This is a genomic window from Roseovarius aquimarinus (assembly GCF_043661195.1).
In the GTDB taxonomy this organism is placed as follows: domain Bacteria; phylum Pseudomonadota; class Alphaproteobacteria; order Rhodobacterales; family Rhodobacteraceae; genus Roseovarius; species Roseovarius aquimarinus.
The window spans coordinates 1,113,814-1,226,116 of record NZ_JBIHMM010000001.1; the positions used below are offsets into that span (position 1 = coordinate 1,113,814).

Annotated in this window: 105 protein-coding genes and 1 tRNA gene (2 of these 106 running past the window's edge); 47 read left to right on the forward strand and 59 right to left on the reverse strand. The window is 68.4% G+C overall.

Translation table 11 applies throughout. The features are described from left to right. The 3 genes in view from hisG to hisS are tightly spaced (each overlapping or abutting the next) and all read right to left on the reverse strand, a layout consistent with a single transcriptional unit that may run on beyond the window. Window positions 1-80, reverse strand: partial view of an ATP phosphoribosyltransferase gene (gene hisG, locus ACGRVM_RS05300; protein WP_377167954.1) — the 5' end (the start) only. 616 nt of this gene lie to the left of the window's left edge; only the first 80 of its 696 coding nucleotides appear in the window; it begins with the start codon at window positions 78-80; its stop codon lies beyond the left edge, outside the window. After that, on the reverse strand, window positions 77-1,186 hold the full coding sequence (locus ACGRVM_RS05305) for an ATP phosphoribosyltransferase regulatory subunit (protein ID WP_377167952.1): 1,110 nt from the start codon (window positions 1,184-1,186) through the stop codon (window positions 77-79). Before ACGRVM_RS05305 ends, hisG begins: the two co-directional genes overlap by 4 nt. Further along, window positions 1,183-2,676, reverse strand: a complete 1,494-nt coding sequence (hisS, locus tag ACGRVM_RS05310) for a histidine--tRNA ligase (RefSeq protein WP_377167950.1) — start codon at window positions 2,674-2,676, stop codon at window positions 1,183-1,185. Before hisS ends, ACGRVM_RS05305 begins: the two co-directional genes overlap by 4 nt. A gap of 167 nt (window positions 2,677-2,843) precedes the next feature. On the opposite strand from hisS, the gene ACGRVM_RS05315 reads away from it, so the two are divergent. Beyond that, a complete protein-coding gene (locus ACGRVM_RS05315) occupies window positions 2,844-3,038 on the forward strand; it encodes a SlyX family protein (RefSeq protein ID WP_377167948.1) in 195 nt (64 codons plus the stop codon). Here the strand turns inward: ACGRVM_RS05315 and ACGRVM_RS05320 are convergent. Continuing rightward, a complete protein-coding gene (locus tag ACGRVM_RS05320; protein ID WP_377167946.1) occupies window positions 3,004-3,828 on the reverse strand; it encodes an alpha/beta hydrolase in 825 nt (274 codons plus the stop codon). The two genes, ACGRVM_RS05315 and ACGRVM_RS05320, sit on opposite strands and share 35 nt — an antisense overlap. A 14-nt stretch (window positions 3,829-3,842) precedes the next feature. Next, a complete protein-coding gene (dnaE, locus tag ACGRVM_RS05325) occupies window positions 3,843-7,343 on the reverse strand; it encodes a DNA polymerase III subunit alpha (RefSeq protein ID WP_377167944.1) in 3,501 nt (1,166 codons plus the stop codon). 159 nt (window positions 7,344-7,502) lie between these two features. On the opposite strand from dnaE, the gene ACGRVM_RS05330 reads away from it, so the two are divergent. Next, window positions 7,503-8,156: a DUF938 domain-containing protein gene (locus ACGRVM_RS05330; protein ID WP_377167942.1), complete on the forward strand. Its 654-nt coding sequence runs from the start codon at window positions 7,503-7,505 to the stop codon at window positions 8,154-8,156. 6 nt (window positions 8,157-8,162) lie between these two features. Here the strand turns inward: ACGRVM_RS05330 and ACGRVM_RS05335 are convergent, their stop codons facing one another. Next, a complete protein-coding gene (locus tag ACGRVM_RS05335) occupies window positions 8,163-9,827 on the reverse strand; it encodes an amidohydrolase (RefSeq protein WP_377167940.1) in 1,665 nt (554 codons plus the stop codon). A 235-nt stretch (window positions 9,828-10,062) separates the two neighbouring features. On the opposite strand from ACGRVM_RS05335, the gene ACGRVM_RS05340 reads away from it, so the two are divergent. From ACGRVM_RS05340 to ACGRVM_RS05370, 7 genes are all read left to right on the forward strand, one after another. Beyond that, complete coding sequence (locus ACGRVM_RS05340; protein WP_377167938.1) at window positions 10,063-11,169, forward strand: ABC transporter ATP-binding protein; 1,107 nt, start codon at window positions 10,063-10,065, stop codon at window positions 11,167-11,169. Continuing rightward, window positions 11,169-12,131 carry an ABC transporter permease gene (locus tag ACGRVM_RS05345; protein ID WP_377167935.1) on the forward strand — a complete coding sequence of 321 codons (963 nt, stop codon included), beginning with the start codon at window positions 11,169-11,171 and terminating at the stop codon, window positions 12,129-12,131. Before ACGRVM_RS05340 ends, ACGRVM_RS05345 begins: the two co-directional genes overlap by 1 nt. Window positions 12,132-12,192: 61 nt before the next feature. Next, window positions 12,193-12,987, forward strand: coding sequence for an ABC transporter permease (locus tag ACGRVM_RS05350; protein WP_377169990.1), 795 nt, complete (start codon window positions 12,193-12,195; stop codon window positions 12,985-12,987). A gap of 37 nt (window positions 12,988-13,024) precedes the next feature. After that, entirely contained in the window at window positions 13,025-14,059 is a 1,035-nt protein-coding gene (locus tag ACGRVM_RS05355; protein WP_377167933.1) for an extracellular solute-binding protein, read from the forward strand. Window positions 14,060-14,191: 132 nt separating this feature from the next. Further along, window positions 14,192-15,550, forward strand: a complete 1,359-nt coding sequence (locus ACGRVM_RS05360; RefSeq protein ID WP_377167931.1) for a serine hydrolase domain-containing protein — start codon at window positions 14,192-14,194, stop codon at window positions 15,548-15,550. Between the two features lie 85 nt (window positions 15,551-15,635). Continuing rightward, entirely contained in the window at window positions 15,636-16,847 is a 1,212-nt protein-coding gene (gene sbcD, locus ACGRVM_RS05365) for an exonuclease subunit SbcD (protein WP_377167929.1), read from the forward strand. 3 nt (window positions 16,848-16,850) lie between these two features. After that, window positions 16,851-20,582, forward strand: a complete 3,732-nt coding sequence (locus ACGRVM_RS05370) for an AAA family ATPase (RefSeq protein ID WP_377167927.1) — start codon at window positions 16,851-16,853, stop codon at window positions 20,580-20,582. Between the two features lie 3 nt (window positions 20,583-20,585). On the opposite strand, the gene ACGRVM_RS05375 is transcribed toward ACGRVM_RS05370, so the two are convergent. The 8 genes from ACGRVM_RS05375 to ACGRVM_RS05410 all read right to left on the reverse strand — a co-directional run bounded on the left by ACGRVM_RS05375 (window position 20,586) and on the right by ACGRVM_RS05410 (window position 28,600). Continuing rightward, window positions 20,586-22,463: a hypothetical protein gene (locus ACGRVM_RS05375; RefSeq protein ID WP_377167925.1), complete on the reverse strand. Its 1,878-nt coding sequence runs from the start codon at window positions 22,461-22,463 to the stop codon at window positions 20,586-20,588. 40 nt (window positions 22,464-22,503) lie between these two features. Then, a complete protein-coding gene (locus tag ACGRVM_RS05380) occupies window positions 22,504-23,817 on the reverse strand; it encodes a hypothetical protein (protein ID WP_377167923.1) in 1,314 nt (437 codons plus the stop codon). Beyond that, window positions 23,804-25,504, reverse strand: coding sequence for an Hsp70 family protein (locus ACGRVM_RS05385; protein WP_377167921.1), 1,701 nt, complete (start codon window positions 25,502-25,504; stop codon window positions 23,804-23,806). The genes ACGRVM_RS05380 and ACGRVM_RS05385 overlap by 14 nt, the downstream gene beginning before the upstream one ends. 97 nt (window positions 25,505-25,601) lie before the next feature. Next, window positions 25,602-25,934, reverse strand: a complete 333-nt coding sequence (locus ACGRVM_RS05390; RefSeq protein ID WP_377167919.1) for a hypothetical protein — start codon at window positions 25,932-25,934, stop codon at window positions 25,602-25,604. Between the two features lie 15 nt (window positions 25,935-25,949). Then, window positions 25,950-26,252: a flagellar biosynthesis anti-sigma factor FlgM gene (gene flgM, locus ACGRVM_RS05395; protein ID WP_377167917.1), complete on the reverse strand. Its 303-nt coding sequence runs from the start codon at window positions 26,250-26,252 to the stop codon at window positions 25,950-25,952. A gap of 60 nt (window positions 26,253-26,312) precedes the next feature. After that, the gene (gene flgA, locus ACGRVM_RS05400; protein ID WP_377167915.1) at window positions 26,313-27,005 is read right to left on the reverse strand and encodes a flagellar basal body P-ring formation chaperone FlgA; all 693 of its coding nucleotides are present in this window, start codon (window positions 27,003-27,005) and stop codon (window positions 26,313-26,315) included. Further along, window positions 27,002-28,081: a hypothetical protein gene (locus tag ACGRVM_RS05405; RefSeq protein WP_377167913.1), complete on the reverse strand. Its 1,080-nt coding sequence runs from the start codon at window positions 28,079-28,081 to the stop codon at window positions 27,002-27,004. Before ACGRVM_RS05405 ends, flgA begins: the two co-directional genes overlap by 4 nt. 3 nt (window positions 28,082-28,084) lie before the next feature. Next, a complete protein-coding gene (locus ACGRVM_RS05410) occupies window positions 28,085-28,600 on the reverse strand; it encodes an LPP20 family lipoprotein (protein ID WP_377167911.1) in 516 nt (171 codons plus the stop codon). A 197-nt stretch (window positions 28,601-28,797) separates the two neighbouring features. Here ACGRVM_RS05410 and flhA point away from each other — a divergent pair, with 197 nt between their 5' ends. Genes flhA through ACGRVM_RS05425 form a run of 3 tightly spaced genes read left to right on the forward strand, consistent with a single transcriptional unit; the run spans window position 28,798 to window position 32,979 of the window. Beyond that, window positions 28,798-30,933 carry a flagellar biosynthesis protein FlhA gene (gene flhA / locus ACGRVM_RS05415; protein ID WP_377167909.1) on the forward strand — a complete coding sequence of 712 codons (2,136 nt, stop codon included), beginning with the start codon at window positions 28,798-28,800 and terminating at the stop codon, window positions 30,931-30,933. A gap of 58 nt (window positions 30,934-30,991) precedes the next feature. Further along, a complete protein-coding gene (locus tag ACGRVM_RS05420; protein WP_377167907.1) occupies window positions 30,992-32,254 on the forward strand; it encodes a flagellar biosynthesis protein FlhF in 1,263 nt (420 codons plus the stop codon). Next, window positions 32,251-32,979 carry a sigma-70 family RNA polymerase sigma factor gene (locus ACGRVM_RS05425; protein WP_377167905.1) on the forward strand — a complete coding sequence of 243 codons (729 nt, stop codon included), beginning with the start codon at window positions 32,251-32,253 and terminating at the stop codon, window positions 32,977-32,979. Before ACGRVM_RS05420 ends, ACGRVM_RS05425 begins: the two co-directional genes overlap by 4 nt. A 67-nt stretch (window positions 32,980-33,046) precedes the next feature. On the opposite strand, the gene ACGRVM_RS05430 is transcribed toward ACGRVM_RS05425, so the two are convergent. From ACGRVM_RS05430 to ACGRVM_RS05455, 6 genes are all read right to left on the reverse strand, one after another. After that, the gene (locus tag ACGRVM_RS05430) at window positions 33,047-35,209 is read right to left on the reverse strand and encodes a hybrid sensor histidine kinase/response regulator (protein WP_377167903.1); all 2,163 of its coding nucleotides are present in this window, start codon (window positions 35,207-35,209) and stop codon (window positions 33,047-33,049) included. Further along, window positions 35,196-35,705 carry a methanogen output domain 1-containing protein gene (locus ACGRVM_RS05435; RefSeq protein ID WP_377167901.1) on the reverse strand — a complete coding sequence of 170 codons (510 nt, stop codon included), beginning with the start codon at window positions 35,703-35,705 and terminating at the stop codon, window positions 35,196-35,198. The genes ACGRVM_RS05430 and ACGRVM_RS05435 overlap by 14 nt, the downstream gene beginning before the upstream one ends. 46 nt (window positions 35,706-35,751) lie before the next feature. After that, window positions 35,752-36,333 carry a hypothetical protein gene (locus ACGRVM_RS05440; protein ID WP_377167899.1) on the reverse strand — a complete coding sequence of 194 codons (582 nt, stop codon included), beginning with the start codon at window positions 36,331-36,333 and terminating at the stop codon, window positions 35,752-35,754. A 32-nt stretch (window positions 36,334-36,365) separates the two neighbouring features. After that, window positions 36,366-37,985: a flagellar filament capping protein FliD gene (fliD, locus tag ACGRVM_RS05445; protein ID WP_377167897.1), complete on the reverse strand. Its 1,620-nt coding sequence runs from the start codon at window positions 37,983-37,985 to the stop codon at window positions 36,366-36,368. Between the two features lie 70 nt (window positions 37,986-38,055). Then, complete coding sequence (locus tag ACGRVM_RS05450; protein ID WP_377167895.1) at window positions 38,056-39,222, reverse strand: flagellar motor protein MotB; 1,167 nt, start codon at window positions 39,220-39,222, stop codon at window positions 38,056-38,058. A gap of 10 nt (window positions 39,223-39,232) precedes the next feature. Further along, window positions 39,233-39,994, reverse strand: coding sequence for a motility protein A (locus ACGRVM_RS05455; protein ID WP_377167893.1), 762 nt, complete (start codon window positions 39,992-39,994; stop codon window positions 39,233-39,235). A gap of 224 nt (window positions 39,995-40,218) precedes the next feature. Here ACGRVM_RS05455 and ACGRVM_RS05460 point away from each other — a divergent pair, with 224 nt between their 5' ends. Continuing rightward, the gene (locus ACGRVM_RS05460; protein ID WP_377167891.1) at window positions 40,219-42,048 is read left to right on the forward strand and encodes a flagellin N-terminal helical domain-containing protein; all 1,830 of its coding nucleotides are present in this window, start codon (window positions 40,219-40,221) and stop codon (window positions 42,046-42,048) included. 226 nt (window positions 42,049-42,274) lie between these two features. Next, window positions 42,275-43,591, forward strand: coding sequence for an RNA polymerase factor sigma-54 (gene rpoN, locus ACGRVM_RS05465; RefSeq protein WP_377167889.1), 1,317 nt, complete (start codon window positions 42,275-42,277; stop codon window positions 43,589-43,591). Between the two features lie 5 nt (window positions 43,592-43,596). Here the strand turns inward: rpoN and ACGRVM_RS05470 are convergent, their stop codons facing one another. Then, window positions 43,597-44,304, reverse strand: a complete 708-nt coding sequence (locus ACGRVM_RS05470) for a hypothetical protein (protein WP_377167887.1) — start codon at window positions 44,302-44,304, stop codon at window positions 43,597-43,599. Between the two features lie 21 nt (window positions 44,305-44,325). Then, window positions 44,326-45,021, reverse strand: coding sequence for a hypothetical protein (locus ACGRVM_RS05475; protein WP_394624023.1), 696 nt, complete (start codon window positions 45,019-45,021; stop codon window positions 44,326-44,328). A 170-nt stretch (window positions 45,022-45,191) separates the two neighbouring features. Between ACGRVM_RS05475 and ACGRVM_RS05480 the strand changes: the two genes are divergently transcribed. From ACGRVM_RS05480 to ACGRVM_RS05490, 3 genes are all read left to right on the forward strand, one after another. Next, window positions 45,192-45,761 (forward strand): hypothetical protein, encoded by a 570-nt coding sequence (locus tag ACGRVM_RS05480; RefSeq protein ID WP_377167882.1) that lies wholly within the window; start codon window positions 45,192-45,194, stop codon window positions 45,759-45,761. A 220-nt stretch (window positions 45,762-45,981) separates the two neighbouring features. Then, window positions 45,982-46,473, forward strand: a complete 492-nt coding sequence (locus ACGRVM_RS05485; RefSeq protein WP_377167879.1) for a molybdopterin-dependent oxidoreductase — start codon at window positions 45,982-45,984, stop codon at window positions 46,471-46,473. A 2-nt stretch (window positions 46,474-46,475) separates the two neighbouring features. Beyond that, a complete protein-coding gene (locus ACGRVM_RS05490) occupies window positions 46,476-49,151 on the forward strand; it encodes a hybrid sensor histidine kinase/response regulator (protein ID WP_377167876.1) in 2,676 nt (891 codons plus the stop codon). Window positions 49,152-49,235: 84 nt separating this feature from the next. On the opposite strand, the gene ACGRVM_RS05495 is transcribed toward ACGRVM_RS05490, so the two are convergent. The 13 genes from ACGRVM_RS05495 to flgB form a co-directional block, all read right to left on the reverse strand. Next, a complete protein-coding gene (locus ACGRVM_RS05495; RefSeq protein WP_377167873.1) occupies window positions 49,236-50,309 on the reverse strand; it encodes a sigma-54 interaction domain-containing protein in 1,074 nt (357 codons plus the stop codon). Window positions 50,310-50,420: 111 nt separating this feature from the next. After that, window positions 50,421-51,125, reverse strand: a complete 705-nt coding sequence (locus tag ACGRVM_RS05500; RefSeq protein WP_377167870.1) for a transglycosylase SLT domain-containing protein — start codon at window positions 51,123-51,125, stop codon at window positions 50,421-50,423. Between the two features lie 33 nt (window positions 51,126-51,158). Beyond that, window positions 51,159-52,403, reverse strand: coding sequence for a flagellar hook-associated protein FlgL (gene flgL, locus ACGRVM_RS05505; protein ID WP_377167867.1), 1,245 nt, complete (start codon window positions 52,401-52,403; stop codon window positions 51,159-51,161). Window positions 52,404-52,413: 10 nt separating this feature from the next. Continuing rightward, on the reverse strand, window positions 52,414-56,430 hold the full coding sequence (locus tag ACGRVM_RS05510) for a FlgK family flagellar hook-associated protein (RefSeq protein ID WP_377167864.1): 4,017 nt from the start codon (window positions 56,428-56,430) through the stop codon (window positions 52,414-52,416). 3 nt (window positions 56,431-56,433) lie between these two features. Then, a complete protein-coding gene (locus tag ACGRVM_RS05515) occupies window positions 56,434-56,730 on the reverse strand; it encodes a rod-binding protein (RefSeq protein ID WP_377167861.1) in 297 nt (98 codons plus the stop codon). Window positions 56,731-56,743: 13 nt separating this feature from the next. Continuing rightward, a complete protein-coding gene (locus tag ACGRVM_RS05520) occupies window positions 56,744-57,826 on the reverse strand; it encodes a flagellar basal body P-ring protein FlgI (protein WP_377169988.1) in 1,083 nt (360 codons plus the stop codon). A gap of 86 nt (window positions 57,827-57,912) precedes the next feature. Further along, the gene (locus ACGRVM_RS05525; protein WP_377167858.1) at window positions 57,913-58,590 is read right to left on the reverse strand and encodes a flagellar basal body L-ring protein FlgH; all 678 of its coding nucleotides are present in this window, start codon (window positions 58,588-58,590) and stop codon (window positions 57,913-57,915) included. 5 nt (window positions 58,591-58,595) lie between these two features. Then, window positions 58,596-59,384, reverse strand: a complete 789-nt coding sequence (gene flgG, locus ACGRVM_RS05530; protein ID WP_377167855.1) for a flagellar basal-body rod protein FlgG — start codon at window positions 59,382-59,384, stop codon at window positions 58,596-58,598. Between the two features lie 108 nt (window positions 59,385-59,492). Beyond that, a complete protein-coding gene (locus ACGRVM_RS05535) occupies window positions 59,493-60,257 on the reverse strand; it encodes a flagellar basal body rod protein FlgF (protein WP_377167852.1) in 765 nt (254 codons plus the stop codon). Window positions 60,258-60,260: 3 nt separating this feature from the next. Continuing rightward, the gene (locus ACGRVM_RS05540; RefSeq protein ID WP_377167849.1) at window positions 60,261-61,523 is read right to left on the reverse strand and encodes a flagellar hook protein FlgE; all 1,263 of its coding nucleotides are present in this window, start codon (window positions 61,521-61,523) and stop codon (window positions 60,261-60,263) included. Window positions 61,524-61,565: 42 nt separating this feature from the next. Further along, on the reverse strand, window positions 61,566-62,222 hold the full coding sequence (locus ACGRVM_RS05545) for a flagellar hook assembly protein FlgD (RefSeq protein ID WP_377167846.1): 657 nt from the start codon (window positions 62,220-62,222) through the stop codon (window positions 61,566-61,568). A 12-nt stretch (window positions 62,223-62,234) separates the two neighbouring features. Continuing rightward, window positions 62,235-62,648, reverse strand: coding sequence for a flagellar basal body rod protein FlgC (gene flgC, locus ACGRVM_RS05550; RefSeq protein WP_377167843.1), 414 nt, complete (start codon window positions 62,646-62,648; stop codon window positions 62,235-62,237). A gap of 3 nt (window positions 62,649-62,651) precedes the next feature. Then, a complete protein-coding gene (gene flgB, locus ACGRVM_RS05555) occupies window positions 62,652-63,038 on the reverse strand; it encodes a flagellar basal body rod protein FlgB (protein ID WP_377167840.1) in 387 nt (128 codons plus the stop codon). Window positions 63,039-63,136: 98 nt separating this feature from the next. On the opposite strand from flgB, the gene ACGRVM_RS05560 reads away from it, so the two are divergent. Together ACGRVM_RS05560 and ACGRVM_RS05565 are read left to right on the forward strand one after the other, a co-directional pair. After that, the gene (locus ACGRVM_RS05560; RefSeq protein ID WP_377167837.1) at window positions 63,137-63,592 is read left to right on the forward strand and encodes a hypothetical protein; all 456 of its coding nucleotides are present in this window, start codon (window positions 63,137-63,139) and stop codon (window positions 63,590-63,592) included. Between the two features lie 141 nt (window positions 63,593-63,733). Next, window positions 63,734-63,904, forward strand: coding sequence for a hypothetical protein (locus tag ACGRVM_RS05565; RefSeq protein WP_377167834.1), 171 nt, complete (start codon window positions 63,734-63,736; stop codon window positions 63,902-63,904). A 90-nt stretch (window positions 63,905-63,994) separates the two neighbouring features. Here the strand turns inward: ACGRVM_RS05565 and ACGRVM_RS05570 are convergent, their stop codons facing one another. Beyond that, window positions 63,995-64,624 (reverse strand): SEL1-like repeat protein, encoded by a 630-nt coding sequence (locus ACGRVM_RS05570; RefSeq protein WP_377167831.1) that lies wholly within the window; start codon window positions 64,622-64,624, stop codon window positions 63,995-63,997. Next, window positions 64,624-64,998, reverse strand: a complete 375-nt coding sequence (locus ACGRVM_RS05575) for a hypothetical protein (RefSeq protein ID WP_377167828.1) — start codon at window positions 64,996-64,998, stop codon at window positions 64,624-64,626. Before ACGRVM_RS05575 ends, ACGRVM_RS05570 begins: the two co-directional genes overlap by 1 nt. A gap of 157 nt (window positions 64,999-65,155) precedes the next feature. Here ACGRVM_RS05575 and ACGRVM_RS05580 point away from each other — a divergent pair, with 157 nt between their 5' ends. Both ACGRVM_RS05580 and ACGRVM_RS05585 read left to right on the forward strand, forming a co-directional pair. After that, window positions 65,156-65,692 (forward strand): hypothetical protein, encoded by a 537-nt coding sequence (locus ACGRVM_RS05580; RefSeq protein WP_377167825.1) that lies wholly within the window; start codon window positions 65,156-65,158, stop codon window positions 65,690-65,692. 58 nt (window positions 65,693-65,750) lie between these two features. Continuing rightward, window positions 65,751-65,912, forward strand: coding sequence for a hypothetical protein (locus ACGRVM_RS05585; RefSeq protein WP_377167822.1), 162 nt, complete (start codon window positions 65,751-65,753; stop codon window positions 65,910-65,912). 5 nt (window positions 65,913-65,917) lie between these two features. Here ACGRVM_RS05585 and ACGRVM_RS05590 read toward each other — a convergent pair whose 3' ends face one another. The 10 genes from ACGRVM_RS05590 to ACGRVM_RS05635 form a co-directional block, all read right to left on the reverse strand. Next, a complete protein-coding gene (locus tag ACGRVM_RS05590; protein WP_377167819.1) occupies window positions 65,918-66,133 on the reverse strand; it encodes a hypothetical protein in 216 nt (71 codons plus the stop codon). A gap of 2 nt (window positions 66,134-66,135) precedes the next feature. Then, on the reverse strand, window positions 66,136-66,468 hold the full coding sequence (locus ACGRVM_RS05595; protein WP_394624024.1) for a hypothetical protein: 333 nt from the start codon (window positions 66,466-66,468) through the stop codon (window positions 66,136-66,138). Next, window positions 66,465-66,872 (reverse strand): flagellar export chaperone FliS, encoded by a 408-nt coding sequence (locus ACGRVM_RS05600; RefSeq protein WP_377167813.1) that lies wholly within the window; start codon window positions 66,870-66,872, stop codon window positions 66,465-66,467. Before ACGRVM_RS05600 ends, ACGRVM_RS05595 begins: the two co-directional genes overlap by 4 nt. A 64-nt stretch (window positions 66,873-66,936) precedes the next feature. Beyond that, complete coding sequence (locus tag ACGRVM_RS05605; RefSeq protein ID WP_377167810.1) at window positions 66,937-70,419, reverse strand: Hpt domain-containing protein; 3,483 nt, start codon at window positions 70,417-70,419, stop codon at window positions 66,937-66,939. Between the two features lie 42 nt (window positions 70,420-70,461). Then, window positions 70,462-70,866 carry a response regulator gene (locus ACGRVM_RS05610; RefSeq protein WP_377167807.1) on the reverse strand — a complete coding sequence of 135 codons (405 nt, stop codon included), beginning with the start codon at window positions 70,864-70,866 and terminating at the stop codon, window positions 70,462-70,464. Window positions 70,867-70,922: 56 nt separating this feature from the next. Then, window positions 70,923-71,468, reverse strand: coding sequence for a chemotaxis protein CheW (locus tag ACGRVM_RS05615; protein WP_377167804.1), 546 nt, complete (start codon window positions 71,466-71,468; stop codon window positions 70,923-70,925). Window positions 71,469-71,517: 49 nt separating this feature from the next. After that, entirely contained in the window at window positions 71,518-72,684 is a 1,167-nt protein-coding gene (gene cheB, locus ACGRVM_RS05620) for a chemotaxis-specific protein-glutamate methyltransferase CheB (RefSeq protein ID WP_377167801.1), read from the reverse strand. Next, on the reverse strand, window positions 72,681-73,487 hold the full coding sequence (locus ACGRVM_RS05625; protein WP_377167798.1) for a CheR family methyltransferase: 807 nt from the start codon (window positions 73,485-73,487) through the stop codon (window positions 72,681-72,683). The genes cheB and ACGRVM_RS05625 overlap by 4 nt, the downstream gene beginning before the upstream one ends. After that, on the reverse strand, window positions 73,484-74,686 hold the full coding sequence (locus ACGRVM_RS05630; RefSeq protein ID WP_377169986.1) for a chemotaxis protein CheA: 1,203 nt from the start codon (window positions 74,684-74,686) through the stop codon (window positions 73,484-73,486). Before ACGRVM_RS05630 ends, ACGRVM_RS05625 begins: the two co-directional genes overlap by 4 nt. A 155-nt stretch (window positions 74,687-74,841) precedes the next feature. Next, on the reverse strand, window positions 74,842-75,150 hold the full coding sequence (locus ACGRVM_RS05635) for a hypothetical protein (RefSeq protein ID WP_377167795.1): 309 nt from the start codon (window positions 75,148-75,150) through the stop codon (window positions 74,842-74,844). Window positions 75,151-75,484: 334 nt separating this feature from the next. On the opposite strand from ACGRVM_RS05635, the gene ACGRVM_RS05640 reads away from it, so the two are divergent. The 19 genes from ACGRVM_RS05640 to ACGRVM_RS05730 all read left to right on the forward strand — a co-directional run bounded on the left by ACGRVM_RS05640 (window position 75,485) and on the right by ACGRVM_RS05730 (window position 91,711). Then, on the forward strand, window positions 75,485-76,666 hold the full coding sequence (locus ACGRVM_RS05640) for a sigma 54-interacting transcriptional regulator (protein WP_377167792.1): 1,182 nt from the start codon (window positions 75,485-75,487) through the stop codon (window positions 76,664-76,666). 13 nt (window positions 76,667-76,679) lie between these two features. Beyond that, window positions 76,680-77,003 carry a flagellar hook-basal body complex protein FliE gene (fliE, locus tag ACGRVM_RS05645; protein ID WP_377167788.1) on the forward strand — a complete coding sequence of 108 codons (324 nt, stop codon included), beginning with the start codon at window positions 76,680-76,682 and terminating at the stop codon, window positions 77,001-77,003. A gap of 43 nt (window positions 77,004-77,046) precedes the next feature. Continuing rightward, window positions 77,047-78,729: a flagellar basal-body MS-ring/collar protein FliF gene (fliF, locus tag ACGRVM_RS05650; protein WP_377167786.1), complete on the forward strand. Its 1,683-nt coding sequence runs from the start codon at window positions 77,047-77,049 to the stop codon at window positions 78,727-78,729. A 44-nt stretch (window positions 78,730-78,773) separates the two neighbouring features. After that, complete coding sequence (gene fliG / locus ACGRVM_RS05655) at window positions 78,774-79,796, forward strand: flagellar motor switch protein FliG (RefSeq protein WP_377169984.1); 1,023 nt, start codon at window positions 78,774-78,776, stop codon at window positions 79,794-79,796. Between the two features lie 3 nt (window positions 79,797-79,799). Further along, window positions 79,800-80,651 carry a FliH/SctL family protein gene (locus ACGRVM_RS05660; RefSeq protein WP_377167783.1) on the forward strand — a complete coding sequence of 284 codons (852 nt, stop codon included), beginning with the start codon at window positions 79,800-79,802 and terminating at the stop codon, window positions 80,649-80,651. 38 nt (window positions 80,652-80,689) lie between these two features. After that, window positions 80,690-81,982 carry a FliI/YscN family ATPase gene (locus tag ACGRVM_RS05665; protein ID WP_449619165.1) on the forward strand — a complete coding sequence of 431 codons (1,293 nt, stop codon included), beginning with the start codon at window positions 80,690-80,692 and terminating at the stop codon, window positions 81,980-81,982. Then, window positions 81,979-82,392, forward strand: a complete 414-nt coding sequence (locus ACGRVM_RS05670) for a hypothetical protein (protein WP_377167777.1) — start codon at window positions 81,979-81,981, stop codon at window positions 82,390-82,392. Before ACGRVM_RS05665 ends, ACGRVM_RS05670 begins: the two co-directional genes overlap by 4 nt. A gap of 75 nt (window positions 82,393-82,467) precedes the next feature. After that, a complete protein-coding gene (locus tag ACGRVM_RS05675; RefSeq protein ID WP_394624025.1) occupies window positions 82,468-83,613 on the forward strand; it encodes a flagellar hook-length control protein FliK in 1,146 nt (381 codons plus the stop codon). Window positions 83,614-83,622: 9 nt separating this feature from the next. Continuing rightward, window positions 83,623-84,192, forward strand: a complete 570-nt coding sequence (locus tag ACGRVM_RS05680; protein ID WP_377167771.1) for a flagellar basal body-associated FliL family protein — start codon at window positions 83,623-83,625, stop codon at window positions 84,190-84,192. A gap of 9 nt (window positions 84,193-84,201) precedes the next feature. Continuing rightward, window positions 84,202-85,185: a flagellar motor switch protein FliM gene (gene fliM / locus ACGRVM_RS05685; RefSeq protein ID WP_377167768.1), complete on the forward strand. Its 984-nt coding sequence runs from the start codon at window positions 84,202-84,204 to the stop codon at window positions 85,183-85,185. Window positions 85,186-85,203: 18 nt separating this feature from the next. After that, window positions 85,204-85,512: a flagellar motor switch protein FliN gene (fliN, locus tag ACGRVM_RS05690; protein ID WP_377167765.1), complete on the forward strand. Its 309-nt coding sequence runs from the start codon at window positions 85,204-85,206 to the stop codon at window positions 85,510-85,512. A gap of 55 nt (window positions 85,513-85,567) precedes the next feature. Then, entirely contained in the window at window positions 85,568-85,891 is a 324-nt protein-coding gene (locus ACGRVM_RS05695) for a hypothetical protein (RefSeq protein ID WP_377167762.1), read from the forward strand. Further along, window positions 85,888-86,628, forward strand: a complete 741-nt coding sequence (gene fliP, locus ACGRVM_RS05700; RefSeq protein WP_377167759.1) for a flagellar type III secretion system pore protein FliP — start codon at window positions 85,888-85,890, stop codon at window positions 86,626-86,628. The genes ACGRVM_RS05695 and fliP overlap by 4 nt, the downstream gene beginning before the upstream one ends. A gap of 2 nt (window positions 86,629-86,630) precedes the next feature. Next, on the forward strand, window positions 86,631-86,897 hold the full coding sequence (fliQ, locus tag ACGRVM_RS05705; RefSeq protein WP_377167756.1) for a flagellar biosynthesis protein FliQ: 267 nt from the start codon (window positions 86,631-86,633) through the stop codon (window positions 86,895-86,897). A gap of 3 nt (window positions 86,898-86,900) precedes the next feature. Next, on the forward strand, window positions 86,901-87,722 hold the full coding sequence (gene fliR / locus ACGRVM_RS05710; protein ID WP_377167753.1) for a flagellar biosynthetic protein FliR: 822 nt from the start codon (window positions 86,901-86,903) through the stop codon (window positions 87,720-87,722). After that, window positions 87,715-88,863, forward strand: coding sequence for an EscU/YscU/HrcU family type III secretion system export apparatus switch protein (locus ACGRVM_RS05715; protein ID WP_377167750.1), 1,149 nt, complete (start codon window positions 87,715-87,717; stop codon window positions 88,861-88,863). Before fliR ends, ACGRVM_RS05715 begins: the two co-directional genes overlap by 8 nt. Window positions 88,864-88,866: 3 nt before the next feature. Continuing rightward, window positions 88,867-89,055, forward strand: coding sequence for a hypothetical protein (locus ACGRVM_RS05720; protein WP_377167747.1), 189 nt, complete (start codon window positions 88,867-88,869; stop codon window positions 89,053-89,055). A gap of 149 nt (window positions 89,056-89,204) precedes the next feature. Next, a complete protein-coding gene (locus tag ACGRVM_RS05725; RefSeq protein WP_377167744.1) occupies window positions 89,205-89,813 on the forward strand; it encodes a response regulator transcription factor in 609 nt (202 codons plus the stop codon). A 137-nt stretch (window positions 89,814-89,950) separates the two neighbouring features. Then, window positions 89,951-91,711 carry a methyl-accepting chemotaxis protein gene (locus ACGRVM_RS05730; protein WP_377167741.1) on the forward strand — a complete coding sequence of 587 codons (1,761 nt, stop codon included), beginning with the start codon at window positions 89,951-89,953 and terminating at the stop codon, window positions 91,709-91,711. Between the two features lie 57 nt (window positions 91,712-91,768). Here ACGRVM_RS05730 and hisD read toward each other — a convergent pair whose 3' ends face one another. Then, a complete protein-coding gene (gene hisD, locus ACGRVM_RS05735) occupies window positions 91,769-93,064 on the reverse strand; it encodes a histidinol dehydrogenase (RefSeq protein ID WP_377167738.1) in 1,296 nt (431 codons plus the stop codon). Between the two features lie 472 nt (window positions 93,065-93,536). On the opposite strand from hisD, the gene ACGRVM_RS05740 reads away from it, so the two are divergent. The 6 genes from ACGRVM_RS05740 (at window position 93,537) to pqqE (ending at window position 99,138) form a co-directional block, all read left to right on the forward strand. Next, window positions 93,537-95,855, forward strand: coding sequence for a membrane-bound PQQ-dependent dehydrogenase, glucose/quinate/shikimate family (locus ACGRVM_RS05740; RefSeq protein WP_377167735.1), 2,319 nt, complete (start codon window positions 93,537-93,539; stop codon window positions 95,853-95,855). 139 nt (window positions 95,856-95,994) lie between these two features. Next, a complete protein-coding gene (pqqA, locus tag ACGRVM_RS05745; protein ID WP_377169982.1) occupies window positions 95,995-96,102 on the forward strand; it encodes a pyrroloquinoline quinone precursor peptide PqqA in 108 nt (35 codons plus the stop codon). 24 nt (window positions 96,103-96,126) lie between these two features. Further along, window positions 96,127-97,023: a pyrroloquinoline quinone biosynthesis protein PqqB gene (pqqB, locus tag ACGRVM_RS05750; RefSeq protein WP_377167732.1), complete on the forward strand. Its 897-nt coding sequence runs from the start codon at window positions 96,127-96,129 to the stop codon at window positions 97,021-97,023. Continuing rightward, window positions 97,020-97,766, forward strand: coding sequence for a pyrroloquinoline-quinone synthase PqqC (pqqC, locus tag ACGRVM_RS05755; RefSeq protein ID WP_377167729.1), 747 nt, complete (start codon window positions 97,020-97,022; stop codon window positions 97,764-97,766). Before pqqB ends, pqqC begins: the two co-directional genes overlap by 4 nt. Further along, the gene (pqqD, locus tag ACGRVM_RS05760) at window positions 97,763-98,059 is read left to right on the forward strand and encodes a pyrroloquinoline quinone biosynthesis peptide chaperone PqqD (RefSeq protein WP_377167726.1); all 297 of its coding nucleotides are present in this window, start codon (window positions 97,763-97,765) and stop codon (window positions 98,057-98,059) included. The genes pqqC and pqqD overlap by 4 nt, the downstream gene beginning before the upstream one ends. Continuing rightward, entirely contained in the window at window positions 98,056-99,138 is a 1,083-nt protein-coding gene (gene pqqE / locus ACGRVM_RS05765; protein ID WP_377167723.1) for a pyrroloquinoline quinone biosynthesis protein PqqE, read from the forward strand. The genes pqqD and pqqE overlap by 4 nt, the downstream gene beginning before the upstream one ends. A gap of 51 nt (window positions 99,139-99,189) precedes the next feature. Here pqqE and ACGRVM_RS05770 read toward each other — a convergent pair whose 3' ends face one another. Continuing rightward, window positions 99,190-99,765, reverse strand: coding sequence for a TetR/AcrR family transcriptional regulator (locus ACGRVM_RS05770; RefSeq protein ID WP_377167720.1), 576 nt, complete (start codon window positions 99,763-99,765; stop codon window positions 99,190-99,192). A 102-nt stretch (window positions 99,766-99,867) separates the two neighbouring features. Here ACGRVM_RS05770 and ACGRVM_RS05775 point away from each other — a divergent pair, with 102 nt between their 5' ends. Then, entirely contained in the window at window positions 99,868-100,437 is a 570-nt protein-coding gene (locus tag ACGRVM_RS05775) for a carboxymuconolactone decarboxylase family protein (protein WP_377167717.1), read from the forward strand. Window positions 100,438-100,629: 192 nt separating this feature from the next. Here ACGRVM_RS05775 and ACGRVM_RS05780 read toward each other — a convergent pair. From ACGRVM_RS05780 to ACGRVM_RS05825, 10 genes are all read right to left on the reverse strand, one after another. Beyond that, window positions 100,630-100,719, reverse strand: a tRNA-Ser gene (locus ACGRVM_RS05780). Between the two features lie 54 nt (window positions 100,720-100,773). Next, complete coding sequence (locus ACGRVM_RS05785; protein WP_377167714.1) at window positions 100,774-101,493, reverse strand: alanyl-tRNA editing protein; 720 nt, start codon at window positions 101,491-101,493, stop codon at window positions 100,774-100,776. Further along, window positions 101,490-103,955, reverse strand: a complete 2,466-nt coding sequence (locus ACGRVM_RS05790) for a DUF3772 domain-containing protein (protein WP_377167711.1) — start codon at window positions 103,953-103,955, stop codon at window positions 101,490-101,492. The genes ACGRVM_RS05785 and ACGRVM_RS05790 overlap by 4 nt, the downstream gene beginning before the upstream one ends. Further along, window positions 103,952-104,983 carry a cysteine synthase A gene (locus ACGRVM_RS05795; RefSeq protein WP_377167708.1) on the reverse strand — a complete coding sequence of 344 codons (1,032 nt, stop codon included), beginning with the start codon at window positions 104,981-104,983 and terminating at the stop codon, window positions 103,952-103,954. The genes ACGRVM_RS05790 and ACGRVM_RS05795 overlap by 4 nt, the downstream gene beginning before the upstream one ends. Before the next feature lie 59 nt (window positions 104,984-105,042). Beyond that, window positions 105,043-106,167 carry an NUDIX domain-containing protein gene (locus ACGRVM_RS05800; protein ID WP_377167705.1) on the reverse strand — a complete coding sequence of 375 codons (1,125 nt, stop codon included), beginning with the start codon at window positions 106,165-106,167 and terminating at the stop codon, window positions 105,043-105,045. A 1-nt stretch (window position 106,168) separates the two neighbouring features. Then, window positions 106,169-106,609, reverse strand: a complete 441-nt coding sequence (locus tag ACGRVM_RS05805) for a TrgA family protein (protein WP_394624026.1) — start codon at window positions 106,607-106,609, stop codon at window positions 106,169-106,171. A gap of 21 nt (window positions 106,610-106,630) precedes the next feature. Next, a complete protein-coding gene (locus tag ACGRVM_RS05810) occupies window positions 106,631-107,839 on the reverse strand; it encodes a class I SAM-dependent methyltransferase (protein WP_377169980.1) in 1,209 nt (402 codons plus the stop codon). A gap of 71 nt (window positions 107,840-107,910) precedes the next feature. Next, the gene (locus tag ACGRVM_RS05815) at window positions 107,911-109,332 is read right to left on the reverse strand and encodes a cryptochrome/photolyase family protein (RefSeq protein WP_377167699.1); all 1,422 of its coding nucleotides are present in this window, start codon (window positions 109,330-109,332) and stop codon (window positions 107,911-107,913) included. Window positions 109,333-109,386: 54 nt separating this feature from the next. Further along, on the reverse strand, window positions 109,387-110,613 hold the full coding sequence (locus tag ACGRVM_RS05820; protein ID WP_377167696.1) for an aminotransferase class V-fold PLP-dependent enzyme: 1,227 nt from the start codon (window positions 110,611-110,613) through the stop codon (window positions 109,387-109,389). A gap of 95 nt (window positions 110,614-110,708) precedes the next feature. After that, window positions 110,709-112,303, reverse strand: the 3' portion of a protein-coding gene (locus tag ACGRVM_RS05825; RefSeq protein ID WP_377167693.1) for a BCCT family transporter. 112 nt of this gene lie beyond the right edge of the window; 1,595 of the gene's 1,707 nt are visible here — the last part of the coding sequence; its start codon lies beyond the right edge, outside the window; it ends in the stop codon at window positions 110,709-110,711.

Sequence of the window (112,303 nt, forward strand, 5' to 3'; positions counted from 1 at the left end):
GTCACGCCCCGCGCGCCGAACCAGTCGAAGGTCTTCTCCATCAGCCGCCCCTTGGACGGCACGCCCAGACGCACGCTCATGCCGCACCTCCCGCGCTCAGCCGCGCGACGAGGCCCGGACGGATCACGCCGCCCACCGCCGGAATCTCGCGCCCCGCGCCCAGCCTGCGCGTGAGCGCATCATAGCGCCCGCCCGATGCGACGGGCGGCAGATCGGGATGCGCCTCGCTGGTGAAGCCGAAGACGAATCCGTCGTAATACTCCATCTGCGCGCGCCCGTAGGAGGCCTCGAACGGCAGCGTGCCCACGTCGATCCCGCGCGCATCGAGCGCGTCCATCCGCGCCGAGACCGCATCGACCGCGCCGCGCAGCGCGGGCATGTCGACGGCGATGTCGCGCAGCCGCGCCAGGGCGTTGGGACAGGTCTCGCGCACAGCGAGCAACGCCGAGAGAAGCTCGACCTCACCTTCCGAGATCGGCGCGGCCTCGGCATCGGCGCGCAGGGCCGCGATACGCGCCGAGATCTCGGCCTCGCCGCGCAGCCCGATCAGCGGATGCGCATCGGCCATCGGGTCCGCCGCGGCCAGAAGCGCGGCGCGGCTGGCCGGAACGGGCGCGCGGCCCGAAAAGCGCTCGATCAGCGCGCGGAACCGGCGCGGGCGCCAGACATGGCGGCGCAGCGCCGCCTTGCGCGCCTCGGTCGTCCCGAGCCCGTCGATCGCGGCCATGAGAATGCCGATATCGCCCGTCGCGGGCGCAAGGCCAAGCGGCGCGAGGATCCCGTGGATCAGCGCGAATACCTCGGCATCCGCCTCTGGTGGGGCGGCCGCGCCCATGACCTCGTAGCCGACCTGGAAATACTCGTTGGCGCGGCGCGGATCGTCCTCCTGCCGGCGAAAGACCTCGCCCGCATAGGTGTAGCGCGCGGGCTCGGCGGCGCTCTCCATATGCATCTGCACCACGGGCACGGTGAAATCGGGGCGTAGCATCTGCTCGCCCTTGAGCGGATCCGAGGTGACATAGGCGCGCGCGCGGATATCCTCGCCGTAAAGGTCGAGAAGCACATCGGCGGGCTGAAGGATGGCCGTCTCGACCACCTCGGCGCCCGCCGCCTCGAAAACGGCGCGCAGCCGGGCGGCCTCCGCGCGGATCGCGGCGCGGCCGGGCTGGTCGGGCAGATCCATCATGACGCGGATCCGGCGAGGATCTCGCGCACCTTCGCGACCATCTGATCGCGCGGCACCTCGAACTGGCTGGGCCGCTCCTTCCATTCCTCGAGCGTCGCGCTCTCGGCGATCCGCGCGCCGAGCACCAGATCCTTGATCTGCACCACGCCCGCCGCCTGCTCGTCCGCGCCCTCGATGATGGCGACGGGGCTGCCGCGCTTGTCGGCATATTTGAGCTGATTGCCGAAATTCTTCGGATTGCCCAGATAGACCTCGGCGCGGATGCCCGCGGCGCGCAGCTCGCCCACCATCGCTTGGTAATCGGCCATGCGCGCGCGGTCCATCACGGTGACGACCACCGGGCCCGCCGCCGCCGCCTCCGCCGCGCCCTGCCCGCGCGCGGCCAAAGCGGCCAGAAGCCGGTCCACGCCGATGCTGACGCCGGTCGCGGGCACGGCCTGACCGGTGAAGCGCTTGACCAGATCGTCATAGCGCCCGCCGCCCGCGACCGAGCCGAACTGGCGCTTCTGGCCGTCCTCGTCGAGAATCTCGAAGGTCAGCTCCGCCTCGAAGACGGGTCCGGTGTAATAGCCAAGGCCGCGCACGACCGAAGGGTCGATCTCGATCCGGTCGGCACCATAGCCCTGCGCCGCCACCAACGCCGCGATCTCCTCGAGCTCGTCCACGCCCTCTGCGCCGGTTTGCGATCCGGCGACGGCGGCACGCAGATTGGCCAGTGTCGCCGCCGTGTCCGCACCTTTCGACGTCAAAAAGGCGATCACCGGCTCGGCCTGCGCGGACCCTAGGCCCACGCCGTCGATATAGGCCCCCGACGCATCGAGCCGCCCTTTGCCCAGAAGCTGGCGCACGCCCTCGGCTCCGACCTTGTCGAACTTGTCGATCGTGCGCAGGACCGCGTCGCGCTGGCCCTGATCCTCGAGGCCCATGACCTCCAGCACCCCGTTCAGAACCTTGCGGTTGTTCACCCGCACCACGTAATCGCCGCGCGCGATCCCCACCGTCTCGAGGCAATCGGCCAGCATCGCGCAGATCTCGGCATCCGCCGCCACGCTGGGCGCTCCGATCGTATCCGCATCGCATTGATAGAATTGACGAAACCGGCCCGGCCCCGGCTTCTCGTTGCGCCAGACCGGCCCCATCGCGTACCGCCGATAGGGCGTTGGCAGATCTTCCTTGTGCTGCGCATAGACGCGCGCCAGTGGCGCCGTCAGATCGTAACGCAGCGCCAGCCAGTCGCCCGGCTTCTCGCCTTCGTCTTCCTGCCAGGCGAAGACGCCCGCATTGGGGCGCTCGACATCCGGAAGGAACTTGCCCAGCGCCTCGACCGTCTCGACGGCCGAGCTGTCGAGCGCATCGAAGCCGTAATGGTGATAGATGCGCGCGATCGCCTCCAGCATGGCGGCACGGCGCGTCACCTCGGCGCCGAAATAGTCGCGGAACCCCTTGGGCGTCTGCGCCTTGGGGCGCGGGGTCTTTTTCTGCTTGGCCATCACCTGATTTCCTGAAGCTGCATCCGTTGCTGCGCGGTCTAGCCCAAGCACCGCCGCCCGGCAAGGCGGGCGGGTCCGGGGCTTCATCTTGGCGAAAATTCTCATGGCGGCCGGCTGCGGGCGCCGATCCGCTTGACGCGGCGCGGGGCGCGGGCCACACCGGACGCATGGAACGCCTCGAGGAACAGATTGCCCATCTTTTGCGCGCCGTCGACGATCTGTCGGACACGGTGGCGCGGCAGGATGCCGAGATCGCTGTGCTCACCCGCCGCGTCGAGATGCTGATGCGCCGCGAGGCCGAGCGCGAGAGCGATACGGGCGGCTCGGTCACGCTCGGGAACGAGAAGCCGCCGCATTGGTAAAGGCCTGACTTTCGGCCTCCTGCGCGGTCGCCATGAGAATGAAGTCTGCCATCCGCCGGAAGGTGGCGGAGGGCCGCTCTTTGGGCGTCAGATCCAGATGTCCATGCAGCATTCCACGCTGTTCGAGCAAAGTCATGCGCGCGCCCATCTTCTGTGCCAGCATCCGCACGCCTTTGACCGAGACGCGCGGATCGTCAGGATCGTGCTGTGCGAGTGCGACGACGCGATCATTTGTGTCAACAAGATCGGGATAATCGTAGCCGCCCGACGTGGCGAATATCCCGTCGAGCCGCGGCTGCGTCAGACCGAGCGCCGGTGGCGAGAACGCAAGATTGAAAGCGGTTATTCCGCCCGCGGACGCGCCGCCCGCGACGCGCTCCACGCCCCAGCCATATTTCGCGGCGTTCCGGTCGGCCCAGTCCAAGAACGCGAGCCCGTCCTCGAGCGCAGCGAGCGAGCGTTCCCCGCAGAGCCCCGAACGGATGAGCCCTGCGCGTCGCGCTTGAAATCCCTCGAGATTAGCACGCAGCGTCTCCGATAGGTCGCCCTCGAGCGCGCGCAGCCGATAGCCAACCGACGCGACAGCGATCCCTGCCTGCGTCAACCGGCGGCCCAGCTTATGAGCGATTTTCATGTCATGGCTGCCGAATTTGAACGCGCCGGCATGAAACCAAACGAAGAGCGGCGGCGGCTTGTCGGCGGCGCCATCCGGCAGGTAGAGGCCGGCCGGCAGCGCGACCTTTGCGCCGTTCAGAGACGCATGACCATAAACTATCTCATGTTTTATCATATGGCGCGCACATGTCAGAGGTCCTGCACGTCCATCACGCCGTCGAGGCTCTTGATCGCGCCCTTGATCTGGGGCGTCACCGGATAGTCGCGCCCGGCCGAGATTTCCACCTCGCCGGGCAGGCCATCGGCCATGAGGCAAAAGCGGATCGGCCCCGGGCGGGCCGCGCGGGCCGCCTGCGCCGCGCCGTCGAGCACGCGCGCGACCGAGGCGAGCGCGCCCGGCTCCTCGACAAAGATCAGAAGGCCGAGGCTGCCCGCATCCGCGACGACCCCGTCGATGGGCGCGACCGAGCGCGCGAGCAGCTTGAGTTGCTCCGCCTCCATCGTCGCCTCGACGGTCACCACGACCTGCGCGCCCGTCTCGATATGCTCGCGCGATTTCTCGAGCGTTTCGGAGAACATGGTGACCTCGTAGCCGCCCGTCGCGTCGCTGAGCTGGACGAAGGCGAAGCGGTTGCCGCGTGCCGATTTGCGCTCCTGACGGCCCGCGACGATCCCGGCCATCTTGACCACGCAAGGCGATTTGGCGGCCTGCACCATCACCTCGTCCAGCGTCTTGACCTGCTTGCGCTTCAGCGCCGCCATGTAATCGTCCAGCGGATGGCCCGAGAGGTAAAAACCCACGGCCTTGAATTCCTCGGTCAGCCGCTCGGCGGGCAGCCAGTCGTCGACCGGGGGCAGGCGCGGCTCGGGCAGATCCTCGCCCGCCTCGCCGAAAAGCGAGACCTGAGCCGAATTCTTCTGGTCGTGGATCGCGGCGGAGTAGTTCATCAGCGGCTCGACCGCCTCGAAGACGCGGCGGCGGTTGCGGTCGATCTCGTCGAAGGCGCCCGAGCGGGCGAGCATCTCTAGCGGCCGCTTGCCGATGCGCTTGAGATCGACGCGGCGCGCGAAATCGTAGAGCGTGGCGAAGGGCCGTCCGCCCCGGCCCTCGACGATCAGCTTCATCGCCTCGACGCCCACGTTCTTGAGCGCGCCGAGGCCGTAATGCAGCACGCCTTGCCGCACGACGAACTGCGCGTCCGAGCGGTTGACGCAAGGCGGCGCCCAGTCAAGGCCCAGCCCCTTCTTCACTTCCTCGAAATAGACCGAGAGCTTGTCGGTGAGGTGGATATCGCAATTCATTACCCCGGCCATGAATTCGGTCGGGTGGTTCGCCTTGAGCCAGGCGGTCTGGTAGCTGACCACCGCATAGGCGGCGGCGTGCGATTTGTTGAAGCCGTAATTGGCGAATTTGTCGAGCAGGTTCCAGACTTCCAGCGCCTTGGCGTCATCGACGCCGTTCTTCTTCGCGCCGGCGATGAATTTGGGCCGTTCGGCATCCATCGCGGCCTGGATCTTCTTGCCCATCGCGCGGCGCAAAAGGTCGGCGCCGCCGAGCGAATAGCCCGCCATCTCCTGCGCGATCTGCATCACCTGTTCCTGGTAGACGATGATGCCCTGCGTCTCGTCGAGGATATGGTCGATCGAGGGATGCAGCGTGTCGCGCTCGGAAATCCCGTTCTTCACTTCGCAGAATTTCGGGATGTTCTCCATCGGGCCGGGCCGGTAGAGCGCCACGAGCGCGATGATGTCCTCGATGCAGTCGGGCTTCATGCGCTTGAGCGCATCCATCATTCCCGAACTTTCCACCTGGAAGACCGCGACGGTCTTCGCCTTGGCATAAAGCTCGTAGGTCTTGGCATCGTCGAGCGGGATCTGACCGATATCGTTCTCGGCGCCCTCGAAGGGCTCGTAGATGGTGCTGCCATCCGCCGCGATATGCAGATCGCGCCCCTCGCCGTGGATCTGCTCGATCGCGTTCTGGATCACCGTCAGCGTCTTGAGGCCGAGGAAGTCGAACTTCACGAGGCCCGCCTGCTCGACCCATTTCATGTTGAACTGCGTCGCCGGCATGTCCGAGCGCGGGTCCTGATAGATCGGCACCAGCGCATCGAGGGGCCTGTCCCCGATCACGACGCCCGCGGCGTGGGTCGAGGCGTTTCTGAGCAGACCTTCGACCTTCATCCCGTATTTCAGAAGGCGGTCCACCACCTCCTCGTTCCGTGCCTCCTCGCGCAGACGCTCCTCCTGGATCAGCGCCTGTTCGATGCTGACGGGCTTGACGCCCTCGACGGGGATCATCTTGGAGAGGCGGTCCACCTGCCCGTAGGGCATTTGCAGCACGCGGCCGATATCGCGCACGGCGGCCTTCGACAGAAGCGCGCCGAAGGTGATGATCTGCCCCACCCGGTCGCGGCCGTATTTCTCCTGAACGTAATGGATCACCTCCTCGCGGCGATCCATGCAGAAGTCGATGTCGAAATCGGGCATCGAGACCCGCTCGGGGTTCAGGAACCGCTCGAAGAGGAGCGAATAGCGCAGCGGATCGAGGTCGGTGATGGTCAGCGCATAGGCGACGAGACTGCCCGCACCCGAGCCGCGCCCCGGGCCCACGGGAATGTCGCGATCCTTGGCCCATTTGATGAAGTCGGCAACGATCAGGAAATAGCCCGGAAAGCCCATGCCCTCGATGATCTGAAGCTCGAATTCGAGGCGTTTCTCGTATTCCTCGACGCTCACCGCTTGCGGGATCACGGCCAGCCGCGCGGCCAGCCCCTCGCGCGCCTGCCGGCGCAGCTCGTCCACCTCGTCATCGGCGAATCTGGGCAGGATCGGATCGCGGCGATAGGCGGCGAAGGCGCAGCGGCGCGCGATCTCGACCGTGTTCTCGATCGCCTCGGGAAGATCGGCGAAAAGCGTCACCATTTCCTGCGCCGTCTTGAAATTATGCTGCGGCGTCAGGCGGCGGCGCGGGGCGGCTTGATCGACATAGGCGCCCTCGGCCACGCAGAGCATCGCGTCGTGCGCCTCGTACATGTCGGATTTCGGGAAATAGACATCGTTGGTCGCAACGAGCGGCAGGTCCATCGCATAGGCCATCTCGACGAAGCCGCGTTCCGAGGCGGCCTCGGCCTCGGGCAGCCCGTCCTCGCCCGGATGACGCTGAAGCTCGACATAGAGGCGGTCGCCGTAGATCTCGGCGAGCTGGCGCATCAGCGCCTCGGCCGCGTCGCGCTGCCCCGCGCGCAGGAGCCGCCCGACGGGTCCATCCGGCCCGCCGGTGAGGCAGATGAGGCCCTCGGAAAACTCGGCCAGCTCCGTGCGGGTGACATGCGGCAGCGTTCCGCCCTCGCGCAGATAGAGCGCCGAGTTCAGTTTCATCAGGTGCTCGTAGCCCTGCTCGGTCTGGGCCAGCAGCACGATGGGCGCAGGCGTCGCCGGACGCTCGCCCGGGGCCACGTCGATATAGCCGAGATCGAGCTGACAGCCCATGATCGGCTGCACCCCCGCCTCGGCGGCGCCGACGGCGAATTCGAGCGCGGCGAACATGTTGTTCGTGTCGGTCACCGCGACGGCGGGCATGCCCGCCGCGACGCAAAGGCCCGGCAGTTTCTTGAGGCGCACCGCCCCTTCGAGGAGCGAGTATTCGCTATGGACACGCAGATGGATGAATCGGTGGGGGCTGCTCATGGCGCCACTCTAGGCGAGGGGTGCGCGCATCGCCAGAGGAAGCGGCGCCGCTCTCGCCGCGTCAGCGCAGTCAGTTCAGTGCTGCGGAGCCGCGTGACAGGCGCCGCGAAATGCGTCACGCTGGACGCCGAGACCGCTGCACCCAGAGGAGAGAGAGCCATGCCCCAGCGCACCCGGCTTCCCGAGGCCGCATCCATCGCCGAGCCCGAGAGCGGCGCGCGCCTCACCGCGCCTTCGGCGCTGCGCAATGCGCCGGTCATCGCCGAAATGCTCGCCGTTCACGGACCGCACGAGGGCCAGGCGCTCGAACTGGCGAGCGGCACCGGCCAGCATGTGCGCGCCTTCGCCGCGCATCTGCCGCATATCGAATGGCAGCCTTCGGAGATCGACCCCGAGCGCCGCGCCAGCATCGACGCCTGGGCGGATGCATCCAACATCCGCCCGGCCATCGCGCTCGACGCGACGGCGCCCGGATGGGGCGCCGATCATCCCGGGCAGGACATGATCGTGCTCGTCAATCTGCTGCATCTCATCAGCGCGCCCGAGACGCATGTCCTGTTCCAGGAGGTGTCCGCCGCGCTGAAACCCGGCGGGTTCTTCGCGCTCTACGGCCCCTTCCTGCGGGACGGGGCCTGCGTGTCGGAGGCGGACGCCGATTTCCACGCCAGCCTCACCGCCAGCGATCCCGAGATCGGCTACAAGGACGTGGCCGATGTCCGGCGCTGGATGCAGGCAGCGGGCCTGCACGCCATGACGCCCCTGCCGATGCCCGCGAACAACCTGATGATCCTCGCGCACAAGCCGCTGCACTGAGCCGCATCACCGCTGATAGGTGATCTCGCCGCCGCAGATGGTGACCATGGCGCGGGCCGTCGCGACCTCCTCGGGCGCGAGCGCCTCCAGATCGCGGTCCATCACCACGATATCGCCCATCTGCCCCGGCACGAGCTCGCCCTTGCGTCCCTCGTTGAACTCCACCCAGGCGTTGCCCGACGTGTAGGACCAAAGCGTGTCCGCCAGGCTTTGCGGGCGCACGTCCCACGGCGCGCCGGGCTGCATCGGTGCGACGGCGCATTGGATGTTGCGCATCGGATCGACGGGAATGACCGGCCAGTCGGTCGAGAAGATGACGGGCGTGCCGGTATCGCGGATGCGCTGCCAGGCGCAGGTATAGGGGTATTGGTCGTCATGCAGGATCGTGCCCTGCGGGATCATCGGGAAGTAATCGCCGACCGCCGCATGGCGCGGCTGCATCGAGGCGACGATATCGAGTTGCCTCAGGCGCGCCAGATCGTCGGGGTGGATCACCTCGATATGCTCGATCCGGTGGCGCGAATCGCGGGGTCCGTTCGCGTCGCGCGCGGCGGCATAGCCGTCGAGCGTGCGGCGCACCGCCATGTCGCCGATGGCGTGCACGCTGATCTGGAGCCCCGCCGAGTCGATGCGCCGGCAGGCCTCGTTGAAATGCTCGGGCTCGAAGACGGGCTCGCCCACATTGTCGGTGCCGGGATAGGGCCGCGTCATCCACGCGGTGCGCGTATCGAGCACGCCGTCCATGAACATCTTGACCCGGCCGGACCAGACCTTGTCGCCGGTGTAGCGCCGGTGCATCTCGGCCGCCTCCTCGAGCCGATCCAGAGGATCGTAATTCTTGAGATGGAAGGGCACCTGCATCCGGCATTTCAGATCGCCCGACGCCTCGAGATCGCTCAGGAGTTCGAGCTGATAGAAATTGCCGTCCATGTTGTGCATCGTCGTGATGCCGTGGCTCGCGGCATGGGCGAGGCCCTTGGCGATCAGGCGCCGGTCGGCGGCGCGCTCCTCCTCGGTCGCGGGCGGCTCGGGCTCGGAGCCGGTGACATAGCCGAGCATGTCGCGCCCGCCCGTGCGGCTCAGCCTCAGGACCGGGCCGAACGCGCCCGTCTCCTGCAATTCGCCCGTGGCGTTGCCGCCCGCCTCCATCACGATCACGCTGCCCTCGGGCACCGGCGCGCCGTGCAGAAGGCCCGCCTCGCGCAGCGCCGCCGTGTTGGCCCAGACGGTATGGATATCGGGCGCCAGAAGCGCCAGTGGCCGGTCCGCGAGGATCGCGTCGAGATCGTGCCGCGTCGGGTTGCGCCCGTCCATGAGGCCGTAGATCGTGCTGGTCCCGAGGATCATCGGCTCGTCGGGATGGGCCTGTGCATAGGCGCGGATGGTGCGCGCGGCGCCCTCGGCGCTCGTCACCCCCTCCATCGACACGAATTCGAGGGCGGCGGAGCCCTGGAAGAGGTGCACGTGACTGTCGATGAGGCCGGGCATGACGGTGCCGCCCGCCGCGTCGATCACGCGCGCGCCCGGCCCGGCCAGCGCGCGCATCTCGGCGTTCGTGCCGACGGCGAGGATCGTGCCGCCCGCAATCGCGACGGCCTCGGCGCGCGGCGCCTTGTCGTCCATCGTCAGAACCTTGCCATTCAGGATTACCAGATCCGCCTTGCGCGCCATATCGCCCTCTTGTTCCAGCGCGGGCGACGCCCGCGATACCTATCAGATCGCGGATCAATCTGCGGCATCGCGCGGTCCGGGTAAATACCCCTCGCCGCGCACCGCGCCGCTGCGCGCGGCGCGACATGCCGGGGCCATGGGGTATTTACCTTTCGGCCCGCCCCGCCCTAGTCTGGCTGGACGCGGCGCCGCCGGAATCGCCTTGGGGGCCAATAAACAAAGGGAATGACGCCAGATGCAGCAGTCTGCCCAGCATGCCGAAACCGCGCCGGAGGCGGCGGAGGACGTGATGATTCACGCCGGCCATGTGACCAAGACCTTCGGCCAGGGCGCCGGCAAGATCACCGCGCTCGACGCCGTTTCGGTGGATATCCGCAAGAACGAATTCTTCACCCTTCTGGGCCCCTCGGGCTGCGGCAAGACCACGCTTTTGCGGCTCATCGCCGGGTTCGAGTTGCCCGATGGCGGGCAGATCCTGCTCGACGGTCAGGAGATCGGCCACCTGCCGCCCTACAAGCGGCCCGTGAACACGGTCTTTCAGTCCTACGCGCTCTTTCCGCATATGAGCGTCGCGCGCAATATCGGCTTCGGCCTCGAGATGCAGGGCCGCCCGAAATCCGAGATCAAAGAGGCGGTAGAGCGGATGCTGGCGCTGGTGCAGATGGAGCATCTGGCGAGCCGGCGCACCGATCAGTTATCCGGCGGACAGCAGCAGCGGGTCGCCCTCGCCCGCGCGCTCGCGCCGCGCCCCAAGGTGCTCCTGCTCGACGAGCCGCTGTCGGCGCTCGATCTCAAGCTGCGCAAGGAGATGCAAATCGAATTGAAGCGCCTTCAGAGCGAGACGGGTATCACGTTCGTCTTCGTGACGCATGACCAGGAAGAGGCGCTGACCATGTCGGACCGCATCGCGGTCATGAAGGCGGGCGCGATCCTTCAGGTGGGCCGCCCCAAGGAGATCTACAACAATCCCGCGCGCCGCTTCGTTGCGGATTTCATCGGCGATATCAACATCCTCGAAGGCGATCTGGCCGAGCAAGGCGCGAAGGTGGTCCTGCCCGGCGGCACCAAGGTGGGCGCGGTCCTGCCCGAGGGCGCGGCCCGCGAGGGGCGCGTGTCGGTGGCGATCCGCCCCGAGAACATGGGGCTGACCGCGCCCGACGCGCCCGATGCGGCGATGAAGGGCCGTGTCGGCAACATCGTCTATTTCGGCGCGGGTCATAACGTCCATGTGGAGCTTGCCGGAGGCGGCGAGGTGATGGTGCGCCGCGCGCAAACCGATGCCGAGATCGGCAGCGAGGTGGGCCTCACGGTGCCGGATGCCGTGCAGGTGCTGGTGGACTGATGATGGATATCGCCTCCACGCCCCCGAGCGCCGCCGAGACGAACGCGCGTCTCGAGGCGGCGCGCAGCCAGCTCGAGGCGGCGGCGCGCCGCCGCCGCTGGCAGCTTCTGGCGCCCGCGCTGCTCGCCATCGGCCTTTTCGGGATCTTCCCGCTCTCGATCACGCTGATCTATTCCTTCCTCAGCCCCGGCACCTATGGCGGCGTGACGTGGGAATTCTCGACCGACGCCTATGTCCAATTCCTGTTCGAGCGGGACATCTTCGACGACACGCTCACCTTCTCGGGCACGTATCTGAGCATCTATGGCCGCTCGATCGGGCTCGCGTTCGGGGCCACGCTCGGCGCGCTCCTGATCGGCTTTCCCACCGCCTATTTCATCGCGTCGAAGCCGCTCGAGCAGCGCAATTTCTGGCTCTTCCTCATCACTCTGCCCTTCTGGGTGAACCTTCTGATCCGCACCTACGCGATCCTCCTGCTGATCCGCGACGAGGGTTTCGTGAACATCGGCCTCATGACGATCGGCATCACCGACAGCCCCATCGGCATGCTCTACACCGACTACGCCGTCTTCGCGGGGCTGATCTACAGCTACCTGCCCTTCATGGTGCTGCCGCTCTACGCCTCGCTGGAAAAGCTCGACTTCCGCCTCGTCGAAGCCGCCTACGATCTTTATGCCAGCCGCTTTCAGGTGCTGCGCCATGTCATCATCCCGATGGCCAAGCCGGGCATCGTCGCGGGCTGCATCCTCGTCTTCATTCCGGGCCTCGGCGCCTATATCACGCCCACGCTTCTGGGTGGCGGCAAGGAGCTGATGATCGGCAACCTGATCGAGCTGCAATTCTCGGGCTCGCGCAACTGGCCCTTCGGCTCGGCGGCGGCACTGATCCTGATGGTGGTCGTGATGGTCTCGCTCATCATTTACGTCCGCTATTCGGGCAAGGAGGCACGCGGGCATGGCTAAGCCGACCTACACCCCCGCCACCGTGGCAAGCCCCGATCCCGTGCCGCCCAAGAAACGGCGCATGAAGGACCTGCGCAAGCAGCCGGGCTTCGATACGCTCGCCTGGATCTGCCTGTTCTTCCTCTATGCGCCGATCGTCGTGCTCGTCATCTTTTCCTTCAACGACAACCGCTCGGTCGTCAAATGGACGGAATTCAGCCTGCGCTGGTACAAGGCCGCCTTCGAGAATGACGGCATCCGCGAGGCCACGATCGTCTCGCTCCAGGTGGCGCTGGTGGCGATGGTCTTCTCGACCACTTTCGCCACGATGGCGGCGCTGGCCACCACGCGCGTGCGGCCCTTCAAGGGCCAAACGCTGGCCTACGCGGTCATCAACCAGCCGCTGATGGTGCCCGAGATCGTCACCGCCGTCGCCACGCTGGCCCTGTTCGGCATCATCAAGCAGCTGACCGGCATCACCGGCATCGGCTATCTGATGCTGGCGCATACCGTCTTCTGCATCCCCTTCGCCTACATGCCCATCCGCGCGCGGCTCGAGGACATGAACCTCACGCTCGAGCAGGCGGCGGCCGACCTTTATGCGACCCCCTTCCAAGTCTTCCGCAAGGTCACGATGCCGCTCATGGCGCCGGGGATCGTGGCTGGCGCGATGCTCTCCTTCGTGGTCTCGCTCGACGATGTGATCATCACGCTTCTGGTGGCCGGCCCCGGCGAGACGACATTGCCGGTCTACATCCTCGGCCAGATCCGCCGGGGCATCACCCCCGAAATCAACGCCGTATCGACAGTGCTTTTGGCCCTGTCGGTGGTGCTGGTCTCGATCTTCTTCGTGATCGGGAACAAGAAGCGGGCATGAGGCCCGCGTTTGAAGTCAACCAACCGGAGGACTATCCATGACGACACCCACCAAACAGACGGCCGCGATCCTCGCCGGCGCCGTCGCCCTTGCCGGCCCCGCCTGGGCCGAGGGCGAGCTGAACATCTACAACTGGGGCAACTACACCAATCCCGAGCTGATCGAGAAGTTCGAGAAGGAATTCAACGTCGATGTGAGCCTCGACAGCTATGACAGCAACGAGATCATGCTGGCCAAGGTGCGCGAGGGCAACACCGGCTACGACATCGTCGTGCCGAGCGATTCGACCGCCCAGATCATGATCGAGCAGGGCCTTCTGGCCGAGGTGAAGCCGAACGAGATGGAGAACTTCTCGAACATGGATCCCAAATGGGTCGACGTCTATTGGGATCCGGGCCGCAACTACACCGTGCCGTGGCAGTGGGGCACGACCTCGTTCACCGTGGACAAGGAAGTCTATGACGGCGAGATCGACACGCTCGCGCTCATGTTCGATCCGCCCGAGGAGCTCAAGGGCCGCATCAACATGCTCAACGACATGCCCGAGGTCATCAACGCCGCGCTGCGCTATCGCGGCTATGACCGCTGCAACAGCAATACCGAAGAGCTGCGCGACGTCACCGAGCTTCTGACCAGCGCCAAGGAGCATTGGCGCACGATGGACTATGCCACGATCGAGAAGCTCACCTCGGGCGACGTGGACCTCAGCCAGACCTGGAACGGCGCCGCGATGCGCGCGCGCGACCAGCGCCCGACGCTGCAATACGCCTATCCCAAGGAAGGCTTCACCGGCTGGATGGACAACGCCGCCGTGCTCGCCGAAGCGCCGAACATGGAGAACGCCAAGCTTTTCATGAACTTCATCATGGAGCCTGAAAACGCGGCGCTGATCTCGAACTTCGCTCGCTATGCCAACGGCATTCAGGGCAGCGAGGAATTCATGGTTGAGGAGATGCAGAGCGCGCCCGAGATCGTGATGCCGGCGGATGCGCCCGCGCCCGATTTCGTCAAGCCCTGCCCGCAGGAAGTGACGGATCTCTACAACCGCATCTGGACGAAGCTGAAGCAATAAGGCACTGCATGCGGGGCGGGGCACGGATGAGCGCCCCGCCCCTTTTCGTGCCCGGCGCCCGTCTTTTCGGGCGATGCGGCCCCATGTGCCGCCCCCCGGCCAAGCCCCTGAGATCGATCCGAGGATGACCCGATGACGCCCCCGAATGCCGCTCCGACGCCCCGCGCTCTGGAAGCGCCCGCGCCCGATGCCGGCGCGCCCCTCGCCACCGCCGCCGCGCTCGCCGCGCCCGCGCCGCACGGCACCGCGCATCCGCATCCCGGACATGGCGGTCACAGCGCGCACGGCCCGGTCTCGACCGCGCATCAGATGGGCATCATGGAAGGCTTTCCGCCCGCCCCCGAGGCGATCCCCGGCCCCAGCAACTGGGATCTGCCGCCCTTCAACCGCTGGTCCTTCAGCAATATGCGCGCGCTTTTTCCCACCGCCGATGTGCCGCGTGGCGCGGGCCCGGTGCGCAGCCTGCCCGCCGCCCAGGAAGAGCTGCGGGGACTGAAGTTCACGACGCTCGCCGGCGCACGTCAGAGCGTGGGCGATTGGCTGGATGCAAGCTATACCGACGGATTCATGGTGATGAGCCGGGGCCGCATCGTGCATGAGAGCTATCCCGGCGGCCATGATCCGCTCAGCCCGCATCTGTCGCAATCGGTGGCGAAGTCCGTGGTCGGGATGCTGGCCGGCGTGCTCGAAAGCGAGGGGCTGATCGATCTGGCCGCGCCCATGCCCAGCCTCGTGCCCGAGCTTGCCCGCTCGGGCTATGCCGCGGCGACGCTGGGACAGGTGCTCGACATGCGCTCGGGCGTGCGTTTCAACGAGGATTACGGCACGCCCGGCTCGGACATGACGCGCATCGACATCGCCAGCGGCTGGCGCCCGGCCGAAGGCGGCCTGCCCGCCGCGACCATCCGCGACGTGATCCTGACCCTGCCGCAGGAGCGCCCGCACGGCGCCGCCTTCCATTATCGCTCGATCGAGACCGATGTGATCGCATGGGCGCTCGAGCGGGCGGCGGGCGCGCCCCTGGCGCAGCTTCTGTCGGACCGCATCTGGAGCCGCATGGGCGCCGAGCGGGACGCCTATTTCACTGTGGACGGCGCCGGAACCGCGCTGGCCGATGGCGGCTTCAACGCAACGATGCGCGACTACGCGCGCTTCGGCCAGCTCATCCTCGAGGGCGGCGCGTGGAACGGCGCGCAGATCATTCCAGAGGACTGGATCCGCGCCAGCGCCACCGGCGATCGCGCGGCCTTCGGCGAGCCCTATACCGCGACCTCGCCCAAGGGCGCCTATAGCCGCCAATGGTGGATCCATGACGCGGCGCGCGGCGATTTCATGGCCCGCGGCGTCTTCGGCCAGCTCATCTATCTCGATCCCAAGACCGAGTTTCTGGCCGTCAAACTGTCGAGCTGGCCCGATTTCCTGATCCATAGCTACACCGTGGACATGCTCCACGCCGTGACCGCGATCCGCGACGCGCTGGCGCCCGCCTGAGCCGATTGCAGCCCGCCGCACGCCCTGCCTATAGTGCCGGGCGCGCGGCGGGACGGATCGCGCACGAAGGGCGAAGGCACGGCGCATGCGCATCATTCACACCGCCGACTGGCACCTTGGCCACAGCCTCAACGGCTGGGGCCGCGAGGACGAGCACCGCGTCTTCTTCCGGCGCCTCGCCGATGTGATCGAGGCCGAGCGCGCCGATATCCTGCTGGTCGCGGGCGACATCTTCGACAGCTCGAACCCCTCGGGCGAGGTGCAGCGCCTGCTCTACGAGGCGCTGGCCGACTTCCGGCGGCGGCGCCCGAACCTTGTCACCGTCATCAGCGGCGGAAATCACGACCCCGCCCAGCGCCTCGAAGCGCCGATGCCGGTGCTGCGCGCGCTCGGCGTGCATGTCGTGGCGACCGTGCAACGCCGAGAGGGCCGCATCGACGTCGCGCGCCATCTCGTGCCGGTGAACGGGCCGGACGGCACGCCCGCGCTCTACATTCTGGCGATCCCGTTCCTGCGCGCCTCGGATCTCGGCGGGCATGGCGCTTTCGAGGATGGGGTGAGCGGCGCGGCCCGGCGCTTCTATGCCGAAATCACCGAGCAGGCGGCCGAAATCGCAGGCGATCTGCCCATCATCGCGACCAGCCATCTGCATTGCGCCGGCGGGCTCGAGAGCGAGGGGGCCGAGCGGCGCATCCTGATCGGCGGCGCCCATGCGCTGCCGCCCGCCGTCTTTCCCGAGCGGCTGGCCTATGTCGCGCTCGGGCATCTGCACGGGCAGCAGACGCTGAAGGGCGGGCGCGTGCGCTACTCGGGGGCGTGCTTTCCGCTCTCGGCCTCAGAGATACGCCACGATCATGGCGTGACCCTGATCGAGATCGACAAGGGCGAGGCGGTGCACCGCCATGTTTCCATCCCCCGCCCCGCTGAGGTGCTGCGCATTCCCGCCTCGGGCACCGCCGCGCTCGCCGATCTGCCCGCCGCGCTCGATGCCGCCGCGCCGGACGAGGAGATGCCCATGGGCCTGCGCCCGATCGTCTATCTCGAGCTTGCGCCGACCGACGCGGCCTCGATCCTGATGACCGACGCCGCGCGCCTTGTGGCCGAGCGCGGGTTGCGGCTGGGCGGCGCGCGCGTGCACCGCGCCTCCGCGCCGGACGCGCCCGAGGCGCCACCCGTCGCCAGCCTGAGCGAGACGGACCCCGAAACCCTCTTCGCCGCCGCCTTCGAGGCGACGAACGGGATCGCGCCCGAGCCGCGCCATCTCGATGCGTTCCGCGACATTCTGGCGGGGGAATAGCCGGTGGATATCCTCCAAATCCGGGGCGAGAACATCGCCAGCCTCGCCCGCGCCTTCGATATCGCGCTCGACGCGCCCCCGCTCGTCGGGGCGGGGCTTTTCGCCATCACCGGGCCGACGGGATCGGGCAAATCGAGCCTGCTCGATGCGATGTGCCTTGCGCTATACGGCGATTGCCCGCGCCTCGGCGGCGCCGGCGCGGGCGACACCGTTCCCGATGTCAGCGGCGAGGCGCTGCAATCGAGCGATGCGCGCACGCTTCTGAGACGCGGCGCCGCCTCGGGCCATGCCACCGTGCGCTTCCGAGGCCGCGACGGCGAGGAATACGAGGCGCACTGGGGCGTTCGGCGCGCCTATAGCAAGGCCTCGGCCAAGCTTCAGGCCGTGGATCGCAGCATCACGCGCCTCGGCGACGGCACGATCCTGGAGAACCAGACGAAGCGCGTGAACGAGCGGATCGAGGATCTGACCGGCCTCAGCTATGACGAATTCCGCCGCTCGGTCCTGTTGGCGCAGGGCGATTTCGACAGCTTCCTCTCCGCCAAGAGCACCGAGCGCGCGGGCATTCTCGAGAAGGTCACCGGCACCGGGCTGTACCGCGATATCTCGAAGCGCGTCTTCGCCGCGCATGGCGCCGCCGAACAGGCGGTAGAGACGCTGGAGACGAAGCTGGGCGAGCACAAGGTTCTGAGCGACGAGGAGCGCGCGGCGCTCACCGACGAGCGGACCGCGCTCGACGAGGCGCGCAAAGCCGCCGCCGCCGCGCTGGCCGCCACGCGGCGGGACATCGCGCGGCACAAGGCGCTGAACGATGCCCGCGCGCGCAGCGGCGAGGCCGAAACCGCGCTCGAGGCGGCGGGGCGCGTCTGGGCCGCGCGTAAGGCGGATGCGGCGACGCTCGAGCGGCTGGGCCGCGCCGCGCGCATCCGCCCCGAGCACCGCGACCGGCGCGCCGCGCGCGACGCCGAGGCCAAGGCCCGCGCCGCCGAAACCGACGCCGAGGCCGAGGCGGCCACTGCCGCCGAAGCGCATGCCGCAGCCGAAGCCGCCTGGACCGATGCCCGCGGGGCGCATGCCGCGCTCGAGACGCGTTTCGCCGAGCTCGGTCCGGTCTGGGACAAGGCGGCCTCGCTCGATGCGCAGATCGCCCCTGCCCGCACCGAGGAGGCACGCGCCGCGAGCGCCCATGGGGAGGCGGAAGAGGCCGTCACCCAAGCCGAAGCCGCCCTGCGCGAGAGCGAGACCGCGCGCGAGACCATCGGCGCGCGGATACGCGATCTGGAAACCGCGCTCGCGCAGGAGCCGGAAGGCGCGGCGCTGGTCAGGGACTGGCCGGTGCTGAGCGACAGGCTCGAGCAGCGCATCGCGGCCGCCCGCGCAGAGGCCGAGGCCGCCGAGGAGGCCGCGGGGCTCGCGGCCGAGTTGGAGGAGGCCGACGCGCGCAAGGCGGAGCTCGGCCGGAAAATCAAGGAGGCGGAGGAGGCCGAAGCGCGGATCGAGGCCGAGATGGCCGGGCGCGCACCGCGCCGCGCCGCCTTGCAGGACAGCGCGCCGTCCGAACGGCTCGCCCGGCTGGGCCGCAGCGCGTCGAGCCTGCGCAGTCTTTCGGACCTCGCGCGCCAGCATGCCGAGACCGCAGCCGAAGCGCGCGATGCGCGGGATGGCAAGGCGAAGGACGAGGACGAGGCCGCACGCGCCGAGGCCGAAAGCGCGGAGGCGGCCAAGGACCGTCTGCGCGCCGAGGCGGCCATCGAGGCACTCGAGGCGCCGGCGGGCCGCGCGGGGGCCGCGCTCACGCCCGAGGCGCAGCATCTGCGGCTTCATCTGCGCGAGGGCGAGCCCTGTCCCGTCTGCCACGCGCGCCACCACCCTGCGATGGAGGATGACGCGGCCCGCGCGCTGGCCGAGGATCTGCAAGCGCGCCTCGCCGCCGCCCGAGACGCCGAGCGCCGCGCCATCGCCACCATCGAGCGCTGCACGACCCGCGCCGGAGAGGCGCGCGAGGCCGCCCGGCGCAAGGCCGACCGGCAGGCGGCGGCGACGGAGCGCCTCGCCCGGCTCGCCGAGGAGTTCGCCGAGACGATGGCCGCCGAGGCGGAGGGGCCGCTCGCCGCCGATCTGCCCGCCGGGCCCAAGGATGCCGCAGGTCCCCTGGCCGCGCTCGGCGCGAAGGTGAATGGCTGGCAGGAGCGGCTCGAAGCGGATGAGGCGGAGCTTCAGGCGCTCGACCGGCAGGCGCAGGCGGAGGAGGCCCGGCTCGCCACCCTGCGCCGCGAGATGCGCGCCCATGCCGACGCGCGTGCGGCGACCGACGCGCGAGATGCCGAAGCGCGGCGCGGCCATGAGGCCGCCGAGACGCGGCGCCGGAGCGAGGCCGCGCGGCGCGCGGCGCTCGACGAGAAGCTTGTCCGGGATTTCGGCGCGCTCGGTCTCGACTGGAGCGCGTTCGGCGTGGACGGCGCCGAGGCGCTGAGCGCGCTCGACGCGCGCAGGACGGCGCATGCCGAGGCCCGCGCGCAGCTTGGAACGCTGACCGAGCAGGAGGCGGAAGCCGCGCGCCGGATCGAGACCGCCCGCGCCCGGCTCGAAACCGATAGAGGCGCCGCCACCAAGGCCGCCGAAGCGCTCGCCGCCCGCCGCGCCGCCCTCGCCGAATTGACCGAGGCGCGCGGCAACCTGCTGGGCGGAGAGGACACATCGGCCCACCGCACCGCCTTCAACAAGCGGCGCATCGCGGCGCGCGATGCCGAAGCAGAAGCGAAGGACGCCCTCGGTACCAAGGCCGCCGCCCTGTCGAGCGCGCGCGCGACGCACACCGCCGCGATCCGTGCCCGCGAGGCCGCCGAGGCGCGCCGGATCGAGGCGGAGGCGGCACTCCAAGAGGCGCTCGGTCGCGCCGGGCTGGCCGCCGATGAGGCCGAGGCGCTGCTGGGCTGGAGCGACGAGAAGACCGCCGCCCTCGCCCGGAGCATCGAGACCGACCGCAAGGCACTGGCCGATGCCGAGCGCGACCGCGCGACGCGGCAGGCCGATCTCGCCAAGCTCGAGGCCGAGGGCGTGCCGGACATGCCACTGCCCGAGCTCGAGGAGCAGGAGGCCGCGCAGGAGGCCGAGGACGCGCGGCGGCTCGAACGGGTCGCGACGATCCGCGGCATCCTCGCGCGGGACGAGGACACGCGCGCGCGCATGGCCGGCATCGTCGCCGAGATCGCCACCGCCAAGGCGCATCAGGACACGCTCGGCGCGATCAACGCCGCCATCGGCTCGGCCAGCGGCGACAGGTTCGCGACCATCGCGCAGGAGGTGACGCTGGCGCTGCTGGTCGAGCGCGCCAACCACCATCTGGCCGATATCAAACCGCGCTACCGCCTCGCCAAGGGCGCGGGCAAGCTCTCGCTTCACGTCATCGACGAGGACATGGCAGGCGAAATCCGCTCAACCCGCAGCCTTTCGGGCGGCGAGCGTTTCCTCGTGTCGCTGGCGCTCGCCTTGGCGCTCGGGGCGGTCGCGGGTACCGGCGCCATCGCCGGCACTCTCTTTATCGACGAGGGGTTCGGCACGCTGGACGCGGCCAGCCTCGACATGGCGATCGACGCGCTCGAGGCGCTTCAGGCGCAGGGGCGCACGATCGGGGTCATCAGCCATGTTCAGGCGATGCAGGACCGCATTCCGGTACAGATCCGCATCAAGGCGCGCGGCGCGGGCGCGAGCGAGGTCGTGCTGAGCGGGGGCTGAGCCTCACCGCCCCGCCGCGAGCCAGAGCCATGAGCCGCCCGCAAGACCGCGTTCGAGCGCGCCGAAGAGCGCGGCCTGTGCGGTGATCGCATCGCAGGCGCCGCCCGGAACATCCGCAACCTCGGCATGAAGCTCCGCGCGCAGATCATCGTTGCCCACGGGGCGCAAGGCGGGACGGAAATAACCGCATCCCGCGCCTTGGAGCCGCCCGCTCAAGCCAGCCGGTATGGCGTCCAGCGCTTCGCCGGGAACGGCGAAGCGGGCGAGATGGTTGAGCATCGCCTCACGCTGCCCGATGGCCATTTTCAGTACAGGGCGGCGCCAATCCGCGACCGCCCTGAGAGCATCATCGTCGTCGCCCGCCACGAGGACGAGCGGCGCGATTTCGGAGCCCTTGAGCGCGGCGAAGCCCGACAGGCGCGTCGGCTCGTAGCCGTGCCGGAAAGACCAGCCCGCCATGGTGATCGCGCCCAGGGCCGGGCCGGGATGATCGCGGCCGAAGTCCCGCCAGATGCGCGGCTCCCGCACCTGCGGGCGCACGCCGTGGACGAGCGTGAGGCCGTCCAGGACATCATCCTTACCATCCCAGGCGAACGTCGCGCTCGGCTCCAGAACCTGCGTCTGGCCCTTCCACATCGCGCTCCAGAGGCTGAGCGGCGCGCCCTGCGGATCGCCCACGGCGATGCCTTCGGGCATGGGCGCGTGGACCGTGAAGGCGCCGTCGCCGTAGACGACGTGCAGATGGGGATGGATCCATTCCTCCTTGCACGCGATGGCCGTCATCCGGCTGCCCGGTGCGCCCAGATCCGCGTTGGCGCCATAGGGCAAGGCGGAAGGCGCGCAATCGCCGCCGGTCAGATCATAATCGATGGGCAGCGCCACCGCGACCTCGCAAAGCCGCGTGCCGGGCGCTCTTTCGTCGCCCCCGCCGATCACGGCGCAGACCTGCCGGGTGATACGGCGCGTCGGGGCGCGCTCATACCCTGTCGCCGCATCCATGAGCGCATGGGCGGCCATCCTGACGCCCGTCCCGCGCGGGCCCGTCATCACCTCGTCGGGCAGCCGGCGCGTCTCGGAATCGGAATAGAGCGTGATCGGCTGCGAAAACCGCGGGAAGGCCCGCCCCGGCGCGGGCGCGGCGCGCGGGCCGCCGACAAGATCGGCCAGACCCCTGATCCGATAAAGCTGGCTCGACTGGGCGCTGAAGGCGCTGCTGGCGTCGCGCATCGCGCTGCGTAGCGCAGTATATTCGGGATCGTTAGGATCGCCCTCGGTCTGCCCCTTGGCGTCGAGATAAGCATCGAGCGCGGCTTGCGCGCCCATATAGGTTTCGCCCGCCCTGTCCGAGCGCTCCGTGGTCAGCGCCACGAGGCCGGCAATGATCTTCGCGTCGAGCGCCGAGGCCGGGATGCTCGCGGCCCCGCCCTTGTAGAGCGCGCCCAGATCGAGACCGGCCAAGACCTCGTCCAGAAGCGCATACCCTTCCGCCAGATCGCCGAACTGGTAGCGCATGAGAATGCCTTCCTGGCTGAGCTCGCTTGCTTCCTCTTCGAGCACGGCAAGGCGGGCGCGGTCCTCCGCGATGCGGCGCTCCGCCTCGGCGTGCGTGATGTTGCCCAGCGACCAGAGCCAGGGCTGCGCCTCGGCCAGATCGCCGTAGGTGCGCACATCGGGCGGCGCCATCGCGCTCAGCATCATCACCGGGCTGCGCGCCTCGGGGCGCTCGATGCCCGTCAGGCGCGTCGAGGGCAGAAACGCCTCCGCAGCCACGATGAAGGCGATGGCACCGATCCACATCGCGCCGCGCCGCCATGTCGGCAACGCGCCGGCGAAGTTGGCCCGGGTTACGGTCCACCCGGCCACACCCAGCAGGATGATCAAGAGGACAATGACGGATATGGCGGAGACGGGTTCCATCGGGTCAGACCACCAGACGCCAGAGGATCTGGACGGCGCGATAGCCGAGATAGGCGATCAGAAGATTGCGCGGCTCGCGCAGGAGCCACTCCCAGAGACTGAATTTGGAAGGCGGCTGCGCGCGCGGCAGGGGCGCGGCCTCGCGGAATTCGGGCATGTCGCCGCCGATCTCGACATCGCGCGAGAGCACCTTGTGCAGCCATTCATATTGCTGGCGCTGCCAGTGCTGGCGCCCGAACTGGCGGCTCCAGCCGAAGGTGCCGTCGAGGAGTTGCACCACCTGCGGGCGCAGCCACGCCGGATAGGCGGGCCGCCGTGCCTCGTTGCCCCAGCCTGTCGCGGCGCAGACCATCTGGCGCAGCCGCGCGTCGAAATCCTGAAACTCGTCCAGCGCCTGAAGCTCGTCGCGGGCGAAGATGGCGCGCAGCGCCTCCGGCAGATCCCACATGTTGCGCTGCGTGGCGGCGGCGATATCCTCCATCGCCACCGTGACCGGCGAGCGGTCCACCCAACGATGCGCCGCGCGGTCGTAGTAGGAGCCATGCGCGTCGCGGCGCGCCTCGGTCTCCTCGCGCTCGACGATGGCATCGACATCGGCGGGCGGCGGCAACGCGGCGTCTGGCGCGGCCGTCTCGGGCGCGAGCAGCCCGCGCACCGCGTTGTAGTTGCGCGCGCTCCACGAATCGGACGGGCGGAACTTCAGCAGCCCGAGATCGTCCCGCAGGATCGCCGCCACATCCGCCGTCAACCAGTCGGGGCGGATGACGGGCAGAGGCTTCCAGACCGGCAGATCCTCGCGCGCCTCCTCCGGATCGGCCATGTGGGCGATGAAGTTGACCACATCCTCCCGGAACGCGCGCGCCTCCGGCGCGGGCAGCGCGATCAGCGCCTCGGCGCAGCGCGCGGCGAAGGCCGCCCCATCCGGGCCTCCGGCCACCATCCAGCGCGCCGCCCCTTCGACCAGCTTGCCGCGCGGCGAGGAATTGAAGCTCCAGCCGAGCGCGGCATCATGGTGCCATGTCAGGTTCGGCTGCGGCTGGGATACGTCTTGCGGCCCGGGCGCTTCGGGTGCCTCGGCAGGCGCCTCATCTTCGGGCGCTGCCGCTTCGGCTCGGCGCGCGGCCTCGGCGCGGGCCTGATCCTGCGCCCGCGCGCTGCGGCGCGCCGCGTCAAAGGCCTGCCGCAGCGCCATGAAGCCCGCGCGGTCCTCTTCGGGGCGCGTGGCCTTCAGAAGGCGCGCATAGGCCGCCTTGACCTCGGCCTCGGTCGCGGTACCGCGATCGAGGCCCAGCGCCTTGAAGGGATCAGTCGAAGACACCGGCGCCGTCCAGCCCCTCGAGCGTCTCCTCGATCCGCGCCCGCGTCTGCGCGATATGGCGCTTGTCATGGGTCGAGAGCGCCGCGTGGAACGTGCTGAGCAGCATCCCGATCTGCGTGCGCCGCTGGCCGAGCGCATTCTCATAAGCCGCCGTCACGCGGCTGATGAGCGCCTCGTTCACCGCCTCGTCGCGCGGGTGGATCTTGATCTTCTCAAGCTCCTTGAAGCGCTTGGCGATCGCCTCGGGGGTCATCGCGCCGGGCGAATTCTCGATGATGAGTGTCTTGGCCGCGCCCGTCGAGAGCACCGTCGCCAGCACCTCCAGCACGCCCGAGCTGTCATAGGTGAAGCGCACGTCCACCTTCTCATGCTCGGTCTTGTTGTAGGGCAGCGTCACCGCATAGGCGCCGATGCGGATATTGTCGCGCACATAAGGCGCCTCGCCCTGATAGATGTTGAGCGTGACCTGAGTCTGGCCCAGCTGCACCGTCTCGACCACTTCGCTGCGGCTGGCCGGGATGGTGGTGTTGCGCTCGATCAGCGGCACAAAGATGCCGGTCTCGTGCTGGTCCGGCCCGGTGCGGCGCGAGGATTCGAAGCCGAGCGTGAAGGGGCAGACATCCGTCATCACCACGTCATCCAGCGCCGCATCGCGCGCGATGAGGCCCGCCTGAACGCCCGCGCCCAGCGCGACCACCGTGTCGGGATCGAGCGCATGTTCGGGAAAGCGCTTGAAGAGCCGCGTGATGAGGGTGCGCACGGGCGCCATGCGCGTCGCGCCCCCGACCAGCACGATGCGGTCGATATCGCCGGCCGACAGGCCCGCATCGCCGATGGCGCGTTGCAGCGGCACCTTCATGCGGTTGGTCAGATCCTCGGTCAGCGTCTCGAAAAGATCGCGCGAGAGGCTGAGGTCGCGCTCTTCCTCGCCATGGCGGTAGGTCACGCCGGCACGCGGCTCGTCCGAGAGGCGGTGCTTGGCCTGATCTGCGAGCGCGCGCAGGCGCGAGAGGTCGGGCGGCGAAAGATCGTCGAGCTTAATGGCGAGCTGGCCCGCGAAATGCGCCACGATCCGGTCGGTGAAATCCTCGCCCCCTAGGAAGGCGTCCCCGGCGGAGGCGCGGACCTCCATGACGCCCGAGAACATCTCTAGGATCGACACGTCGAACGTGCCGCCGCCCAGATCGACGATGAGAAAGGTGTTCTCGGCCTCCTTGTCCTGAAGACCATAAGCCAGCGCCGCCGCCGTCGGCTCGTTAATGAGGCGGCGCACCTTGAGGCCCGCAAGCTCGGCGGCGTGGATCGTCGCCTTGCGCTGGATCTCGTTGAAATAGGCCGGGACCGAGATCACGGCCTCGGTCACGCTCTCGCCCAGATGCGCCTCGGCATCGCGGCGCAAGGCGCGCAGCACCATGCTCGACAGATCCTCGGGGCTATAGGGCTTGCCGCGCAGGGCGGTGGACTTGTCCGTGCCCATCAGCCGCTTGAAACGCGCGGCAGTGGCCTCGGGCGAATTGATGAGATGATCGCGCGCCGAGGCGCCGACGATGACCGCGCCCGAGGCGTCCATATGCACCGCAGAGGGCGTCAGCGGCTTGCCGAGCGCGTTCGGGATGAGGACGGGGCCCTCATCCGTGAAAACCGAAACGAGCGAATTGGTCGTCCCGAGGTCTATACCGATAATCATGAATTATGCCCCGCCTTGACTTGGCCTATCGCTACCGCCCGAACCCGCCCGGCACAATGGCCAAGCGGGATCGGCGGCGCCTGCGGGGCGGGATGTGTCAGTGGCGCAATTTGGCGATCGCGTCGAGTTCGGAGGCGCTGATGCCGGTGGCCTGCGCGATGCTCATCTCGGGCTGGCCGGTGCGGGCCATGCTGACCGCCTGCTCGATCATCCGGTCGCTCACCAGCCAGTCGAAATCCTTGCGCATTTCGTCGACCTGCACACCGATGCGGCGCAGATCGCGGGCGGAGTCGACCGCTTCGGCACGCACGGCGGCGCGGTGCGCGCGCGATGAGCGCCAGGTCGCGATGGCCGCCAGGATGACGAGGACGGGCAGAAAGAGGATTATCGAGCCGGCGGCGCCCAGAACGATCATGTCAATATAGGTCATTGAGGTCTCTTTCGCTTAGCGCATCAACGCGCTGTAGTCCTGGAAGATGCTTTCGGTGATGGCGCCCGCGTCGATGGGATAACGCCCCTCGGCGAGTGCCTCCTTGATGCGCCCGACGCGCTCGGCATCGAAGGGCGGGCCCGCCTCGGTAAGGCGCTGGATGGTCTGGATCGAGGCCGCATCGCCCTGACGCACCTTGTCGGGCGCGCCGACCGGCTGGCCGTGGCGCGCATTGCCGACGCCCTGCGCGCCGCTGTCGGTCTGGACGGACATGAGGCGCAAGCGCGCCGCGCCGGATGAATTGACCGCATCTACCATTGGATACCTCCGATTCCCCGCTGAAAGAGCGGTGTTCGTATGCTGGTGAACGTCCTCACCTCACCGAATGTTAGGCCGCACGGCCACTTTGTTCGGACCGGCGACGCGCACATGCACGATTTCCCCGCTATTGGCGTTCTCGGCGCGGATCTCCTGACCGATCTGCCCGTTTTCGAGCGCGATCCCCGCCGCCTCGATGCTGGCCGCGCCATGGCGCGCCACGATGGTGACGGGCGCGCCGGCCGTCACCGCCCAGTCATGCTCGAGATGGCGCGGCAGGAGCGCCTGCCCCGCGCCGAGATTGCTGCGCAGCCGCCTTCCCACGGCCTCGGCGGGATCGCGCAGCAGATCGCCCTGCCCCGCCGCCGGCACCTCGCCGAGGACGAGATCGCCCGGCGCGAGGATCGTACCGCGCGCGAGGCTGCGTGCGAGGATGAGCGCGCGGGTGTCCGGCTGCGCCGCGCCGGGCGTGGCGGCGCGCACCGCGCCCGGTGCGCCATCGAGGCGGATCACGCGCGACCATGCGCCGGCGCAGCCGAGCCGGACAGCGCGCCAATCCCCCGCCATGGGCGTGGCATCGAGCGCCCCGGCGCAGGGCGGGAAGCCCCGGTTGGACGAAAGGACCGGCACGCCGCTCACGCCTGCCGCTTCGGTCGCCTCGCGAATCGCCGCGCGCGCATCCTCGCCGGTGACCGGCGCGCCATGAGCGGGCAGCGCGAGCGCCGCCAGCAGGGCCACGAGCGCGCGCCTCACAGACCCGCCTCGAGGAAATAGACGCGCCGCCCATGATAGACGCCCGGCGCGCGCGTCGGATCGAGCGGGCGCAGGGCGGCCGAGCGCGCACCGAGCTGCGTGATCTCGAGAATGTCGAAATTGCCGCCCGCGTCGTCCACGAAGGCGAGGCTGGCGCGGGTGAGGCCGTGCGCGGTGCCGATGGGCACGCTCAGCCCGTTGCTGCTCATCACGATGCGCGCCTCGGGCGCCTCGCAGGAGAGCGCGTCGAGCATCGCGCGCACCTCTTGCAGGATGCCGTCCGTCAGCGCCGCCTCGGCCGCGCTGCGGCTGGAGCCGGTCAGATAGCCCAGCGTGCCGCCCCCCGGCACCCGCGCCGCCCGTGCGAAGCTGCGCCGATCGATTCGCCCATCCGGCCCGAGAAAGGCCAGCTCCATGCCCAGATGCACCGTCTTGCCCCGAGCCTCGACCGCGATGCTCTGCGCAAGGCGGTGATCGCCGGGCGCGGGGACCGAGCTTCCGCGCGTGAGCGCCTGGTAATCGAGCGATGCCGCGACCGGCGCGTCGAAGACGGGCGCCACGCTGTCCAGCTGCGTGCCCGGATGTCCGCGCAGCAGCGCGGCCACGTCGAGCGCGAGGCGATGCGCCAGCGGATCGGCCCAGGCGGGCGCGCCGGGCGCGACCGCGATCACCGGGGGTGTCGCCGAAACGATAAGCCGCCGCCGCGCGCCGCAGCCCTCTTCGGGCGCAGGACCGACGAGCGCGCTCACACGCACCGTCCAGAGCGCGCCGTCGAGGCGCGCCGACACAAGCTCGTGCGACAGGATGCGGCCGGTGGGGCGCAGGATGGCGAGGTCCGCCGTGATGCGCCCCTTGTCCATCACCGTGTGCCCCTTGAGAGCCGCGCCGCCGCTCAGCGCCGCCGAGAAGAGCGCCTCGGCGATGGCGCGCCGCCGCGCCGCGTCTCTGTCGGCGGCGCTCGCCACATAGGCATTGCCCACCGCCTCGACGCGCAGCGCCTCGCCCGCGCTTGCGCCCGAAGGCACCGCGAGCGCGCTCAACGCCAGCGCAAGAAGGGCCCCCACCCAGCGCCGCATCGCCTAGCGCCTCTGCCGCGCGGCGCGCAGGATATAGGCGACCGTATCGGGATCGAGCGCCATCGTGACCGAATAGCCGTCCTCGCCCTTGGGCGTGATGGCCAGCGTGCGCGCGCCCCGGATCTCGCCCGCGACGATGCCGCGCACCGCATCGCTCACCAGCACCTCGTCGCGCAAGGTGGTCTGCGCATCGAGGCTGATGCCGTGGATCTGCTCGGTCAGATCGCGCAGGGCCTCCATCCGGGCGGCGCGGATCGCCATGAGGCGCTTCTCATTGATCGACGCGCCAGGCTGCGTGCGCACCTGCGACATGCCGGTGCCGATGAACTGCACCGGCGCGGGCGCGGCGGCGGGCACGGCGGGAGCGGTCAGCGCATCGCGCGTCTCGGCCAATGCCGTGGTGCGCGCGCTCGCATCCTCGGGAAGCGCGTCGACCGCGCTGCGCGGCCCCTGCGTGCAGGCGGCCAGCGCCACGAGCGCGAGCGGCATGATCTTGGGATAGACGGATTTCAGCGACATCGGATCCTCTTCGGTGGCGGCTTCTTCGGCGCGGGCGGCGCCCGTCGGGGCGATACCTGCAAGCTGCGTGCCACCCCCGGCACGCCCTCGGCGGGCTCTGCGGAAGACCGCCCACGGCCGGACGGCGCGCGCGCCGCGCCTTGGCATGGCATTTGCACGCCCCCTTGCGAGACGAGACACGCCGCGAAGGACAGATCATGGCCGCGACCAGCCCTGCCGCCTTGCGCCCCCAACTGGGGGGCAGCCTGATGCCCCTCGGCATTCTGGCGATCGTGGCGATGATGGTGCTGCCGCTACCGCTCGCGCTGCTCGACATCTTCTTCGTCTTCAACATCCTTCTGTCGCTGCTCGTGCTGATGGTCGCGCTGCACAGCTATCGCCCGCTCGATTTCTCGTCCTTCCCGTCCGTCCTGCTGATCGCCACCGTCCTGCGCCTCGCGCTCAACGTAGCCTCGACGCGGATCGTGCTGACGGACGGCCATAACGGCAGCGGCGCCGCGGGCCGGGTCATCGAAGCCTTCGGCAATTTCGTGATCGCGGGCAATTTCGCGGTCGGCCTCGTGGTCTTCGTGATCCTCGTCATCATCAACCTCGTCGTCATCACCAAGGGCGCAGGGCGGGTCTCGGAAGTCTCGGCGCGCTTCACGCTCGATGCGATGCCGGGCAAGCAGATGGCCATCGACGCCGATCTGAACGCGGGCCTTCTGACGCCCGAGCAGGCCCGCGCGCGCCGTGCCGAAGTCGGCGAAGAGGCCGATTTCTACGGCGCTATGGACGGCGCGTCGAAATTCGTGAAGGGCGACGCGATCGCGGGCATCTTGATCCTGATCGCCAACATCGTCGGCGGCATCATCATCGGCACCTCGCAGCACGGGCTGAGCTTCGGCGCGGCGGCCGAGACCTATGTGCTCCTGTCGATCGGCGACGGCCTCGTCGCGCAGATCCCCTCGCTGCTCCTGTCCATCGCGACCGCCGTGATCGTCACGCGCGTCGCCTCGACGCATGACATGGCGGGGCATATCAGCTCGCAGATCATGCTGAGCCGCGCGCTCGCGCCCGTGGCTGCCGTGCTGGCGATCATGGGCCTCATTCCGGGCATGCCCAATGTCCTCTTCCTGCTCGCCGCCGCAGGTGCGGGCGCCGCCGCATGGGCCGCGCGCCCCAAGGCCGCGCCCGAAGGCGCGCAGGCCCCCGCGCGCGTGGGGCAAGTGCCGCGCCCCGCCGCCCTGCCCGCGCCCGGCGGCGCCGAGAACGGCCCGGACACGCCGGACGCCAAGAGCGGAGCGATCACGCCCGACGAGGTGACGGATTACGCGCCCATCACGATCCAGATCGGCCTCGGGCTCATCCCGCTCGTGGAAGAAGGCGAAGGCGGCTCGCTCGTCTCGCGCATCACCGGCATCCGGCGCGAGGTGTCGAAGGCGATGGGCTTCGTCATCCCCGGCGTGCGCATCCGCGACGACATGAGCCTGCCGGCCAACACCTACCGCATCCGCATCCGCCAGGCCGTGGTGGCCGAGGATCAGGCGCATCCGGGCCGCAAGCTCGCCCTGCCCGGCGGCGGCACCACGCGCAAGCTGCGCGGGATCGAATGCAAGGATCCGTCCTTCGGCATGGACGCCGTCTGGATCCAGCCCCATCAGCAGACCGAGGCCGAGGCCGACGATTATGTCGTGGTCGAACCCGCCTCGGTGATCGCGACGCATCTGAGCCAGATGCTCTACGCCCACGCGGCGGATCTGATCGGCGCCGATGACGTTCAGGACCTTCTGGAAAACCTCGAACGCTCTCAGCCCACGCTGGTCGAGCAGATCATCCCCAAGCTGGTGCCGCATCACATCCTGACCGCCGTCCTGCGCGCCCTTCTGACCGAGCGCATGCCGATCTCGGACCTGCCGCGCATCCTCGAGGATCTGGCCGGGATGCAAGGGCGCATCGACAGCGTGCAGGACATGGCCGAGGCGCTGCGCCCCGCACTCGCGCCGCAGCTTCTCCAGCAGATCGCGCCGCTCAAGGAGGCGCTGCCGCTCATCACGCTCGCGCCCGATCTCGAGGATCTGCTGACGCGCTCGCAGCAGGGCATGGCGGGGCTCATCGTCGAGCAGGGCCTGACGCGCAGCATCCTCACGCAGATCAACGCCGCCGAAGAGGCGCTCGCGGGCCAGGGACGCCAATCGGTGATCGTGGTCTCGGCGGCGCTGCGGCGCGCCTTCGCCGGGTTCCTGCGCGCGCATGGCGCCTCGGGGATCGTCATGGCCGTCTCCGAGCTGCCCGACAACCGCCGGGTCGAGATCGCCGCCACCGTCGGCGCGGCGGCGGGAGGGACGACATGACCGCCCCTTTCTGCGTCGCCGCCTCCTCCACCGCCACTGACCGCCAAGGATTGACGACATGAGCATCATGACCTTTCGCGCCCCCGACAGCGTGACCGCGCTCGAACTGATCCAGAACCGGTTCGGGGAGGAGGCCTATATCCTTTCGGCCACCCGCGTCGATGGCGGCGTCGAGATCACGGCGAGCGACGAGGCACCGGAAGGCGCGGCGGCGGTCAAGCCCGTGGCGAAACCCGCCGAGGAGCCCGCGCCCAAGCCGGAAGCCCACGCCGAAGTGCCCGAGAACGCCGCGCCGAGGCGCAGCGTGGTGGACATCCTGATCGACGACGCGGCGGAGGCCGCGCGGACGAGCGCGCCTGCGCTTGCCGAGGCCGAGGCACCTACGCGCGCGGACTCCGCCGCTGCGGACCCCGCCCGGATGCGCCGTGCGAGCGCGGCGGTCACCAAGCTGCCCCGCTTTCTCGATCCGGCCGCGCCGCGCCCCTTCGCGGAGATGCTGACCAAGGCCAAGCGCCGCGATCCCGTGGTCTCGGCGGAGGCGGCGCCCACGCCCGGCGCGGGCCTTGCCGCGACGCTCGGGCCGAGCGCGGCGCGCCTGCGCTCCGATCTGATGGCGGCGCCGCGCATCGTGCTCGCCGGCCCGCCGGGCGGCGGCAAGTCGCAGGCCGCGCTGCAACTGGCGCTGATGCGCGTCGATCACCTGCCGGGCCTGCGGATCGAGTTCTATTTCTGCGGCACCGGCTCGCATAGCGACGGCGCTTTCCTTGCGCAGAAGGCGCATCTGCTGGGTATCCAGACCCGGTTCGAGACAGCGGCCAACCTGCCCCAGCCCGCGCGCGACACCGTGCAGATCGTGGTGATCTCGGGCCGCGGCGGAAGCCGGACCGACGCCGCGCGCACCGCGCTGCGTTGCGAGGGCGCGGCGGGCGCGCTGGTCGCGCCCATGGGCGCCTCGGCGGCATGGCTGCGCGGCATGGCCGATCAATGGGCCGTGCTCGGGAAGGGCGTCATCCTGTCGGGCGAGACAGAGGACGGGCGGGACGGCGAGGACGCGATCGCGGCGGGGCTGCGGCCGCTCTGGCTCTCGGCGGATGACCGTCTCTCGGGCGGGCTGACGGCGCTTTCGTCGCGCAGCGTTCAGGACGTGCCGGCCGTTGCCGAAGACACCGCGCCCGAAAGCGGCGACGGGGAGGGCGCATCCGCCTTGCCAGAGCCGCAGGCGCAACCCGAGCCGCAAGCGCAGCCCGAGCCTTCCGCACCCGATGTGCCGCCGCCGCTCGTCTTCCGCCACCGCCGCGCAACCGGGGAGGCCAAGACATGATCGCACCGCAGGGCTATGCCGAACAGCGCCCCGATCCGGCGCGCCTGATCGAGGAGCACATGCCGCTCGTACGGCGCCTCGCCTGGCATTTCCAGGGCCGCGTGGGGCGCTTCGTCGAGATCGAGGACCTGCTTCAGGCGGGCTATCTGGGCCTCGTGGATGCCTCGCAGCGCTATTCGGTCCAGGACGGGGTGACCTTCGGCGCCTATGCCGCGATCCGCATTCGCGGCTCGATCATCGACCATCTGCGCCGCAATTCCAACCTCTGCCGCAGCACGATCACCATGCGCCAGACGATCGAGCGCACGCGCCGCAAGCTGTCGCAGACCTTGGGCCGAGAGCCCGAGACGGCCGAGCTGGCCGACGCGCTCGAGATGAGCCTCGAGGATTTCCAGAACTGGGAGGCGAAATTCCAGACCAACCAGCTCAAGTCGCTGGACGAGGTCTATACCGATCACTCGATGCTCTTCAGCGATACGGCCAGCACCGCCGAGGACGAGGTCGAACAGACCCAGCTCAAGGCGCTGCTGCGCCTCGCGCTCGGCGAGATACCCGAGCGCTCGGCGCTTGTGCTGCAACTCTACTATGTCGAGGAATTGAACGTCTACGAGATCGCCGCGATCCTCGATGTGACGACGGGGCGCGTGTCGCAGATCAAGAAGGCCGCCGTCACGCAACTGCGCGAGATCATCGAGCGCCGCATGCGCGAGCCCGGCGCCGCCTGAGCGGTCCGGTAGCCGCAGGCACGTATGCGCCGCACGCACTCCGCGCGGCGCAATGCCTCAGGTCACGTCAAATCAGATCGCCCAGCGCCTGGATGCGGCGCCGCACACCCGCGCGCGGGCAGACACCCTGCCGCAGGCGCGTCGCCAATCCGCACATGAGGCGGCTTTCCTCGTCCGCGCGGATCACGCAGAGCGTGCGCGAGAGGCCCTGCGCCACATCCGCCGCCTCGATCAGAAGATCGCGGCGCATCATGTCGAGAAGTTTGGCCGTCTCGCGTCGCAGAAGCGAGCGCGCCATCAGGCGGTGATCCTCTGACAGATGCGCGCCGAGCGGCGGCCGCGCCTTCGACAGGCCCGTGATCTGTTCGATCCGCACGCGGCTGAACGGCTTTTCCTCGACGTGGTCCACCCCCGCCTCGAGCAATTGGGTCATCGTCAGATCGTCGAGATAGGCGGTCAGCCCGCAGATATAGGGTTTGCGCTCGCCCTGAAGACCCCGGATGCGCCGCGCCGTGTCGGCACCGTTGAGGCCCGGCATCTCCCGGTCGAGAAAGATCATGCGCGGCCATTCCGTCTCCGGGCGCGATAGAAGCTCGACCGCCGCCGCGCCGTCATCGACCGCTTCGGCATCGAAGCCATGGCTGCGCAGGGTCGCCGTCAGGATCTCGCGGCTGACCGCGTCGTCATCGATGACGAGGATCCGGTCCATCGGCGCCAGATCGAGCCCCTCGCGGCGCGCGGTCTCCTTGATCTGCTCCTGCTGCTCGATCTCGAGAAAGGGCAGCGTGATGATGAAGGTCGTGCCCATGTCGGTTTCGGACTGCATCTCGATCATGCCGCCCGCATCGTCCACCGCACGCTTGACGAGCGAAAGGCCAACGCCCAGACCGACATCGATTTCCATCTCGCCGGCGCCGGTGCGGTAGGGCTCGAAGATATGGGGCCGCAGCGCCTCGGGCACGCCGGTGCCGCTGTCCCGGACGCTCAGCTCCAGAATGCGCTCGTCGCGTTTCGCGCGCACCTCGCAGCGCACCTCGCCGCCCGCGGGCGTGTGCTTGAGCGCGTTCGACACGAGGTTCGTCATGATGAGGAAGGCGGCGGTCGGATCGACCGGAACTTCCTTGAGCGCGGCGCCGTAGGCCGCGCCCTCGAGCCGGATCTTGTTACGCTCGGCGGTGGGCGCGTATTGGCGCAGCAGCCGGTCGATGAGATCAGAGGGCAGAAGTCGGCTCGCGCGATGCGCCGAGCCGCGGCTTAGGCTGAGGATCGAGCTGTATTGCGTCAGCGCATCGCGCGCCGCCTCCTCGATCTGATGCGCGCGGTTCGCCGTCTCCTCGTCGAGGCCGGGCTGCTGTTGCAGCGTTTCGGCGGCGCTCACCAGCGTCGAGAGCGGCGTGCGCATCTCGTGCGACATGAGGCGGATGAAATCGTCGCGTACACGCTGCGCGGCGGCGAGCTGCGCATTGAGCTCGCGCACTTCCTTGAGGCGGCGGGACTCGGTCATGTCGCGGATCACGACGAAGAACTCGGCGCGGCGCGAGACCATCCGCTCGGTCAGGCTGATCTCCACCGGAATATCCCCATCGCCGAGCGGTATGATCGCATCGAAGGGTTGCGCGGCGTCGGGCGCGAGGTGGCTTTCCCCGACACCGGGCGTGAAGAGACGGCCCTGACGGTCTCCGATATCCACCATCTCCTCGAGCGTGCGGCCGCGGATCCGCGCCTCGGGCCGCCCAAGGAGCTTTTCCATCGCGGGATTGGCAAGAACGAAGCGCCCCATGCCGTTCAGAACGCCCATCCCCGCCTGCGCGTTTTCGAAAAATGCGCTGAAACGTTCGCTGACGGCCTGGCGCTCGAACGCGTTGTAGCCCGCGGCCGACTGACTGCGCCGCAGCTTGGTCAGGTCCGCCATCGTGGCCGTCTGCTGGATGCGCACGGCGGCGACCGCGAGGCCGGTGGCCGTGTTGATGCGGCGGATCTGCCCCTTGAGCCGCCTCTCGCCGTCAAGAAACGCGAAAGGCGTCTGCTTGGACCGCTTGAGGCCCATGGCGAGCGTATCGCTGCCCTCGTTTCCGGCGAGGTAGCCTACAAGCGACGCGGTGCAGCCGAGGCGCTCCAGCGCCGCATTCTCGAATATCAGCCGCCCTTCCCCGTCGAAGACCGCGACGGGGTCAGGGCTGTCCCGAATGAATTCGAGGACAGCTTCGAGCTTGGGATCATCGATCTTCATGTGCGCCGAAATACTGAAGGCCGGGGGCCTCCGGGCGGTTGAGATACACCTTCACGCAGCAGCGCCCGTCTCCCGCCGCGATGGTTTCCTGCAATTCGACATTCGCCTGACCCGACGCCTCGGAGGCGATCGTGCCGAAGACGTTCGACGTCATCATGCAGAGCGATTTGCGACCGAGCGCTTTTTCTCCGAAGGGGCAGCGGTCATTCGTGAGCGTGATGACGCCGTCCTCGACCGACGCGACGCGAAAGCCGCCGTCGATGCGCCGCTTGAGATCGACCAGTATCTCGCCGATCTCATCGGCGGACATGTCGCGCCGCCCGAAGGCCTGCGCGTAGGCATCGCTCAGCCGCTCGCCGATGGCCGTGCCGACGATACCGTAATAGCCCTCCGCATCCTCGAGCCCGATCACGTTCTCGAGCGAGGTCGTCAGATGCGCGATCATTTCGAGGTAGAAGCCGGTCCGGTCCAAATCCACCTGTTTCGTCTCCGGCATCAGTGCCCTCCAAAAAATTTGACCACTTGGAAAAATTCCGCAGGTGCTACGCCTTGGGCAGTGGTATTGATAACAACTGCAAAAGGCTGGTGATTGTTGCGGCCCGTACGAGATTTTCGCCTGAAGACCTGTCACGAAGAGCTGCTGAACTGCGCCGCACTTCATTAACGTTCAACGGATTTACCCTGCGCATCACGAGTGTCAACCATAGATTGCGCACAAAAGGACATGCTACCGCGTGGTCAAGGAAATCAAAATAATTGTTCCTTTTTTCGCACAGAAACGCGTCCTGCACACGACCTGTCAAGGCGCTCGAAAGATAGCATCCGCGAAATAGTTTTATCTTCCAAGGCAGTGCATCGGCAGTCGCCTCGACGCTCCGCGAAAGATGACGCTGCGGCACCCGACACCGACGAGCCAACCGTCTGCGCATCAACGATTCTTGCGCCCCGATGGCCCCAGGCGCGAAAAGCTGCCCGGCCCCATGCGCGCGGCGCGCGCCCTTCGCGCAAAACGTAATCGGGGCGTCAATCCGCCGCGCCCCCTGACCGGGCGCGACCGGCGCATCACGGTTCCGAAAACGGATCGAAAAGCGATTCTCGGCGCGTGCGCCCATCGCCCCTGCCATGATCCCGCGCCCCGCCGGGCACATCGCCGCGCTCAATTGTCCGAGTTCCAGGCGTCGATGAGATTGGTCAGATAGTCGCCCGTCGAATTGAGCTGCGTCACGATCTTTTCCATCTCGGTGAAGCGCGAGAGGTAGCGCAAGCGCACTTCCTCGCCGCGCGCCTCGAGTGCGGCCAGCGCCTCGGTCTCGTCCATGACGCTGTCTTGTAGCGCCTTTTCGCGCTGCGCGATTCCGCCATCGCTCGCCATGTTCTCGGTGACATAGGATTGCAGCGCCCCGACCATGCCCGGCGCGAAGGTGAGCGTGCCGCCCGAGGATGCGGCCTCCACCTCGATGGTGATCCCGCGCATCGGTCCGCTCGAGACGCGGTAGCTCCAGACGCCGTTCTCGCCTTCGGTGCCGAAAACCCGCGCGCCGTTCAGCGTCGCGGCGCCCGTCGCAGGATCGCGCTCGAACGTATAGCTGCCCGCCTCGGCGGCGCCCGCGGGCAACCCGCTGACCTTGACGCCCACGCCCGTGACGCTGTCGCGCACGAGCGGGTCGATCATCGCCGGATCGGCGCGGAGCGCCTTGGTGAAGGCGTCGGCATCGAGCGCATAGGTGCCGTCGCGCTGCGTGACGATCCCCAAATCGGCCAGATACACCCCCGCCCCGCCGAAGGCGCGGCCCAGCACGCGGTCGATCCCGCTCATCAGCCCTTCGCTGAGGCTGTCGCCCGCCAGATCGCCCTTGACACCGTCCCCGCCGAAGCCGCGCGCGGTGAGCGTGTCGATCATGCGGCGCGTGGCGTTGATGATCTCGACGAAGCTCTGCATCACCTCGAGCGCGCCATCGACATTGGGCGCGGCTGTGACGGTGGCGGGCGTCGACGTCACGCCATTGAGCGAAAGGCTCGCCCCCGGCAGCAGATCGTCCACCACATTGCTTGGCCGCGTCACCGCGATGCCATTCAGCCGCAAGAGCGCGTCCTCGGCCCCCTGCACCTGCGCGGCGCCCGGACCGCTCGCGAAGTCGAACGCGGCCAGCGCCGGGTCGGCCCCCGGCGCGACCGAGAAATTGAGCGCATTGGCCGCCCCTGTCTCGGAGAGGACGCCGAGCGAGAACGTCCCGTCCCCAAGGTCGATCACCCGCGCCGAGACGCCCGGCAAGGCGTCGAGTGCGCGCGCCATGTCCGAAAGCGTGCTTCCGGGCGCGAAATTGAGCGTACGCGCCGCCTCCGTCCCTTGCGCGAAGACCGGCGGCGTGTCCGCCGACCAACTGCCGATGCCGACGCTCATCGCGCCCGCGCCGATCTCGGCATCGGGCGAGGCGAAGCCGCCGAAGCTGAGCACCTGCGCCTGCGCGAGACGCTCGACCGCGACGGTCGAGCGGCCGGGCGCCAGCGCCTCGGGATCGGTCACGGTGACGCCGAGCGCGCCCGCATCGCTCGCGAGCGTGCGCGAGGAAAGCCCGCGCATCATGCCCAGCGCCTCGTCCAGCATCCCGGCCTGGCCGCGCAGCCGCTCGTACCCCGACAGACGCATCTCGGCGCTGTCGATGCGCGCATCGATCAATGCCTTGCGCGGCTCCGTCTCGGATTTCGCGAGCGTTTCGGAAAGCTCGGCGATATTGAGGCCGGTGCCGCCGGTGTTGAGTGAACTCAGGATATCCATGTGCGATGCCTTCCCCCTATGGGAGCGCAAACGGCGCGTTTCGCCGAATGTTTAATGACGCCCCGGGGTCTCAATAGGTGATCTCGATCTCGATGCGCCGGTTCTTCTCGCGTCCCTCGGCGGTCTCGTTATCGGCGACGGGCGCGGATTCGCCCCGGCTGGTGGCCGTCAGCCGCTCGGGACCGATCAGCGCCGAGGCCGACAATTCGCGCACCACGGACGAGGCACGCGCGGCGGCGAGGCCCCAATTGTCGCGAAAGGCGCTCGACGGGCTGAGCGGCACGCTGTCGGTATGGCCCGTCACGACGATGTTGCTCGCGTCGCCCATCGCGGAGAAGGCGATGCGGGCCATCACGTCGCGCGCGTCCGGCGTGAGATCGGCATCGCCGGAGGGGAAAGCGCCGCCCGCGCCCACCGTGATGACGACACGGTCCTTCTTCTGCTCGATCGTCACGAGGCCTTGCGATATCTCGCGGCGTAGCGCCACGCGAAGCTGCGCTTCGGCCAGCGCAGCACTGCGCTCGGCCTTGCCCTCGGCGATCTCGGCCTCGCTGACCTCGGCCTGGGTCCGGACCGCCTCCGCGAGCTGCGGCAGCACCTCGGCGAGGCCCTCCATCATCACCTCGTCAGTGGACTGGCCCGTCGCCTCGCCCGCCTCGGCCAGCGCCTCGGCGGCATCGGTCAGCTTGGACGGCAGATCTTCGGCGGTAGGCGCATCGAAGGTCATCACCACCTGCCCGTCCCGCATCTCGGCATGCACGCGCCCTTCCTCGAGCGCGGCCTCCACGGCCTCGGCGAGGCTGGCCGCCTCCGCGGTCTCCTTCGCGCTCGCCTCGCCGTCCTCGCCGCTCTCGCCGTCGCCATCCTCCTCGGTGACGGGCTTTTGCACCTCCTCGGCCTCGATCTGCACCGTGTCCTGGATGAGCTGGTCCGTGACCGTGACCTCGGGCGCGGGGCTGAATTTCAGATCGAGGATCGTGGTGCCGGTCGGCTGCTCGGTCACGGGCAATTCGCGCTGCACGCCGAACGCGTTCTTGAGCGATCCGGCCACCATCTTGAATTTCGGCTGATTGAACTCGGCGAAAGAGAGGATGAGCACGAAGAAGGCCATCAGCAGCGTCGCGATGTCCGCGAATGTCGCCATCCACGCCGGCGCGCCGGGCGGCGGGCATTTCGGGCAATCGTCCTCCTGCGGCTCCTCGAAGGGAACGGGCAGCGGTATCGGCTTGCGGGACATCGGCGCGGCCTCAGGCGGCCATCAGCTTGGTCTGGAGCTTGGGCGGCATCACGGCCACCATCTGCTCCTGCACGTTGCGCCCGCTCTCGCCGCGCGCGATGTTGCGCAGCCCGGCGATGACCATCTCTCGGTAAAGCGCCTCATGCGCCGAATAGCCCTCGAGCTTGGCGAGGATCGGGCCGAAGAGAACGTTCGCGATGAAGGCGCCGTAAAGCGTGGTCAGCAGCGCGACCGCCATGGCCGGGCCGATCGCCTTCGGGTCGGCCATGTTGCCGAGCATCTGGACGAGGCCGATGAGCGTGCCGATCATGCCCATCGCGGGCGCGATGTCGATCCAGCCGCGCACCGCCTCATGCACCTCGCTGTGGCGGCGCTTCATCGCCTTGATCTCCTCGTTGAGCTGTTTGACCATCTTCTGCTCATCCGCGCCATCGACCAGCATCTGAAGCCCCTTCGAGAAGAAGCGGTCCGGCACCTCGACGCTTTCGAGGGCCATGAGCCCGCTCTTGCGCGCGAGATCCGACAGCTCGACCATCTTGCCGATCAGCTCCTCCTGGCTCGCGGGCTTCGGCATGAAGGCCTTGGCCATCGCGCCCCAGCTGCGCAGGAAGACGGGCATGGTGCATTTGTACATCACGGCGAAGAGCGTGCCGCCGAAGACGATCAGGATCGACGCGACGTCGATGAAAGGGCCGACGCCCCCCGCCGTGATCATCGCACCGATGATCATGCCCAATGCGCCGATCAGACCGATGAGTGATGCGATATCCATGCCGCCTGCCTTCCGAATTGCCCTGCCGCGGCCCTGCGGGCGCGCGTGCAAGACAGTGGAGCAAGATCCGCACCAAACCGGCGGGAGGGCGTGTGATTTAATTTTTGTATTATAAATCAGACATTTGTGTAGCGCCCGAAAAATTCTTCTAAACAAATCCGGGCGGAACCGTTGCCTTGATCAAGCGCCGGGAAGCGCTGCTATCCAGATCAGGAGATTTGAAAATGACCACGATCAACACGAATATCGGCGCCATCACCGCACAAGCGAACATGACCCGCGTGAACGAGGACATGAACGCCGCGATGGGCCGCCTTTCCTCGGGCCTGCGTATCAACGCCGCCAAGGACGACGCCGCCGGCATGGCCATCGCGGAAAAGATGACCTCGCAGATCATGGGCCTCAACCAGGCCGTCCGCAACGCCACCGACGGCAAGAACCTCGTGGACACCACCGAAGGCGCCCACGTCGAAGTCTCGAACATGCTCCAGCGTCTGCGCGAGCTGGCCGTCCAGTCGGCGAACGACACCAACACGGCGTCGAACCGTGGCAACCTCTCGGCGGAAGCGAAGCAGCTCATTACCGAAATCAACACCGTCGCCGAGAACACGACCTTCAACGGCATGAAGGTTTTGGACGGCACGTTCGTCAACAAGCAGTTCCAGATCGGTGCGGATGCCGGTCAGGTTCTGAAAATCGACGTGGACAGCGCCGCATCGACCGATATCGGTGTCAACACGCTGACCACGCAGGCCGCCACCTCCTTCTCTGCCGAAGTGCTGACCATCTCGGGTCACTCCGGCTCGAAAACCGTTTCGACCGGTGCCGACGACTCGGCCAAGACCATCGCCGCAGCGATCAACAACGCCTCTGCTGACACGGGCGTCGAAGCATCGGCCACGACCTCGGCAATCCTTCAGGGCCCCGTATCCGGTGGAAGCGCCGTTGCATCGACGGTCAGCTTCGAAATCAACGGCGTCTCGACGAACCAGGTGTCCATTCCCGCAGCCGGGACCGATCGCCTTGCAGGCCTTCGCGACTCGATCAACGCCATCGCCAACCAGACCGGCGTGACTGCCGAGATCAATCCGGCGGGTTCGCTCACCCTTACCGACGCCAACGGCGACGACATCAGCATCACGAACTTCTCCTCGTCGGCCGACGACAGCTCGATGGCGATCGAAAGCGGCGACGGCGCGGCCTCCGCAGTCCTGTCTTCCGATGCGGATGTCGCCGACAGCGTTGCCGCATCTTCGATCAAGGGCACCGTGACCATGAGCTCGACCGAAGCCTTCTCGGTGGCGACGAACATCGAAGACGTCGCGACGGCAAGCGCGGCCGTGGCTTCGGCTGTGACTGCGACGCCTCCGACTTCGGCGGGCGCGGTTGCCTTCAAGCTGAACGGTGAGGACATCGCCTACACAGGTGTCGGCACTCCCGCAACCGACCGCGACGCGCTGATCGCCGCGATCAACGCGAAAACGGCTGACACCGGCGTGACGGCGACGGCTTCGGGTAACGACGTGACGCTCACCGATGCGAATGGTGGCGACATCGCCATCACCGATTTCACTTCGGCTGGCGGCAACATGGCCCTTGCTGGGGGCACCGGCAGCTCGGCTACGGCGACCCTGGATGGCAGCACCCTTTCTGCCTACACGGCCAACGGCACACCTGCCGTGAACGTGTCGGAATCCATGCTCGACACAGCCGGCGGGACCAGCTTCGCCTCGAAGCTTCAGTCGGTCTCGGAAATCGATCTGACCAGCGCAATGGGCGCCGAGGCGGCGGTCGCGATCATCGACTTCGCCCTCCAGAAGATCTCGCAGTCGCGCTCCGATCTCGGTGCGGTCTCGAACCGTCTCGACAGCACGATCTCGAACCTGACCAACATCACGGTCAACGTCGAGGCTGCGCGCTCGGGGGTCATGGATGCGGACTTCGCGAAAGAATCGTCCGAGATGGCACGGGCCAAGATTCTCGCCCAGGCCAGCACCGCGATGCTCGCGCAGGCCAACAAGTCGACGGAAAACGTCCTCAGCCTGCTCCGCTAAGCGGAAATCCGCACGCGGGGGATCTCCCCCGCGTGTCGGGATCCCGACAGTATCGAAAGAACCCCGGCGGTATCGTCGGGGTTTTTTGTTGCGCGCCAGCCTGTTGGCCCCGCCCCGCGCCGCGTCGGAAACCGGACGCCCCGCGCCGTCAGATATGGAGTCTTCACCCATACGGCGCGCCGCCGCATCACTATAGGCGTCGCAAGGAGTTTTTTTACCGATGAACATGCAGTTTACCCAACGCACGGCCCAGAGCACCTCACTGGTGATGAGCGGGCACATGCAGCAGGCGATCGCGCTCTTGCAACTCTCGAACACCGATATCCAGAGCTATATCGAGAAAGAGGCCGAGGAGAACCCGTTCATCGACGTCGCCGCGCCCGCGCGCGCGCTGCCCTCCCTGCCGCAATCGGGCGGCGCCATCGAAGGCGACGATCCGGCGAGCCGCATGGCGGACCATCCGCTCTCTCTCTACGGCCATGTCGCGGCGCAATTCGACAGTCTCTTCGCCGATCCGCATCGCCGCGTGATCGCCGACCGTTTTCTCGAAGGGATCGACGCCAATGGCTGGCTGTGCGATCCGCTCGAGGACATCGCCGCCGATTGCGGCCTCGGCCTGCCCGAGGCCGAGGAGATGCTGAGGATCATCCAGACAGTCGAGCCTGCGGGTCTCTTCGCGCGCAGCCTCGCCGAATGCCTCGGCCTTCAGGCCGAGGAGCGGGGCATGATGACGCCGCTTTTTCGCGCGATCCTCGCCAATCTGCCGCGCCTCGCCGCCGCCGATCTGACCGGCCTCGCCCGCGTCTGCGGCTGCACGATGGACGAGCTGCGCGCCGCGCTGAAGGAGCTGCGCAGCCTCAACCCCAAGCCCGGCGCCGATTTCGACCTGGGCGAGCTGAACGAGCGCGAGCCCGATCTCATCGTGACGCGCGGCGCGTCGGGCTGGCAGGTGGAGCTCAACCGCTCGACCCTGCCCGCCGTGCAGGTGGACGAGGCGCGCGCCGCCGAAATCACCCGCGATCCCGCGACCCGCGATTACGTGGGCGAGCGCCTCGGCGTCGCGCGCTGGCTGCGCCGCGCGGTCGAGCACCGCAATCAGACGACGCTGGCCGTCGGCGCCGAGATCGTGCGCCGCCAATCCGCCTTTCTAGAGCATGGCCCGTCGCATATCGCGCCGATGACGCTCGCCGATGTCGCCGCCGCCGTGGGCGTGCATGAAAGCACCGTGAGCCGCGTGACCACGGGCATCCTGATCGTGACGCCGCAAGGCACGCTGGGGCTCAAGCGGTTCTTCAGCACCGCCCTGCCGGGCAAGGCGGGCGGCACCGAAGGCGGCGCGTCCGCCGCCGCCGTCCGCCACCGCATCCAGCGCCTCGTCGCCGCCGAGGATCCGGCCCGTCCGCTCAACGACGCCGATATCGCCAGCGCCATTTCCGAGGGCGGCCCGACCCTCGCGCGGCGCACCGTCGCCAAGTATCGCGACATGCTCAACATCCCCTCCTCCTTCCAGCGCAAGCGCCGCGCCCGTCTCGACGCGGTCTGAGCGCCTCAGGCGGGCGCGCGCGGCGGCGCGTGCACGAAGGGCATGTCCGGCGCCAGATCCGCGATCTGGCGGTGCAGCATCGCCTCGCTGCGCGCCGCGACGACGCCCCAGAGGCGATAGCCCCGCGCCACTCGGTCCGCCCGCACCAGCGCCGGCGCCGCGCGCCAGAAATAAATCGCGGCGATGATCTGAACGAGGCCGCCAAGCAGCCAGCCGAGCGGCAGGCAGAGGATCAGAAGCGCCGCCCAGATCGCGAGCGGCGCCCAGAGGCGCATGTGGATCATGTGCACGGGCGCGAGGAGCGGCAAAAGCCCCGGATCCTGCGGCTGCGCGTCGTATTGCCCGCCGGGCGCGACCATCACCTCCCAATTGCGCAAACCGCGCAGATCGCGCTCCGGTCCCGGCGCGGGCGCGGGCACCGTGCGCCAGCGGCCCAGCGCGGGCGTGTCGGCCCGCACGCACCAGCCACGCCCCGCACGGCGGAATTCGAGGATGCAGCGCCCGGTGGGCGCCGTACGGAAGGCCGCCGAGAGCGTGGTCGTGCGCCCGTCGCAGGCGCGCCCGTCGATCCGGGTGAGCAGATCGCCCTTGCGCAGCCCCAATGCGCGGCCCGCCGGATGCACAGAGGTGAGCGCAAGCACGCCTTGCGGAGGCGCGGGGGGTGCGCCAGCGGGTGTGGCTGCGGGCGCTGAGGTGGGATCGGTCTCGCTCATAAGCCGGGGCCTTTCGCGTCTTCAGGGAAACTTGAACGGGTTCGGCTCGGGCTTCGGCGCGGGTTTGCGCGCGGGGCGCACCGCCGCCGGGCGCGCGGCGGGCCTTGGCGTGGCGCGCGGCGCGGGCGCGGGACCGGCGGCGGCGGTCTCGGCCCGCTCGGCCAGCATCTTGGTCATCGCCAGTTGCAGATCCGACAGGCCGGCGGCGAAGGCGTCCCGGGTCTGTTGCGCCTCGCCCTGCGCGGTCTCGGCGATGCTGCGCAGAAGCTGCGGCGTCGCGCCGCCCGCCTCGGCGTCGCTAAGCTTGGCGATCCCCTCCTCGAGCGCGGCGGACAGCGCCGCCGACGCCTCGATCTGGGCGGTTTCGATCTCGGTCAGGCGCGCGTCGAGATCGCCGAGCGCATCGAGCTGCGCCTCGAGATCCTTGATCGAGCCGGCGAACATCGTCAGCGCCTCGAGCTGCGTGGCCGCAGTCGCGCGCATCTCGCCCAGCGTGCGCAGGTAGATCAGGCCGCCCACCCCGACCGAGAGCACCGCCCCGGCCAGAATTCCCAGCATGATCGGCCGCATCCTGGCGCCGAACCGGTCGAGCCGCTCGGCGGCGGCGGCCATGTCCGAAACCGCGCGCTGCGCATCCTCGGCGCTGTCATTGGCCGCCGTCGCCGCCTCGAGGGCGAGTTGGATGGAGGTTTCGAGATCGGTCTGGGGCGCGGTCATGGGGAATTTCCTGTCGCTGAGCGTTGTCAGTCAACGCGTTGCAGGTTCCGTGCCAGCCTTTTGCGCGGAAATTGCGCGGGGGCGCTAAAACATCCCGGCGACGGTCCGTTTGAGAAACTGACCCCGAACAGGCGCGCGAGAAAGGCAGACGCATGCAAGGATCAGTGCACATGACCGATCAGCGCCGCATGGCAGATGCCGTACGCAGCGCGCGGCACGGGCATCTGTGCCGCGCGGGCGCGCCCTTCGCGCGGCTCGATATCGGCCCGAGAGGGTACGAGATCGCCCATTCGCTCGGTCCGGACGGGCCGGACGGCACGCTCGCCTTCCGCGCCGAGGGGCATCAGGAATGGTGCGCGCTGGACCGGCGCATCGCCTGCGGCTGGACCGCGATCGCGGCGGATATCCTCCTGCTCGATCCCGATGTGCTCTTTGACTTTCTTCAGACGCATGCGCTGCGCCGGAAGACGGAAGACGGCAGCGCGATGGAGCTCGACTTCGACACGCTCGGCGTCGCGTGGAGCGCGCGGCTCCTTCAGGACCGCGACGGCGAGGTCTCCGTCGCCGGCGGTCCGTGGCATCACGCCCGGCTGGGCCTGCGCGCCCCTGCGGAAGGCCGCGCGCGCGCCATCATGCTTCTGCTCGCCGCCGTTCCCGACGCGCGCTCGATGTTCGAGCCGCATGTCGGCGAATGGGCCTATAGAATCGCCCAGGGGGTGCGCGTGACGCCCATCCTGTGACGGGGCATGCCGCTTCCTTTCAAAAGACGCGGCAAAATTGAAACAATTGGCAAGAATTTTCCCGTGTGGCGGTGTGTCACAGCGCCTATCTCTATCTTAGGATAGCCGGATATCGTTAGACACGGCCGGAAATGCCCGAACTCTGCTATGGAACCGATAGCCCATCCATGTATTGGGGTGGCTATCCATTTCATGAGCAAAATAACAGACGAGTATCTACATGAACCGCAGATCCCTCCTTTCCTGCGCCGCTGCCGCGCTCTTGTCGTTCGCTCCCATGGCTCATGCCGAGGATGGCGTCATCCTGACCATCAATGACGGCTATACCGGCACGACCACGACCTTCACCGAGGAAGAGCTCGCCGCGCTGCCGCAGCAATCCTTCGAGACGACGACCGTCTGGACCGAGGGCGAGACGAGCTTCTCCGGCCCCTCGCTGAGTGACGTACTCGACGCGGCGGGTGTCGCGGAGGCCGCGAGCGGCCTGCGCGTCTACGCGATCAACGACTACAACGTCCTCTTCCCCGCCGAGAACATCGAAGAGGACGCCCCGATCCTCGCCCGCCGGATCAATGGCGAGCCCTTCTCCGTGCGTGACAAGGGTCCGCTCTGGCTGATCTTTCCGTTCGATCTCGACACCCGGTATCAGAGCGAGGACATCTTCGCCCTCAGTGTCTGGCAGCTCACGCAGATCGACGTTCTGACAGACTGAGGATGCGGCGCGCCTCTCCCTCCGGCGCGCGGCTGGGCAAGGTGGTCAACGCTGCCAAGCGTCGGTCGGCCCAGGCGTTGCTTTTCCTGATGCTGGTCGCCAGCGTCGGGCTGCTTCTGAGCGCGAAGGGCTTTCAGACGCGGCTCGACGACATCCGCGCGGCGAGCACCGACAACCAGAGCTGGGTCGTCGCCCAGCTCGAGGTCGATCACCAGAACCTCGTGCTGCAACTCGACGCGGCGGCGCTTGCCGCAGCCGACAGCGCGGCCGGCCCCGGCGGCGATGTCGGGCGCGGCAGCGATGCCGGGATCGACGCGGCGGACCTGCGCGAGATCAAGCGCGCCTTCGACGTCTTCTATAGCCGCGTGGATGTCTTCGCCTCCACGATGCACCGCCTGCCCCTGACGGACGAGACCGCCTCCAAGGTCTCGCGCCTCGTGGCCACGCGCGACGCGCTTGCGCAGATGATCGACGCGATCCCGGCGCCCGACGCGCCCGCGATCCTCGAATTCCGCCGCGCAGTGCTCGATGCGGCGACGATGGTGCGCAGCATGGCCGTGATCGGGCTTCAGCAGATCACCCAAGCCACCGCCGCCGCCCGCGAGGAGGAAGCGGCCCTCTTCGTGCGGTTCTTCGTCCAATCGCTGGTTCTCTTTCTGCTGGTCGCGCTCGGCACCTTCCTCGTGGTGCGCATCTGGCGCGAACTCGAGCAACGCTCGCGCGAGACGGAGCGCGTGGCGCAGATGCTCTCGACCGCGTTCGACTCCACGCTGAACGCCGTGATCGTCAGCGATACCGCCTCGCGCGTGCTTTACTCCAACGAGATGGCGCAGCGCATGTTTGGCTATGCGGGCGAGGATATCCTCGGCATGGATGCGCGCCGCGTCCTGCCCGGCGGGCCGGGCGAGGACGAGGGCCCGATGGACCTGATCGGCAAGGGACCCACGGTGACGACCTGCCGCAAGGCGGACGGGCAGGACATTCCCGTCGAGGTGTCGATGGCGCAGGACCAGGACATCAACGGCCAGCCCATCGTGATCGCCTTCATCCGCGACATCTCGGATCAGGTCGAGGCCGAGCGCAACCTGCGCGACGCCCTCAAGCAGGCCGAGCAGGCGGCGCAAGCCAAGAGCATGTTCCTCGCCACGATGAGCCACGAGATGCGCACGCCGCTGCATGGCCTGATGGCATCGCTCGGCCTCATCGAATCGTCGGATCTCAGCCCCGAGAACCGCGATCTGCTCAAGACCGCGCGCGATTGCAGCGCCCGTGCGCTGGTGCAGGTCGACGACGTGCTCGAGCTGACGCGCCTCGGCGAGGGGCGCGAGACGCCCGAATTCTTTGACCCCGCCCGCATCGCCGCCGATATCGTGGACGAGCTGCGCCCGCTCGCCGCCAATTCCAGCAACCGCATCGAGATGGTCGCCGAAGGTCCGCTCGACGATTTCCGCCTCGAGGGCCTGCCCATCGCCTTCGCCCGCGCGCTCTACAATCTGGCGGGCAACGCGGTGAAGTTCACGCAAAACGGCATCATCACCCTGCGGCTGACGCTCGATGCGGCGCGTCCCGGGGATCTGTCGCTCAAGGTCGCGGTCGAGGATACCGGCATCGGAATCGCACCCGAGGATCAGGCCCGGATCTTCGAGAATTTCGAAACCGCCGATCGCAGCGAGATCAATTCCAAGATGGGCTCCGGCCTCGGTCTGCCCATCGCGCGGCTCGCGGTCGAGCGTCAGGGAGGCGCGCTGACGCTCGACAGCACGCTCGGCCGGGGCAGCACCTTCTCCTTCATCATCCCCGTCAAGGCACAGGAGCGCCCGGCGCGCCGGCTTGACACTGCGCCGCAGGGCGAGCTCGACGACGCGCCGCTCGGGCCGAAGACGGTGCTGGTCGTGGACGACAACGAGGTGAACCTGACCCTGATGACGGAAATGGTGCGCCGGATGGGCCATCAGCCGCATATGGCGATGGATGGCCAGGAGGCGCTCGACAAGGCCCGGATCACCCAATACGACTACATCCTGATGGATTTCTCCATGCCCGTCATGGACGGTCCGACCTCGGCCCGCGAGATCCGCGCGTCGAACGGCCCCTCCGCCGGGGCGGTCATCATCGGCGTCACCGCCCTCATCGAAGCGAGTGGCGGACATGGCCGGGGCGGCGTCATGGACGAGGTTCTCATCAAGCCGGTCAGCCAGCAACAACTGGAACGCGCCATGAAAACCACCCGCCACCACCGCACCACGGCCTCCGATCCGCTCGATACGGCGGACGTGGACCGGATCGCGCTCGAAGAGGCGCGCCAGGGCCTTGCCGACCTCGCCGAGATGGTGGGACGCGACACCGCCCTTCGCCTTCTGCGTGCGACGATCCTCGACGCGGACACAGCGGTCGCCGCGATGTCGGCGCATGACATGCCGCTCGCCGAAAAGGGGCAGGTCATTCACAAGGCGGTCGGCTCGACCGGGCTTCTGAATTTCGGCGCGCTGTCCGAGACGCTCTCGGATGCGGAGGCCATGACACTCGCCAAGCGCGATCCCGCCGGTTCGGTCCTGCCCGCGCAGGCGCGGCGCCTCATCGACGAGATCCGCCGTGCCTACATGCCCGTCATCCTCGCCGCCGAGGCGGAGGACGCGGGCGAGGAAACCGCGCCCAGCGCCGCCCGCTCCGGTGCCTGAGACGAGGCACCATCGGCATGTGCAAGAAACGAAATGGCCGCCCCCGAGGGGCGGCCTTTTTCGCTGACAGGAACGGCAGGGAGATCAGGCGGCGCCGGCGTCGAGACCCAGCTTCTGCATGCGGCCGATCAGCGTCGTACGCTTGAGCCGCAGCATCCGCGCGGCCTGCGTCACGCGCCCCTCGCTCAGCTCGAGCGCGGTCAGGATCAGCCGCTCCTCCACACGCTGAAGCATGCCGCGCAGATCGACCGAGCCGGTCTCCGTCATCATCTGCTTGACGTCCGGCCCGCCCTCGGAAAGCTCCGCCGTGACCGCACCGAGCGTCGGCGAAGGGTCGGGCTTGCGCAATCCGAGCGTCGGAATGAGCGCGCCGCGCACATCCTCGGCCGTGATCGTGCGCCCGCGAAAGAGCACCTGCGCGCGGTCGTGAAAATTGCGCAGCTCGCGCACATTGCCGGGCCAGTCATGCGCGCCGAGCAGCGCCAGGGCGTCGGGCGCGAGTTGCAGGGGCTGCGCGCCGCGCCCCGCGCGCTCCATCGCGCGCAGGATCATCGGAATATCCTCGGGATGCTCGCGCAGCGCGGGCACGGCGAGGCCGAACACCTCGATTCGGTAAAGAAGATCGCGGCGGAACCGCCCCGCATCCGCATCGGCGTGCAGATCGCGGTGGGTCGCGCTCACGAGGCGAAAATCGACCGGGATGGGCGTGCCGCCACCGACGCGCTGAATCGTCTGCGTCTCGAGCGCGCGGAGCAGCTTGACCTGCACATGGGGCGGCGTCTCGCCGATCTCGTCGAGAAAGAGCGTGCCGCCCTCGGCCTGTTCGATCAGTCCGATCCGCCGCGCCTGCGCGCCTGTGAAGGCGCCCTTCTCATGGCCGAAGAGCTCGGATTCTAGCAGATCGTCGGGGATGGCGCCGCAATTGACCGGCACGAGCGGCCCGCTGCGCTCGGACATGAGGTGCAGCGCATTGGCCACGACCTCCTTGCCCGCGCCTGTCGGACCGGTGACGAGGACCGGAACGTCGCTCGGCGCGATCACCGCGATGGACCGCTTGAGCGCCTGCATCACCGGCGTGTCGCCATAGAGCAGTGCGTCGAGCTTGAGATTGATGGGAAACTGTACGGATTGCCCTGCGGCGGACCAGAAACTCGTCATGAAAAAGCGGGCTCACACTAAATACGGTAGTACTCCTTGTTGGTTAACCGCTCGTACACGAATTCGTGAGGGCGCAAATGGGCATGCCCTGTTCTCTAAAGATACCGCCGTTCAAGGCATGCGGGGCAACGCCCCTTCGGGCAAGGCCGCGGGCGTCCAGTAGCTCTGGCTCGCGGGCGCGCTCGAGGCGAGTTCGATCAGCGCCGCGCCCTTGAAAAAGCGCCTGTCGGGCGCGGGGCCGGACGTCGCGGCCGGCGCGCTCGCTGCCGCTCCGAACGGCATCGAGGATTGCGGTGCGCGCGGCCCCAGCCGCGCCATCACGCGCTGCACCCGGCCCAGATATGCGGTCCCGCGGCCTGCGTCGCGCGAGTGGTAATAGCGCGTCGCCATGTCCCAATCGCCTGTCTCCCGCCGCAGCTCGCTCAGGTAGCGCGCGGCGTAATCGGTATTTTGCGCGGGGTCGATCATCTGCGCGAGATCGGCGAAATTCTCGCCATGCCAGCGGTAGTTGAGCTGCATGCAGCCCACGTCGAAATGCCGCTCGCCCGCCGCGACGAGCGCGCCGAGATGGGCGAGCGCCGCCTCGCGGCTCTCGTAGTAATATCCCTTGCCGCGCACGTTCGATGTCCATGGCCAGGCTATCGCCTGCCCGCCCACGCTGCGCCCCGACTCGGTGCGCGCTATGGCCCGCAGAAGACCGCCCGGCAGCCCGTGCCGCGTCGCCGCCTCGGCCGCGAGAGCCTCGCAGCCGGGCGCGGCGATGGCGGGGGTGCCAAAGCTCAGAACACAGGCGACGATGACGAATAGATGCCTCATGCCCGCCCCCTGCAAGGGGCGGGCCAAAGCGGCTCAGCGCATGTAGTCGAAAAGGCTTTTCTGCGTGATCTTCACATAGGCCTGCTGGCCCGCGTCACGCTCGGTCAACGCGCGCTTGAGCCGGGTGAGCGCATCGGCGAGGTCGAGATCCTGAAGCTGCGACGTGGCCTCGTCCATCATGAGCTTGCGCGCGTCGATCACGCCCGATTGAAGCTCGGCGCTTGCGGACATCGCGCCGATGCGTGTGCGCGCGTCGATCAGATGATCCGTCGCGCCGCGCAGCATGTCGATCATGGCGCCGCGGGTCTGGCCGGGCGCCACGAGATCGCTTTGCGTGCCGTCCGGCCCGGTGGCGCGCATCAGCGGGCCTTCGGGCGCGGGCGCGACCGCGATGTCCGAAACCGTGATGCCTCCCGCGCCGCTCAGCACCAGCGTGCCGGTCTGCGGATCGAGCGCCGCGCTCACGCCCGTCTCGGCCGAGGCCGCGTTGATCGCGGCGACGGCGCCGGGCAAGGCTCCGGCCGTGGCGGTGAAGGCGATCCGGGCACTCCCGGCGGGGCCCTCGATGGTCATCTGCCAGTCCGACGGCGCGCGGCCCAGCGCGGGCGCGAGCGCAAGTTGGTCCGCGGCGCTCACACTCGCGCGCGGCTTGTCGCCCCGAAAGCCGAGATTGGCAATGAAGTCGTCGATCGCCCCGAAAACGCCCGCCCCGGTCTCGTCCGGCGCGGCGCCGAACACCTCCTGCCCGCTCAGCCCCGTCGCCATGCGGATCGATTCCGAGACCTGAAGCTCGGGGCTGCCGCCGTCGCCGCGATAGACCACACCGCCCGGCCCCTCCTCGAAGGGATCGCCCTGCGTGGCATAGCCGCCGAAGAGCGCGCGGCCCGTATCGTCGCGGCTGTTGGCGATGCCGATGAGGCTTTCGCGCAGCTGGACCGCCTCGGCGGCGATGCTGCCCCGCTCGTTGTCGGTCACGGTGTCGCTCGACGCGCGAATGGCGAGGTCGGTCAGGCGGCGCAGGATCGCCGCGCCTTCGTCGAGCACGACATCGGCCTGATCGAGCCGCGCGCCCGCGCGCTCGAGATTGGTGCCGAAGCGGCTGAGCGCCTCGCCCTGCTCCTGCGCCGCCGACAGCCGCAGCGCGCGCACCGGATCGGCCGAGGGGCGCGGATCGTTCTTGCCCGAGGAAATCTGCCCCTGGAGCGAGGCGATCTCGTCGCCCGCGCGCGAGAGGCCGCGTGTCGTGAGCGCATGAAAAAGCGACGTGCCGATTGTCATGATCGTTCCCCTAGATCGCCTGCAAGAGCGTGTCGAAAAGTTCGCGCGCCACGCTCAGAACCTGCGCGTTGGCCTGATAGGCCTGTTGCTGCTGCATGAGGCGCGCGGCCTCGGCATCGAGATCGACGCCGCCCAGTTTCGAGAGGGCGCTCTGGGCGCTCGTCTCCTCGGCCTCGGCGGTGGCGAGGCGCGTCTGCGCCGCCGTCACCTGCGCGCCGATACGCTGCTGAAGGCTCGCGAAGCCGGCGCTGTAGCCGCCCTCGCCGGTCTGCCCATCGCGCTGGCGCAGATTGGCAAGGGCCAGCGCCGTGCGCCCGTCGCCCGCGGCCCCCGTCCCGGACGGGGCGAGCGTGAAGGCATCGCCGGTGCGCGGCTGGCCCGCGAGCGTGACGGCGACATCGCCGAAACGCGCGGTGCCCGAAGGATCGAGCGTGCGCGAGGCGAGATGCGCGCCGCTCTCTGCATCGAAGAGGCCGACCAGCCCGGCCTCGGCATCGAGCACGCGCAATTCGCGCGTGCGCTCGGGCGCGGGGTCCGTCTCGGCGCCGATCTCGGCAGCGAGGCGGAGCGCGCCGCTGCCAGACAGGCGCACCAGAAGATCCTCGCGCGGCAGGTTGGCAAGGCCGAGGACGGTGCCGCCGCCCGGCGCGGCGGGCGCCGTCACCTCGAGCGCGCGCCCGTCCGTCGCGGCAAGGCGCAGCGCGCCGTTTTCGAGCGTCGCGTCAAAGCCCGCGGTGTCCATCCCGACCGCCGCGCCCGAAGCCTGGGCCGGGATCTCGAGCGCGCCGGCGCGCGCGTCGAAATGAATCTCGATCCGGCCATAGACCGTGTTGATGTAGCCCGTGCCCGGGAAGGTCGGGGGCAGCACGACATTGCCCGCCGTCACCGCGACGGAATGCGTGACGCCGCCCAGCGAGATCGTGAAGCTCGCGGGAAGGTTCAACGCATCGAAGGGCTGGCCGATGACGGCGGTCATCGGCATGTCGGCTATGCCCATGCCGAACCGCGCGGCCTCGCCCGCATCCGCGCCGAGGCGCAGCGCGGCCCCGTTCGTGTCGCCGCCCACCGTCTCGAGGATCAGCCGGTTCTGCGCATCGAAGCTCGCGGTGACGCGTCCCGCTTCGGGGCCGCTCACGACCGGGGCGCCGCCCCGCATCGTGATCGCGTAATCCTGCGCGCCGAGGCTCGCGCGCATCACCGCGCCCTCGGGCGGCAGGGTCGCGAGGGGCGCGCCGGTGATCCGGCTCGCGGGGGCGGCGCTGCGCAGACCGGCGAGGAGCGCCGCGCCGAGATCGGCGCTGCCCGTCCCGGCGGTCAGCGGATCAGCGGATGCCTCATGCGCACGGCCATCCGCGCCGATGACCTCGATGCGGCGCAGCGCGAGATCGCCCTGCCCGGCCGCGGCGGGCGCGAGCGTCAGGGTGCTGCCCGCGTAGCTGCTGCGGCGCGCGATCAGACCGGCGGAAAAGGCGTCTGGCGCGGCGGTGCGCAGCGCACCGTTCTCCGTTGCCGCGAAGGGCAGCGCGCCGCTCAGCGTGATGGTGCCGGCGACACGCGCGGCATCCGCGCCGCCCGCGCCGAGCTGCACGGCGCCGAGCGCCCCGCCGTCCGGGCCGAGCCGCGTGACGCCGAGCGTGCCGCCCGCATTTGCCGCAACGCGGCTCAGCGTGATGTCGGCCCCGCCCGCATGGGTGAGCAGCAGGCGCCCGCTTTGCGGCGCGATCTCGGCGCGGATGCCAGTCTGCGGCGTGCGCGCGTTGATCGCCTCGGCCAGCCGGGCCGCGCCGCCCGCGCCCATGGATGCGCCGATCTGGAGCGGCTCGAGATTGTCGCCCGCGAGCGCCAGCGACAGCGCGCCCGTGGCCGGCAGATCGAGCGCGAGGCGCGCCTCGGCCGCGACACTCACGGGCAGCGCGCCCCGCAGGAGGCTCGCCTGCCAAGCCGCGCTCGCGCCGTCCGGCAGATCGAGGCTCAGCGCCTCGCCGGCGCCCTCGTAGGTGATGGAGGCGCCCGGCGCGGCGGGCGCGGGCGCGGCGCCCGTCCAACTGGCGATCCCGCCTCCGAGGCCGAGCGTCAGCGCATGATCCCCGGCGGCGCTCTGCCGCGCCAGGGTCAGCCCCGCATAGGGCTCGGCGCCGTTGAGATAGTCGGTGTTGTAGACCGCGCCCTCATGAAAGCCGTTGGCGGGCGTCAGAAGCGCGGCGGCCTCGGCGGCGCTGAGCGGCGCACCGCTGAGCTGGCGGCCATCGCGCGTGAAGATCGAAAGCTGCGCGGCGGGCGCGGCATCGGCCACGCGCACCGCCTCGAGCGTGCCCGCACCCGTCATCAGCCGCGCGGCGGGGGCCGTTCCCTCGCGCGCGGTGAGCGTGAGCGCGCCGCCCTCGGTGCCCGCCACGAGGCCCAGCGCCGCAAGCCGCTCGCCCCCCGCGCCGAGCGCGGAGCCGTCGTTGAGCGCCGCCGCGACAGCCGCGATGTCTGCGCCCGCAGGCAGCGTGAATTGCACCGCGCCCGTGGGCGCGTCGACGGTGAGCGACTGCAGGCTCGCACCCGGCGGAACCGCGATCTCGAGCGCCGAGAGGCGCGGCTGAACCGAGAGCGTCGCCGACGAGGCGCCCGCCGGGATCGTGCCGACGATGCCCGGGCTGAGAAACTCGGTCAGGCCCGCGCCCGCAAGCGTCGAAAGATCGAGCGGCGATGCGCCGGGGCCGGTAATAGGCTGCGCGCTCAGCGTGGCGCTTCCTAGGTTGGCCGGGCGGGCCGAACTGGTCCAGGCGCCCGCCGCCGCGATATCCTCGGGCGCGCCGAGGGCGAAGGCGAAATGGCGCGCGCCGGTTTCCTGCGTGAGGGTGATGCGGTCGCCGTCGAGCGGGCGGCCCACCATCTCGAGGCGCATGCCTGGCAGCGCGAGGGGGCTGGCGCCCTGCGCCAGCTCGGTGCCTGCCGCATCCGACACGCGCCAGCCGCCGAGGCCCGCGTCATAGACCGCCGAGAGCGGGCCTTGCGGCATCCGCGCCGCATCCGTCACGGTCACGCGCACCGCAGCGTCGCCGCGTGTCAGCGCCCCCATCTCGGCGCGCCATCCGTCCTGTGTGAAGACCGGCCCGCCCGCCGCGCCCGATGCCGTGACGCCCGATGCGTGGCGCGTATTCATCTCGCTTGCGATCCGGCCGGACCAGGCGCCGAGATCCTTCACCGCCTGCGCGACCGCGCCGCCTGCTTCGGCCAAACCGCCGAGCGTGCCGCCCGCCGCGCGCATCGCCGCGGGCGCCGTGCCGGGCACGGCGCTGCGCAGCATCACCTGCCCGCCCGCGTCCATGTCGAGCCGTCCGGCGCGCCCCGCATCGAGCAGGAGCGGCCCGGCGCCATCGGCCCCGAGCCCCACCGTCGCGCGCCCCCGCGCGTCGAGCGTCACGTCGATATCGACGAGGCCCGACAGATCGCCCAGCAGCTTGTCGCGCCGATCAAGAAGCGGATTGCGCGCTTCGTCATTGGTGACCTCGGCCAAGCGCTCATGCACTTCGGCGAGGGCGGCGAGCGTTCCCGTGGCGCGCTGCGCGGCTTGCGCCGTCTCGTCCGAGATGCCCTGCGCCAGCGCATCGAGCCGCCCGGCCAGATCCGCGACGCCCCCTGCGAGCGCCGCGCCCGCGCTCAGCACCGCCTGCCGCAGGCCATTATCCGCAGGCGAGGCCGACAGCCCGTCGAGAGCGTCGAAAAATCCGTCGAGCAGCACCGGAATGCCGCCGTCGCCGGGCAGCATGCGGTTCTCGAGCGCCTCGATATGCGTGAGATACGCCGCGGCGGCGCCCAGCCCCGCCTGCGCGTTGCGTCCACGATCGGCGAGGAGCCCGTCGAAGGCGCGGCGCAGCTCGACCACATCGACACCCCCGCCCACGCCGACTTCGCGCATGACGGCGTCCCGGCGCGCATAGCCTTCGGTATCGACATTGGCGATATTCTCGGACGTGGCGGCCAAAGCCGAGCGATAGGCCAGAACGCCGCCGCGTCCGATATTCATCACGTCCGACATGCTCTACTTCCCCGATACGCCCAGATGGCCCGCGAACTGGCGATAGATGGCATCAGCGAGGCCCAGCCCGGCGCGGCCGGCGCCCGTCTCGGTCAGCTTCGCGTCGAGGAGGGACTGTGTCGTCTCCATCGCCGACCCACCTGCCACTTCATCGCCAAACGACGCCGCGCGCCCCGATTTTAGGATCTGGTTGAGGAAGAGCGCCTCGAAGCCCTCGGACGCCTCGCGGAGCCGCGTCTCCTTCCGCAGCGCGGCGGGATCGGTGCGGGCCGGGGTCGCAAGCGGAGCGATGTCGGTCATGATGATGCGTCCTTCAGATCACGATCAGCTCGGCGCGCAGCGCGCCCGCGCGGTGCAGCGCCTCGAGGATGGCCACGAGATCGGCGGCGCTTGCGCCGACGGCGTTGATCGCATCCACCAGCGAGGCGAGCGAGACGCCCGGATCGAAGACGAAGGCGGGATTCGCCTCCTGCTCGATCTCGATCTGGGTGTCGGGCGTGACCACCGGCTCGCCCGGCACGACGACGCCGCCGTCGCGGCCATTGACCACCGTGGCGCCCTGATCGACGTTGAAATCCTCGTTCACGCGCACGGTGAGCGAGCCATGCGAAATGGCGGCGGGCGTCACGCGCACCTCGCCGCCGATCACCACCGTGCCGGTGCGCGCATTGACGATGACCTGTGCGGGCGGCGCGGCGGGATCGACCTCGATCTGTTCGAGCAGACCCATGAACGACACGCGCGCGGCGGGGTCCGCGGGCGCGCGCACGCGCACCGAACTTCCGTCGAGCGCGACGGCCACGCCCGCGCCGAACTGCGCGTTGACGGCATCGGCGACGGCGCCCGCGGTCGAGAAGTCCGAGCGGTGCAGGTTCAGCACGAAATATTCGGTCTCGAGAAAGGCCGTCTCGACCATCCGCTCGACCGTCGCGCCTTGCGGAATGCGGCCCACGGTGGGCACGTTCACCACCACCGACGAGCCGTCCCCGCCGGCGACGCCGAGGCCGCCCACCACCAGATTGCCCTGCGCGATGGCATAGACCTCGCCATCCGCGCCCATGAGCGGCGTCATCAGAAGCGTGCCGCCCTGAAGCGACTTGGCCTTGCCCGAGGTCGAGACGGTCACGTCGAGCGACTGGCCCGGCTTCATGAAGGGCGGCAGCTCGGCGGTGACCATGACGGCGGCGGCGTTCTTCGCATCGAGATCGTCCGCGCTCAGCTCGAGGCCGAGCCGCGACATGATGGATTGCAGCGACCGGCGCGTCAGCCCCGAATTGCCATCGCCCGAGCCCGAAAGGCCCACCACGAGGCCGTAGCCCACGAGCGGGTTCGAGCGCACGCCCGCCACATCGGCCAGATCCTTCAGCCGGTCGGCCTGCGCGAGGCCCGGCATCATCGCGGCCAGCACCACGATCGCCGGAAGGCGCGGCGCCGCCCGCCCGATCAGACCGAGCACGGACAGGACCCGGGCGATGACGCGGCTCATATCGGCGACACGGTGGTCAGCGCGCGGCGGAACCAGCCCTGCTTGGCCGTGTCCGCCGTATCGCCCGCGCCGACATACTTGATCTCGGCATGGGCGATGCGGTCCGAGCGCACGACATTGTCGGCCGAGATATCCGAGGGCCGCACGACGCCGCGCAGACGGATGTATTCCTGCCCGTTGTTCAGCGTCAGCTTCTTCTGGCCCATGATCTCGAGATTGCCGCCCGGCAGCACCCGCACGACCGAGACCGACACGCGCCCCGTGAGCGAGTTGGATTGCGTCGCGCTCCCCTTACCGGAAAAGGCCGTGGTGGTGCCGCCGTTCAGCCGCTCGTCGTTGAAATCGAACGAGATGATGTCGGGGATGTCGACGGCGAAGCTGTCGCTCTTGCTCGCGCCCGCCGATTGCGATTTTCGCGCGGCGAACCGCTCGGAGAAATCGACGGTGAGGATGTCGCCCACCTGCGCCGCGCGCCGGTCGGAGGCGAAAAGCCCCATCGCGCCGGGCGTGTAGATGCCGCCCGTGGGCATCAGCCGGTCCTGCGGCACTTCGGGGACGGGAAAGACGGGCGCGTAAAGATCGCCCTCGGCCTCCTCGACATGGGTCGAGCAGGCGGCGAGCGCGGCAACGAGCGCCAGGGCCGGGAGGGTGGAGATGCGGGAAACCATGTTCATGCCTTTCAAAGCTTGTTCGCGAGGTAGCTCATCATCTCGTCCGAGGCCGAGATGGAGCGGCTGTTGATCTCGTAGGCGCGCTGCGCCTCGATCATCTCGACCAGCTCCTGCACCACGTTGACGTTGGAGGTCTCGAGCGCGCCCTGGATCAGATCGCCCATGCCGTCCTCGAGTGGGGCGCCCACGATGGGCGCGCCGCTGGCCGCGCTCTCGACGAGCATCGTCTCGCCCACCGGCTCGAGCCCACGCGGGTTGGTGAATTGCGCGAGGGTGAGCTGGCCCACTTCCTGCGCCTCGACCTCGCCCGGCAGCGTCACGCTGACGATGCCGTCGCGCGAGACGGAGATGCTGCTCGCCTCGGCGGGGATCTGGATCTCGGGCTGGACGACATAGCCGCTGGAGGTGGTCAGCGTGCCTTCTGCGTTTTGCGAGAAGGTGCCGTTGCGCGTGTACCCGATGCGCCCGTCGGGCATCAGGATCTGGAAAAATCCCTTGCCGTCGATCGCCATGTCGAGCGCGTTGTCGGTCGTGGTCAGGCTGCCTTGGGTGTGGATCTTCTCGGTGCTCACGAGGCGCACGCCGGTGCCGAGGGTCGTGGGCGCGGTCTGGGCCGTCGCCTCGGATGTCTGCGCGCCCGCCGGGCGGAGCGTCTGGTAGAGAAGCGTTTCGAAATTCGCGCGGTCGCGCTTGAACCCCGTGGTGTTCACGTTCGCGAGGTTGTTCGAGATCACCTGAATCCGGGCCTGCTGGGCGTTGAGCCCGGTCTTGGCCACATGCATCACGTTCGCGGACATCTGGAATTGCCTTTCAAGGAAGCTGCGTTGCCTTCCTCGCTGCAATCCCCGTGCCAGCCCGCTCCCGCGCATGCGCCCGGCGCGGCGGGTGCGGGCCGGGCGCCCCGGTCAGCCCTCGGGCGCCTGCATGACGCGTGCGCCGCTCTCGTCGATTTCGCGCGCGGCGAGCATCATGCGCATGCCCATCTCGAAGCGGCGTTGCAGCTCCATCGTGCCCAGAAGCTCCTCGACCGGGTTGACGTTGCTGCCCTCGAGCGTGCCTTGCAGGACCGCGCCGCGCTGGTCGGGCGGCGGCAGGGCCGTGCCCTCGGCGCCGCGCACATGCCCATCGGCGCCCTTGGTCAGCTTGGCATCCTCGGGCGGGATGACGGTGGCCAGCACCCCGGCGAGGACGGCCTCGCCGCCCGGCTCGTCCACGGGGCGGATGTAGATCTCGCCGATATCGGTGATGCGGATATCACGGTAGGCGGGCAGCGTGATGGGCGCCATGTCCGGCCCCAGCATCGCCGCGCCCGCGCCGTCGCGGAGCGTTCCGTCCACGTCGCGGCGCAGATCACCCCGCCGGCTGAGCGCGGGCTCGCCGCTCGCGGGCTGGACGAAGAAATACCCGTCGCCGGAGATCGCGACGTCGAGTTCCTCGTCGGTGCGCGTGAGCGCGCCTTGCATCTCAGAGAAGGGCGCGGGCCCGGTCTCGAGCTGGAAGGCGCGCGTCGTCGCGCTGTCCATCGCGGTCAGGAACTTCGACGCGCCCTCGTTGGGCAGATCGCGGCGAAAGCCCGGCACCGTCTGGTTGGCGAGGTTCTGCGCCTGCGCGACCTGCGCGTCACGATTGACGCGCAGCGCGTTGAGCGCGGTGTAGATCATCCGGTCCATTCATCAGGTCCGGATGTTCATCACGGTTTCGGACAGCTTGCCGTTGGTCTCGAGCGCCTTGGCCGAGGCCTGATAGTTGCGCTGCGCCATGATGAGGCTCACCAGCTCTTCTGTCAGATCGACATTGGCCTGCTCGACCGATCCCGAGCGCACAGCGCCGAACCCGGCCGTTCCGGGCGCGCCGATACGCACCTCGCCCGACTCGCGCGAGGCGAGATAGGTAGCGCTGCCGATGTTGCGCAGGCCTTGCAGGTCGGTGAAATTGGCGACGGCGACCTTGCCGATGGCGACCGATTTCTCGGCGCCGTAGCTGGCCCAGATCGTGCCGTTCTCGCGCACCTCGACCGAGGACAGATCGAGCCGCCCCTGCCCGTCATGCGCGACGGACGTGATGCCGAAATCGCCCTTGGTCGCCGAGGAGCCGGTCAGATCGAGGCTGAGCGTGGTGGCGCCGAGCGTGAAGCCCATCGGCCCCATGCCCGCGGTCTGCACTCCGCCCGCATCGAAGGACAGCGTAGCGGCGGGCGCGGGTGGCGTCGCGATCTGGCCGTCGACGCGCAGTTGCACCTCGTAGGCAAGGCTTCCATCCAGCGGATCGGGCGCCTTGGTCATCACGAAGAAGGCTTCGGCCGCGACCGGCTTGCCCTCCGCATCGAGGACCGGCACGGGCGCCGAATAGGCGTAGGTGGATGCATCATCCGCATCGAACGGGACCGCCAGCGGGACCATCGCCTGCCCGCCCATGCCGCCATTGTCGTCGAGCGGCATGCGCAGGCCCATCGTCACGGCGGTCGTGGCCGTGGGGGTGCCGTATGCGGGCGCGATGCGCAGACGCCCGGTCTCAACCGTGCTTTGCGCCTCGCCGTTCTCGGCGGTGGGAAAGCCGGTGAGGTAATGGCCGGCGGTATTGGTGATGAAGCCGTCCGAATTCATGTTGAACGCGCCCGCACGGGTAAAGGCCACGTCCGCCCCGGCGTCGGGGCCGGTGCGCACCTGGAAAAAGCCCGGCCCCTGGAGCGACAGGTCGAGCACATTGCCCGTCGCGACGAGCGAGCCCTGGCTGAAATCCATCCCGATGCGCGCCACCTCGACGCCCGAGCCGATCTGCGCCGAAGGGCGGCTGTTCGGATTGCTGGTGTAGATGTCGGCGAATTCGGGCCGGCTGCCGTGAAAGCCGAGCGTGCCGACATTGGCGATGTTGTTCGACGTGACCGAGATATCGGTCTGCGCGGCGTTGAGGCCGGACAAGGCGGTATAGAAAGACATCGGGGTTTCTCCTGTTGGGAAATGGGTCTTGGGCCGACCGCCTCAGCGGATCGACGTGATCTCGAGGCTGCTGCGCAGGCCGTAATCCTCGATGCGCAAGGTCAGGTCCTGGCCGCCCTCGGGCATGTCGACACCGACGACGCGGGCATAGACGAAGGGGGCGGGCGGGGTTTCGGTATCGCTCTGGATCGACACGCGCACGGCGGCGGTGCCCGGCGGCACATCGGTCCAGTCGAAAGGCACGAGCCCCGCGCCCTGCGCGCCGAGCTCCTGGCGGTGCAGCTCGGCGCCGGAGGTGGCATCGGAATAGATGACGCTGACGCCGCTCGCGGCCTCGGCCAGCTCGGCGGCGCCATGGATGCCGCCTTCGGCATCGGGCCGCGCGAGCGTGCCGGGCACGAGCACCTGCTGGTTCATCAGCGACGAGGCCGTGGCGAGGCGCCCGCCTCCGATCTGGCTCGAGATATCGCCCAGCGTGGCATTGACGCTCTCGATGCCCGAGACGGTCGAGAACTGCGCCATCTGGGCCAGAAACTCGCCGTTCTCCATCGGCTTGAACGGATCCTGGTTCTGAAGCTGCGCGGTCATCAGCGTCAGGAAATCCTTCTGCCCGAGCGTGCCGTTATCGGCGCGCTGGACACCCGCGCGCGCGGCGCCGTAGGTGGCGCCTGCGCCGGTCAGACTGGCGATATCATTCATTCACGCGCTCCTTCACTGGCCCATCTGGACCGTGCGCGCCATCAGCGTGCGCAGGGTCGAGACCGTTTCGAGAATGTTCTGATACTGGCGGCTGGCCTCCATCATCTCGACCATCTCCTCGTCGGGATCGACGGCGGCGGCGAAGACATAGCCCTCCGTATCGGCCATCGGATGATCGGGCTGGAAGCGCCGTTCGGGATCGCGGTCGAGCGTGATCACGTCCGTGACCTGCGCGGTCGAGAGCGCGCCCTGTTGCAGGCTGTCGGCATAGACCGTCTCGAAGACCGGGCGCAGCGGACGGTAGGCCTCCTCGGCCGTGGTGCTCACGGCCTGCGCGTTGGCAAGGTTCGATGCGGTGGTGTTGAGCCGCTGCATCTGGGCCGACATGGCGCTGCCGGCGACGTCGAATATGTTGCGGATGGTCATGCGTCATTCTCCCTTGATGGCGGTCATCAGCCCCGAAATGCGCCGGTTGAGAAGCGCGAGGCTGGTCTGATAGCGCAGGCTGTTCTCGGCGAATTCCATCTGCTCGACCGCCAGCTCGACGGTATTGCCGTCGAGCGACGGTGCCGTCGGCACGCGGTAGCCGGGCTGGCCCGCGCCGGGCGCCGCGCTGCTGAAATGCCGCGCATCGCTGGTGCGCAGCGCGCCGCCGCCGATCTGCGCCTGCAAGGCCGCGTCGAAATCGATGTCGCGCGCCTTGAAGCCGGGCGTCGCCGCGTTGGCGATGTTGGAGGCCAGCGCCGCGCCGCGCTGCTCGCGCAGGCCGAGCGCGGCGGCATTGAAGCTCAGATGGGCACGAAAGCTGTCCGGCATGGCTGTCTCCTCCTGCTGCGGCGCGCGAATGGTCCGGTCCTTGCAACATGCCGTGCAAAACCGGTGCCAACCCGGCCCCAGCCACGAAGGATCCTGCCATGCAGCACATCGCCCCGCGCCCCGCGCCGCGCAAACCCCTGACCTTGCCGCGCAGCTTCAGCCGCGTCCTGGGCCGCCTTCTGGCCCTGCCCCCGGAAGAAAGCGTGCCGCTCGCGCGCGAGGCCCACGACCGCGCGAGCGATCCCGCGCAGCGCGCGCTCGCCATGCGGCTGCGCCTGCGCCTTCTGCAAGAGGCGCATGAGGCCGCGCGGAGTGCGGCCGAGCGGCAGGAGGCGCCCGAGCCCGAGGAGGAGATCGCCCAGCCCGCGGTCGAGATTCTGCCGCCAGAGCCAGAACCCGAGCCGGAGCCGGAACCCGAGCCGGAGATCGTGGCGCCGAAGCCCAAGAAAGGCCCCAAGCTGACTAGCATCGATCTGGAAGGCAACGCCCTCGGCATGATGATGAGCCAGCTCGGCGGCAGCGAGGACGACGATGATTTCTTCACCGACGATTGAGGCACGCAGGTCACGCCGCACCGGAGCTATCCTTCGATACCCGCCTGTCTTTCGCGGCCCTCTCCCTGCCCTTTGCACGCTGTCCGAATCGTGGGGCGGGTGCGAGGAAGGGGCATTCGGAAGCGTTCAGGAGTTCCACGGATGAGCGATACCTCGTATCACCTCGACCAGACCTACGCGACCCAGCCCGCTCGGACGTCCCCCAGTTCCGACGCGTCTCTGGCAAGCGGTTGGTGGATCCTGCTTTTCGCGGGCATCGGCGCGGTGTCCTGGTATTGGATCATCGCCGGTCTCCTTTCGCTTCTGAACTAGACGCTCTCCTCCAGAGCGCTCAGGTCTCCGGCCCGGTCACATCCCCCAATGTGTCCGGGCCGTTCTCATTTCATGCAGTGCAGTCGCGGCTCAGGCGCCCGGGCAGGTCTCGGGGCGCTCACCATCGGCAAGACCACCGCACCATTCGGCGAAGGCCTCGCGTGCGCCGGCCTGAACGTCGAGCCGGTCGGCGGCGGGCATCTCGTCCGCCAGAATGTCGCGCAGACTGGCCGCGCCCGGCACGCCGAGCGCCGCGGCGATCGAATACCACTTGAGAGCCTCGGCGTGGTCCGGCGGCTGGCGAAGCTGCGCCGCGATGCGTCCCAGCCCCAAAAGCGCCGCACGGTCTCCGGCGGCGGACATCTCGCCCAGATCAGTGGCCAGCCGCTCGGCCAGATCGGCGCGCGCCTCGTCGGTGAGCCGCGTGAGAAGATGCTCGGCCAGTGCGATGGCGCGCGCCTCGCCGCCCAGACGCGCGCGCCACGCCCAATAGGCCGCCTCGAGATCGTCCTGCGGCAGGCCCTGCCCGCGCGCCAGCATCACCGCGAGATTGGCCTGCGCCGCGACGCTGTCCTCCTCGGCCAATGCGCGGAACATCGCGGCCGCCGCCGGCGCCTCGCCCTTGCGCGCGAGGGTCACAGCCGCCTCGAAACTGGGCGCATCGGCGCCGAGCGCGGGACCGGCGCCGAGCGCCAGCACCAAGGCAGCGACGCGGCGCATCAGCGCCCCGCCATCATCACGAGCTGGAGATACATGACGCGGCGCTTCGTCCCATCGGGCCTGCGCTCGTAGACGACGACGCGCTGGCGCTGCGTTTCGGTCATTTCGACCTCGATCGAGATGGTGTCGGCGAGATGCACGTCGTAGCGCGCCAGAAGACCCTTAGGATCGGACATGAGCGCAGCGCTGAAATCGCGGTCGATCCAGCCGCGCGCGAGGGCGCGCCCCAGAATTTCAGGGAGGTGCCTTTCGACGCGGGCGATGTCGTACAGCGTCGTCTTGCGTCGGACGAGCGCGAAATGGTCCGTGCCCGACGTCGTCTTCTCTTCGGACGCGGCGCGGCGCCCGGTGATGCGCGACAATGCCATCGCCATGAGAGATCCTCCTGCCTGCATCGCTTCACCCGCCTTGCTCGTTGGCCCGCGGCCCCGGGCCGCCCGACTTACTGGCGTGCACGCCATGGCAACACCAACGGCGGCGACGATCGAAATGTTAGCGCCGACTTGGCGCGTTTCTTGCACCGGGCGGCGTATGAAACGCCTCATGCCCACCGCCTCGACCCTTGCATTTGCCGTGCCAGCCGCGGCCTTGCCGCTGACTTTCCTGGCCGCCTCGGCGCTCGTGCTGAACGCGCCCGCGCCTGAAAGGCCCCTCGCGGCCATCGACAGCGCCGCCGAGGAAGACCCCGACGCGCCCATACCGCGCCTCTATCTGCCCTTCATCGCGCCGGTCCATGTGACGCTGCCCGAGGGCGGCGGCCTGCTGAAGCTCGAGCTGACGGCGGCCCTCAGGGCCGATCTCGACGCGGCGACGCAGAAGATGCTCAAAGAGGCGCCCGAGCCGGTGCTCGCCGTGGCTGCGGATGCCGTTCTGGACACCGCCGAGACGCTCGAGCCGGGCGATCTCGTCGCGCTGCGGCGCGCCCTGCCCGAGGCGCTGGCGCGCGCCATGAATGCGCGGCTGACGCCCGAGGAGACCGGCGGCGACGCGTCCGGCACGGGCGAGGAGGAGGAGGCCCCTGCACCGATCCTCGAAATTCTCATCACCGAATGGGGGCATGCGCCGTGATTGGCAAGAAAGTTGCATCCCTGCCGATATCGCAGCCATCAGCCGAAAGGGACCGGCCATGTTCATGAAAACCCAGACCTTCGTGCCCACGCCGGGCACCGATCCTCAGCGCCTCGCCGTGCAACTGGTCCTTTGCGACAGCAACGGGCGTCCGCGCCGCGAGCGGCTTTGGGGTCTTCTGCGCCTGCTCAAGCGCGACATGACGCCACCGGCCTTCTGATCGCCTCAGCCCTCGGCCGAGCGCCGATGCGCCGCAAGGCGCAGCGCGAAAATCGCGGCGCCGCCCACCCAGATCGCGATCCCGATCGCCATCGGGCTCGGGACGAGCTGCGCGAGCGGCACCGCCCAGCCCGGTTGCAGGTAGATGCCCACGATCAGCGGCGCCGCCGTCATCAGAAACCAGCGCAGGCGCAGGCATGTCTCGCATGTCGCGCCGCCCATGGTCAGACCTCCGTGCGCTGGCGGCGCACCGCGTCGAGATAGACGAGCGTGCCGCGCGGCGCGGCGGGCTGCGCGTCGGCGGCGGCTTTCAGCAGGACGGAGGCCGCGCGCACCGCGCCCAGCGCCTCCCCCAGAATGACCAGACGCGCCTCGGCGCCGTCATCCACGAGCGACGCCGCACCGACGAGCGCGATCACCGCGCTGCGCAATTCGTGATCGATCCGCGATACGGCGACGAGATCGCCGTCCTCCGCGGCGGCGGCGAGCGCACAGGACAGATCGCGCAGCCGCTCCGCCATCACGAGATTTGCAAAGCCCGGCGCCGCCATGTTCACGCGGCCCCGCCGCGACCCGCCCGCACTTCGGATCCGATCGTCTCCCACGCGGCGACGATCTCGGCGATGGCGCCCGCCGCTTCGGGCAGACGCGCTTCGGCCTCGCCGCGCAGCGCGGAGAGCACGTGGAAGCGCGCGAATTCGTAGAGTTGGAACAGATCACCCGCGATCTCGCCGCCCTGCTCGAAATCGAGGCTCGATTGAAGGATGTAGATCGCGGTCAGCGCGCGGTTGAGATGCTCGGTCGGCGCGCTGCGGCCCTGGCCCTGCGCGGCGGCGAGGATCTCGAGCGCGCGGCTCAGCGCCTTGAGGGTGACGAAGACGACGTCATAGGGGTCGTCGGCCACCGGCTGAACCACGCTGTCGGCCTGGCGGTAGCGGGACCGCGCGAACGCAAAACTCATCAGACATTCCCTTCGACGTCATTGCCACTGGTTATGTCTTAGAACGGCGCGCGGCCCTGGTTGTTTAGCTGGCCCAGGCCTCTTCTTTGCCCTGCGCGGCAAGCGCGCCGACCGAGACGATCATGCCCACCTCGCCGCCCGACAGGATCGCGATGCCGCTCATGTCGCGCATGTCCGAAAGAACGCCCTCGAGCGGACGCAGCATCACGAGCTGCTGGCCCAGAAGCTCGTCCACCGGGATGGCGATCCGCCGCCCCGCGCCCTGCACGATGACGAAAAGGCGCGGCGCCTTCTCCTTGCCGAGGCTGCCGGGCACGAGCGGATGGATCGGCACGAGTCCGTCCTCGCCCATGTTGAGCATGCGCGTATGCCCCGACGCGGTCACCGGCAGGATGTTGTCGGTCTGAAGGATGCGCTGGATCGCGTCGATGGGCAACACGTAGCGCACCCGCCCGACCCGCACGACCATGCCGTCGAGCACGATCATGTTCTGCGGCACCCGCAGGTGGAAGCGCATGCCCGCACCGGCGGGCAGCACCGCCTCGCGCAGCGCGCCCTTGCGGCGCCGCAGCGGCGCCGCGATCGCCTCGAGCTCGGCGGGAGCGCTCCGCGTGGGGCCGTTATCCGTGACATCGACGCGCACATGATCGCTGTCGGTCTCGATCGAGACGTGAAAGCGCGTCGGCGCATCGGGCGCGGCGAGGCGCATGTTGACCAGCGCCTTGAGCAGGCCGCGCAAGTCCTCGATCAGCACACGGTCGAGCACGATGTCGCCGCCCACATAGGTCACGCGCGCGCCGAGCTCGCCGCCGCCGCTGCGCGTGGCGACATAGGCCTGAAGCGGGCGCAGGAGCACCTCCGCCGGGCGCGAGCGCTGCGCGACGCTCTGCTGTTGCAGATGCGACAGCTCGGTCGTGAGTTGCGCGCCCGCCTCGCTGATTTCCTGAAGGCGCAGGGCATGCTCGTCGAGCTTGCCATGCAGCACCGAGCGCACCCTGGGATCGAGGGGCGGCACGCCGGCGGCGCGCAAAGCGTCCGTGATGTCCTGCATCAGATCGACCGAGGCGAGGCGCGACAGCTCGTGCTCGAGCAAGGCGTGACCGGCCGAGATCGCCCCCACCGCCTCGAGCAGCGCGGGCGACTCGTCGCCCGCATCGCTCAGCGCCAGTTCGGACGCATCGGCCTCGGCCTCCGCCGGAGGCTCCGGCTCGGCCTCGCGTACCGTCAATGTCAGCGCGAGCGAGAGCCGCGCGCCCGACGGGTCCATCAGCGCCGCGCGTTCGGCCATGCCGTCCGCATCGAGCGGCGAGGCGACGAGGAAGTCGAAAAGCGTGCGGTCCCCGTCGAAGACCGTCACGTTGGTGATCATCCGGACCTGCCCGGTCGTGATCCAGTCGAAGAAGTCCTGCGCCAGCGCGTCATCATCGTTCAGATCGGCGCGCAGCACGAAGAAATTGAGCCCCGCGCCGATCGCGTCATGCGCGGCCTTGACGCTCTCGGGCGACAGGACGCGGTGGAATTCGGGCGGCAGGCCGAGCCGCGTTTCGATGGATTTCGCGGTGACGACGCCGCTCGCGATGAAGCAGACATTGGCCGCATCCTCGAAAAGCGTCTCGATGCGCGTCAGATCCGGCTCGTCGCCCTGGGCGAGCGCGTCGAAGACGAGCTCCATCGTGTCGACATAGCCGCGCCCCATCTGCACGAGGATCACGTCCGGCCCCGCGCCGCCATCGCCGCGCACCCGCGCGAAAAGATCGATCAGCGACATGGTGAGTTGCGAGGCCGGGTGCATCGAATAGTTGAGGCAGGCGAAATGCACGCGCCGCATCAGCGTCTCGAATTCGGGGAACCACTCCTTGCCCGCGCCCGCAGGCTCGAGCCCCCGGCGCAGCGCACCCAGCGTGTCGAAAACGTGGTCGGCGCACCACGCGCCGAGCATCCGGCTGGGCGCCATCACGTCCTCGCCGAAGATCGCGGCGGGCACGCTGCGCTCGATGGTCACGAGCTCTTCGTAGAAGGCCAGCTCGGCGGCGCGGTGCCCCTTGCCCTTCTCGACCTGCGAGAGATGCTCGGCCGCATCGATCAGGCGGACATAGCCGTGCGGACGGGCGAGCGCGGTGATCCGCTGAAAGAGCGCCTCGCGCGCCTCGGGCTTGGGCGGCGTTCCGGCGGCGACCTGCATGCCCTGCGCCGCGATCTCGGGATAGAGCGCGGCCATTTCCGCGAAAAACGCGGCGCCCTCGGGCAAGTCGGCGGCGCGGTCCTCGGCCGTGCTCGGCGCGGACGCGGCGGGCGCCGGGTCTTCGGCGACGGGCGCGGGCTTGGGTTTCGGAGCGGATTTCGGAGCGGGCTTCGGAGCAGGCTTCGCCTTCGGCGCGGGTTTTTCCTCGGAAGCAACCGCCGCTGCGACCTCGGCTTCAGGCTCCGGCGCCGGCGCGGCTTCCGCCTCGGGTGCAATCTCCGGCTCTTGCTCGGCCTCCTCCTCCGGCTGCGGCGCGGCGTCGCCGGACGCCTCGTCCGCGCCGCCCGTGTCGCGGGCGAGCAGTGCCGAGAGCGCGTCGCGCAGCGATCCCGCCGCACCCGCATCCGGCGCACTGTCGGCCAGGAAATCGTCGAGCGGAGCGCACCAGTCGGGCAGGTCCATCTGGCCCGCGGCGTAGCGCAGCCCATCGGCTTCCTTGCGCGTCTTTGCAGGGCTTTCGTCCTGCCAATCGGCGATCTCGGCGCCCAGCGCCGCGATGCATTTCTCGGCCATGTCGGCGAAGATCTGGCGATAGAGCGGGTCGGCCTCGCGCAGCTTGCCATCGGTGATCTCGGCGATGGTCTGCACCGGGCCGGGGGCCGCATCCTCGGCAGGTTCGGGCGCGGACGCGGCACTCGGCGCGTCCTCGGCGGCGGGCGCCTCCTCGGTCTCTTCCTCGGCCACGGGATCAACGTCGTCGAAATCGTCGTCCTCGAAGTCGTCGAAATTCGCGCCGTCGCCGCCATCGAGCTGATCGAGCAGACCGGCCAGCGCCGGATCGAACATCGGGGCCTTGGGCGCAGGCTTGGCGGGCGACTCCACCGGCGCGTCCGGCTCGTCCTCCTGCGGCGCGGTATCTTCCGCCTCCGCCGCGCTGTCTCCCGCCGCGGCCTCGGCCTCGGGCGAGGTGATGCGACCGATCAATGCGCGCAGATCGTCCTTGAGCGGTTCGGAGGGGCCGGGATCGACGTCGCTGCGCGTGTCGGCGGTCTCCTCGAGCATGCCGCGCAGCGCATCGCCCGTGCGCACCAGGATCTCGACGATCTCGGGCGTCAGTTCCGCGCCCTCGTCGCGTACGAGCCCGATCAGATCCTCGGCCAGATGCGCCAGGCCCTCGACCGTTCCAAGACCCAGAACGCGCGAATTGCCCTTGAAAGTATGCACCGCCCGAAAGAGCGCGCCCACCCCGGCGCCCGCATCCCCGGCGCCGTCGGCCAGCTTCTCGAGCTCTTCCTCCATGGCGTCCAGCGCCTGCGCGCCGTCATCGGCATAAAGCGCCCAGATCTCGTCCATTTCGTCGGTCATCGCACCGGCCCCGCACTAGAGTTGTTTCAGGCTTCGCCCGTTTCAGGCAGCGACCAGCGTGCGCATCACGCGGGCCAGCTCGTCACCGGTCTTTTCCTCGAGATCGTGCGAGACGGTCCCCGAGGGCTTGGAGACGACGCCATCGGCGCCCAGCTCGCGCGCCTTGGCGGCGAGCGGCGAGCCCTGCACCGTGACCGAGGAGAGCATGCAGATCTTGGCCCGCGTCTTGAGCTTGGCATGGCGCAGGAATTCGAGCCCGTCCATCACCGGCATCTCGATATCCAGAAGGATCAAATCGAGATCGGGATGATCCGCCAGCTTGTCCAGCGCCTCCTGACCGTTGGCGGCCTGTGCCACCAGCTTGAAATCCTTCTGCGAGCGCAGGAAGCTGGAAATGTAGAGCCGCATCATCGCGGCGTCGTCCACCACCATCACGTTATAGGCCATCGGGTGTCTCCGTTCGGGATGTCGCGCCGCGATCGCGCGGCGCCTTTGGGGGTGTGTCAGGCCAGAGCGGCCGTGTCGGGAAGCGCGTCGGACTGGACGAGGAGGTCGGTGTCCAGAAGGATCGCCACGCGCTCCTCCAGTCGGCCCAGCCCCTTGACGAGCTTGCCGCTGTCGGCGCCGCCGAAGGCGTTGCCGCTGTCGATCCGGTCATCGGGAATGTCGAGCACCTCGCTCACCCCGTCGACGATGAGACCGACGGGCGCGCCCTGCACCTGAAGCACGATGACGACGGTGCGGTCGTCATAGGCTTTCTCTTCCATGCCGAAGCGCAGGCGCACGTCCATGAGGGGTATGACCTTGCCGCGCAGGTTGATCACGCCCTTGATGTAATGCGGCACGTCCGGCACGCTCATGATGCGCTGCATTCCGACGATCTCGGTCACGACGCCGATGGATACGCCGTAGAGCTCGGCGCCCACGGGGAACGTCAGATACATCGTCTTGATGCCCTCGGCCTCGCCGCGCAACTCGAGCGCGGCGCGCTCGGCCTCGGGCGGCATGGCGGCGGCGCGGTCTGTGTCCTGAACGGCTGGTCGTGTCATGGTCGGATGCCTTCTTGGTTGCTGATCGTGAGGGGCTGTGTGCTCTGGGTCATGAAATGCTCTGCGGCGCGGCGTGCGGCTCGCCTGGCGCGGGGGATGCAGGTTTCATGCCAATCGCCGCCAGAAGGCGCCCGGCGATTTCGCCGAGGGGCACTTGTTCCTGCGCGCCGCCCTGGCGCCATGCCTGTCCCGGCATGCCCCAGATGAGCGCCGTCGCCTCGTCCTGAACGAAGGTCTGCGCACCGCCCCGGCGCAGCGCCACGAGACCGGCGGCACCATCGGCACCCATGCCGGTCAGAACGGCGGCGACGACGCGGGGCGCGGCGATGCGCGCCGCCGACTGAAAGAGCGCATCCACGGCGGGGCGCGAGTAGGAGATGGGATCGCCCGGCACAAGCTCGACCCGGAGCGCGCCCGTGGCGCTGCCGCGCAGCTCCATATGGCGCGTGCCACCGGGCGCGATGAGCACCGTTCCGCGCTCGAGCGCGTCGCCATGCTGCGCCTCGCGGATCGCGGGACGGCACGCATCGTTGAGGCGGCGCGCGAAGGCGTCGGTGAAGCCTTCGGGCATGTGCTGAACAATGGCGACGGGCGGGCAATCGGCGGGAAGCGCGCCGAGAACCGTGCCGAGCGCCTGAACGCCGCCCGTGGAGGCGCCCAGAAGGATGACGGGCTCGCCCGGCCGGCCCGGCCTCTGGGGCGCGCGCAGGGGCGGCGTCGCGGGCGGGTCGGTGCGGGCGGTGGCGGGTTCGGTCAGGGCGGGTGCGGGTGGGGCGGCTGCCCTTGTCCGCGCGCGGGCCACGCCCTTGATGCGCAGCGCGATTTCGGCGAGGCCCGCATGATCCGGCCGCCCCGGCGCGATCCCGTCGGGCTTGGCCATCACATCGACCGCCCCCGCCTCGAGCGCCTCGATCGAGCGGCGCGCCCCGCGCTGGGTCAGCGACGAGATGACGATGGTCGGGATGGCGAGCCGCGCGATCGTGTCGCGCAGGAACACCATGCCGCCCGCGCCCGGCATCTCGAGATCGAGCGTGATGACATCGGGCCGCGTATGGGCGACGAAGGCGCCCGCCTCCTCGGCGCTGCCCGCCTCGCCGATCACCTCGATGCCGCGATCCGCGCGCAGGCTGCGCACAAGAAGCAGGCGGAAGATGCTGGAATCGTCCACCACGAGGACGCGGACCGGCGCGCCGCGCTGCATGTGCCCCGCGCTCATGCCGGCCTCCGGAAGATGCCCGTGGCGATCTGCTGCCAGTTCGATCCGAGATGCGAGATGCTCTCGGTGACCGAGGTCACGAGCAGACCGCCCGGCACCGCCATGTCGTAGAGCGCACGCACCGTCGCGGCCTGATCCTGATGGTCGAAATAATAAAGGATGTTGCGGCAGAAGATCGCGTGGAACGCGCGCTTGAAGGGATAGGGCGTCGCCTTGAGATTCATGCGCCGGAAGGTGCAGACGTCGCGCAGGGCGGGCCGGACGCGGAACTGCCCGATACCCGTGGGCGTGAACCAGCGCCCGAGAATGGCCGGATCGGTCTGCGAGAACTGGCGCTCCGGAAAGATTCCGAGCTCCGCGCGTTCGACCATCGGCCCGCTGATATCGGTGCCCAAGATGCTCACGCGGCGCAGCACGTCAGGCCCCATCCGCTGCGCGAGCAGCATCGCGATCGTATAGACCTCCTCGCCGCTCGAGCAGGCGGCGGACCAGATGCGCAGATCCTCGCCGCGCGCCAGCGCGGGCGCCATTTCGGTAATGAACCGCTCGAGGATCTCCGGCTCGCGGAAGAAATAGGTGTGGTTGATCGAGGCCGCGTGCATCACAGCAAGCTGGACCTCCTCTAGGCCCGCGGGCTGAAGCTCCTGCGCGAGGCGGTTGAGATCCGCGTAGCCGAAGCGGCGCAGCACCCGGCCCATGCGCTGGCGCAGAAGATCCGCCTTGGGCGGCGGGTAGCTGATGCCGCAGCGCAGGCTGATCCAGTCGCGCACCGCCTCGAAGCCGCCCTGGTCCATGTGGCTCATGGCGCGGCCCCGTCGGGGTTGAGCCGCTCGCAATCGAGCACCATCGCCACCTCGCCCGACGCCAGAAGCGCGAAGCCCCAGCTCGCGCGCACATCCGCGAGCGCGCCCGCCAGCGGCTTCATCACCACCTGTTGGCGGTCCAGAACCTCGTCCACCGGGACCGCGATGGGGCCGCCGCTCGGCTCGAAGATGATCGACACGCAGTCCTCGAGCGGGAGGGGCGCACGCGGCATGCCGCCGAAGAACGTCTCGAGCCGGCAGACCGGGATGAGCCTGCCGCGAAGGCGCAGCATCTCGCGCCCGCCCTCGGCCGAGACCTGCATGCGGTCCGCCGCTTCGGGGCGCGCGATCTCGACGATATCCTCGATGGGCACGCAAAAAAGCTGTGTGCCGAGCCGCAGGATGATGCTGTCGAGAAACGCGAGCGACACGGGAATATGGAGCGACACGGCGGTGCCCTGCCCCGCGTCGCTCGTCACGGCGATGCGCCCGCGCAGCGCCTTCATCGTGGTATTAAGCACGTCCATGCCCACTCCCCGGCCCGAGAGCGTCGTGACGCTCTCGGCGGTCGAGAAGCCGGGCTCGAAGATCACCTTCCAGATCGCGGCATCCTCGGGCGTCTCGTTCGGGCCGAAGAGACCCTTCTCGCGCGCCTTCTTCAGGATTCGGTCGCGGTCGAGGCCGCGCCCGTCGTCGATGACCTGGATGCGCACCTCGCTGCCGACCTGCGCCGCCGAAAGGACGATGCGCCCCGCGGCGGGCTTGCCCCTGGCGAGCCGCTCGGCCTCGGGCTCGAGACCGTGATCGGCGGCGTTGCGCACGACATGGAGAAGCGGATCATAGAGGCGGTCGGCGACCAGCTTGTCGATGGCGGTGGTCTCGCCGCGCAATTCGAGCTCGATCTTCTTGCCGGTGTCGCGCTGCAACTCGCGCACCATGCGGCGCAGGCGGCGGAACACCTCGGCCACCGGCACGAGGCGCAGCTCGGTCGCGGCGTCCTGCACCTCGCTCACGATCATGGAGAGGCGATGCGCCGCCGCTTCGAACCCGCCGAGGTCCAGCCCCGCGAGATCCGGCGCGTTGATCGTCTCGGATACCGACAGCGACAGCTCGCCGACAAGGTCCATCAGCCGGCCGATCTTGGCCGAGGAGACACGCAGCAGCACATCGCCGTCGGCGGCCTCGCCCTCGGCGGGCAGGGCGCTCACGGCGCGCTCCGCAGCGTGCGGGCCTTCGCAGATGTCGACGCGTCGGTCATGGGTCCGGTCTCTCTTGCGGGCACGGGGCCGCGCGGCACGCGCCGGCCCCTGTCAGCGCATCCCGATGCAATGCCCGTGCCAAATGCCGCCGCAGGTCAGGCGGCGTCCTCGGCGTTACCGTCGAAATTGAAGATGCAGACGCCTTCGAACCCGGTGGAGCGGAACATGAAGGTCTTCTTCATCGTGTTGATGAACCCGCCATGCTTCTTCTCGAAGGTCTTGAGGTCCGCGATGGACGGAAAGAAGAGGTTGACCGAAATATCCCCTTCCTTGCCGATCATCACCGTCAGGCCGGAGACACGGCATTCGGGAATGGCGTTGCCGAGAATCTCGGTGATGAAGGGCGCGGCGATCTGCGCCGCATCGAGGCTGGGAAATTTCAGATGATATGTTTTGGATAGCATGGGGCCTGCCTTTTGACTGACTGTATCTGTCCAACGACACGCACCCCGGAAATGTGAGCCGCAAAACTCCCGGACCGCCCGCTATCTTTTGACGCGAACTGCGCGATTTGGATACCTACGCACAACCTTCGGGATATCCGCCCCATTTTGACACCATCGCCCTTCCAAGCGGAGCGACGACGCACCGACACCCGTCGGCTAAATCTTGCCGAAGACGTCGGATTTCCGACGAAGGAGGCAGGTTTCACGGGCAATGGCGGCCGGGCGCGGCACGGGGCCTTCGAAACAACTGAAAACAACGACATGGCACGATCCCTGCTTAGGGGTCTGCAACATGCACCGCAAAGGAAACGACATGGCCGACATCTGCATCACCGCTCCGGGCTTCGCCCAGTCCCAGGCGCTCGCAACGCTGCTCCGCGCGCGCCGGATCAACGTGCATTCCGGCTACCAGCCCACATGCCACACCCTGATCCAGGGCGCGCCCGTGACCGATCAGCGCGCGTTGGTCGAGATCGCGCGCAAGCTGGGCGCCAAGCGCATCGTGATCGTGGACGGTACTGCCCAGAGCTACGAGGTCCGCTCGGAACTCGGCGGCCGGCTCCTGCGGGTCTCGCTGCCGCAGACATCGCTTGTGCCGCTGCGCGACGCCGCGCTGATGATGCTGGCCGATCTGCTGGCCGCGCCTTTCGGCGGCATGGTCGCGGCCGATCCCGCCTCGGGCGCGCTTCTCGACATGGCCCGCCGCGTCGCGCGGTTCGACGTCAGCGTCTTCATCAACGGCCCGACGGGCAGTGGCAAGGAGGTGCTCTCGCGTCTCATTCACGACGCCTCGCCCCGCGCCGAGGCGCCCTTCGTTGCGATCAACTGCGCCGCAATCCCCGAGAACATGCTCGAGGCGATGATCTTCGGCCACGAGAAAGGCGCCTTCACCGGCGCGAACACGGCCAACAAGGGCTATCTGCGCGCGGCGGACGGCGGCACGCTCCTGCTCGACGAGATCTCCGAGATGCCGCTGGCGCTTCAGGCCAAGCTTCTGCGCGTCATTCAGGAGCGCGTCGTCACGCCGCTCGGCAGCCAGGCCGAGACGCCCGTCGATGTGCGCATCATCGCCACCTCGAACCGCGACATGGAGGCCGAGATCGCGCGCGGCACTTTCCGCGAGGATCTCTACTACCGTCTCTGCGTCTTCCCGCTGGAGACCCTGCCCCTCGCCGCGCGGCCCGACGATGTGACCGTGCTCGCGCAGGCGATGCTGGCGCGTCACACGCCCGAGGGAGCGGCCGCGCCGCTTCTGTCGCCCGCCGCTTGCGAGATGCTGGCCGCGCATGACTGGCCCGGCAACGTGCGCGAGCTCGAGAACGTCATGCAGCGCGCGCTGGTGCTGTCCGACAGCGCGCTGATCGAGCCGCATCACATCATGCTGGCGCCGCGCAGCGCGCTGATCGCGGGCGCCGCGATGGCCGCCGCAATCGGCGCGAACGCCGCCGCGCGCCCCGCGGCACGCGCCGCCTGAGGCACGCGCCGTCATGGGCATCACCGGCATCTCTCCATCGGTCTCGATGTTGCAGGCCAGCCAGGCCGCGCCGCGCCCCGAGGCCGTGCAGCGGCCCGGCGCCGGCGCGCCCGAAGGGCCGAACTTCGCCGAGCGGCTGGGCCGTGCCGTCGAGGACGTGAACACCCAGCAGGCCAAGGCCAGCCAGGCGGTGCGCGATTTCGAGACGGGCGCGACACAGGATCTGGCGGCGGTGATGGTCGAGCAGCAGGTCTCGTCGCTCGGCTTCCAGATGACGATGCAGGTGCGCAACAAGGCCCTGACCGCCTATCGCGACATCATGAACATGCCCGTCTGACCCCTCGTCAGGCCGCCGAACCGCAGCAGGAAATTCGCCCCCAATGGACGCAAACACACTTCCCTCACGGCAGGCGCCCACGTCGCTCGCGGGCCGTGCCCGCGCGGCGGTCTCGCGCATGGACGGGCTGGCGGCGCAACCCGCGCTCCGCCGTGCGCTTCCGGCCATCGGCGTGCTGGCGGCGGTCGTGATCGGCCTTGCCGCGTGGCTTCTGCTGGCGCCCGCCGACCGCGTCGCGCTGCAATCGGGCCTGCCCGAGGCCGAGAAGGCCCGCGCGCTCGAGGTGCTGACGGCGGGCGGGATCGACGCGGCGCTCGATCCGTCGAGCGGCACGCTGACCGCGCCCGCGGACCAGTATCACCGCGCGCGCATGCTTCTGGCCACCGAAGGCCTGCCGCAAGGGGCGGTCGACGGGCTCAGCGCGATTTCGGAAATGCCGATGGGCACATCGCGGCAGGTCGAATCCGCGCGCCTGCGCCGCATGAAGGAACTCGACCTCGCCCAGTCGATCGCCGAGCTGCGCCCGGTGCGCGCGGCCCGCGTGCATCTCGCCCTGCCCGAACGCAGCGCCTTCGTGCGCGACACCGCGCCGCCCCGCGCCTCGGTCTTTCTCGAACTCGCGCCCGGCATGGCTCTCGAGACGGCGCAGGTGCGCGCGATCGTCAGCCTCGTCTCCACCGCCATCCCCGACATGCCGCGCGGCAACGTGTCGATCGTCGATCAGACCGGCGCGCTTCTCACCACCGAGGAGGCCGATCCCGTCCAGGCCGAGACGGACCGCCAGATGCAGCATCAGCAGCGGCTCGAGAACATGTATCGCGAGCGCGTCCTCGCGCTCCTGACGCCGATGCTGGGCGCCGGAAACGCCGCCGTCGAGGTGACGATGGACATGGATTTCACCCGCTCGGAGATCACCAGCGAAGAGTTCCTGCCCGAAACCGCCCTGCGCAGCGAGCAGAGCAGCAGCCAGCAGAACGGCGCCGCGCCCGCGGGCGGCGTTCCGGGCGCCATCGCCAACACCCCCCCGAACGAGGCCGAACTGAAGGACGCCGCCGAGGCCGGCCCGCAGGGCGGCGCGCGCAGCACCTCCAGCAATTCGAGCACGCGCAATTACGAGGTCAGCCGCCGGGTCGAGACGCGCCAGCCTCAGGTCGCGCAGATCCGCCGCATCCATGCCGCCGTGCTCCTGCACCAGCCCGCGCCCACCGGCGAGGCCGGCGCGCCCGGCGAGGCGCCCGCGCAGCCCCTGGCCGAGATCGAGACCCTCACGCGCAGCGCCATCGGCTTCGACGAGACGCGCGGCGACGTGGTGACGGTGACCGCCGCTCCCTTCGTCAGCACGGGCCTGCCCGTCATGGCCGAGCCGCGCTGGTACGAGGCCGCATGGCTTCCGACGGCGGGGCGCACGCTCGCACAGCTCGCCATTCTGGCCATCATCGTGCTCGGTGTCGTGCGCCCGCTTCTCCAGCGTCTCCTGCCGCCCGTGGGCGACGGCGCGGCGCAGGGAATGGCGATGGCGAACGCCGTCGAAGTGCCCAAGGGCGAGACCATGAGCGCGCTGCGCCAACGGCTCGAGACGGCGGCGCCCGGCGCGGACGAGCTCAACGGCGCGATCAGCTATGAGGAGAAGATCGACCTGCTGCGCCAGATGGCCGGAAGCGAGACCAACCGCATCGCGGGCGTCTTCAAGTCGATGCTGACCCCGCCCGAGGAGGACCGCACATGAGCACGGCCCTGCCCGCCCTTCCCGGTGCCGCCGGATCGCGCGCGATGACGGCCGGTGCATCCGGCGCCGCCGCGTCGCTCAGCCCCGTGCAGAAGGCCGCGATCCTGATGATGGTCTTCGGCGAGGAGACGGCGGCGCAGATCCTGCGCGCGCTCTCGCCCGCGGAGGTGCAGACGCTGGGCGAGGCGATGTATGCCGTGCAGGGCGTCGATCACGACACGGTGGACGCCGTGCTCAACGAGTTTCTCGGCATCGTCAGCAACCAGACCGGCCTCGGCGTGGGCGCGGGCGGCTATGTGCGCGAGGTGCTCGATCAAGCCCTTGGCGCGCACAAGGCGCATTCCGTCCTTTCGCGCATCGTGCCGACGAACAGCGAGCGGCCCATCGAGATTCTCGACTGGATGGACCCTTCGGCCGTGGCCGAGCTCATCACCGACGAGCATCCGCAGATCACCGCGCTGGTCATCGCCTCGCTCGATTATGCGCAGGGCGCCGAGGTGCTCAAGCTTCTGCCGCCCGAGGTGCAGCCCGAGATCATCCGCCGCATCGCGACGCTCAACACCGTGCAGCCTGACGCGCTGCGCGATCTCGAGGCAGTGATGCGCGCCAAGTTCAAGGCCAACACGACCCTGCGCGCCAGCCAGATCGGCGGCGTGAAGGCAGCGGCGCGGATCATGAACTTCACCCGCCAGGACATGGAAGAGCGGATCATGAAGGATCTGCGCAAGGACGACAAATCCCTGACCGACGATATCTCGGACAATCTCTTCGTCTTCGACTACCTCATCAAGTCGGACGAGCGCGCGCTTCAGGTCGTCATGCGCGAGATCGAGAGCGAGACGCTGGTTCTGGCGCTCAAGGGCGCCGATCCGGTGCTCCGCGACAAGCTTCTGGCCTGCGTCTCGCAGCGCGCCGCCGCGAATATCCGCGACGAGATGGAGGCGATGGGCCCGGTGCGGCTCAGCCAGGTGCAGGAGGCGCAAAAGCAGGTCATCAGCGTGGCCCGGCGCCTGTCGGACGAGGGCAAGATCACCCTCGCCGGGCGCGGCGGCGAGCGGATGGTCTGATCCATGAGCGCCCTGCCCCGCCCCGCCGACCCGGCCACGCAAATCGAGGCGCACGAGACCGTCGACGCGTCCGGTGCCCCGGCGCCGATCACGCCCGAGGCGCTTCTGGCGCTGGTGCGCGGCGCCGCCGGCACGTTCAAGCGCGCCGATATCCTGCCAACCCCCGAGGCGGCCTCCGCCCCGCAGGAAGCGCCCGCCTTCCGGCCGCGCCCGGTGGCCGTGGTGCCCGAGCCCGCACTTACGCCCGCCGAGCCGGAAGAGTCGAAATCGCAGACCGCCGCCGCCAAACCCCCGTCCGGCTTCACGCCCGCCCCCGCACCCGCCGCCTTCGACATCGAGGCCGAGCGCAGCGCGGCCTGGGCCGAGGGCCATGCCGCGGGCCTAGCCGAGCGTGACGCCGCCGTCGCCGCTGCCCGCGCCGAAGCCCTGAGCGAAGCGCGCGAGGCCGCCGCGCGCGAGGCCGAGGAGGCGCGCGATCTCATGGCTGCCGCCGCCGCGCGGCTCGACATGGGCGGGGCCGAGATGCTGGACGATCTGACGGCGCGGCTCGCCGATGCCGTGCGCCGCCTCGCCTCCGAGCGGGCGGGCGGGCGCATCGACGAGACGCCCCGCCCCTTCTTGCGGCGCATGGAACGAATGGTGCGCGAAATCGCCGCCGGGGCGGCCTCGGCCAAGCTGATGCTGAACCCCGCCGATCTCGTCGCGATCAAGCCGCATATCAAGGGCTTCAGCCCGCTGGCCAAGCTGGCGCTCGCGCCCGATCCCACGCTGGGGCGCGGCGACATGCGCCTTCGGATGGACGACATCACCTTCTCGGACGCCATCGCCGAGCGCGAGAACGGGAGCCTCGCGTGAGCGATCTTCTGAGCCGCCTGGCCGCCAGCGCCGAGACGATGGCCGCGCCGCCTCCGCCCGGCTACAGCGGCAAGGTGCTGCGCTATGACGGGCTGATCCTGGAATGCGCGGGCTTTCCAGCCAGCCCCGGCACGCGCTGCCGCGTCGAGACGGAGGACGGCGCCGACGCGACCGGCGAGATCGTCGGCTTCGCCAATGGACGCAACCTCATCTTTCTCGATCAGCCCGGCGCGCGCATCACGCATGGCTGCTCGGTGCACAAGATCCCGGGCGGGCACAACGCCGCGATGGGGCCCGCGCTTCTGGGCCGGGTTCTCGATGCCGAGGGCGCCCCGCTCGACGATCTGCCGAGCCCGGCCTGCGCCGAACCGCGCCCGCTCAAGGGCCGCGAGCGCAACCCTCTGGCCCGCCAGCCGGTGCGCGCGGTGCTCGATGTGGGCGTACGGCTCATCAATGCGGCGCTGACGGTGGGGCGCGGCCAGCGCGTCGGCATCATCGCGGGATCGGGCGTCGGCAAATCGGTGCTGATCGAGATGATGACGCGCTACACCCGCGCCGATGTGATCGTCGTCGGCCTCATCGGCGAGCGCGCGCGCGAAGTGGGCGATTTCGTCGCCAAGGTCATGACCGCCGAGAACCGCAACAAGACCTGCGTCGTCGCCGTGCCCGCCGACCGCTCGCCGCTTCTGCGGCTGCGCGCGGCGCAGCGCGCCACCGCCATCGCCGAGTATTTCCGCGATCAGGGCAAGGAAGTCATGCTCATCATGGACAGCCTCACGCGCGTCGCCCATGCGCGGCGCGAGGTCGGGCTGGCTTTGGGCGAGCAGCCGACGGCCAAGGGCTATCCGCCCTCGGCCCTGTCGATGATCCCGGGCCTCATCGAACGCGCGGGGCCGGGGCTCAGCGGCGAGGGCAGCATCACCGCCTTCTACACGATCCTCGCCGATGGCGACGACACGACGAACGATCCGGTGGTCGATACCGCGCGCGCCATTCTCGACGGACATTTCGTCCTCTCGCGCAAGCAGGCCCAGATGGGGCTCTATCCCGCGATCGACCTCACCCAATCGGTCAGCCGCGTGATGAAGGACATCGCCGCCAAGCCGCACGAGCGCGCCGCCGCCCGCCTGCGCCGGGCCATCGCGCTCTACATGGAGAACCGCGACATGATGCTGATGGGCGCCTACACGCCGGGACAGGATGCGGCGCTCGACGAGGCCGTCGCGCTCTGGCCGCCGATCGAGACGTTCATCCGCCAGGACATTGACGATCCGGCGGATTTCGAGGGCAGCGTCGCGGCCTTGGTCGATCTGATGGGGGCCGAGGCATGAGCGCGCGGCGGGCCCATCTTCTGTCGCTGATGGAGCTGCGGGCGCGCTCGGAGCTGGGCCGCACCGGAGCGGCGCTCGGCGATCTGCGCCAGCGCGAATTGCAGCAGTTCGATCTGATGGACAGGCTGGGACGGATGCTCGAGCTTTCGGCGCAGCATGGCGCGGAGCCGATGTCGCCCGGCGCGCTCGCCTCGGCGCATTATCTCGGCCACACGCTCAGCCGCGAGCTGAGCGCGACGCAGGAGCGGATGCGCCGCACCCGCGAGGAGCGCGAGGCGCTCGAGCATGAGCTGGCCCGCCAGCACCAGCGCGCCCGCGTTCTGGGCGATCACGCGGGCACGGCGCGCCTCGCGATCCGGCGCGAAGCCGAGGAGGCCGAGGAGGCCGCGATGATCCGCCGCCCCGCCTGAGCGCGGATGGCACCGAACTTGCACCCGTGTGAGGGACAAGATTTCAGCGGAGCGCGGCGCATGAACGCCCTAGGATTGACAGAAAGCGCCCCGGCGCCCCGCGCCGCGGGCAAGTCCGGCGGCGGCGCACCCGGCGCTGGCGCGGGCGTCGGTTTCGGCGGGCTCATCCAGAGCTTGCAGGGCAGCGCGCCGCAGACGCCCCCCGTCGCCGAAGCCGCGCTTGCGCCTGCGCCGATCGCCCCGGCGGCGCCGGTTGATGCGCGCCCCGGGCAGGCGCTTTCAACCGCGAAAACAGTCGGCGCGAAGCCACTTGCCGAGGTGCCGGGCACTGCGCTCGAAGAGTCCGGTGCGCAGGACAGCCTGACCGAGCCGCCCGCGCCCTTGACGCTTCCCGAAGCCCCCATCGCCGCAGCCGTCACGCCGGACGCCGCCGAAGCGCCGCCCACGCCGACATCCGACGAGATCGCGGCGCAGGTTCCGGGCGAGAAAACGCCTCGGCTCGCGCCTGAAGGCGCCATCGAGACGGCCGCGCCCGCCGAGACCCAGATGCCTGCCGACACCCCCGCACCGCGCAGTGCCGGGGCCGAAGTCGCGGCGCCCTCGGGACTTGCCACCGCGTCCGCCGACAAGGCGGCTGCGCCCGCGCCGGCTCCCGCCACGGTGCCGACCTCCGCCCCGGTGCCGCTCGACCTCGCGCAGGCGGAATGGCCCGAAGACATGGCCGTCGGCATCGCCCGCGCGGCGCAGGGCGGCGGCGAGACGCTGACCCTCACGCTTACGCCCGAACGGCTCGGCACGGTGCAGATCCGCCTCGAGATGGAGAACGGCACGCTGCGCGTCGATATCGTCACCGAAACCGACGAGGCCGCCCGCGCCTTCAGCGAGGCGCAGCACAAGCTGACCGACGCCATGTCGCGCGCGGGCCTCGAGATGCGCGGCATCGCCGCCGCGCCGGGGGCTGCCGCCGACACGCAGGCGCCCGGGGCCAACACGCCCGGCCAGACGGCGCAGGGCCAAAGCGCGAGCGCCCAAGCGCCCGGTGGGCAGCCCAGCGGCGGCGCGGCTGGCGATGACGCATCCGGCAATGGCTCGGGCGGAAACGGCCAGACAGCACAGGCCGAGGCCGGCCAGGCCCAATCCGGGCCCGATACCTCCGCCCTGCCCGCCGCGCCCACTGCCGCGCCGCGCGCCGCCACCACATCCGTCGACCTTCTAGCCTGAGGAAACCCGATGTCCGACAGCTCCGCCCCCGATGTCGAAGGCCGCCGCAAAGGCGGCGCGATCAAGAAAATACTGGTCTGGGTGCTCGTCGCCGCCATTCTCGGCGGCGGCGGCTTCGGCGCCGGGCTCTACTTCGCCGGGGGGCGGCTTTCGCCCTCCGAAGAGGTGCTGCGCCTACTCGAGAAGGAGACCGCCGAGAGCATCGCAAGTGGCGACGGCACGCCCCAGCGCGTCGCGCGCGAGCTGCCCGAAGAGCAGCAATTCGAGACGCGCTATTATGAATTCCCGGATCCGATGACCACCAATCTGCGCGGCACGCGGCAGTTCCTTCAGGTGGGCGTGGGCGTCTCGACGCAATATGACGAGACGGTCATCAAGCATGTCGAAACGCATGCGATGGCGCTGCGCTCGGACATGCTCGCTGTCATCAGCGGATTTTCCGAGGAAGAGGTGCAGGGCACCGGCGGGCGCGACGCGCTGGCCGAGGCGATCAAGGCCGCGATCAACACCCGGCTCGAGGCGCTCGAGGGGTTCGGCGGGATCGACGGCGTCTTCTTTCCGTCCTTCGTGATGCAATAGGAGGCACGCATGGCTCCGATCAAGGCACATGGGGCGCACAAGCTCAGCTCGAACGAGGTCGCGGCGCTGGTCGACGGCCTTCTCGAAGAGGACGCGCAGGCCGCCTCGGGCGTCAATGGCGAGGCCGCGCGCCCCTACAAGTTCGGCAGCGACAACCTCTCGGTCATGGGAGACTATTATGGCCTGCGCATGATCAACGAGCGGTTCTGCCGCCTCGCGCGATCGGTATTCCTGCCGTTCCTGCGGATGCATCCGCGCATCTCGTCCTTCCCGCCCGAGGTGAAGACCTTCGATCATTATTGCGACGAGCTCGAGAATTTCGTCAGTCTCACGACCGCGCGGGCCGATGCGCTCCGCAGCACGCAGCTCATCATGCTGCCGCCCAATTTCGTCTCGCTATTGACCAATGCCTATTACGGCGGCAACATCGCCTACCTGCCCGCCGGACGCACCGAATTTACCGCGACCGAGGTGCGCGTGATCGAGATCGTGACCGAAGGTCTGCACCGCGCGCTCGAGGCGGCGTGGCGCGATCTCTTCCCGGTGACCTTCACGGCGCCCGTGCACGAGGACAACCTGCAATTCGCGGGCTTCGTCGACAGCCAGGAGAAGGTGGTCTGCTGCTCCTTCATCATCCAGCTGCCCGATGTGGATCCCGCGACGCTCGATCTCATCTATCCCTTGCAAGCGCTCAAGCCCATCGCCTCGCGGCTGCGCTCGCGCATGCAGTCGGATCAGGTCGAGGACGACATGCGCTGGCGCGCGCGTCTGGCCGAGGCGGTGATGGCGGTTCCGCTGAACGTGACCGCGCAGCTCGCGCAGCCGACCGTGCCGCTCTCGGCGCTGAGCGGGCTGCGGCCCGGGCGCGTCGTGCCGGTGGATTTGATGCCGCGCCCGCAACTTCTGATCGAGGGCATGCCCCTCTTCGACGGCGAGCCGGGCGAGCAGGGCGGCCGCGCCGCGCTGTCGCTGACCCGCCGCGTAACCCCCTGACCGAATGGAGCCTTTCTGATGAGCGATATCATGGATGATGACACCGGCGCCGCGCGCGCCAGCGACAGCAATGTCGATCTCGGCCTTTTGGCCGGCGTGAAGGTGGCGATGACGGTCGAGGTCGGCTCGACGCAGATCACGCTCAAGGACCTGTTGCGCCTCAACGAGGGATCGGTCGTGGAGCTCGACCGGATGGCGGGCGATCCGCTCGACATTCTCGTCAACGGCACGCCCATCGCCAAGGGCGAGATCGTCGTCGTGGGCGAGAAGTTCGGCATCCGCTTCGGCGACATCGTGGACCCCGAGCAACGCATCGAGACGGTCTGACGCCCGCGGCCCCGCGCCCTGCCTGCATGGCACGATTCCTGCATCTTTCGCGCAAGTGAGCATCAAGAGCAGGACCGCCGCCCCGATGGATATCGTCACACCCGAACGCATCGCGACGCTGATCGCGTTCCTCGCCGTGCTGGGCGCCGTCTGGCTGGCCGTGCGCCTCAAGGGCGCGCCTCTGGCCGCGCATCTTAAATCCGCGCGCCGGATGCATGTGGCGGAAACGCGCGCCCTGGGCGGCGGCGCGATGGCGGTCCTCCTCGAGATCGACGGGGCACCGCATCTCGTCACCCTGTCCCGGCGGGGCGCGAACACGGTCACGCCCCTGCCCCGCGCCGCCGAGGCGCGCGCGCCCGCGCCGGAGGCCGCATCATGAGCCGGATCCTTCTGGCGGCGCTCTCGCTCGCGCTTCTGCCCACGCTCGGCGCGGCGCAGGAGGGGCTGCCCGCAATCGCCCTTTCCGGCGAGGACGGCACCACCTATTCGCTGACGCTCCAGATCCTCGCGCTGATGACGGCGCTGACGGTGCTGCCGTCGCTCGTGCTCGGCATGACGGCCTTCACGCGCATCATCATCGTGCTGTCGATCCTGCGCCAGGCGATGGGCACGCAGCAGACCCCGCCCAACCAGGTGCTGATCGCGGTCGCGCTCTTCCTGTCGTTCTTCGTCATGCAGCCCGTGCTGAGCGAGATCTACGACGGCTATGCCGCGCCCTATCTCGACGGGCAGATGGGGGCCGAGGTCGCCATTCGCGGGGCGTGGGAGAGCCTGTCGGGCTTCATGCTGGCCAACACGCGCCAGAACGATCTGCTCATGTTCTCCGAGCTTGCGGGCGCTGCGCCCTACGAGAGCGGCGCGGACGTGCCCGTCTCGATCCTTCTGCCGGCCTACATCACCTCCGAGCTCAAGACCGCGTTCCAGATCGGCTTTCTTCTCTTCCTGCCGTTCCTCGTGATCGACATGGTGATCGCCTCGATCCTCATGGCGCTCGGGATGATGATGCTCTCGCCCATGATCGTCTCGCTGCCTTTCAAGCTTCTGCTCTTCGTGCTGGTCGATGGCTGGGCGCTCACGATGGGCTCGCTCGCCAGCAGCTTCGCCGGAGCCTTGTGACCATGGATTTCGACCAGAATATCGAGCACCTGAAGCTGGCCTACTGGAACATCCTGCTGACGGCCGGGCCGGTCCTGCTGATCGCGCTGGCGGTCGGCCTCGTCATCGGCATCCTTCAGGCCGCGACCTCGATCAACGAGGCGACGCTCAGCTTCGTGCCGAAAATGGCGATCGTCATCCTGACCATGGGCCTCATGTCGGGCTTCATGATGACCACGATGACCGACTATTTCGCCTATGTGTTCGACACGATCGCGACGATGAACTGAGCGATGCTGCCCGATCTCGCCCCTTCCGCCTCCGGCATTCCGGGGCTCGAGCTTTCGCAGCTGGTCGGGCTGATGCTTCAGTTTCTCTTCGCCATGCTGCGCATCGGGGCGTTCGTTCTGTCGGCGCCTCTCTTCGCCGCGCGCTTCGTGTCGCTGCCGGTGCGCATCGTCATTTCGGTGTGCCTGACCATCGCGCTGATAGGCGTGATCGAGATCCCCGCGCCGGGCGATCTGGCCGCGCTCACGGCGGTGCCCTGGGCGATCCGCGAATTGGCGATCGGCCTCGCGGCGGGGATGCTGCTCCAGATCCTGTTCGCCTCGGCGGTGATGGCGGGCGACCGGATCGCCAACACCGCGGGCCTCGGCCTCGCCGCGCAGGTCGATCCGTCGACGGGCGCGCAAAGTCCGGTCATCGGGCAGTTCTTCATGCTTTTCCTTCTGGCGATCTTCGTGACCGAGGACGGCCATCTCGCCGCGATCCGGCTCGTCCTCGAGAGCTATCGCACGCTGCCCATCGGCGCGCCGATCGATGGCATGGCGCTGACGCGCGCGGGGCTAGACGGGACGGGCACCATGTTTCACGACGCGGCGCGCCTGATGATGCCGGTCGTGTCGGTGCTTCTCATCCTCAACATCGTGATCGGGGTCATCACCCGGTCGGCGCCGCAGCTCAATATCTTCGCCTTCGGCTTTCCGCTGACCATGACGGCGACGCTGCTCCTGCTCTTCCTGACGGTGACGAGCCTCGCGCCGGTGCTGTCGGACCTCGTCGCGCAGGCGCTCGCCCTGCTCGCCCAGATGCTGGGAGGCGCGGCGCGTGGCTGAGGGCGGAGACGGGCAGGAAAAGACCGAGGAGCCGACCGCCAAGAAGCGCGAGGACGCGCGGCGCGACGGCAAGGTGACGAGCTCGGTCGAGGTGTTCGTTCTGGCGACGCTCGCGCTCGCGACATTGATGCTGGCCGGGGGCAAATGGGCGCTGCCCGATCTGACCGGGCTCTGGGCGCACGGCCTCGTCATCGACGGAAGCGCCGGGATCGACGCGCTGATGGTCGAGCGCACGCGGGACGCGATGGTCTGGACGGTGGCGGCGGCCCTCGGCCTCGGGCTGCCGATGATCGCGGCGATCCTTCTGGCGCAGGCGGGCGTCGGCGGGCTGATCTTCGCGCCCGCCGCGATGGGCTTCAAGGGCGAGAAGATCGACCCGCTCGCCGGCATGAAGCGTATGGTCTCGATGAAGGCGCTCGTGGATCTGTCGAAGGCGGTGCTGAAGGTCGTGCTCCTGCTCGGCGCGGGTGCGGTGATGCTGCGCCCCCTTCTGCCGGCGCTGGAAGGCGCGGCGACGCTGGCGCCCGGCGATGCGACCGCGCTTTTCGGAACGGCGATGCTGCGCGTGCTGGCGGGCATGCTGGTCGCGCTGACGCTGATCGCCGCGCTCGATCTTGCCTGGCAGATCCACAGCAATACCAAGGCGCTGCGCATGTCCATGCAGGACATCAAGGACGAGATGAAGGAATCCGAAGGCTCGCCCGAGCAGAAGGGCGCGATGCGCCGCGCGCAGATGGACGCCTCCCGCCGCGCCTCGGAGCGCCGCGCGCTGGCCGATGTGCCGCTCGCCAACGCGATCCTGACGAACCCCACGCATTTCGCGGTCGCGCTGCGCTATGACCCGGACGAGCGCGCGGCGCCCGTCATCCTCGCGATGGGCAAGGGCCCGATGGCGCGTGAGGTGATGCGCCGCGGACGCCGCGCGGGCGTGGCGACGCTCCAGGTGCCGCCGCTGGCGCGCGCGCTCTACTTCACCGGAGGCATCGGGCGCGAGATTCCCGAGGCGCTCTATGCCGCCGTGGCGGTGATCCTCGCCCATGTCTGGCGCCTCGAGCAAGGCATGCCCGAGCCGGTGCCCGATATCGACATTCCCCCCGACCTGCGGCTCGACGAGTTCGGTCGCCCTGCCCCAAGGAGTTGACGCATGCGCAAACGCCACCATTCGACCGGCGAGATGATCTCGACCCTCACCTTCATCGGCGTCGGGCTGTGGTGTCTCGGCACCGGCCTCGAAGCGCCACCGCTGAAAGCGACCGTGCTCTTCATCTGCGCCGGGGCCTGCATCACGGGTGCGGCGCGGAACCTCATTGCAAAGGCGCTCAGCCGCGATTGAGACTGCGCGCGCGGAACACGAATATCTTTGGATCGCAAACCCACCATTGAATGACCTAACGAAACGTTTAACATCGCCTCAGGGCGCTAACATACGTCGTCCGGCCCCGTTTCGGGATGGGCCGGGCGCCAGGGAAGGACCGTGACGGAATGACTCTCAGGATTTTGCTCGCCGACGATCACAATCTGTTGGCCGAGGCGGTCGGCACGATGCTGAACGCCCAGCCCGGATACGAGGCGATCACCACCGACACGCTCGACGGCGCGCTGGCGATGCTGAACGGCGAAGACGGCTTCGACGTGGTGCTTCTGGACCTGAAAATGCCCGGCATGATGGGCATCAACAGCATCAAGACCGTGGTGGACAAGGCCGCGCCCGGCAAGGTGGTGCTCTTCACCGGAATGGTCGACCGCCATTTCCTCAACAGCGCGCTGGAGCTGGGTTGCCGTGGCCTCATCCCCAAGACGATGCCGCTCCAGGCGCTGAACAGCGTCATCCAGCTGATCGTCTCGGGCCAGATATTCGTGCCCGCCGAGGCCGGCGGGGGCGACAAGGCTTCGGACGGTCATGATCTGTCGGAAAAAGAGCTTTTCGTGCTGCGCCTCGCCGCCGACGGGATGACGAACAAGGAAATCGCGCGCGACATGGACGCCAGCGAGGTCACGGTCAAGATGCACATGCGCTCGATCTGCAAGAAGCTGGGCGCGCGCAACCGCGCGCATGCCGCGATGATCAGCCGCGAGCGCTCGCTTCTGTGACGCGCTGCGCGCCCTGAGATCACGCGGACGCTTTAGCGAGCGCGATACATACTTTCGATACTCAATCTGCGGTGCGGGAATTGCATAAACTCCCGCAGTGCCGTTCTTTTTTCGGCGCTTCAACCGAAGAGAGATCGATGACAAAGACTTCCCCAGAGACAGGCGCCGACTGGAAACCCGTCGACGGCCTCGAAGCCTACGAGGCACTCGAAACGCCGATCATCATCGCGGATGCGGAGCTTCACATCCGCTTCGTGAACAGCGCGGCGGCGACGATGTTCACCAAGATCGAAAGCGACATTCAAAAGGATCTGCCGCATTTCAAGGTCAGCGAAGTGCTGGGCAAATCGGTGGATGTTTTCCACAAGAACCCGGCCCATCAGCGCGGCATGCTGGCGACGATGCGCGAGCCGCTGCACACCAAGCTGCACGCCGGCGGCAAGACCATCGCCTTCAGCGTGGTGCCGATCTTCGCGGGCGGCAAGACCGCCGTGCGCTACGTGGTCGAGCTTCGGGACGCCACATCCGCTAATGAAAGCAAGCGCCAGATCCAGACACTGATCGAGCGCATTTCGAGCATGGCCACGGATCATCACGAGGGCCGCATTCACGCCCGCGCCGATCTCGAGGGGCTGACGGAACACTATCAGGAAGTGGCCCAGAACGTGAACCTGATGGTCGACGGTCACTACCAAACGAAGTGCAAGGTGATCGACTGCATGCAGGCCTTCGCCGAGGGCGATTTCGACTATCATTTCGAGCCGATGGAGGGCGATCGCCAGTTCATCACCGACGCGATCGAAGGTGCCCGTTCGGCCTTCCAGGACACCGTCGCGGAAATCTCGCGCATCGCGCGCGATCTGGCCTCGGGCCGCATGGACCGCGAAGTCGATACCTCGGTCTTCAAGGGCGCTTATCGCAAGACGGTGTCGTCGCTCCTCACCGCCATGAGCGATCTCAACCGCATCATCCACGAGGTGCGCGAGCAGATCACCCAGCTGGCGAGCGGCATCGTGCAGATCAACGGCTCGGCACAGGCTCTGTCGCAAGCGTCGCAAAGCCAGTCGAGCGCGGTGGACGAGATTTCGGCCGCCATCGAGGAGACCGAGCAGACCGTGCGCGCCAACTCGACCCAGACGAGCGAGATGCGCGCGCTGGTCCAGACGACGACCGCCTTCGCGACCGAAGGCATCGGCACGGTGGATGACATGGTGCATGCGATGGACGCCATCCGCACCTCCTCCGAAGCGATCGCCAAGATCATCAAGTCGATCGACGAGATCGCCTTCCAGACCAACCTTCTGGCGCTGAACGCCGCCGTCGAGGCCGCCCGCGCGGGCGAGCATGGGCGGGGCTTCGCCGTGGTGGCGCAGGAAGTGCGCAACCTCGCCGGCCGCTCGGCCAAGGCCGCCAAGGAGACCTCCGATCTCATCGCCGAGGCGACGAAGAACGTCGCGCGCGGCGTCGATGCCTCCTCGGCCTCCGAGACCGCCTTCAAGAAGATCCATGCCGAGATCGGCACCGTGCAGCAGCGCGTGGACCTCATCAGCCAGGCGAGCGAGGAGCAATCCAAGGGCATCGAGCAGATCAGCTGCGCCGCGACGGACCTGTCCAAGACCGGCCTCGAAGTGTCGGCTCAGGCCGAAGAGCTGGCCGCGTCCTCGGACCAGATGCGCGCTTCGACCGATGCGATGCGCGAGACGGTGGAGAAGTTCAAGCTCGCGCCGCTCGACAAGGCCAGCACCGTGCCCTTCGATCTCGACGGGATCACGCCCGAGATGCGCGCGCAGCTCATGGCGCTTCTCGGCGCGCAATCGGCGCCCGCCGCCAACGCGCCGCGCCCGCCCGCGGCCCGCAACGGCATCGACAACGATCCGCGCGGCTATAGCAGCTTCTGATCTCCCAGCCTATCGGCCCGCGATCGCGCCCCGCCCCTCACCGGGGGCGGGGCGTTTTCATGTGCGGCGCGCCTGAATCCGATCGAGGCGCATCTGTGCCGCGCGCCGGTGGCCTTCCATGCCTTCGGTCGCGGCCTGCCGCGCGGCGGGCGGGGCCACCTGCTTGACCCCGTCCGGGGTCAGCCACTGATGCGTCGCGATCTTCACATAGGTGCCCACCCAAAGCCCGCCGGTATAGCGCCCCGCCGCCATCGTCGGCAGCGTGTGATTGGTGCCCGAGCATTTGTCGGAATAGACCACGCTCGCCAGCTCGCCGATGAAGAGCGAGCCGTAATTGCGCAGGCGCGCGGCGAGGCCATGCGCGTCCTCGGTATGGATCTGAAGATGCTCGGCCGCGATGTGATCCGAATAGGCGATCATCGCGGCCTCGTCCTCGCAGACCGCGATCTCGCCATAATCGCGCCAGGCCGCGCCCGCCGTCTCGGCGGTCGACAGGTCCCGCAACTGGCGCTCGACCTCCGCCAGCGTGGCCTCGGCCAGCGCGGCGTCGGTCGTGATGAGACCGACGCGCGTGCGCACGTCATGCTCGGCCTGCGCCAGCATGTCCGCCGCGATCATCTCGGCGTCGCCGGTGTGATCGGCCAGCACGAAAATCTCCGAAGGCCCGGCCAACTGGTCGATCCCGATGGGCCCGAAGACCTGCCGCTTGGCCTCGTTCACGAAGGCATTGCCCGGCCCCACGATCTTGTCGACGCGCGGCACCGTCTCGGTGCCGAAAGCCATGGCCGCGATGGCTTGCGCGCCGCCGATGCGGAAGATGCGGTCCGCGCCCGAGAGGTGGCACCCCGCGATCATGGCCGGGTGCGCGTTGGGCGGAAGGCAGGCGATGACCTCGCTGACGCCCGCGACCTTCGCCGGCACGATGGTCATCACGGGCGCCGACAGGAGCGGATAGCGCCCGCCCGGCACATAGGCCCCGATGCGCTCCATCGGGATCACACGGTGGCCCATGTGAACGCCCGGCAGCGGTTCGACCTCGAGCGGCAGGATCGTGGCGAGCTGCGCTTCGGCGAAGGCGCGCACGTTATCGATCGCGAACTCCGTATCCGCGCGGCTCTGCGGATCGAGCGCATCGAGAGCCGCCTGCCGCTCCTCTGCGCTCACCTCGAAAGTCGCGAGATCGGCCTGATCGAACTGCTTCGAGTAGTCCCGCACCGCCGCGTCGCCCCGCTCGCGCACCGCCCGAAGCACCTCCGCGACCGTCCGCTCCACCGGCGCATTGTCCGACACGGCACTGCGCCCCGGCGACTTGAGGCGCGTAACGCCGTCGAAGGCAGAAATCGGGTCGGTCATGGTGTTCGTCCTCTTCAAAATAGCGCGTCCGGCCCAAGCCGAGAAAGTCGAGACGCAGATCATGCCGCGACCTTATCAGCGCTCTGGATCTTGAATAGTCTAATGGTCCGCTTCGTCCCGTGGTTTTGTAACGCGATCAGGTCAGTGCAGTTCGACATAAACCTTTTCGGCAGTTCGCTCGTCTGTGACAGACTTACGCATCGCGTAAACCGCCTGTAACCGTACATTTACAGTCGAAAGGTATGCTCTGATCAGGATGCACTCGTCGCCCATCAGAAGCAGGATCACCTCGGCTACGGGAAAGCCTCCATAAGTTGAGCGGAAGTAACGGCACCAACATCTTTCGATCATCCTTTGGCCAAAAGCCAAGCAGTGAAGGCCAATTCACAACCGCCAGACATTTTCGCGTCAACCAAGCTTGACACCCGGCGCCGCAGCGGCGGATAAATCGAAAAAATTTGAGGAAAATGCATTGGCTAAGGTATTCGGCGTGGTTCTCGCCCTGGTAGGCGCCTTGATGGCGGTGCCGGGATTATGGCTCATTTCGCTCGGGGGGTCGTGGTATTACACGCTGGCCGGAGCGGGCCTGATCGCTTCGGGCGTCTATTACTGGAAAGGATCGCTGCGCGGGGCGTGGATCTTCGGCGCGGTCTTTCTGGGCACCGCGCTCTGGGCCGTCTGGGAGGCGGGGTTCGCCGTCTGGCCGCTCGTGCCGCGCCTTGTTGCGCCGATGGTTCTGGCGATCGCCGCGGTCCTGCTCATCCCGTCGCTGAACGACGGGCGCGGGCGGGCGGCGAGCGTGATCGCCGCGCTGTTGCTGGCCATCGGGATCGGCGGTTTTTTCTACGGCATGGCCACGCCGCAGGGCGTCATCGCGAATGCCGCGCCCGTCGCGCGCACGCCACTCGGCGAGGAGGCCGGGGTGGAATGGGCGCATTACGGGCGCACGCCCAGCGGCACGCGCTTCGCGCCCTTCGACCAGATCACGCCCGAGAATGTCGATCAGCTCGAGGTGGCGTGGAGCTACAATTACGGCGATGCGCCCTCGGGCACCGGGCAGGATCAGAATACGCCGCTCTACGTCGACGGGTTGGTCTATCACTGCTCGCCGAACAACATCGTCAGCGCGATCGACGCGGTGACGGGCGCTCAGGTCTGGCGTTTCGATCCCGAGGCGAGCTCGCCGCTTTGGCAGCGCTGCCGGGGGGTGACGCATTACCGGCCCACCGCGCTCGAGGGCGCTCAGACGGATGCGGAGGGCACATGCGCCGCCCGCATCGTGATGAGTTCAGTGGACGCGCGCCTCATCCAGCTGGATGCGAAAACCGGCGCGCTCTGCACAAGTTTCGGGGAGGGCGGCTCGGTCGATCTGACCCGCAACATGGGCGAGGTGCGCCCCGGATTCTACTTCCCGACATCGGCGCCCACCGTGATGGGCGATCAGATCATTCTCGGAGGCTGGGTCTGGGACGGCATGGCGCTCGACGAGCCGTCGGGCGTCGTGCGTGCCTTCGACGGGCGCACGGGCGAGATCGTCTGGGCGTGGGATATCGGCAATCCCGAGATCGAGACGCTGCCGCCCGAGGGCGAGACCTATACGCGCGGCACACCGAATGTCTGGTCGACCCCGGCCTTCGATCCCGAGCTGGGGCTGGTCTATCTGCCCACCGGCAACGCGCAGCCCGATTTCTACGGCAGCTCGCGCGTTGAGGCGGCGAATGACTGGAATTCCTCCGTGGTGGCGATCGACGCCCGGACCGGCAAAGTCGCGTGGAAATTCCAGACGACCTACCGCGATATCTGGGATTACGATGTGCCCTCGCAGCCGATGCTCTACGATCTGACGAACGCGGCGGGCGAGACGGTTCCGGCCCTGATCCAGCTCACCAAGCGCGGCCAGACCTTCGTGCTGGACCGCCGCGACGGCACGCCCATCACCGAAGTTCAGGATCTGCCGGTCCCGACCGAAGGCGGCGTCGAGCCGGATTACCTGTCGCCCGTGCAGCCCTATTCGGTGGGCATGCCCTCGATCGGGGCGGAAGAGCTCACCGAGGCGCGCATGTGGGGCGCGACGCCGCTCGACCAGCTCTATTGCCGCATCCGCTTCCGGCAGGCCTATTACGTGGGCGATTTCACTCCGATGTCCGAACAGGGCACGCTGATCTGGCCCGGCTATTTCGGCGGCATGAACTGGGGCAGCGGCACGATCGACGAAGAGCGCGGCCTCCTGATCGTGAACGACACGCGCGTGGCGCATCTTCTGCAACTCCTGCCGCGCGATGTGGCGGATTCGCTCGGCGTCGAGGTGGTCGGCCCGCATGACGGACTCGCCCCGCAGGACGGCGCGCCTTATGGCGCGATGCGCTCGAACTTCTTCTCCTTCGTCGGCGTGCCCTGCCAGGAGCCGCCCTACGGGACGATGACGGCGATCGACCTCGAGACGCAGTCGATCCTGTGGCAGCGCCCCGTCGGCACCATCGAGGAGACCGGCCCCTTCGGCATCCGCACCGGCTGGCGGATGCCGGTCGGCCTGCCGCTGGTCGGCGGCCCCATCTCCACATCCGGGGGACTGACCTTCTATTCGGGTACGCAGGATTACTATCTGCGGGCCTTCAACTCGGAGACCGGAGAGGAGATCTGGCGCGGCGATCTGCCGCTCGGCTCGCAATCCACGCCCATGTCCTATGTCGGCCCGGACGGGCGGCAATATGTCGTCGTGACCATCGGAGGTCTAAACGATTTTATGGGGCGCGGCGACATCGTGATGGCCTTCGCGCTGCCGCAGGAATGACCGGGGGCGGGGCGGCGCGCCGCCCCGTTTCCACGAAAAGAAGCGAGTGGGGCCACGGACCCGTGATCCCGGCTTCATGGACAACCCGCACCGCCTGCCGCATAGTCGGATGGCAGAGTTTTATCGAGGAGAGAGCGTCATGGCTTGGACGAAACCCGTTATCCGCGAAATCGAATGCGGCATGGAAATCAACATGTACGGCCCCGGCGGCGAAGAGCGCGAAGGCGACGACGGCGTTCTTTACTGATCGCCCGGCGCGCGGAGACGTCTTGTGACCGCGCGCGCGCATATCCTCGGAGCCGCGGCCGGTGGCGGTCTGCCGCAATGGAATTGCGGTTGCGAGAACTGTACGCGGGCCCGCACGGGCAAGATCCCGCACCAGTCCCAATCCTCGCTCGCCGTCACCGCGAACGGCAGTGATTGGGCGATCCTCAACGCCTCGCCGGATCTGCGGGACCAGTTGCGCAGGGCAAAGGCGCTGCATCCCGCCGGCCTGCGCCATTCCCCCATCCGCTCGGTTCTGCTGACCAATGGGGATATCGATCATATCGCGGGCCTTCTGACCTTGCGTGAGCAGCAGGCGTTCACGCTCTTCGCCACGCCCGAGATACATGAGATACTGAGGCGGAACCCGGTCTTCGACGTGCTCGATGCCCGGATCGTCCCCCGCGTGGAGATCCGGCTGGACGAGGAGGTCGAGATTGCGCCGGGCCTTGTCGCGCGGCTTTTCCCGGTTCCGGGCAAGGTGCCGCTCTATCTCGAGGGGGCGGAGGTCCGAACCGACCTCGAGGGCGAGCAGACCGTGGGGGTGCATCTGCGCGCCGGGGCCAAATCCGCCTTCTACATCCCCGGCTGCGCCGCACTGCGGGGCGACCTCGCCGCGCGCATCGACGGGGCCGACACGATCTTTTTCGACGGCACGCTCTGGCGCGACGACGAGATGGTCCGCGCCGGTCTCAGCCAAAAAACTGGCGCGCGCATGGGGCATATGTCGATGTCGGGCCCGGATGGCTCGATCGCCGCCTTCGAGGGCATATCCGTCAAGCGAAAGGTCTTCGTGCATATGAACAACACGAACCCTGTGCTGCGCCCGAACTCCGCCGAGCGCGAGGAAGCCGAGGCGGCGGGCTGGATCATCGCGCGTGACGGGATGGAGATCGCGTTGTGAGCTTTCAACGCTGCGCCTTCGAAGAGCGTCTGCGCCAGATCGGCGCGGAGCGCTATCACGACAAGCATCCTTTCCACGAGCTGCTGCATTCGGGCGGCTGCACCCCCGATCAGGTGCGCGCCTGGGTCATCAACCGCTTCTATTACCAGTCGCGCATCCCGATGAAGGACGCCGCCTTCATGAGCCGCGTCGAGGATCCGGCGTTGCGCCGCGCCTGGCGCTCGCGCATCGAGGATCATGACGGCAGCGATGGAAACGAGGGCGGCATCGCGCGCTGGCTCCGCCTGGCCGATGCGGTCGGGCTGGACCGGGACTATGTGGCGAGCGCCGAGGGCGTTCTGCCCGCCACGCGGTTCGCCGTCGATGCCTATGTGCGTTTCGTGCGCGACACGTCGCTTCTCGAGGCCGTCGCCGCCTCCCTGACCGAGCTTTTCGCGCCCAAGATACATGCCAGCCGCATCGAGGGGCTTCTGGCGCATTACGCCTTCGCCGATGACAGCAGCCTCTCCTATTTCCGCAATCGTCTGAGCGAGGCCCCGAAAGACGTGGCCTTCGGGCTGGCATGGGTACTCGATCACGCCGACACCGCCGAGAAGCAGGACGCCGCCGCGGCGGCGCTCACCTTCAAGACCGATGTGCTCTGGGCGCAGCTCGACGCCCTTCACGCCGCCTACGTCGCGCCCGCGCATATCCCGCCGGGCGCGTGGCAGCCGGGCACGCATCTTTCGGGCGGTGCGGCATGACTGAGGGCGCGGCGCAGATCGCCGGCGACGCGGTGCCGTGCCTTCCGCGCGGGGTGCGCCTTCACGAGGACAGGGTGCGCGGCAAGACCGTGCTGCTGGCCCCGGAACGTGTCCTCGACCTCGATCCGGTCGGCCTCGCCATCCTCGGGCAGATCGACGGCCAGAGAAACATGCGCGCCATCATCGACAGCCTGGCAGAGCTCTATGATGCCCCCGCCGAGCGGATCGCGGGCGATGTTCAGGATTATATCGGCGGCCTTCTCGACCGCAGGATCCTCGAGATATCGCCATGAGCATCCCGCCCCCCATCGCGATGCTGGCCGAGCTTACCCATCGCTGCCCGCTCTCCTGCCCCTATTGCTCGAACCCCGTCGAGATGGCGGCGCGGGATACCGAGCTTTCGATGCGGGACTGGGCGGATGTCTTTCGGCAGGCGGCCGCGCTCGGCGTGCTGCAACTTCATCTTTCAGGGGGCGAGCCTGCGGCGCGCCGCGATCTGGTCGATCTGGTGAGCGCGGCGCGGGAGGCGGGACTCTACACCAATCTCATCACCTCCGCGATCGGCCTGACCGAGGCGCGTCTCGCGGCGCTCGATGCCGCGGGTCTCGATCATGTGCAACTCTCGCTGCAAGGAACGGATGCCGCGATGGCCGACCGCATCGGCGGATACAAGGGCGCCTTCGCGCGCAAGATGCAGGCCGCGGACTGGATCGTCGCCGCCGGATTTCCGCTCACGCTCAACGTGGTATTGCACCGGCAGAACCTGCACCAGCTGCCGGAGGCGATCGACATGGCCGTCGCGCTGAAGGCGCGCCGGGTCGAAATCGCGACCGTGCAGTTTCACGGCTGGGCGATGCTGAACCGCGCCGCGATGATGCCCACGCGCGCGCAGGCGCAGGAGGCGGGGCGCATCGTCACCGAGGCCCGAGCGAGGTTGAAAGGCCAACTGGTCATCGATTACGTCCCGGCGGATTACCATGGCGACTATCCCAAGCGCTGCATGGGCGGCTGGGGCCGGACGGGCCTCAACATCACGCCCGACGGCCTCGCGCTGCCCTGCCATGCCGCCCAGACCATTCCGTCGCTCGAGTTCGACAACGTCAAAAAGAGGCCCCTCGCGGACATCTGGTATCACGGATCCGCCTTCAACGCCTATCGCGGCGAGGCATGGATGCAGGAGCCTTGCAGGACATGTGACCGGCGCAAGCTCGATTTCGGCGGATGCAGATGCCAGGCGATGGCCCTCGCCGGAGACGCAGCGGCCACCGATCCCGCCTGCATCAAGTCACCGCTCCATGCCGAGATGCAGGAATTGGCGACGGGCTTCTCGGTTGATGACGAGGCCGAGCTGGTGTATCGGAAAAGCTCGTGACCGGGGAGGCGGTCCGGCTTCGCGCGCAATAGCTGAGCGAAGTATCGAAGATTACCCGAGCCTGTCGAGATCGCGTCCGATGTCGGCGGCGAGCGCATCGGCGTCCACATCGGGGCGCTGCGCCGTGACGCGCAGGCCCAGAAGATCGGACTGAAAGCGCCGCGCGAGCCTTTCTGGATCGTGATGCGGCGCGATCTGCCCGACCGCCTGGCCCTGTCGGAAAAGCGCGGCGAACCTTGCCTCCATCGCACCGAGGCATGTCTGCGCCTTGTCGGCGAGCGCGTGGCCCTTCGGGCCGAGCTCGAGCACCGTCTTCGCCAGCATGCAGGGCAGCGGCGCGCCGTCCTCGCGCGACACGACCTGCGCGAGATGCGCCTTCAACGTCTCGACCGGGCCGAGGCGCGTCTCGAGCGCCCCGAGGCGCGCGGCCCCATCCGCCGCATATCGCTCGAGCGCGAGCGCGAAGAGCGCGTCCTTCGATCCGAACGCCGCGTAGAAACTGCCGGGCTTCAACCCCAGCTCGGCCTCGAGATCCTTCATCGACGTGCCCGCCCAGCCCTGCCGCCAGAACAGCCGGCAGGCACGCTCGATCAGTTCGTCACGGTCGAAGGAAGGTGGGCGGGGCATGGGCGGAACATCATTATTGAACAATCACTCATTTATATACTTGAATGATCACTCAAGAAAGTGCAAATGTGAATGATCATCTCTATTTCAACGGAGCCTCCGATGACCGACTTTCCTTCCCACGATCTTGAAACCGCGCCCGACGCATCCAAACACTTGCTCGAGAACTCGCAGAAGGCCTTCGGCCGCCTGCCGGGACTTCACAAGGTCATGGCGACGAGCCCGCAGGTGCTCGAGGGCTATCAGGTCCTGCACAAGCTCTTCACCGAGACCGAGTTCGACGCGGACGAGCTGACGGTCGTCTGGCAGACGATCAACGTGGAGCACGAATGCCATTACTGCGTCCCCGCCCATACCGGCATCGCCAAGCGCATGAAGGTCTCGGACGAGATCAGCACCGCGCTCCGGGACGAAACGCCCCTGCCCTCGCCGAAGCTCGAAGCGCTGCGCACGTTCACGCTCCAGATGCTGCGCAGCCGGGGCAACGTGACGCAGGACCAGATGGACGCCTTCTTCGCCGCAGGCTACGGGCACCGCGCCGCGCTCGACGTCATTCTGGGCCTCTCGCAGAAAGTGATGTCCAACTACATCAACCACATCGCGGAAACGCCCCTCGACGAGCCAGTCAAGCCCCTGGCCTGGACCCGCAAAGGCGCCCCGCTGGAGGTGTGAGGCGGGCGCCCGATCGGACTGGCCGATGATGGATATTGGAAACCACAGAGAGAATGGCGCCGTGGATCCTGCGGTGCCATTTTTGGTGCAGAATTTTCTGCAAGTCAGAAGGCCCGGGTGCGGGGACGCTCAGCGTAAACTGGACTGCATACTAAAGATGTTGGGAGTTTCAGGGGCCACGGGTAGGCCTGATGGCGGAGCGAGAGGGATTCGAACCCTCGAGACGGTTTCCCGCCTACACACTTTCCAGGCGTGCGCCTTCGACCACTCGGCCACCGCTCCGTTGCGCCTCTTTAACGGGGGGTGGGAGGGCAGATCAAGGGCATAATCGCCCGCTCAGTCGCCCAGGTGCAGATAGATCCGGCGGTTCTGGCGCCCTTTCTTTTCGATCTTGCCGAAGCGCAGCCAGCCGATCTCGCCGGTGCGCGCCACATGGGTGCCGCCGCAGGGCTGACGGTCGGTCCACGGCGCGGCTGTGCCGATGCGCACGAGGCGGATGTCGCCGGCGCCGCGCGGCGGGGCGACCGACATCGTCTTGACGAGGCCGGGATCGGCGTCGAGTTCGGCGCCCGTGATCCATTCCTCGCTGACCGGAAGATCGGCATCGACCAGCGCGTTGAGCGCGGCCTCGAGCGCCTCGGGGTCCTCGGGCGGCTCGGCCATGTCGAAATCGAGCCGGCTGCGCGCCTCGCCGATCGCGCCGCCCGAGACGGGCATGGGAATGACGACCGACAGAAGATGGAGCGCGGTGTGCATGCGCATCAGGCGGTGGCGTCGCGGCCAGTCGAGGATCTGGCGCAGCTCGGCGCCGACGGGGGGCAGCGCCTGCGGCGCGGCGGGCACGAGGACGATGGCGCTCCCCTCGCCCTTCACTGTCGTGGCCACCTCCATCTTGCCGCCCGTCCAGTCGAGCGTGCCGCTGTCGCCGGGCTGGCCGCCGCCGGTGGGATAGAAGATCGTGCGGTCGAGCACGACGCCGCCCTCGGCGGTATGCGCCGCGACCGTGCCGGCCGTCTCGGCCAGATAGGCGTCCTCGCGGAAGAGCGGCAGGCTCATCTCCCGTCCCCGTCGGGATCGCCTGCGCCGTCGCCGTCATCCATGTGCTGCGCCTCGGGCTTCGGCTGGGGCGCGTCCGGCTCGGCGCCCTTTTTCTGTGCCGCGCCCGCGGCGGCGCCGGTCAGCATCTCGGGGTTGCGCAGCCACAGATCGCGCTGCTGATACGGGATCTCGATGCCCTCTTCGCTGAAACGCTTGGCGATGGCGTGGTTCATGTCCGAGGCGACGTTCATGATCCAGTTCACGTCCCGTAGGATGGCGCGGATCTCGAAATCGTAACTGTCCGTGCCGAAGCCGCGGAAGAGGATCGTCGGCTCGGGGTTCATCAGGACCATGGGATGATCAGTCGCGATCTCGCGCAGGATGCCCTCGACCCATTTGGTGTCGGTGCCGTAGGCGACGCCGACCTTGACGATGAGACGGCCGACGGTGCTGCCCTTGGTGTAGTTGGTCACGACCCCGCTGACGAGGTCGGAGTTCGGGATGATGAGGTCCGAGCGGTCGAAGGTCTCGATCCGGGTCGAGCGCACGGAAATCTCGCGCACGGTGCCGTGCTGGCCGTTCACCTCGATCCAGTCGCCCTGGCTGATGGGGCGCTCGATCAGCAGGATGATGCCGGACACGAAGTTCGACACGATGTTCTGAAGGCCGAAACCGATACCGACCGAGAGCGCACCGGCCACGATGGCGAGGCTGCTGAGGTCGATCCCCGCGCTCGTGATGGCGATGAGCGCGGCGAGCAGGATGCCGACATAGCCGACGCCCGAGACGATGGCGTCGCGCGCGCCCATCTCCATCTTGGTCTTGGGCAGGAGCGAATTCTTGAGCGTGCCCTGAAGCACCCGCGTCAGCACGAAGCCGAGCGTGAAGACGACGGCGAGCGTGAGAAAGATCGTGGGCGAGATCGTCAGATCCCCGAGCGTGACGCCGCGCTTGAAACGCACCCAGAGTTCGCTCAGATCGGCAACGCGCGCGCCCCAGATGAGCGCGAAAACCGGCAGCGACAGAAGGACCAGAACGAAGCCGGCGAGCATCGGAACGAGATCGTCGGACGTGCCCTCGCTCTTGCGGGTGGCGAGGACGTAGATCTCCACCACGACCCCGCGCAGAACGAGGATCGTCGCCATCAGCATCAGCGACATGAGCGACGGCAGCAGAAGGCCCATGCCGAGCTTGTAATAGCCGACGCCCGCAAGGAAGGGCGCGGCCACGGCGACGCCGGTCAGCAGGCGCGACAGAAGCCGTCCGAGGCGGCTGCGATAGGTGTTGGCGCCGCTGTCCGTGTCGTCATCGGTCTGATCGGAGGCGCGGCAATGCACGGCCAGCAGCCGGGCGAGACGGATCAGCAGCAGCCCGGCGATGACCATGATCGGGAAGACGACCACGACCCGCGCTTCGGATGTCCAGCCATTGCCGTCCGCCACGTCGCGCAGCAGGTAGAGCACGGCCACCACGATGCCGAGCAGCGCGCCGTAGAGCCGCCCCTTGCGGCGGTCATCCGCCTCGAGCCGGAGCGGAAGGCGCCCGTCATCCTCGCGTGCGAAGAGACGCCGCGACAGCCAGCGCGCGACGAGGAAGATGAAGACCGCGCCGAAGAGACTGTCGATGAGGGCCGAAGCGTGCGTGGCGACAAGCCCGCTGATCCCGGCGGCCACGGCGAGAAGGAGCATACCGAGCACGGGCATCACGATCTCGCCCAGCGACATGACGAAGCGGATCAGCCACACGCCGGAGGTGACCTTGACCGGCAGCAGCATGCGCACCAGCCATTCCGCCCAGAAGCGTCCGCGCACCAGAAGCACGAGACCGATGAGCGAGATGAGCGCGACGGCCGGCAGCGTCGAGGTGAGCGCGGCGCGCTCCGTGGGGCTTGCGAGCAGGCCCAGCACCTCGGCGCGCACGGTGGTGAAGGTCGAGAAGAACGCGCCGACCCCTTCGGACCAATGCGCCGGGTTGAGCGGCGACGGCCCGCGCTCCAGAAGTTCCTCGGTCTGCCGCTCGCGGATGATGCGATCGACGCTGCGGATCATCTCGTCGGCTTCGCTATAGGCCGCCTGCGCCTGCGTGACGGGCGCGCGCAATTCCGCCAGCCGGTCGTTCAGCGCTTCGCGCTCGCGCGCGATATCGGCGCTTTCCTCCTCGCCCTCGGCGGGCGCGGGTCCGAGCGCCTTGAGCTGCGCCTCGAGCGTGGCGATGGCGCTCGCATTGATGCTTTGCGCGTTGGCGAAGACCGTACGCCATTCGGCGATATCCTCGCGCAGCTTCTCGAAGGCGGCGAGCGACGCGCGCTGATTTGCGATGGCGTTGCTGGCCCGGTCAGCCAGCGCCTCCCAACGCTCGTAATCGGGCGCGTCCGGCGGCTGCTGGGCATGGGCGGCGTCGGGCGCGGCCAGAATGGCGGCACCCGCGGGCACCAGCGCCAGCGTCAGCGCAAGCAGGAGATTGCGCAGAAGCTGCATCATTCGGCGAAGACACCCGGGATCGAGCGGGGCGCGCCCGTCATCCAGTCCGGCACCGGCAGGCCCTTTTCGCGCAGGAATTCGGGATTGTAGAGCTTGGACTGATAGCGCGAGCCGTAGTCGCAGAGGATCGTCGCGATGGTGTGGCCCGGCCCCATTTCCTTGGCGAGCCGCATCGCGCCCGCGATGTTCACGCCCGTCGAGGCGCCCATGCAGAGCCCCTCCTCGTGCAGCAGATCGAAGACGATGGGCAGCGCCTCGTGATCGCTGATCTGGTAGGCGAAGTCGGGGGTGAAGCCTTCGAGATTGGCGGTGATGCGCGCCTGCCCAATGCCTTCGGCGATGCTCTCGCCCTCGCTCTCGAGCTCGCCGGTGGTGTAATAGCTATAGAGCTTCGCGCCCATCGGGTCGGCCAGAGCGACCTTCACGCCCTTCGGCTGAAGCGCCATCCCGACACCCGCGAGCGTGCCGCCCGACCCCACGGCGCAGCAAAAGCCGTCGAGCTTGCCGCCCGTCTGCTCCCACAGCTCGGGGCCGGTGGTCTCGATATGGGCGAGGCGGTTGGCGGTATTGTCGAACTGGTTGGCCCAGATCACGCCTTTTTCCTCGGTCTTGGCCAATTCCTTGGCCAGCCGCTCGGAATAGCGCACGAAATTGTTCGGATTGCTGTAGGGCGCGGCGGGCACCTGCACCAGCTCCGCGCCCGCGAGGCGCAGCATGTCCTTCTTTTCCTCGCTTTGCGTTTCGGGAATGACGATGACCGTCTTGAAGCCCATCGACGCGCCGACAAGCGCGAGGCCGATGCCGGTATTGCCCGCCGTGCCCTCGACGATGGTGCCGCCCGGCTTCAACTCGCCGCGCGCCACGGCGTCGCGGATGATGTAGAGCGCCGCGCGATCCTTGACCGACTGCCCCGGATTGAGGAACTCGGCCTTGCCGAGGATGGTGCACCCGGTTTCCTCGCTGGCACGGCGCAGCTTTATCAGGGGGGTGTTTCCGACCGCGTCGGCCAGATCCTCGGCAATGCGCATGGCGCGTCCTTTCCGCGTTGAAACGTTGCCCTCACATTTAGGGGCAGTGGCGAGGGGACTCAAGCGGCGCGGCGCAACCGGGCCCGTTCCCGCGCAAGCCACAGAAGCGACAGAAGAAGCGGGCCGTTATCGGCCTCGCCCGTCTCGATCAGGCGCATCCCGGCCTCGAAGTCCAGCAGGTGCAGGCGGATATCCTCCGCCTCGCTGTCGAGCCCGCCGAGCCGCGGCAGATCGTCGGGCAGATCGGCGATGCCGACGAAATTGTGAAAATACTCGGTCGAATAACCGGGCGTGCAGTAATAGCTGGCGATCGGCTCGAGCCGCGAGAGTGTCAGCCCCGCCTCCTCCTCGCATTCGCGGCGCGCCGCCTCTTCGGGGGTCTCGCCCGCATCGATGCGCCCCGCCACAGGCTCGAGCATCCACGGGCGCGGATCGCCGCGCCCGAAAGGGCCCATGCGGAACTGTTCGACCAGAAGGATGCGGTCGCGGACCGGATCGTAGGGCAGCACCATCGCAGCGTCGGTCGCGATCATCATCTCGCGGCGCACGGTCTCGCTCATCCGTCCCGAGAAGGTGGGATGGCGCAGGCAGCGCGTCTCGAAGCGGTAAAACCCGATATGGTTCACTTCGGTCTCGAGTGTCTCGATCCGCTCGGCGCCGGTATCGGTGCGCACATCGGCCGGAACGCCCTGCGCCGCCGAGAGCCGGGCCGAGGCACGGGCGCGGATCATCGGCATGCGCGCGGCGAGGGTGCTTGCGTCCATCCGCCCGAGATAGCCCATCGCCTCGCGCGCGGCGAGCCGGCTGAGCGCGCCGAAGCGGCGCTGCCACTCCTCGAGATCGAACGGCGCGCCGGGCGGCACGGCGCCGGGACGCGGAAAATAGACACGCGCGGCGCGCTCGCCCCCGCCCTCGCCCTCGCGTACCGTCACCGGCGCGAGATCATAGCCGAAGCCGCCCTCGTAGAAGTCGAGCCGCTCGAGCAGCGCCGCGCTCGGCGCGGTCAGCAAAAGGCCCGGCGCCTCGGCGCCGTCCTTTGCCGATATGGTTGGATACATCTGCCCTTCGGCCCAGGCGACGGCATGGTCCGGCAGCACCGCCATGCGCGTCTCGGCCCCCTCGCCCAGCACGATGTCCCGCAATTCCGCATCGCGGAGCGTGCCGTAGAGAAAGACATCCTGCATGTCAGGTCCAGCGCCGCGCGGCGAACTCGGCCAGAAGTCCGGTCAGCATGCCACCCACCAGAAGCACGGTGATGAGCGGCGGATCGATCAGGTATTGCGCGTAATCGACGGCATTGCGGAAGATACCGATGATCGCCTCGAACGGGCCGTCGTAGCGGTTTTCCATGCTCTGCTTGAGCATCAGATTGAGGCTCTGCACGAAGAAGCCCCAGATGACGAGCGCAAGAACACCGGTCAGCCCGTTGGCCAGCGCATCGGCAAAGCCGCGCCCCGCACGGCTGCCGATGACGATCCATCCGCAGAGGATCCCGAGGCCCAGATTGACGAAGTTGAACCAGCCGAACGCCGTGCCCTCGGGCATGAGCGGGCGGATGAGGTCCGAGGCGAGCCAGCCCAACGCCCCCAGCGACAGAGCCGCGACGAGACGGGCGGCGGTGGGCATCGAGCTCATTGCGGGCATGGCTTATCCGGGTTTTGCGATCGTGATCTGCGTCACGTCGCAGTTTCCCGCGTGAAACGATCCGGCGCAAGAGGTCAGGTAGAAATTCCACATCCGGCGGAAGCGCTCGTCGAACCCGAGGGCGGCCACACTGTCCCAGGACGCGTTGAAGCGGTCATGCCAGCGGCGCAGCGTCTGGCTGTAGCTTTCGCCGAACTCGACCGAGCCCGAGACGATGAGGCCCGCCCGCTCCACCTCGGCCCGCAGGGCGCTGGGGCTGGGCAGCATGCCGCCCGGGAAGATGTATTTCTGAATGAAGTCAACGCCCTTGCGGTAGACATCCCAGCGTGCATCGCTGATCGTGATGATCTGGAGCGTCGCGCTGCGACCGGGGCGCAGGCGGTCATGCACGGTCTGGAAATAGACCGGCCAGTATTGCTGGCCCACGGCCTCGAACATCTCGATGCTGGCGATGCCGTCATAGACGCCGCGCTCATCGCGGTAATCCTGCATCTTGAAATCGACCATATGCGACAGGCCCGCCTTCTCGATCCGCTCGCGCGCATAGACGAGTTGCTCGCGGCTGATGGTGAGGCCCGTGACCTTGAGCCCGCGCTCGGCGGCGGCGTATTCGGCGAACCCGCCCCAGCCGCAGCCGATTTCCAGAACGTGATCTCCCGGCGCGACGCCCATCCGGTCCACCATCGAGGCGTATTTGGCGATCTGCGCCTTCTCCATGCTTTCCTGTCCGGTCTCGAAGATGGCGCTGGAATAGGTCATCGTATCGTCGAGCCAGAGCTTGTAGAAATCATTGCCGAGATCGTAATGATGGCTGATGTTCTTGCGCGCCTGGCCCTTGGAATTGCCGCGCAGCCAGTGCCGCGCCCGCTCGAAGGCCCGCACGAGGCCCATGCCGGGAAAGCCGTCATAGACATCCTCGTTGTCGGTGCAGATGAAATCCATCAGCGCCTGAAGATCGGGCGTGGACCACCAGCCATCGAGATAGGCATCGCAAAAGCCCAGATCGCCCTCGCGGATGAGCCGCGCGAAGACGTCCGTGTTGTGCAGATGCACTTCGCCGACCGGTCCGGGGTTCGGCCCGTCCGCGCGAAAGACGCGCCCGTCGGGCAGCACGAAATCGAGCCGGCCGCGATTGATGTTCTTCGTCTTCTCGAAGACACGGGCGAAATAGCGCGGCAGGTCTTTCTGCCCGTCGGTCGAAGTCAGGATCATGTCGGCGGTCTTTCCGTTCTCATTGGCCGCCATGCGCATCGGCATGGGGCGGTTCATCTCGGCGGAGCCGCTCAAAACGAGCGATCCTGATAGGCGTTCAAGGCCCGCTCGCGCCCTTCGCTCAGGCCCACGACAGGCTCGGGATAGGGATCGTCTGGGCCGATGTTCCAGCTGCGCGGGATCGCGTCGAAATAGCTGAGCGCGCTTTCGGTCGGCTCTTTCATGCCTTCCACGATCCACGCGCGCACATAGTTTCCCTGCTTGTCGAATTTCTCGAGCTGGGTTTCGGGGTTGAAGATGCGGAAATAGGGCGTCGCGTCCGGCCCGCAGCCCGCCGCCCATTGCCAGCCCAGCGCATTCGAGGCGATGTCCCAGTCGGTCAGATGCGCGTCGAACCACGCCTGCCCGACGCGCCAATGCGTCATCAGGTGCTTGGTCAGGTAGCTCGCCACGATCATGCGCGCCCGGTTGTGCATGCGGCCCGTCACATACATCTCGCGCATGGCCGCATCAACGAACTTGATCCCCGTCCGGCCCTGTTTCCACGCCATGACCTCGTCCGTGTCGCCATTCTCGTTCCACGGGAACTCGTCCCATTTCTCGCGCCAATTGCGCGTGGCGATCTGCGGCGTGTGATAAAGAAGGTGATAGGCGAATTCGCGCCAGACCAGCTCCTTGATCCATTGCTCGGCCCCTTTCGAGCCTTCGTGCAGCTTGCGCAGGCCTGCATGCCAGCATTGCGCGGGGCTGATTTCGCCCAGCGCGAGGTTCTCCGAAAGGCACGACGTGCCGTCGACCGCGGGCTTGTCGCGCGCGTCGCCGTAATCGTTGATCGGCCCATCGACGAACCATGCCAGCCGGTCCTGCGCCGCGGCCTCGCCGACCTGTTGGTACGGCAGGCAGATTTGCGCGCCGCGATCCATCGCGGCGCCCATCTTCCAGTCATCGAGCGCATCCGAGGCGGGCCAATCCTTAGGCGGGTTCAGCTTGGCCGGAGCCTTCAGCGGCTCGGCCACGTCGCGGTCCTTCACCGCGCGCCACATGGGTGTGTAGACTTTGTAATAGCCGCCATCCTTGGTCTCGACGGTCCAGGGCTCGAACATCAGGTGTCCGGCATGGCTCTGCGCGTCGATCCCGTCCTCCTTGAGCGCGGATTTCACCGCCTTGTCACGCTCGATCGCGTCCGGATCATAGAGCCGCGACCAATGCACGGCCCCTGCCCCGGTCTCGTCCACCAGAGCGCGCAGCTGCTCGAGCGCGTCGCCCTTGCGCAGGATAAGGCGGCTGCCCTTTTCCTCGAGCGCCTTGGCGAACGCCTCGAGGCCGAGGCCGAGGCGCCATTTCGGCGCGGCGCCGAGCGCGGCGACGGTCTCGTCATGGATGAAGACGGGGATGACCGGCCCGCCCGCCTTCAGGCCGGCGGTCAGGGCGGGATGATCGCTCAGCCGCAGATCGCGGCGGAGCCAGAGGAGTACGGGTTTGCTATCGCTCATCTTGGGTCCGGGGTCGTGTCATCTTGGCGAGGACATAGCGCGCCGCGCGCCGGGTCAAAGGACTTCGTCCAGCGCCGTCATGAGCTTAACGACCTCGGCCTCGGTCGTGTAATGCACGAAGCTGAGCCGCAGCACGCCATGCGCGGGATCGACGCCCATCGCCCGTAGCGCGCGCACCGCGTAGAAATCGCCGCCGCCCGCCATGATGCCATGCGGCGCCAGATCGCGCGCCACCTCCTCGCCGGGACGCTCGCAGCGCAGCGCAACCGTGGGCGCGCGGCCCGCGGCGCTGGCCGGCCCGATGAGGCGCACCGAATTGCGCGCGGCCACGTAATCGAGCAGCGGTTGCAGGAGCGCCTCCTCATGCGCGCGCATCAGGTCATGCACACCCTGCCCCCGCGCCGCCGCATCGCCTCCAATCCCGTGATGCGCGGCCAGCGCGTCGATGTAATCGGCCATGCCCGCGCAGGCCGCGACCTGCGCATGGTCGGGCCCCGCCGGGGTGAAGCGCTTGTAGAGGCTCGCCTCGTTGAAATAGTGCCCCTGATTGGGCAGCATCATCCCGAGGTTGCGGCGTATCGCCATGATCCCCTGATGCGGTCCATAGGTCTTGTAGGCCGAGAAAAGATAGATATCCGCCCCGAGTGCGCCCACATCCGGAATGCCGTGGGGCGCGTAGCTTACGCCATCGACGCAGGCGAAGGCGCCCGCCGCGTGGGCGAGCGCAGTGATCTCGGCCACGGGATTGACCTCGCCCACCACGTTCGAGCAATGCGGGAAGCACACGAGGCGCACGCGCTCGTCCAGAAGCTCCTCGAGATCGGCGGTGTCGAGATGGCCAGTATCGGGATCGATGCACCACTCCCGCAGCTCGAAGCCCTCATCCGCGAGGCGGCGCCACGGGCCGGTATTGGCCTCGTGATCCTGATTGGTGACGATGATCGCGTCGCCGGGGCGCATCCACTGGGCGAAGGCGCGCGCGAGCACATAGGTGTTCTGCGTCGTCGAGGGGCCGAAGCTCAGCTCGTCGGTCTCGATTCCCATGATGGCGGCAAGGCGCACGCGCGCCTCGTCCATCTCGGCGCCGCCGAGCGTGCTGGCCTCGTAGGGCGCGTAGGGCTGTACCTTGCGCTGGTGATAGAAGCGCGTCAGCCGATCGATCACCGGCGCGCAGGCATAGGAGCCGCCCGCATTCTCGAAGAAGGCCTGCCCGGCCAGCGACGGCTCCGCGAAGGCCGGAAACTGGCCGCGCACGAAATCCATGTCCAAACCGCTGCTCATCCCGGCGCCTCCGATTGTTCCCGAGGCAGAAAACAGCAAAGCCCCCCGACGCGCAAGCGCCGGGGGGCCATGTCCGCCCGCGAAGGGCCTGTGCGTCAGGCGCGTTTCTCGGATTGCAGGCCCTTGAAGATGGCCCAGCACATCACGAGCAGCACGAGGGTGAAGGGAAGGCCCGTCGAAATCACCGCCGATTGCAGCGCCGCAAGGCCGCCGCCGATCAGAAGGACGATCGCGACCGCACCCTCGAAGATGCACCAGAACACCCGCTGCGTGACCGGCGCGTCCACCTTGCCGCCCGCCGTGATCGTGTCGATCACGAGGCTGCCTGAATCCGAGGATGTCACGAAGAACACCACGACGAGGATGATACCGATGGTCGACGTGATCGTCGCCAGCGGCAACTGGTCGAGCATGTAGAATAGCTTGAGCTCGAGCGCCGCATCCTTGGCCGCCGTGTAGCCGTCGTTCACGACTTGGCTGATGGCCGTGCCGCCGAAGACGCTCATCCAGAGCACGCAGACGAGGCTGGGGATCAGAAGAACGCAGATCAGGAATTCGCGCACGCTGCGGCCCCGGCTCACGCGGGCGATGAACATGCCCACGAAGGGCGACCAGCTGATCCACCACGCCCAATAGAAGGACGTCCAGCCCTGCATGAAGTTGGTGTCGTCGCGGCCGAACGGATTGCTGAGCGCGAAGATGTTCTGAAGATACGCCCAGAGGCTGTCGGCGAAGAAGGTCAGCAGAAAGATCGGCCCGCCCACGATCAGCGTGAAGAGAAGCAATAGTCCCGCGAGGCCCATGTTGATCTCCGACAGGACCTTGACCCCGCCATCGAGGCCACGCGCGACCGAGATGAGCGCGATCGCGGTGATGCCCGAAATCAGCAGGACCAGAAGCGCGCTGTTGTCCGCGACGCCGCTTTCCTCGCTGTTGCCGTAGGTGATCCCGAGGAAGCTACGCGTGCCTTCCGCCGCATCGCCCGAGCCGTAGAGGAAGGTCAGGCCGGATGCCGCCTGCTCGGCGCCGAAGCCCAGCGAGGTGGCAAGGCCGAAGAGCGTCGCGAAGACGGCCAGCGTGTCGATGATATGGCCGGTCCAGCCCCAGACGCGCTCGCCGAAGATCGGGTAGAAGGCGCTGCGCAGTGTCAGCGGCAGGCCCTTGTTATAGCTAAAAAGCGCCAGCGCCAGCGCAACGACCGCGTAGATCGCCCAAGGGTGCAGACCCCAGTGAAAGATCGTCGCCGCCATGCCGAGCCGCGTCGCCGCCGCCTCGTCGCCCGCCGCCGCGCCCAGGGGCGCCCAGTCGGTGCGCATGCCGTCCTCGGCGGTCGTGCCGCCGAGCGCGCTGCCGAAATGGCTCATCGGCTCGGAGACACCAAAGAACATTAGGCCGATCCCCATGCCCGCCGCGAAGAGCATCGCGAACCAGCCCAGATAGCTGTAGTCGGGCGTCGCTTCTGAGCCGCCGAGCCGGATCGAGCCGAAGGGGCTGACGATCAGCGCAAGGCAGAAGATCACGAAGATGTTCGCCGCGCTCAGGAAGAACCAGTCGAAGCTTTTCGTAACGAATTCGAAGAGCCACGAGAAGACGGCGCTGGCTTGATCGGGCAGCGCCAGCGCGAAGAATGTGAAGGCGATGACGGCGATGCCGGCCATCGCGAAGACGGGGTTGTGAAAATCGAGGCCGA

What these genes read in the sequence shown, in the direction of transcription:
- ACGRVM_RS05545 (WP_377167846.1), bottom strand. Translation starts at nt 62,222, where the DNA reads ATGAATGATATCGCCAGTCTGACCGGCGCAGGCGCCACCTACGGCGCC.
- fliN (WP_377167765.1), top strand. Translation starts at nt 85,204, where the DNA reads ATGAGCGATATCATGGATGATGACACCGGCGCCGCGCGCGCCAGCGAC.
- flgG (WP_377167855.1), bottom strand. Translation starts at nt 59,384, where the DNA reads ATGTCCGCGAACGTGATGCATGTGGCCAAGACCGGGCTCAACGCCCAG.
- fliG (WP_377169984.1), top strand. Translation starts at nt 78,774, where the DNA reads ATGACGGCCGGTGCATCCGGCGCCGCCGCGTCGCTCAGCCCCGTGCAG.
- ACGRVM_RS05660 (WP_377167783.1), top strand. Translation starts at nt 79,800, where the DNA reads ATGAGCGCCCTGCCCCGCCCCGCCGACCCGGCCACGCAAATCGAGGCG.
- ACGRVM_RS05625 (WP_377167798.1), bottom strand. Translation starts at nt 73,487, where the DNA reads ATGAGCCACATGGACCAGGGCGGCTTCGAGGCGGTGCGCGACTGGATC.
- sbcD (WP_377167929.1), top strand. Translation starts at nt 15,636, where the DNA reads ATGCGCATCATTCACACCGCCGACTGGCACCTTGGCCACAGCCTCAAC.
- hisS (WP_377167950.1), bottom strand. Translation starts at nt 2,676, where the DNA reads ATGGCCAAGCAGAAAAAGACCCCGCGCCCCAAGGCGCAGACGCCCAAG.
- ACGRVM_RS05720 (WP_377167747.1), top strand. Translation starts at nt 88,867, where the DNA reads ATGCGCAAACGCCACCATTCGACCGGCGAGATGATCTCGACCCTCACC.
- ACGRVM_RS05430 (WP_377167903.1), bottom strand. Translation starts at nt 35,209, where the DNA reads ATGAAGATCGATGATCCCAAGCTCGAAGCTGTCCTCGAATTCATTCGG.
- ACGRVM_RS05680 (WP_377167771.1), top strand. Translation starts at nt 83,623, where the DNA reads ATGTCCGACAGCTCCGCCCCCGATGTCGAAGGCCGCCGCAAAGGCGGC.
- fliD (WP_377167897.1), bottom strand. Translation starts at nt 37,985, where the DNA reads ATGGATATCCTGAGTTCACTCAACACCGGCGGCACCGGCCTCAATATC.
- ACGRVM_RS05390 (WP_377167919.1), bottom strand. Translation starts at nt 25,934, where the DNA reads ATGACCTATATTGACATGATCGTTCTGGGCGCCGCCGGCTCGATAATC.
- fliM (WP_377167768.1), top strand. Translation starts at nt 84,202, where the DNA reads ATGGCTCCGATCAAGGCACATGGGGCGCACAAGCTCAGCTCGAACGAG.
- ACGRVM_RS05560 (WP_377167837.1), top strand. Translation starts at nt 63,137, where the DNA reads ATGCAGCACATCGCCCCGCGCCCCGCGCCGCGCAAACCCCTGACCTTG.
- ACGRVM_RS05340 (WP_377167938.1), top strand. Translation starts at nt 10,063, where the DNA reads ATGCAGCAGTCTGCCCAGCATGCCGAAACCGCGCCGGAGGCGGCGGAG.
- ACGRVM_RS05525 (WP_377167858.1), bottom strand. Translation starts at nt 58,590, where the DNA reads ATGAACATGGTTTCCCGCATCTCCACCCTCCCGGCCCTGGCGCTCGTT.
- ACGRVM_RS05360 (WP_377167931.1), top strand. Translation starts at nt 14,192, where the DNA reads ATGACGCCCCCGAATGCCGCTCCGACGCCCCGCGCTCTGGAAGCGCCC.
- ACGRVM_RS05480 (WP_377167882.1), top strand. Translation starts at nt 45,192, where the DNA reads ATGACCGATCAGCGCCGCATGGCAGATGCCGTACGCAGCGCGCGGCAC.
- dnaE (WP_377167944.1), bottom strand. Translation starts at nt 7,343, where the DNA reads ATGAGCAGCCCCCACCGATTCATCCATCTGCGTGTCCATAGCGAATAC.
- ACGRVM_RS05615 (WP_377167804.1), bottom strand. Translation starts at nt 71,468, where the DNA reads ATGACACGACCAGCCGTTCAGGACACAGACCGCGCCGCCGCCATGCCG.
- ACGRVM_RS05670 (WP_377167777.1), top strand. Translation starts at nt 81,979, where the DNA reads ATGAGCGCGCGGCGGGCCCATCTTCTGTCGCTGATGGAGCTGCGGGCG.
- ACGRVM_RS05460 (WP_377167891.1), top strand. Translation starts at nt 40,219, where the DNA reads ATGACCACGATCAACACGAATATCGGCGCCATCACCGCACAAGCGAAC.
- ACGRVM_RS05455 (WP_377167893.1), bottom strand. Translation starts at nt 39,994, where the DNA reads ATGGATATCGCATCACTCATCGGTCTGATCGGCGCATTGGGCATGATC.
- ACGRVM_RS05515 (WP_377167861.1), bottom strand. Translation starts at nt 56,730, where the DNA reads ATGACCGACATCGCTCCGCTTGCGACCCCGGCCCGCACCGATCCCGCC.
- ACGRVM_RS05570 (WP_377167831.1), bottom strand. Translation starts at nt 64,624, where the DNA reads ATGCGCCGCGTCGCTGCCTTGGTGCTGGCGCTCGGCGCCGGTCCCGCG.
- cheB (WP_377167801.1), bottom strand. Translation starts at nt 72,684, where the DNA reads ATGAGCGCGGGGCACATGCAGCGCGGCGCGCCGGTCCGCGTCCTCGTG.
- ACGRVM_RS05510 (WP_377167864.1), bottom strand. Translation starts at nt 56,430, where the DNA reads ATGTCGGACGTGATGAATATCGGACGCGGCGGCGTTCTGGCCTATCGC.
- fliF (WP_377167786.1), top strand. Translation starts at nt 77,047, where the DNA reads ATGGACGCAAACACACTTCCCTCACGGCAGGCGCCCACGTCGCTCGCG.
- flgB (WP_377167840.1), bottom strand. Translation starts at nt 63,038, where the DNA reads ATGCCGGACAGCTTTCGTGCCCATCTGAGCTTCAATGCCGCCGCGCTC.
- ACGRVM_RS05795 (WP_377167708.1), bottom strand. Translation starts at nt 104,983, where the DNA reads ATGCGCATTGCCGAGGATCTGGCCGACGCGGTCGGAAACACCCCCCTG.
- ACGRVM_RS05470 (WP_377167887.1), bottom strand. Translation starts at nt 44,304, where the DNA reads ATGAGCGAGACCGATCCCACCTCAGCGCCCGCAGCCACACCCGCTGGC.
- ACGRVM_RS05345 (WP_377167935.1), top strand. Translation starts at nt 11,169, where the DNA reads ATGATGGATATCGCCTCCACGCCCCCGAGCGCCGCCGAGACGAACGCG.
- ACGRVM_RS05315 (WP_377167948.1), top strand. Translation starts at nt 2,844, where the DNA reads ATGGAACGCCTCGAGGAACAGATTGCCCATCTTTTGCGCGCCGTCGAC.
- fliP (WP_377167759.1), top strand. Translation starts at nt 85,888, where the DNA reads ATGAGCCGGATCCTTCTGGCGGCGCTCTCGCTCGCGCTTCTGCCCACG.
- pqqA (WP_377169982.1), top strand. Translation starts at nt 95,995, where the DNA reads ATGGCTTGGACGAAACCCGTTATCCGCGAAATCGAATGCGGCATGGAA.
- ACGRVM_RS05815 (WP_377167699.1), bottom strand. Translation starts at nt 109,332, where the DNA reads ATGAGCGATAGCAAACCCGTACTCCTCTGGCTCCGCCGCGATCTGCGG.
- ACGRVM_RS05335 (WP_377167940.1), bottom strand. Translation starts at nt 9,827, where the DNA reads ATGGCGCGCAAGGCGGATCTGGTAATCCTGAATGGCAAGGTTCTGACG.
- ACGRVM_RS05790 (WP_377167711.1), bottom strand. Translation starts at nt 103,955, where the DNA reads ATGATGCAGCTTCTGCGCAATCTCCTGCTTGCGCTGACGCTGGCGCTG.
- ACGRVM_RS05405 (WP_377167913.1), bottom strand. Translation starts at nt 28,081, where the DNA reads ATGCGGCGCTGGGTGGGGGCCCTTCTTGCGCTGGCGTTGAGCGCGCTC.
- pqqD (WP_377167726.1), top strand. Translation starts at nt 97,763, where the DNA reads ATGACTGAGGGCGCGGCGCAGATCGCCGGCGACGCGGTGCCGTGCCTT.
- ACGRVM_RS05785 (WP_377167714.1), bottom strand. Translation starts at nt 101,493, where the DNA reads ATGAGCCTGCCGCTCTTCCGCGAGGACGCCTATCTGGCCGAGACGGCC.
- ACGRVM_RS05605 (WP_377167810.1), bottom strand. Translation starts at nt 70,419, where the DNA reads ATGACCGACGAAATGGACGAGATCTGGGCGCTTTATGCCGATGACGGC.
- ACGRVM_RS05565 (WP_377167834.1), top strand. Translation starts at nt 63,734, where the DNA reads ATGAGCGATACCTCGTATCACCTCGACCAGACCTACGCGACCCAGCCC.
- ACGRVM_RS05330 (WP_377167942.1), top strand. Translation starts at nt 7,503, where the DNA reads ATGCCCCAGCGCACCCGGCTTCCCGAGGCCGCATCCATCGCCGAGCCC.
- ACGRVM_RS05800 (WP_377167705.1), bottom strand. Translation starts at nt 106,167, where the DNA reads ATGCAGGATGTCTTTCTCTACGGCACGCTCCGCGATGCGGAATTGCGG.
- ACGRVM_RS05485 (WP_377167879.1), top strand. Translation starts at nt 45,982, where the DNA reads ATGAACCGCAGATCCCTCCTTTCCTGCGCCGCTGCCGCGCTCTTGTCG.
- ACGRVM_RS05665 (WP_449619165.1), top strand. Translation starts at nt 80,690, where the DNA reads ATGGCCGCGCCGCCTCCGCCCGGCTACAGCGGCAAGGTGCTGCGCTAT.
- ACGRVM_RS05520 (WP_377169988.1), bottom strand. Translation starts at nt 57,826, where the DNA reads ATGATGCCGGGCCTCGCGCAGGCCGACCGGCTGAAGGATCTGGCCGAT.
- ACGRVM_RS05450 (WP_377167895.1), bottom strand. Translation starts at nt 39,222, where the DNA reads ATGTCCCGCAAGCCGATACCGCTGCCCGTTCCCTTCGAGGAGCCGCAG.
- ACGRVM_RS05820 (WP_377167696.1), bottom strand. Translation starts at nt 110,613, where the DNA reads ATGAGCAGCGGTTTGGACATGGATTTCGTGCGCGGCCAGTTTCCGGCC.
- ACGRVM_RS05635 (WP_377167795.1), bottom strand. Translation starts at nt 75,150, where the DNA reads ATGCTATCCAAAACATATCATCTGAAATTTCCCAGCCTCGATGCGGCG.
- ACGRVM_RS05440 (WP_377167899.1), bottom strand. Translation starts at nt 36,333, where the DNA reads ATGGCAGGGGCGATGGGCGCACGCGCCGAGAATCGCTTTTCGATCCGT.
- ACGRVM_RS05350 (WP_377169990.1), top strand. Translation starts at nt 12,193, where the DNA reads ATGAAGGACCTGCGCAAGCAGCCGGGCTTCGATACGCTCGCCTGGATC.
- ACGRVM_RS05535 (WP_377167852.1), bottom strand. Translation starts at nt 60,257, where the DNA reads ATGGACCGGATGATCTACACCGCGCTCAACGCGCTGCGCGTCAATCGT.
- ACGRVM_RS05775 (WP_377167717.1), top strand. Translation starts at nt 99,868, where the DNA reads ATGACCGACTTTCCTTCCCACGATCTTGAAACCGCGCCCGACGCATCC.
- hisD (WP_377167738.1), bottom strand. Translation starts at nt 93,064, where the DNA reads ATGACCGACCCGATTTCTGCCTTCGACGGCGTTACGCGCCTCAAGTCG.
- ACGRVM_RS05610 (WP_377167807.1), bottom strand. Translation starts at nt 70,866, where the DNA reads ATGGCCTATAACGTGATGGTGGTGGACGACGCCGCGATGATGCGGCTC.
- flgC (WP_377167843.1), bottom strand. Translation starts at nt 62,648, where the DNA reads ATGACCATCCGCAACATATTCGACGTCGCCGGCAGCGCCATGTCGGCC.
- ACGRVM_RS05425 (WP_377167905.1), top strand. Translation starts at nt 32,251, where the DNA reads ATGATCGCACCGCAGGGCTATGCCGAACAGCGCCCCGATCCGGCGCGC.
- flgM (WP_377167917.1), bottom strand. Translation starts at nt 26,252, where the DNA reads ATGGTAGATGCGGTCAATTCATCCGGCGCGGCGCGCTTGCGCCTCATG.
- ACGRVM_RS05730 (WP_377167741.1), top strand. Translation starts at nt 89,951, where the DNA reads ATGACAAAGACTTCCCCAGAGACAGGCGCCGACTGGAAACCCGTCGAC.
- ACGRVM_RS05540 (WP_377167849.1), bottom strand. Translation starts at nt 61,523, where the DNA reads ATGTCTTTCTATACCGCCTTGTCCGGCCTCAACGCCGCGCAGACCGAT.
- ACGRVM_RS05410 (WP_377167911.1), bottom strand. Translation starts at nt 28,600, where the DNA reads ATGTCGCTGAAATCCGTCTATCCCAAGATCATGCCGCTCGCGCTCGTG.
- ACGRVM_RS05575 (WP_377167828.1), bottom strand. Translation starts at nt 64,998, where the DNA reads ATGGCGATGGCATTGTCGCGCATCACCGGGCGCCGCGCCGCGTCCGAA.
- ACGRVM_RS05805 (WP_394624026.1), bottom strand. Translation starts at nt 106,609, where the DNA reads ATGCCCACCGCCGCCCGTCTCGTCGCGGCTCTGTCGCTGGGGGCGTTG.
- ACGRVM_RS05600 (WP_377167813.1), bottom strand. Translation starts at nt 66,872, where the DNA reads ATGAGTTTTGCGTTCGCGCGGTCCCGCTACCGCCAGGCCGACAGCGTG.
- ACGRVM_RS05355 (WP_377167933.1), top strand. Translation starts at nt 13,025, where the DNA reads ATGACGACACCCACCAAACAGACGGCCGCGATCCTCGCCGGCGCCGTC.
- ACGRVM_RS05420 (WP_377167907.1), top strand. Translation starts at nt 30,992, where the DNA reads ATGAGCATCATGACCTTTCGCGCCCCCGACAGCGTGACCGCGCTCGAA.
- ACGRVM_RS05305 (WP_377167952.1), bottom strand. Translation starts at nt 1,186, where the DNA reads ATGATGGATCTGCCCGACCAGCCCGGCCGCGCCGCGATCCGCGCGGAG.
- rpoN (WP_377167889.1), top strand. Translation starts at nt 42,275, where the DNA reads ATGCAGTTTACCCAACGCACGGCCCAGAGCACCTCACTGGTGATGAGC.
- ACGRVM_RS05590 (WP_377167819.1), bottom strand. Translation starts at nt 66,133, where the DNA reads ATGGGCGGCGCGACATGCGAGACATGCCTGCGCCTGCGCTGGTTTCTG.
- ACGRVM_RS05385 (WP_377167921.1), bottom strand. Translation starts at nt 25,504, where the DNA reads ATGATTATCGGTATAGACCTCGGGACGACCAATTCGCTCGTTTCGGTT.
- ACGRVM_RS05810 (WP_377169980.1), bottom strand. Translation starts at nt 107,839, where the DNA reads ATGATCCTGACTTCGACCGACGGGCAGAAAGACCTGCCGCGCTATTTC.
- ACGRVM_RS05475 (WP_394624023.1), bottom strand. Translation starts at nt 45,021, where the DNA reads ATGACCGCGCCCCAGACCGATCTCGAAACCTCCATCCAACTCGCCCTC.
- ACGRVM_RS05500 (WP_377167870.1), bottom strand. Translation starts at nt 51,125, where the DNA reads ATGAGGCATCTATTCGTCATCGTCGCCTGTGTTCTGAGCTTTGGCACC.
- ACGRVM_RS05490 (WP_377167876.1), top strand. Translation starts at nt 46,476, where the DNA reads ATGCGGCGCGCCTCTCCCTCCGGCGCGCGGCTGGGCAAGGTGGTCAAC.
- ACGRVM_RS05495 (WP_377167873.1), bottom strand. Translation starts at nt 50,309, where the DNA reads ATGACGAGTTTCTGGTCCGCCGCAGGGCAATCCGTACAGTTTCCCATC.
- ACGRVM_RS05580 (WP_377167825.1), top strand. Translation starts at nt 65,156, where the DNA reads ATGAAACGCCTCATGCCCACCGCCTCGACCCTTGCATTTGCCGTGCCA.
- fliR (WP_377167753.1), top strand. Translation starts at nt 86,901, where the DNA reads ATGCTGCCCGATCTCGCCCCTTCCGCCTCCGGCATTCCGGGGCTCGAG.
- ACGRVM_RS05435 (WP_377167901.1), bottom strand. Translation starts at nt 35,705, where the DNA reads ATGCCGGAGACGAAACAGGTGGATTTGGACCGGACCGGCTTCTACCTC.
- ACGRVM_RS05585 (WP_377167822.1), top strand. Translation starts at nt 65,751, where the DNA reads ATGTTCATGAAAACCCAGACCTTCGTGCCCACGCCGGGCACCGATCCT.
- ACGRVM_RS05725 (WP_377167744.1), top strand. Translation starts at nt 89,205, where the DNA reads ATGACTCTCAGGATTTTGCTCGCCGACGATCACAATCTGTTGGCCGAG.
- ACGRVM_RS05320 (WP_377167946.1), bottom strand. Translation starts at nt 3,828, where the DNA reads ATGATAAAACATGAGATAGTTTATGGTCATGCGTCTCTGAACGGCGCA.
- ACGRVM_RS05770 (WP_377167720.1), bottom strand. Translation starts at nt 99,765, where the DNA reads ATGCCCCGCCCACCTTCCTTCGACCGTGACGAACTGATCGAGCGTGCC.
- pqqE (WP_377167723.1), top strand. Translation starts at nt 98,056, where the DNA reads ATGAGCATCCCGCCCCCCATCGCGATGCTGGCCGAGCTTACCCATCGC.
- fliQ (WP_377167756.1), top strand. Translation starts at nt 86,631, where the DNA reads ATGGATTTCGACCAGAATATCGAGCACCTGAAGCTGGCCTACTGGAAC.
- flgL (WP_377167867.1), bottom strand. Translation starts at nt 52,403, where the DNA reads ATGACAATCGGCACGTCGCTTTTTCATGCGCTCACGACACGCGGCCTC.
- fliE (WP_377167788.1), top strand. Translation starts at nt 76,680, where the DNA reads ATGGGCATCACCGGCATCTCTCCATCGGTCTCGATGTTGCAGGCCAGC.
- ACGRVM_RS05640 (WP_377167792.1), top strand. Translation starts at nt 75,485, where the DNA reads ATGCACCGCAAAGGAAACGACATGGCCGACATCTGCATCACCGCTCCG.
- flhA (WP_377167909.1), top strand. Translation starts at nt 28,798, where the DNA reads ATGGCCGCGACCAGCCCTGCCGCCTTGCGCCCCCAACTGGGGGGCAGC.